This window comes from Alteromonas sp. ABH2_165, from assembly GCF_056159945.1.
The window spans coordinates 1-115343 of record NZ_JBSWWF010000003.1; the positions used below are offsets into that span (position 1 = coordinate 1).

The 115343-nt window shown below is 47.2% G+C and carries 93 protein-coding genes; 40 read left to right on the forward strand and 53 right to left on the reverse strand.

Going from position 1 to position 115343, the window contains the following annotated elements; translation table 11 throughout:
• Positions 1 to 101 precede the first annotated feature (101 nt).
• The 3 genes from ACXAFQ_RS07370 to ACXAFQ_RS07380 all read right to left on the reverse strand — a co-directional run bounded on the left by ACXAFQ_RS07370 (position 102) and on the right by ACXAFQ_RS07380 (position 2828).
• Positions 102 to 1364 (reverse strand): DUF6161 domain-containing protein, encoded by a 1263-nt coding sequence (locus ACXAFQ_RS07370; protein ID WP_474819311.1) that lies wholly within the window; start codon positions 1362 to 1364, stop codon positions 102 to 104.
• Positions 1364 to 1654, reverse strand: coding sequence for a hypothetical protein (locus ACXAFQ_RS07375; protein WP_474819314.1), 291 nt, complete (start codon positions 1652 to 1654; stop codon positions 1364 to 1366). The genes ACXAFQ_RS07370 and ACXAFQ_RS07375 overlap by 1 nt, the downstream gene beginning before the upstream one ends.
• A 688-nt stretch (positions 1655 to 2342) precedes the next feature.
• Positions 2343 to 2828 carry a hypothetical protein gene (locus ACXAFQ_RS07380; protein ID WP_474819316.1) on the reverse strand — a complete coding sequence of 162 codons (486 nt, stop codon included), beginning with the start codon at positions 2826 to 2828 and terminating at the stop codon, positions 2343 to 2345.
• Positions 2829 to 3395: 567 nt separating this feature from the next.
• Between ACXAFQ_RS07380 and ACXAFQ_RS07385 the strand changes: the two genes are divergently transcribed.
• Positions 3396 to 3752: a HopJ type III effector protein gene (locus ACXAFQ_RS07385; protein WP_474819319.1), complete on the forward strand. Its 357-nt coding sequence runs from the start codon at positions 3396 to 3398 to the stop codon at positions 3750 to 3752.
• Between the two features lie 71 nt (positions 3753 to 3823).
• Here ACXAFQ_RS07385 and ACXAFQ_RS07390 read toward each other — a convergent pair whose 3' ends face one another.
• Complete coding sequence (locus tag ACXAFQ_RS07390) at positions 3824 to 4555, reverse strand: TrmH family RNA methyltransferase (protein WP_474819324.1); 732 nt, start codon at positions 4553 to 4555, stop codon at positions 3824 to 3826.
• 175 nt (positions 4556 to 4730) lie between these two features.
• Between ACXAFQ_RS07390 and rlmE the strand changes: the two genes are divergently transcribed.
• Entirely contained in the window at positions 4731 to 5351 is a 621-nt protein-coding gene (gene rlmE, locus ACXAFQ_RS07395) for a 23S rRNA (uridine(2552)-2'-O)-methyltransferase RlmE (protein WP_474819328.1), read from the forward strand.
• 19 nt (positions 5352 to 5370) lie between these two features.
• Here the strand turns inward: rlmE and fdxA are convergent, their stop codons facing one another.
• A complete protein-coding gene (gene fdxA / locus ACXAFQ_RS07400; RefSeq protein WP_070125328.1) occupies positions 5371 to 5694 on the reverse strand; it encodes a ferredoxin FdxA in 324 nt (107 codons plus the stop codon).
• A 158-nt stretch (positions 5695 to 5852) separates the two neighbouring features.
• Here fdxA and ACXAFQ_RS07405 point away from each other — a divergent pair, with 158 nt between their 5' ends.
• Positions 5853 to 7469: an NAD(P)/FAD-dependent oxidoreductase gene (locus ACXAFQ_RS07405; protein ID WP_474819335.1), complete on the forward strand. Its 1617-nt coding sequence runs from the start codon at positions 5853 to 5855 to the stop codon at positions 7467 to 7469.
• Between the two features lie 75 nt (positions 7470 to 7544).
• On the opposite strand, the gene ACXAFQ_RS07410 is transcribed toward ACXAFQ_RS07405, so the two are convergent.
• Genes ACXAFQ_RS07410 through ACXAFQ_RS07420 form a run of 3 tightly spaced genes read right to left on the reverse strand, consistent with a single transcriptional unit; the run spans position 7545 to position 11738 of the window.
• Positions 7545 to 8483, reverse strand: coding sequence for a carbohydrate kinase family protein (locus tag ACXAFQ_RS07410; RefSeq protein WP_474819337.1), 939 nt, complete (start codon positions 8481 to 8483; stop codon positions 7545 to 7547).
• A gap of 14 nt (positions 8484 to 8497) precedes the next feature.
• Positions 8498 to 10009, reverse strand: a complete 1512-nt coding sequence (locus ACXAFQ_RS07415) for a mannitol dehydrogenase family protein (RefSeq protein ID WP_474819341.1) — start codon at positions 10007 to 10009, stop codon at positions 8498 to 8500.
• A complete protein-coding gene (locus tag ACXAFQ_RS07420) occupies positions 9990 to 11738 on the reverse strand; it encodes a purine-cytosine permease family protein (RefSeq protein WP_474819344.1) in 1749 nt (582 codons plus the stop codon). The genes ACXAFQ_RS07415 and ACXAFQ_RS07420 overlap by 20 nt, the downstream gene beginning before the upstream one ends.
• A gap of 378 nt (positions 11739 to 12116) precedes the next feature.
• On the opposite strand from ACXAFQ_RS07420, the gene ACXAFQ_RS07425 reads away from it, so the two are divergent.
• Positions 12117 to 12770 (forward strand): HAD family hydrolase, encoded by a 654-nt coding sequence (locus ACXAFQ_RS07425; protein ID WP_474819347.1) that lies wholly within the window; start codon positions 12117 to 12119, stop codon positions 12768 to 12770.
• 102 nt (positions 12771 to 12872) lie between these two features.
• Here the strand turns inward: ACXAFQ_RS07425 and ACXAFQ_RS07430 are convergent, their stop codons facing one another.
• Positions 12873 to 15935 (reverse strand): TonB-dependent receptor, encoded by a 3063-nt coding sequence (locus ACXAFQ_RS07430; RefSeq protein WP_474819351.1) that lies wholly within the window; start codon positions 15933 to 15935, stop codon positions 12873 to 12875.
• Positions 15936 to 16411: 476 nt separating this feature from the next.
• Between ACXAFQ_RS07430 and ACXAFQ_RS07435 the strand changes: the two genes are divergently transcribed.
• Both ACXAFQ_RS07435 and ACXAFQ_RS07440 read left to right on the forward strand, forming a co-directional pair.
• Positions 16412 to 18820: a glycoside hydrolase family 3 C-terminal domain-containing protein gene (locus tag ACXAFQ_RS07435; protein WP_474819353.1), complete on the forward strand. Its 2409-nt coding sequence runs from the start codon at positions 16412 to 16414 to the stop codon at positions 18818 to 18820.
• A gap of 253 nt (positions 18821 to 19073) precedes the next feature.
• Positions 19074 to 19409 (forward strand): DUF3718 domain-containing protein, encoded by a 336-nt coding sequence (locus ACXAFQ_RS07440; protein ID WP_474819357.1) that lies wholly within the window; start codon positions 19074 to 19076, stop codon positions 19407 to 19409.
• Between the two features lie 101 nt (positions 19410 to 19510).
• Here ACXAFQ_RS07440 and poxB read toward each other — a convergent pair whose 3' ends face one another.
• Positions 19511 to 21232, reverse strand: coding sequence for a ubiquinone-dependent pyruvate dehydrogenase (poxB, locus tag ACXAFQ_RS07445; protein ID WP_474819359.1), 1722 nt, complete (start codon positions 21230 to 21232; stop codon positions 19511 to 19513).
• Between the two features lie 279 nt (positions 21233 to 21511).
• Here poxB and ACXAFQ_RS07450 point away from each other — a divergent pair, with 279 nt between their 5' ends.
• Positions 21512 to 22993, forward strand: coding sequence for a carboxylesterase/lipase family protein (locus ACXAFQ_RS07450; protein ID WP_474819363.1), 1482 nt, complete (start codon positions 21512 to 21514; stop codon positions 22991 to 22993).
• 63 nt (positions 22994 to 23056) lie between these two features.
• On the opposite strand, the gene ACXAFQ_RS07455 is transcribed toward ACXAFQ_RS07450, so the two are convergent.
• The gene (locus ACXAFQ_RS07455; RefSeq protein WP_474819366.1) at positions 23057 to 24019 is read right to left on the reverse strand and encodes a DMT family transporter; all 963 of its coding nucleotides are present in this window, start codon (positions 24017 to 24019) and stop codon (positions 23057 to 23059) included.
• A 132-nt stretch (positions 24020 to 24151) separates the two neighbouring features.
• Here ACXAFQ_RS07455 and ACXAFQ_RS07460 point away from each other — a divergent pair, with 132 nt between their 5' ends.
• Positions 24152 to 24643, forward strand: a complete 492-nt coding sequence (locus ACXAFQ_RS07460) for an Lrp/AsnC family transcriptional regulator (protein ID WP_474819368.1) — start codon at positions 24152 to 24154, stop codon at positions 24641 to 24643.
• Positions 24644 to 24736: 93 nt separating this feature from the next.
• Here the strand turns inward: ACXAFQ_RS07460 and ACXAFQ_RS07465 are convergent, their stop codons facing one another.
• The 6 genes from ACXAFQ_RS07465 to ACXAFQ_RS07490 all read right to left on the reverse strand — a co-directional run bounded on the left by ACXAFQ_RS07465 (position 24737) and on the right by ACXAFQ_RS07490 (position 34093).
• The gene (locus tag ACXAFQ_RS07465; protein WP_474819371.1) at positions 24737 to 25339 is read right to left on the reverse strand and encodes a gluconate 2-dehydrogenase subunit 3 family protein; all 603 of its coding nucleotides are present in this window, start codon (positions 25337 to 25339) and stop codon (positions 24737 to 24739) included.
• Complete coding sequence (locus ACXAFQ_RS07470; protein ID WP_070125318.1) at positions 25339 to 27030, reverse strand: GMC oxidoreductase; 1692 nt, start codon at positions 27028 to 27030, stop codon at positions 25339 to 25341. The genes ACXAFQ_RS07465 and ACXAFQ_RS07470 overlap by 1 nt, the downstream gene beginning before the upstream one ends.
• A gap of 308 nt (positions 27031 to 27338) precedes the next feature.
• Positions 27339 to 28502, reverse strand: a complete 1164-nt coding sequence (locus ACXAFQ_RS07475) for an AGE family epimerase/isomerase (protein WP_474819376.1) — start codon at positions 28500 to 28502, stop codon at positions 27339 to 27341.
• A gap of 89 nt (positions 28503 to 28591) precedes the next feature.
• Positions 28592 to 29584, reverse strand: coding sequence for a patatin-like phospholipase family protein (locus ACXAFQ_RS07480; RefSeq protein ID WP_474819380.1), 993 nt, complete (start codon positions 29582 to 29584; stop codon positions 28592 to 28594).
• A 179-nt stretch (positions 29585 to 29763) separates the two neighbouring features.
• On the reverse strand, positions 29764 to 31137 hold the full coding sequence (locus tag ACXAFQ_RS07485) for an alkaline phosphatase PhoX (RefSeq protein WP_474819384.1): 1374 nt from the start codon (positions 31135 to 31137) through the stop codon (positions 29764 to 29766).
• A 244-nt stretch (positions 31138 to 31381) separates the two neighbouring features.
• A complete protein-coding gene (locus ACXAFQ_RS07490) occupies positions 31382 to 34093 on the reverse strand; it encodes a M14 family zinc carboxypeptidase (RefSeq protein WP_474819386.1) in 2712 nt (903 codons plus the stop codon).
• 207 nt (positions 34094 to 34300) lie between these two features.
• Between ACXAFQ_RS07490 and ACXAFQ_RS07495 the strand changes: the two genes are divergently transcribed.
• A complete protein-coding gene (locus ACXAFQ_RS07495) occupies positions 34301 to 35605 on the forward strand; it encodes an OmpP1/FadL family transporter (RefSeq protein ID WP_474819391.1) in 1305 nt (434 codons plus the stop codon).
• A gap of 90 nt (positions 35606 to 35695) precedes the next feature.
• On the opposite strand, the gene ACXAFQ_RS07500 is transcribed toward ACXAFQ_RS07495, so the two are convergent.
• The 4 genes from ACXAFQ_RS07500 to ACXAFQ_RS07515 form a co-directional block, all read right to left on the reverse strand.
• Complete coding sequence (locus ACXAFQ_RS07500; RefSeq protein WP_474819394.1) at positions 35696 to 36448, reverse strand: copper resistance protein B; 753 nt, start codon at positions 36446 to 36448, stop codon at positions 35696 to 35698.
• On the reverse strand, positions 36441 to 38276 hold the full coding sequence (locus ACXAFQ_RS07505; protein WP_474819398.1) for a copper resistance system multicopper oxidase: 1836 nt from the start codon (positions 38274 to 38276) through the stop codon (positions 36441 to 36443). Before ACXAFQ_RS07505 ends, ACXAFQ_RS07500 begins: the two co-directional genes overlap by 8 nt.
• 73 nt (positions 38277 to 38349) lie before the next feature.
• On the reverse strand, positions 38350 to 38718 hold the full coding sequence (locus ACXAFQ_RS07510; protein ID WP_474819402.1) for a hypothetical protein: 369 nt from the start codon (positions 38716 to 38718) through the stop codon (positions 38350 to 38352).
• A gap of 407 nt (positions 38719 to 39125) precedes the next feature.
• The gene (locus ACXAFQ_RS07515; RefSeq protein WP_474819406.1) at positions 39126 to 39614 is read right to left on the reverse strand and encodes a GAF domain-containing protein; all 489 of its coding nucleotides are present in this window, start codon (positions 39612 to 39614) and stop codon (positions 39126 to 39128) included.
• A 216-nt stretch (positions 39615 to 39830) separates the two neighbouring features.
• On the opposite strand from ACXAFQ_RS07515, the gene ACXAFQ_RS07520 reads away from it, so the two are divergent.
• Positions 39831 to 42674 (forward strand): ATP-binding protein, encoded by a 2844-nt coding sequence (locus ACXAFQ_RS07520; protein WP_474819409.1) that lies wholly within the window; start codon positions 39831 to 39833, stop codon positions 42672 to 42674.
• A gap of 28 nt (positions 42675 to 42702) precedes the next feature.
• Here ACXAFQ_RS07520 and ACXAFQ_RS07525 read toward each other — a convergent pair whose 3' ends face one another.
• The 3 genes from ACXAFQ_RS07525 to ACXAFQ_RS07535 all read right to left on the reverse strand — a co-directional run bounded on the left by ACXAFQ_RS07525 (position 42703) and on the right by ACXAFQ_RS07535 (position 46479).
• On the reverse strand, positions 42703 to 43230 hold the full coding sequence (locus tag ACXAFQ_RS07525; RefSeq protein WP_474819412.1) for a response regulator transcription factor: 528 nt from the start codon (positions 43228 to 43230) through the stop codon (positions 42703 to 42705).
• The gene (locus ACXAFQ_RS07530) at positions 43230 to 44288 is read right to left on the reverse strand and encodes a sensor histidine kinase (RefSeq protein ID WP_474819415.1); all 1059 of its coding nucleotides are present in this window, start codon (positions 44286 to 44288) and stop codon (positions 43230 to 43232) included. Before ACXAFQ_RS07530 ends, ACXAFQ_RS07525 begins: the two co-directional genes overlap by 1 nt.
• An 85-nt stretch (positions 44289 to 44373) precedes the next feature.
• Positions 44374 to 46479, reverse strand: coding sequence for a TonB-dependent receptor (locus ACXAFQ_RS07535; RefSeq protein ID WP_474819419.1), 2106 nt, complete (start codon positions 46477 to 46479; stop codon positions 44374 to 44376).
• Between the two features lie 327 nt (positions 46480 to 46806).
• On the opposite strand from ACXAFQ_RS07535, the gene ACXAFQ_RS07540 reads away from it, so the two are divergent.
• Positions 46807 to 47349 carry a hypothetical protein gene (locus tag ACXAFQ_RS07540; protein ID WP_474819421.1) on the forward strand — a complete coding sequence of 181 codons (543 nt, stop codon included), beginning with the start codon at positions 46807 to 46809 and terminating at the stop codon, positions 47347 to 47349.
• A gap of 402 nt (positions 47350 to 47751) precedes the next feature.
• A complete protein-coding gene (locus ACXAFQ_RS07545; RefSeq protein ID WP_474819423.1) occupies positions 47752 to 48138 on the forward strand; it encodes a response regulator transcription factor in 387 nt (128 codons plus the stop codon).
• Positions 48139 to 48221: 83 nt separating this feature from the next.
• Here ACXAFQ_RS07545 and ACXAFQ_RS07550 read toward each other — a convergent pair whose 3' ends face one another.
• The gene (locus ACXAFQ_RS07550) at positions 48222 to 49187 is read right to left on the reverse strand and encodes an endonuclease/exonuclease/phosphatase family protein (RefSeq protein WP_474819427.1); all 966 of its coding nucleotides are present in this window, start codon (positions 49185 to 49187) and stop codon (positions 48222 to 48224) included.
• 242 nt (positions 49188 to 49429) lie between these two features.
• On the opposite strand from ACXAFQ_RS07550, the gene ACXAFQ_RS07555 reads away from it, so the two are divergent.
• The 6 genes from ACXAFQ_RS07555 (at position 49430) to ACXAFQ_RS07580 (ending at position 54948) form a co-directional block, all read left to right on the forward strand.
• Positions 49430 to 50032: a BON domain-containing protein gene (locus ACXAFQ_RS07555; protein ID WP_474819430.1), complete on the forward strand. Its 603-nt coding sequence runs from the start codon at positions 49430 to 49432 to the stop codon at positions 50030 to 50032.
• A gap of 396 nt (positions 50033 to 50428) precedes the next feature.
• Positions 50429 to 50596, forward strand: a complete 168-nt coding sequence (locus tag ACXAFQ_RS07560) for a hypothetical protein (protein WP_474819434.1) — start codon at positions 50429 to 50431, stop codon at positions 50594 to 50596.
• 71 nt (positions 50597 to 50667) lie between these two features.
• Positions 50668 to 51009 carry a hypothetical protein gene (locus tag ACXAFQ_RS07565; protein WP_474819436.1) on the forward strand — a complete coding sequence of 114 codons (342 nt, stop codon included), beginning with the start codon at positions 50668 to 50670 and terminating at the stop codon, positions 51007 to 51009.
• Positions 50996 to 51889, forward strand: a complete 894-nt coding sequence (locus tag ACXAFQ_RS07570; RefSeq protein ID WP_474819439.1) for an MlaA family lipoprotein — start codon at positions 50996 to 50998, stop codon at positions 51887 to 51889. Before ACXAFQ_RS07565 ends, ACXAFQ_RS07570 begins: the two co-directional genes overlap by 14 nt.
• Entirely contained in the window at positions 51843 to 54299 is a 2457-nt protein-coding gene (locus ACXAFQ_RS07575) for an efflux RND transporter permease subunit (RefSeq protein WP_474819442.1), read from the forward strand. The genes ACXAFQ_RS07570 and ACXAFQ_RS07575 overlap by 47 nt, the downstream gene beginning before the upstream one ends.
• A gap of 76 nt (positions 54300 to 54375) precedes the next feature.
• Complete coding sequence (locus tag ACXAFQ_RS07580; protein WP_474819446.1) at positions 54376 to 54948, forward strand: DUF6942 family protein; 573 nt, start codon at positions 54376 to 54378, stop codon at positions 54946 to 54948.
• A gap of 15 nt (positions 54949 to 54963) precedes the next feature.
• Here the strand turns inward: ACXAFQ_RS07580 and ACXAFQ_RS07585 are convergent, their stop codons facing one another.
• Positions 54964 to 56082 (reverse strand): alkene reductase, encoded by a 1119-nt coding sequence (locus ACXAFQ_RS07585; RefSeq protein ID WP_474819450.1) that lies wholly within the window; start codon positions 56080 to 56082, stop codon positions 54964 to 54966.
• 35 nt (positions 56083 to 56117) lie between these two features.
• A complete protein-coding gene (locus ACXAFQ_RS07590) occupies positions 56118 to 57371 on the reverse strand; it encodes an SGNH/GDSL hydrolase family protein (protein ID WP_474819455.1) in 1254 nt (417 codons plus the stop codon).
• Between the two features lie 116 nt (positions 57372 to 57487).
• On the opposite strand from ACXAFQ_RS07590, the gene ACXAFQ_RS07595 reads away from it, so the two are divergent.
• On the forward strand, positions 57488 to 58393 hold the full coding sequence (locus tag ACXAFQ_RS07595) for a LysR substrate-binding domain-containing protein (RefSeq protein ID WP_474819458.1): 906 nt from the start codon (positions 57488 to 57490) through the stop codon (positions 58391 to 58393).
• 126 nt (positions 58394 to 58519) lie between these two features.
• On the opposite strand, the gene ACXAFQ_RS07600 is transcribed toward ACXAFQ_RS07595, so the two are convergent.
• Both ACXAFQ_RS07600 and ACXAFQ_RS07605 read right to left on the reverse strand, forming a co-directional pair.
• Positions 58520 to 58714: a hypothetical protein gene (locus tag ACXAFQ_RS07600; protein ID WP_070125300.1), complete on the reverse strand. Its 195-nt coding sequence runs from the start codon at positions 58712 to 58714 to the stop codon at positions 58520 to 58522.
• Positions 58715 to 58740: 26 nt separating this feature from the next.
• Positions 58741 to 58917 (reverse strand): DUF1328 domain-containing protein, encoded by a 177-nt coding sequence (locus ACXAFQ_RS07605; protein ID WP_070125299.1) that lies wholly within the window; start codon positions 58915 to 58917, stop codon positions 58741 to 58743.
• A gap of 278 nt (positions 58918 to 59195) precedes the next feature.
• On the opposite strand from ACXAFQ_RS07605, the gene yfbR reads away from it, so the two are divergent.
• Positions 59196 to 59840 (forward strand): 5'-deoxynucleotidase, encoded by a 645-nt coding sequence (gene yfbR / locus ACXAFQ_RS07610; RefSeq protein ID WP_474819461.1) that lies wholly within the window; start codon positions 59196 to 59198, stop codon positions 59838 to 59840.
• Positions 59841 to 59872: 32 nt separating this feature from the next.
• Here yfbR and ACXAFQ_RS07615 read toward each other — a convergent pair whose 3' ends face one another.
• The 13 genes from ACXAFQ_RS07615 to ACXAFQ_RS07675 form a co-directional block, all read right to left on the reverse strand.
• Positions 59873 to 60331 carry a DUF2383 domain-containing protein gene (locus ACXAFQ_RS07615; RefSeq protein WP_474819465.1) on the reverse strand — a complete coding sequence of 153 codons (459 nt, stop codon included), beginning with the start codon at positions 60329 to 60331 and terminating at the stop codon, positions 59873 to 59875.
• A gap of 313 nt (positions 60332 to 60644) precedes the next feature.
• A complete protein-coding gene (locus tag ACXAFQ_RS07620) occupies positions 60645 to 61187 on the reverse strand; it encodes a type II secretion system protein (RefSeq protein ID WP_474819468.1) in 543 nt (180 codons plus the stop codon).
• Positions 61188 to 61327: 140 nt separating this feature from the next.
• Positions 61328 to 61897 carry a CC0125/CC1285 family lipoprotein gene (locus ACXAFQ_RS07625; RefSeq protein ID WP_474819472.1) on the reverse strand — a complete coding sequence of 190 codons (570 nt, stop codon included), beginning with the start codon at positions 61895 to 61897 and terminating at the stop codon, positions 61328 to 61330.
• Positions 61898 to 61902: 5 nt separating this feature from the next.
• Positions 61903 to 62160 (reverse strand): hypothetical protein, encoded by a 258-nt coding sequence (locus ACXAFQ_RS07630; protein ID WP_474819476.1) that lies wholly within the window; start codon positions 62158 to 62160, stop codon positions 61903 to 61905.
• 1 nt (position 62161) lies between these two features.
• On the reverse strand, positions 62162 to 62695 hold the full coding sequence (locus tag ACXAFQ_RS07635) for a hypothetical protein (protein ID WP_474819478.1): 534 nt from the start codon (positions 62693 to 62695) through the stop codon (positions 62162 to 62164).
• Position 62696: 1 nt separating this feature from the next.
• Positions 62697 to 63035 (reverse strand): DUF883 domain-containing protein, encoded by a 339-nt coding sequence (locus ACXAFQ_RS07640; protein WP_474819481.1) that lies wholly within the window; start codon positions 63033 to 63035, stop codon positions 62697 to 62699.
• Between the two features lie 215 nt (positions 63036 to 63250).
• Positions 63251 to 65341: a response regulator gene (locus ACXAFQ_RS07645; protein WP_474819484.1), complete on the reverse strand. Its 2091-nt coding sequence runs from the start codon at positions 65339 to 65341 to the stop codon at positions 63251 to 63253.
• Between the two features lie 17 nt (positions 65342 to 65358).
• Complete coding sequence (locus ACXAFQ_RS07650) at positions 65359 to 65811, reverse strand: response regulator (protein ID WP_474819488.1); 453 nt, start codon at positions 65809 to 65811, stop codon at positions 65359 to 65361.
• A complete protein-coding gene (locus ACXAFQ_RS07655) occupies positions 65801 to 67312 on the reverse strand; it encodes a sensor histidine kinase (RefSeq protein ID WP_474819491.1) in 1512 nt (503 codons plus the stop codon). The genes ACXAFQ_RS07650 and ACXAFQ_RS07655 overlap by 11 nt, the downstream gene beginning before the upstream one ends.
• 7 nt (positions 67313 to 67319) lie before the next feature.
• Positions 67320 to 67544 (reverse strand): histidine kinase dimerization/phospho-acceptor domain-containing protein, encoded by a 225-nt coding sequence (locus ACXAFQ_RS07660; protein ID WP_474819493.1) that lies wholly within the window; start codon positions 67542 to 67544, stop codon positions 67320 to 67322.
• A gap of 11 nt (positions 67545 to 67555) precedes the next feature.
• Complete coding sequence (locus tag ACXAFQ_RS07665; protein WP_474819496.1) at positions 67556 to 68890, reverse strand: sigma-54-dependent transcriptional regulator; 1335 nt, start codon at positions 68888 to 68890, stop codon at positions 67556 to 67558.
• A gap of 167 nt (positions 68891 to 69057) precedes the next feature.
• Positions 69058 to 70884: a putative bifunctional diguanylate cyclase/phosphodiesterase gene (locus ACXAFQ_RS07670; RefSeq protein ID WP_474819500.1), complete on the reverse strand. Its 1827-nt coding sequence runs from the start codon at positions 70882 to 70884 to the stop codon at positions 69058 to 69060.
• Between the two features lie 174 nt (positions 70885 to 71058).
• Positions 71059 to 71976, reverse strand: coding sequence for a LysR family transcriptional regulator (locus ACXAFQ_RS07675; RefSeq protein WP_070125286.1), 918 nt, complete (start codon positions 71974 to 71976; stop codon positions 71059 to 71061).
• Positions 71977 to 72361: 385 nt separating this feature from the next.
• Here ACXAFQ_RS07675 and ACXAFQ_RS07680 point away from each other — a divergent pair, with 385 nt between their 5' ends.
• Positions 72362 to 72679, forward strand: coding sequence for an ArsR/SmtB family transcription factor (locus ACXAFQ_RS07680; protein WP_474819504.1), 318 nt, complete (start codon positions 72362 to 72364; stop codon positions 72677 to 72679).
• Between the two features lie 49 nt (positions 72680 to 72728).
• Here the strand turns inward: ACXAFQ_RS07680 and ACXAFQ_RS07685 are convergent, their stop codons facing one another.
• Both ACXAFQ_RS07685 and ACXAFQ_RS07690 read right to left on the reverse strand, forming a co-directional pair.
• The gene (locus ACXAFQ_RS07685) at positions 72729 to 73472 is read right to left on the reverse strand and encodes a PRC-barrel domain containing protein (RefSeq protein WP_474819509.1); all 744 of its coding nucleotides are present in this window, start codon (positions 73470 to 73472) and stop codon (positions 72729 to 72731) included.
• 213 nt (positions 73473 to 73685) lie between these two features.
• A complete protein-coding gene (locus tag ACXAFQ_RS07690; RefSeq protein WP_474819511.1) occupies positions 73686 to 74042 on the reverse strand; it encodes a MaoP family protein in 357 nt (118 codons plus the stop codon).
• A gap of 326 nt (positions 74043 to 74368) precedes the next feature.
• Between ACXAFQ_RS07690 and ACXAFQ_RS07695 the strand changes: the two genes are divergently transcribed.
• Both ACXAFQ_RS07695 and ACXAFQ_RS07700 read left to right on the forward strand, forming a co-directional pair.
• Positions 74369 to 74533 (forward strand): hypothetical protein, encoded by a 165-nt coding sequence (locus ACXAFQ_RS07695; protein ID WP_474819514.1) that lies wholly within the window; start codon positions 74369 to 74371, stop codon positions 74531 to 74533.
• A 132-nt stretch (positions 74534 to 74665) separates the two neighbouring features.
• The gene (locus tag ACXAFQ_RS07700) at positions 74666 to 75490 is read left to right on the forward strand and encodes a LysR family transcriptional regulator (protein WP_474819518.1); all 825 of its coding nucleotides are present in this window, start codon (positions 74666 to 74668) and stop codon (positions 75488 to 75490) included.
• A 34-nt stretch (positions 75491 to 75524) separates the two neighbouring features.
• Here ACXAFQ_RS07700 and ACXAFQ_RS07705 read toward each other — a convergent pair whose 3' ends face one another.
• Positions 75525 to 76928 carry a GGDEF domain-containing protein gene (locus ACXAFQ_RS07705; protein ID WP_474819523.1) on the reverse strand — a complete coding sequence of 468 codons (1404 nt, stop codon included), beginning with the start codon at positions 76926 to 76928 and terminating at the stop codon, positions 75525 to 75527.
• A 293-nt stretch (positions 76929 to 77221) separates the two neighbouring features.
• Here ACXAFQ_RS07705 and ACXAFQ_RS07710 point away from each other — a divergent pair, with 293 nt between their 5' ends.
• The 4 genes from ACXAFQ_RS07710 to ACXAFQ_RS07725 all read left to right on the forward strand — a co-directional run bounded on the left by ACXAFQ_RS07710 (position 77222) and on the right by ACXAFQ_RS07725 (position 85858).
• On the forward strand, positions 77222 to 77587 hold the full coding sequence (locus ACXAFQ_RS07710) for a DUF2750 domain-containing protein (RefSeq protein WP_070125281.1): 366 nt from the start codon (positions 77222 to 77224) through the stop codon (positions 77585 to 77587).
• Between the two features lie 233 nt (positions 77588 to 77820).
• Positions 77821 to 79986, forward strand: coding sequence for a S46 family peptidase (locus ACXAFQ_RS07715; protein ID WP_474819529.1), 2166 nt, complete (start codon positions 77821 to 77823; stop codon positions 79984 to 79986).
• A gap of 145 nt (positions 79987 to 80131) precedes the next feature.
• Positions 80132 to 81442 carry a ribonuclease J gene (locus tag ACXAFQ_RS07720; protein ID WP_474820352.1) on the forward strand — a complete coding sequence of 437 codons (1311 nt, stop codon included), beginning with the start codon at positions 80132 to 80134 and terminating at the stop codon, positions 81440 to 81442.
• A 351-nt stretch (positions 81443 to 81793) separates the two neighbouring features.
• On the forward strand, positions 81794 to 85858 hold the full coding sequence (locus ACXAFQ_RS07725; RefSeq protein ID WP_474819533.1) for an EAL domain-containing protein: 4065 nt from the start codon (positions 81794 to 81796) through the stop codon (positions 85856 to 85858).
• A 66-nt stretch (positions 85859 to 85924) separates the two neighbouring features.
• Here ACXAFQ_RS07725 and ACXAFQ_RS07730 read toward each other — a convergent pair whose 3' ends face one another.
• Both ACXAFQ_RS07730 and ACXAFQ_RS07735 read right to left on the reverse strand, forming a co-directional pair.
• A complete protein-coding gene (locus ACXAFQ_RS07730) occupies positions 85925 to 88177 on the reverse strand; it encodes a xanthine dehydrogenase family protein molybdopterin-binding subunit (protein WP_474819536.1) in 2253 nt (750 codons plus the stop codon).
• Complete coding sequence (locus tag ACXAFQ_RS07735; RefSeq protein ID WP_474819540.1) at positions 88174 to 88626, reverse strand: (2Fe-2S)-binding protein; 453 nt, start codon at positions 88624 to 88626, stop codon at positions 88174 to 88176. Before ACXAFQ_RS07735 ends, ACXAFQ_RS07730 begins: the two co-directional genes overlap by 4 nt.
• 218 nt (positions 88627 to 88844) lie before the next feature.
• On the opposite strand from ACXAFQ_RS07735, the gene ACXAFQ_RS07740 reads away from it, so the two are divergent.
• Entirely contained in the window at positions 88845 to 90515 is a 1671-nt protein-coding gene (locus ACXAFQ_RS07740) for an AMP-binding protein (RefSeq protein WP_474819544.1), read from the forward strand.
• A 122-nt stretch (positions 90516 to 90637) separates the two neighbouring features.
• Entirely contained in the window at positions 90638 to 91018 is a 381-nt protein-coding gene (locus ACXAFQ_RS07745; protein ID WP_474819547.1) for a hypothetical protein, read from the forward strand.
• A gap of 57 nt (positions 91019 to 91075) precedes the next feature.
• Here ACXAFQ_RS07745 and ACXAFQ_RS07750 read toward each other — a convergent pair whose 3' ends face one another.
• Entirely contained in the window at positions 91076 to 91735 is a 660-nt protein-coding gene (locus tag ACXAFQ_RS07750) for a dUTP diphosphatase (protein ID WP_474820354.1), read from the reverse strand.
• 494 nt (positions 91736 to 92229) lie between these two features.
• Between ACXAFQ_RS07750 and recC the strand changes: the two genes are divergently transcribed.
• The 3 genes from recC to recD are packed head-to-tail and all read left to right on the forward strand — an operon-like array spanning position 92230 to position 101005.
• Positions 92230 to 95571 carry an exodeoxyribonuclease V subunit gamma gene (gene recC, locus ACXAFQ_RS07755; protein ID WP_474819551.1) on the forward strand — a complete coding sequence of 1114 codons (3342 nt, stop codon included), beginning with the start codon at positions 92230 to 92232 and terminating at the stop codon, positions 95569 to 95571.
• The gene (gene recB / locus ACXAFQ_RS07760; protein WP_474819554.1) at positions 95568 to 99146 is read left to right on the forward strand and encodes an exodeoxyribonuclease V subunit beta; all 3579 of its coding nucleotides are present in this window, start codon (positions 95568 to 95570) and stop codon (positions 99144 to 99146) included. Before recC ends, recB begins: the two co-directional genes overlap by 4 nt.
• On the forward strand, positions 99143 to 101005 hold the full coding sequence (recD, locus tag ACXAFQ_RS07765) for an exodeoxyribonuclease V subunit alpha (protein ID WP_474819556.1): 1863 nt from the start codon (positions 99143 to 99145) through the stop codon (positions 101003 to 101005). The genes recB and recD overlap by 4 nt, the downstream gene beginning before the upstream one ends.
• A gap of 18 nt (positions 101006 to 101023) precedes the next feature.
• Here recD and ACXAFQ_RS07770 read toward each other — a convergent pair whose 3' ends face one another.
• Positions 101024 to 102055, reverse strand: a complete 1032-nt coding sequence (locus ACXAFQ_RS07770; RefSeq protein ID WP_474819558.1) for a M14 family metallopeptidase — start codon at positions 102053 to 102055, stop codon at positions 101024 to 101026.
• A 348-nt stretch (positions 102056 to 102403) separates the two neighbouring features.
• Here ACXAFQ_RS07770 and ACXAFQ_RS07775 point away from each other — a divergent pair, with 348 nt between their 5' ends.
• Positions 102404 to 104755, forward strand: coding sequence for a zinc-dependent metalloprotease (locus ACXAFQ_RS07775; RefSeq protein WP_474820358.1), 2352 nt, complete (start codon positions 102404 to 102406; stop codon positions 104753 to 104755).
• A 94-nt stretch (positions 104756 to 104849) separates the two neighbouring features.
• Here the strand turns inward: ACXAFQ_RS07775 and ACXAFQ_RS07780 are convergent, their stop codons facing one another.
• Positions 104850 to 105974: a peptidase M14 gene (locus ACXAFQ_RS07780; protein WP_474820360.1), complete on the reverse strand. Its 1125-nt coding sequence runs from the start codon at positions 105972 to 105974 to the stop codon at positions 104850 to 104852.
• Positions 105975 to 106736, reverse strand: coding sequence for a HesA/MoeB/ThiF family protein (locus ACXAFQ_RS07785; protein WP_474819562.1), 762 nt, complete (start codon positions 106734 to 106736; stop codon positions 105975 to 105977). It abuts the gene before it with no gap.
• Between the two features lie 104 nt (positions 106737 to 106840).
• On the opposite strand from ACXAFQ_RS07785, the gene moaB reads away from it, so the two are divergent.
• The 7 genes from moaB to ACXAFQ_RS07820 are packed head-to-tail and all read left to right on the forward strand — an operon-like array spanning position 106841 to position 110998.
• Positions 106841 to 107347, forward strand: coding sequence for a molybdenum cofactor biosynthesis protein B (moaB, locus tag ACXAFQ_RS07790; RefSeq protein ID WP_474819565.1), 507 nt, complete (start codon positions 106841 to 106843; stop codon positions 107345 to 107347).
• Positions 107347 to 107823 (forward strand): cyclic pyranopterin monophosphate synthase MoaC, encoded by a 477-nt coding sequence (gene moaC, locus ACXAFQ_RS07795; RefSeq protein WP_474819570.1) that lies wholly within the window; start codon positions 107347 to 107349, stop codon positions 107821 to 107823. The genes moaB and moaC overlap by 1 nt, the downstream gene beginning before the upstream one ends.
• A gap of 5 nt (positions 107824 to 107828) precedes the next feature.
• Positions 107829 to 108077 carry a molybdopterin converting factor subunit 1 gene (moaD, locus tag ACXAFQ_RS07800; protein ID WP_070125264.1) on the forward strand — a complete coding sequence of 83 codons (249 nt, stop codon included), beginning with the start codon at positions 107829 to 107831 and terminating at the stop codon, positions 108075 to 108077.
• The gene (locus ACXAFQ_RS07805) at positions 108078 to 108536 is read left to right on the forward strand and encodes a molybdenum cofactor biosynthesis protein MoaE (protein ID WP_474819575.1); all 459 of its coding nucleotides are present in this window, start codon (positions 108078 to 108080) and stop codon (positions 108534 to 108536) included. It begins immediately after the preceding gene.
• A 17-nt stretch (positions 108537 to 108553) separates the two neighbouring features.
• On the forward strand, positions 108554 to 109309 hold the full coding sequence (gene modA, locus ACXAFQ_RS07810; protein ID WP_474819578.1) for a molybdate ABC transporter substrate-binding protein: 756 nt from the start codon (positions 108554 to 108556) through the stop codon (positions 109307 to 109309).
• 10 nt (positions 109310 to 109319) lie between these two features.
• Positions 109320 to 109997, forward strand: a complete 678-nt coding sequence (modB, locus tag ACXAFQ_RS07815) for a molybdate ABC transporter permease subunit (RefSeq protein ID WP_070125261.1) — start codon at positions 109320 to 109322, stop codon at positions 109995 to 109997.
• A complete protein-coding gene (locus ACXAFQ_RS07820) occupies positions 109985 to 110998 on the forward strand; it encodes an ATP-binding cassette domain-containing protein (RefSeq protein ID WP_474819581.1) in 1014 nt (337 codons plus the stop codon). Before modB ends, ACXAFQ_RS07820 begins: the two co-directional genes overlap by 13 nt.
• Before the next feature lie 5 nt (positions 110999 to 111003).
• On the opposite strand, the gene hemN is transcribed toward ACXAFQ_RS07820, so the two are convergent.
• On the reverse strand, positions 111004 to 112374 hold the full coding sequence (gene hemN, locus ACXAFQ_RS07825; RefSeq protein WP_474819585.1) for an oxygen-independent coproporphyrinogen III oxidase: 1371 nt from the start codon (positions 112372 to 112374) through the stop codon (positions 111004 to 111006).
• A gap of 181 nt (positions 112375 to 112555) precedes the next feature.
• Positions 112556 to 115129, reverse strand: coding sequence for a TonB-dependent receptor (locus ACXAFQ_RS07830; RefSeq protein ID WP_474819588.1), 2574 nt, complete (start codon positions 115127 to 115129; stop codon positions 112556 to 112558).
• Between the last annotated feature and the right edge of the window lie 214 nt (positions 115130 to 115343).

The following is a 115343-nucleotide window of genomic DNA, read 5'->3' on the forward strand; positions in this document are numbered from 1 at the left end:
TACATGAAGCGGACATTTCAGATTCCTACCTATGAAAACACAGAGTCTCTGGAAGTAAGGTATGTTTCTTTTAACATTTTCCAAATTGCAGCAAGTCGGATTTACGACTTGCCTTTGGAAAATGCTCTCATTATCTCGCTGGCCCCCGGCATAGCGGGACCTTGCTCCTGCGCAAGTAAACCTGTCTCAGAACGACTGAAGAGGGCTTGGAGCACTATTTCTCTGGACTCTTTATCAACATCAGAGCCTTCAGTTAGTGAAAGATATAAATATGTAAGCTGCTCTCTTTCTTCTGCGTCTCTCATCAAGTGGAAAGAGCTGAATGTTAGTCTGGATAAAACCTTGATAATGAAAGCATAAACAGCGGCGATAGACCCGAAAAGAACAACCCCCTGCACTGAAGCCAAATTAATTGGTTGCTCGCCCCTCAATAACCAGATCTTGAAAAAATCCGCTAGCCCATAAACGCCAAGGGCGACAGTTAATAAAAGCAGCGTTGTAAACATAATACCTTGGCTTCTCAACTTCGATGCCGATGCCTTCCAGTATTCAGCAGGTTTTTCAAGCCTCAGTTTTTCTTTGAAGGTTTGCTCAAGCTCATCAATTCTTTGTTGCCAAGCGACTAATTGTGTATCGAGCTCTTTACTGAAACGCTGCCCTTTCTTTTGAGCAATCCAACTATTTGCCTTCAATAATCTACTGCACTTATTTTGAGTTTCGTGCAGCCATTCTTCTTGTTGTAATTTTGAGCTGTCGAACCAAGTATTAAAATCCTGTTTAGTTTCTTCAACCTCTGTGATTATTTCATTATTGGTTTGCTGAAGTTGATCTCTTAGCTGGGTGATAGTTGCTCTTTCTGATTTTCGTCGTTTGACTAAATCAGAATTTTGATAAACGTACTCATACCCTAACAAAGCGCCATCAAAACTGTCTTTATTTCCAAAGCTTGCTGCTTGATTTCTTGAAACATAGCTTAAAAATGACTCGGCAGCATCTTTTGAAATATCAGAGTGAATTTCAACGAAGCGAGGAACGTAATCATGCCCTGACCATAACCATTGATTGCCAATATTCCTAAGTTGGTTGCTTTGAAATTGACTTAAGTGTTGTTGAAATGTTTGGTTATCCCATTCGTCGGCATTGTTCCAATTCTCTATGGCGCTTATAACCGCACTCATGCTGGCATGAAAATTCAAATAGGGATGTATATTCTGATTCGTTTTGCCGCTAAGAGAGTCTTTCTGTTTGGCCCAATAATTCGCTTCTCGTTTGATAAAATCATAATATGCTTTGAAGTTATCAAATGAAAATTGTCTTCCAGTGACATCCCTGAAACTGGTGTTTATTGGTCTGTTCTTATGCATTACGAGACTCCTAGCGCCATATAAACTGCATCAAAAGGGCCGCTCAGCTGAAACTCCGGTAAGCTAGGCATATCTCTTCCTATTGCAATCCGTGGTAACACTTTTATTATACCTTTTTCCAAAGTCCCCTTCATTGTAGATGCAAGAACCTGCTCCGGAGTAACAACGCGGCCTAACGTCATGCTTCCCAGATCGCTCATTGATTTTTGGCTTGGTTTGTTTAAAAAGATTGAACAAGAAACTGCTAATAGCTCTGAGCTAGTGCTATTTCCACTATTTTGAAGATTCACGAATATCATCCTTAATATCAAACGGTGTATGCAAAGTTTCCTATATTCCCTATGTTAACTGCGTGCAATCTCTGAACTAAAAAGTCTCGGTCAATTAAGTACATAGTGCGTCATTGCTATAACGTGGTCAATACTAAGACAACCACACTTCTTTCGGTTGTTGGCTTAATAATGTTGGGGTAGAAACGAGTACAAATCAATGTCCGCTGCTTGTCTAAAGCGGACATAACCGCGATACTTGGTAAAGGACTGCTTCGTACATAAAGTGGACATTTATCTTTCCCACAAGAACACTGAATCTGTTTTTCAAGTGAAACGGGCAGCATAATATGAAAAATCTCATCGAGAGGTTGGTGCTAAATCAGGGGAAAGGTCAGAACAAGTTGGTTATGTAACTAATTCAAATTTCAAGAAAGCAATTACCAAAATTAATGACTATGTTGATATGGAAATCAAAGCAAACAAAAACCAGTTCCCAGGACTACCCACCAAACAGCATTTAATGCTGAATTAACAGATGAAGAAAGACATATTTCCGAAAGGTTCTTTAGGTTGATCACTGATGAAAGGTTAAAGGATAACCCTGAAGTTTCAATCCTACGGAAATTTGAAATGTTTGAAAGGCAATTTACATAGTACAGAGATAAAAAAACGCTTAATGAAGCGTTTTTTATCGAAAAAGAAAATACTACTTATTTTCTGGTCTTAATTTACATATTGCCCTAAGAATTGCACCTTGGGTAAAAGGTTTAGGCTTCCTCTTTCCATAAACTGTTATTTTCCAACCTTCAGAACCATATCCAACTCCTGCGTCTCCATCTACTTTCAGCTGTTTCCATTCAATTGTACACATTTCAAATTCATGGCCCAATATAACCCCACAATAAAACCCTTCTTCGGAGGAATCCAGCTTCCATGTTGACTCTTTGGATTTAAACTCATCATCTTCAACAAAAGTATTCAACACACAAGTATTTTCCTCCCAATCACTGAAAGAAATTTGAACCCTTAGGATATCTTCTTCTTTGGTTTTTGAAGTCGCAAATACAGCCCAAACCCCGTTCGTATAGTAGTCATGTTCCATATACTTGGAAAGTCTAGGATCTACCTCTGCATGTGAAAAAAAGGAAAGTAAGGCTACAGTAGTACCAATTAATAACTTATTGAATTTCATTTTTTTTCCAAATAATTTTTATTAGATTATTCAACCTGAGATAGGTTGGCTTGATGTTAATGTTTCAAATGGGTGTTGTAAAACTTGAAATATTCCAGAGATAGAAAAACTGCGAAAAGATCGCGGTTTTTTTGGCAGTGGTTCGTGGTTATCTGAACGACCGGTATACGATCAGATAGCTAGTCTACAACGGAGGCTCCTTTAACGTCTATAATTCGCTCAAACCAGTCATCTACATACACACGATGTTATATCCGTTACTGCTATCAAAACAGTATTCAACAGTCAGAGGCTGAAAAGAGTACATTCGAATTTCAGAGGTTGATAAATAGACGTATTCATTGGCACAGATGTGGCCTGCGCAAAGGACAAGTATCAGCCACTACACTTGAAATTTGTTACTAGCAGGGCGCTTGCTCCTACTTCCATTCGACACTGCATCAGTAAGCCACCGAGAATACTGGGAAATGCTAGTCCTATTCGCAAAACAATTGATACCCAGAAAGCTGCAACTCCCAAACAAATCCGCCATAATGCCGCGGATTTTTGAAAATAGCGGAGTTTGAAATGGCTTATAACAGTCTGGATGAGCTGGTGGCTCAGTGTGAAAGTGCGCCGGAAACCATTGAGTTTGCTGACGTGATTGCGCTTGTCGACAGCAGCTTTATCTTCACGCCGACCAACTTTACCAATGGTGAAGTGACGAATGTGGCGAATACTAATAACGGTTCTTGCAAGTTACTGGCATTGGGTCAGCACTTGAAGTTGTCTGAAGCGCAGACGCTAGCACTGTTTGGTGCGTTCTATCGTGACGATGTGTTACAGCACCCTGAAGGTGATGATCACGCCAATATCCGTAATTTTATGGTTACAGGCCATGCTGGTGTGTCTTTCGAACAATTTCCGCTGACGCTGAAAAACTAAGTTAGATCCATACCCACACCTACACCCAAAATCCCAGCCGGTTTATTGTCTGGTAAACCGGCTAGTGCAGGTTAATTGCTCGACAGTTGATACGCACAAATGCCTACTGCACTACCTAAATTCAGCGATTCGATGTTGCCGCTACCTGCAATGGTAAAGGCATCTGCATTGGTTTGCTGTAACGCTTCTAGTGGCACCCCGCGGGCTTCATTACCGAATAAATAGCAAGAATAATCTTTGAAAGAACCATCGTTGATGGGCGTTCCCTGCAAATCTAAATACGCGAAGCGGCTAAACCGGGCTTCCAGATCTGCCAGGGTGATATCCATTTCCACGGGCATATGGAAAATGGCTCCCATGCTGGCGCGCACGGCTTTGGAGTTAAACGGGTCGACGCTGTTGGGGCTTAGTAGAAGACGAAAGTTACCGAACCAGGCCAGTGAGCGCAGTATGGTGCCAAGGTTACCGGGGTCTTGAATTTCATGCAGGTAAATGCAACGTTCATTGCCGTTACCTTGCGCAGCAGACGAACCGGGTAGGGGAACGCGGGCGATGACGCCCTGGGGCGTTTTCGTGTCGCTGAGTGCTGCCATCTGGCGATCGGTAATGGTGACTACATCAAACCCGTCGGCCAGCGATTGCCCTCGGCTCAACCAGGCTTCTGTGGCATACAAGGTTACCGCAGCAGGTTTCAGCGGTGATTGCTTCAGTTCCTGAATTAGATGTTCCCCTTCCACTAAGTAAAACCCAAACTGCGAGCGGTACTTTTTTTGATGCAGTTTTTTGACGTCGTCTAATTTCATAGTGGAGGTAATTCCAGGCAACAGTGATAAATGCGGTAAAGATGGCGCGCATTGTAGCCTGTTCCAGCGCTTAAGTCAGGCGGCCTCTGAAAGATTATTGTTGTGTGTCATTTGCAAAACCGGCATGCATGATTACAATAAACGCCGATTTTAAACCCATAACCGCAGAGTAAATATGGCCCGCTCAAAAACCAGTAAAAAATGGATGGAAGAACACGTAAACGATCCCTATGTGAAAAAAGCACAGGCAGACGGGTACCGTTCCAGAGCGAGTTATAAACTTCTCGAAATCAACGAAAAAGATAAGTTATTTCGTGCGGGCAGCGTGGTAATGGATTTAGGTTCAGCGCCAGGCGGTTGGTCACAAATTGTTGCCCCAATTGTTGGGGAGAACGGCCGTGTTATTGCTTCTGACATTTTGCCCATGGACAGCATTATCGGTGTCGATTTTATTCAGGGTGATTTTACCGACGAAGCCGTGTACGACAACATCTTACAAACCCTGGGCGACGACCGTGTTGATGTAGTCATTTCAGATATGGCGCCAAATATGAGTGGCGTGAACACCACCGATCAATATGCGTCTATGTATTTGGTCGAACTGGCTTTAGACATGGCGAGAAACGTATTGAAACCGGGTGGTAGCTTTTGCGCCAAAGTGTTCCAGGGGGTGGGCTACGACGAATATGTGAAGGATGTACGCTCGTCGTTTAATAAAGTAATTGTGCGTAAACCTGCGGCTTCCCGCCCACGTTCGCGTGAGGTGTATTTGGTGGCGACAGGCTTTAAAGGTTAGCTTTCGGGTTAATCGCGCCTTACTTTTCTAGCAAGGGCAGTTTGTCTGGTACACCATTCCAACTGTCTGCGTCTTCAGGGGGCGGAATCACTTCGGTGATATTCGGCCACTGCTGACTTAACTCGGCGTTAATGGCGAGGTAAGGCTTTTGCTCATCGGTTAAATGGGTATCCTGAATAATCGCTTCTGCCGGGCACTCAGGCACACATAATGCGCAATCAATACAAATAGCCGGGTCGATGGCCAGAAAATTTGGCCCCTCAAAGAAAGCATCAACCGGGCAAACTGCAACACAGTCAGTGTATTTGCATTTCACACAGTTGTCAGTCACTACAAACGTCATTATCAAATAAGTAAAAAGCTCAATTTGGCCGAATTATAAGGGTTCTGGCGCAGGATCGAAAGACAATTGCCATTGAATGGCTATCCCAACGACGGCATCTGCATTACACTATGCGGGCTCTGACAGACAGGCTGTCCGGCAAATTAGGATCTTCCCCCATGTTACGTTTAACCGATATAAAACTTCCCCTAAACCATGATGAATCTGCACTGAGTGAAGCTATTTTGGCGAAACTCGGTATTGCTGCCGATCAACTCACCGAAATCAGCGTGTTTAAGCGGGGTTACGATGCCCGTAATAACAAAGACATACAGCTTATTTATACGGTTGATGTAGCGGTAAACAACGAGGCGATTCTGCTGGAGAAGTTTGACCGCGATCCTCAGGTGCGCGTAACACCGGATATGACTTACAAATTTGTCGCTCAGGCACCTGAAAATCTGAATAACAGACCGGTTGTTGTGGGCTTGGGTCCGTGCGGCATTTTTGCCGCCCTCATTCTTGCACAAATGGGTTATAAACCTATTGTGCTGGAACGGGGCAAAGCCGTGCGTGAGCGCACCAAAGATACCTTCGGATTCTGGCGTAAACAGCCTTTGAATCCGGAATCCAATGTGCAGTTTGGTGAGGGCGGTGCGGGTACGTTCTCCGACGGAAAACTCTACAGTCAGGTTAAAGACCGCAAGCACTATGGCCGCAAGGTATTAAAAGAGTTTGTTGATGCGGGTGCGCCGGAAGAAATTCTGTATGTAAGCAAACCGCACATTGGTACCTTCAAGCTGGTGAGCATGGTAGAAAAAATGCGTCAGCAAATCATTGATTTAGGCGGTGAGATCCGTTTTTCCACGCGGGTTGAAAAGCTTGATATGGATGAAACTGACGGTGAGCTTTCGGTGAAAGGTTTGCATTTAAACGATGGTGGCTATTTGGCGTGTAAACAAGTCATTCTGGCTCTGGGGCACAGTGCCCGCGACACCTTCGAAAATCTATATGAACAGGGCGTGTACATCGAAGCCAAACCGTTCTCAATCGGATTTCGAATCGAACATGAGCAAAGCATGATTGACCAGTGCCGCTTTGGTGATAATGCCGGAAACCCGATCCTTGGTGCTGCCGATTATAAACTGGTACATCATTGCAAAAATGGCCGCACGGTTTACAGCTTCTGTATGTGTCCGGGCGGCACCGTGGTTGCTGCGGCTTCAGAGCCGGGAAGAGTGGTTACCAACGGTATGAGCCAATACTCTCGTCATGAAAGAAATGCCAATAGTGCGATTGTGGTAGGGATCACGCCGGAAGAAGATTATCCGGGACACCCTCTTGCAGGCATTGCGTTGCAGCGCAGTTTGGAAGAATTAGCTTATAAAGCGGGCGGTGAAAATTATAACGCGCCAGGCCAATTAATTGGCGATTTCCTGGCAGGTAAACCCAGCTCCGAATTAGGTGAAGTAACGCCGTCTTATACGCCGGGTGTAACGTTAACCGATTTAAGTAAAGTTGTTCCTGACTACGTTACTGCAGCAATTCGCGAAGCAATCCCCGCGTTCGATCGCCAAATCAAAGGTTTTGCGAAAGCGGAAGGTACGCTCACTGGTGTTGAAACTCGTACCTCTTCCCCTGTGTGTATTAAACGCGGAAAAGACTATCAGAGCATTAACGTTAAAGGCTTGTTCCCAGCCGGCGAGGGTGCTGGATACGCAGGCGGGATCTGGTCTGCAGGTATCGACGGAATACGCGTTGCCGAAGCATTGGCAGAAGTCTTCGACAATGCCTGAGTGCTAAGAGGCGTAACTTCAGCTTTAACTAATCAAATAGGGCCACCTTTTAACGTGGCCCTTTTAGATACGAAATTAATCGTGTTCCAGCGCATTAATTACGTCACTTTCTGATGGCGGATGACAGCCAATTTGAGCCACGTTCAGACACGCCGCCATGGCACCATACTTTAACGCTTCCTGCAAAACTTCCTCTGGTGCATCAGGGGTAAGCGCATCGCGCTTGAGCAAATAAGCTACCAATGCCGAGAAGTAAGTATCGCCAGCGCCTACCGTGTCACCCATATCATCGGGTGAAATTACGCTTTGTTTGAGGTGTGTGCTGTCGGTGAATAATTGCGACCCGCCTTCACCGAGGGTCAGCACTACAATCCCATTTTCCATTCGCTTTAGCATACTGCGGGCATGAAATTCGGGTTCGCCATATAAACCTTTTAGCAACAAATCTTCATCGCTAACTTTCACGATGTCAGCAAATTCAACAAAACGCCAAATTGAAGCGATATATTCCTGATGATTCGCTTCTACGCCTTTGCGTACATTCACATCAATACTTATTTTAACACCCTGTTGTTTAAGCTTTTTTACTACAGGAATCAGACTGTTGAGCATTTCAGGAACCAATGCTAATGACCCGGTGTGAAAGAGCGCTAGGGTGTCTGGCAGAACGTCGAGTAATTGCTCCGGAGTTACGTCCAAATCTGCAACCGCTTTTCGATATAGTCGATAATCTGGTTTTCCATGCTCGTCTTTGTAAACGAGGGCCAGGGAAGTATTTCGCTCGGACCGAAATGCTTCGGGGAGTTTTATACCGTCGTCCAAAGCAGACTGGTAGATTTTTTCGCCCAGTTTGTCAGTTGAAATGGGAGACAAATAGTGACTTTCTAATCCCTGACGGACGAAGCTACGGGCAACATTGTAAGGTGAGCCGCCAATGTATGGCTTGTAGCTTCCATTTTCCTGTTCAATCATGTCAAAGAGGGCTTCACCAAAAACGGCGACTGATACTCTCATTGTAATTCCTGTAATTATCCGTGACTTTCTAGATGAGTCGATTGTGACGCAGTGACTATGGCCTGCATTATCGCGGCTACCGATGCATCATTGTTTAACTGACTGAGAAAGCCCGCGTACAACTTTGCAAAGGCTGGGTATTCTGCCAGTTCACCAAAAATTTCTTTCTGACGCAGAAATATCAGCGGATCATCTTTACTCAATACTGCAAACTGCTCTAGCTTGCTGGCTTGAACATCAATAATCTCGAGCGGACTTCCGTGCTGATCTTTACCAGCATAACTATACCGACACCAGGCAGCAACAATGAATGCGGCACAGTGCGCGTTACCACCTGATGCAAGGTTTTCTTTAATCGTTGGTACCAGAAAGGTGGCAAACTTCGACGAGCTTTCAGAACAAATGCGACTTAGGTGATCTTTAATATTTGGATTGCTGAACCGGGTAAGCAGAGTATCTTTGTACGCTGTTAAATCGATGCCGGGAACGGGTTGAAGAACCGGTGTGGCTTCAGTATCCATAAACACTCGCAGAAAACGGGCAAAAAGCGGGTCGCTTACGGTTTCATTTATAGTGCTGTAGCCGTGTAAAGAACCTGAAATGCCAAGCACTGTGTGGCCGGCATTAAGCAAGCGAATCTTCATAGTTTCATAAGGGGTTACATCATCGACGAGTTGCGCGCCGCAGCGTTCCCAACAAGGGCGCCCAGTATTAAAACTGTCTTCAATTACCCATTGATGAAATGGCTCGCAGGTGACCGGCCAGGCATCATCAATGCCGCATTCCTGCAATTCACTGATTACTGCGGGCGTTGTCGCGGGGGTGATACGATCAACCATGGCGTTAGGAAAACATACATTGTTTGAAACCCAATCAGCCAATTCTTCGTCGAAAGCACTGATGTAGCTGGTCAGCATTTTTTGGGTAACATGCCCGTTGTGTTGAATGTTATCGCAGGATTGCACGGTGAATGGTTTCTGGTTGCGATCGCGCCGGAGTTTCAATGCCGCGGCCAAATAACCAAATACGAGACGCGGTGACTCTGGATGCGCAATGTCGTGTTTGACATCTGGGTTTGAGAAATCAAATTCGCCTGTTGCCGGATTAAAGTTGTAGCCACCTTCGGTGATGGTAAGCGACACAATTTTAGTGTCAGGGGCGGCCATAGTTTCGATAACGGCAGCAGGGTTGTCCGGCCCAATCAGAAAATCTGTCAAACAGCCAATAACCTGAACGTCTCTTTGTCCATCAGGATGTTTAATAAGCAGTGAATACAGGTAATCTTGTTGTTCTAAACATTGTTTAAGTTTCCGGTCCCCTTCGCGCAAACCTACGCCACAAATGCCCCACTGCGTATCGCCAGTCACAGACATATAGTTGTCGGTATAAAACGCTTCATGAGATCGGTGAAAGCCGCCTACGCCCACATGTACGATACCGGGTTTGAGGGTTTCGCGATTATACTCCGGCACTTTAATGTGTGCCGGTAGTTGATGAAGATTTTGGTTATTTAGAGTGAGTGGCATTAACGAAATCCTGTTGTGAAGCTGTGGCCTGCTGCTGTCTGCGTTTCATCGCCCAATAAGCGGTCACAAAATAGCTTACCGTGCAAGCAAAGCCGATAGAGAAAAAGAGGCTGCGGTTCGATGCATAGTCCTGCATGTCGGGTGATAAAAACATCGTATTGACGGCTAGCGCCAGGGTAACCAGTAAACTGCCTACTGATACCGTGCTGAGTAGACGGGTAAGCGCTGACGTATCCTCCTGGATTGTGGGTTCGGCAGCGGCTTGCTTTGCCTGATGTACTTCAACACGTTGGTCGAAAGCTTCCATTTCTGCTTGTTCTGCGGAATACGACTCTTTAGCGCCATACTTTCTGGCTAAGAAGATATAAACACCAATGGTGAACACCCAAGTAGGCAGGAATAAATAGTAGAACGAAATGACATCCAGCACATTTAAGCCGAATCCGAATACCAGTCCTAACGCCCACGCTGCAACGGCTGGCGTGCTGTGATTGAGCTTTTTATAACTGGCCCAGTAGCGTGTCATACCGAGTTTAGGAAACAAAAAGTGCTCGGCAAATACAATGGCGCCAACGGGCACCACCAGTAGTCCTGCGTAAGTGAGCAGTGGCAATAGCTTGGTAAATACAAAGGGGAAACAAGCAATAACAACGGTCACCAGACCAACAATAAATGTTGTACGGTTACGAGAATGATTAGTGAAAATAGCTTGTGCAGCCAGGCCGGCGCGATAAAGGTTTGCATTCGCTGTGGTCCATCCTGCAACGATTACAATCACCAGGCCCGACAAACCAAGCGCATGAAACGCCACGTCACCCGGGTCGAGTTCAACGATGGATTTCTGCACCAGTATTGCGGTTCCTGCGCCCATGATACCTGCGGATATCCAGGCAATATAATGGCCGAATAACATGCCAGCAGAAGTACATAAACCATAGCTACGTTTACGTGCGTAGCGCAGTAACGCCATATCGATAAGGCCAAAATGGGTAATGGTATTCGCCGCCCAGGAAAAACCGATCACTTCCATTAACCCAATGCCCGGTTGGCCGCTGGCATCAACGCCAGTCCACACAGAAACACTGCCAATGTGCATAAAGTCAGACCAACCGGAAATGGTCGTTTGCCCGATAACAGCGTTGGCCAATTCAGGCATCAGTACTAACGGCCCGCAAATAAACATCACGAAAAGCCAAGGCGCACAAATGCCGGAAAAGTTAGATACCGCATTGAATCCGTACATGGCAACCAATACCACGATAATGCCTACAGCCAGTACAACCAATACAAACCAGGCATTGGTTGGGTACCAGTTAAGTTGCGCCGGAATATTCAGTGCGAAGCGAACCGCCGTGGCGGACACGGTAATCATTGCTGCCGAAATGACGGTGAAAATAATTACATTGGCCCAGTTATAGAGCCGCGTCATGGAACTTCCAGCAATTTTTTGCAGGTAGGTATACAAGCTAAGACGGGTTTCCACAGCGATTGGGGTGGTGATAAATGTCCAGCTCAACACGGCAAGTATATTGCCGATTAGCAAGCCCAATAAAATATCGGTCATAGATGCACCAAGCGCTACAAAGGTGGCGCCAAATACAAATTCTGAAGCAGCGACATGTTCACCGGCATAAAGTCCGAGAAAGTGCCGCCAGCCTTTAAGCTTATGTTGTGCAACGGGGAGTTGTTCTTCTTCAATCTGATGTAGATCGGTTTGAGAATTATGCATTGTTAACTTCCACTGGTAGTTCTCTTTTTATTCAGCGCTGGCCCTCAATAACCATAGTGAGAACTCAACCTGATACAAATTTAGGTCTTCAATATGATTGCTTGGGCATATGCCATCAATGTGGGCATATTCTCAGTATGGTGTTAATGTGTCAACAGCGCATTAACATGTTTGGCGGGTTTCACAAACTAAACTACTAAATGCAGATGAAAGTGTTTTCAGTTACTGGGCTGATTATGTGGGTTTTTATTTCATTTTTAATGGTGCGGCTCGAGATTTGGGGCTGATGTAAAAATTATTTTTAGATACACTGCACCCCGGCTGCTTTTTGCTTTAACGGTGAAGTCTGAAGCTATTTCAAACTGAACAGGATGCGAAATGGAACAAATTGAACTGGTCATTTTTGACTGCGACGGTGTGCTGATAGATAGCGAAGTGCTGAGTTTGCAGGTGTGGGTTCAAATACTCTCTGCTAGAGGAATCCACATCGATAGTGCGTATTTTGCGAGCCATTTTCTTGGTCGAAGTATGGAGCACGTTAAGGCAAAAATTCTGCACGATTTTGAGTTAGAAGTGACAGACGCGTTGACGGATGAATTTGCTCACGAACTGCAAATGATATTCGCCAAGAAGCTCACCGTTACTCCCCACATCACAGCATTGCTGGAATCGCTGCGTGTTCCTTATGTACTGGCAACCAGCAGCAGCCCAGCGCGCACAGAAATGGCGATGTCGATATCTGGCTTAAACCATTACTTTACCGAACCGCAGATCTTTACCGCTTCTATGGTGGCAAGAGGAAAGCCTGCCCCAGATCTGTTTCTACACGCGGCATCATGTTATCAAACTGCGCCGTCTTCTTGTCTGGTACTGGAAGATTCTGCCCCTGGTCTGGCGGCAGCAAAAGCAGCAGGTATGCATTTCCGGCATTACGTGGGCGGAAGTCACCTGACACATGTGGCGCAGCAGGGCGAAGACACATTAGTAGATTGGCGTGATTTTCCCGTACAATTCTCAGAAATTATGAAGTAGTGAAGAAACCGATGAAATCGACTTCTGCGGTTCGCGATTGCGCCTCTATAAAAAACGGTCACTGCTGAGTGACCGTTTTTGAATTTATCACACGCAAAAACACTAGAACTCGATACCTACGGCGAGTTGAATGCGACGAGGGTTATAGAAGTTACGCGGTTGGCCGAATAACTCACTGGTCACTAGCGGGTTGGCACTATAACCGGTTTGATTATCAAACACGTTAAACAAATCCGCACGGAATCGTGCCGTGTAGCCTTCCACAAATTCCCAGTACTGGGTATAACTTAAATCGAGCTGCCAGTGACTGGCATCGCGGCGGGTTCCAGCCGGTTCAGCGTAACGGGTTGTGCTTGAGGAATAGCCGTAAGGCGTGCCATCCCATGCTGTCCAAGCGCCGCCAGACTGGAAGATGAAAAACGCACCCAATACGCCATCCCAGTCGGTGGTGTAGGTACTGTTAATTTTCACCTTGTGCGGCTTGTCGCCTGCCAGGTTACCGTAGCGGAAATCCCAGGGCATCCGACCCGGACCATCGCCATAGTTCGATGAGCCAATGAACAGGTTGGCATCGTTGCCGGTTGAAGTGTTGTCCTGATCGAAGTTTCCGTAGTAGTGGCTCCACACGTAAGAGGCATTCACAAAAACTTTATCGTTGTTGTATTCGCCTTCAACACTCCATTCCCAATATTTTGTTTGACCGTCGTCAACTTCTGCAATGACATAGCTGGAACCACCTACTTCAGCCCGCATGTCGTCGAGGTTAGGAATATACAAACCTTTCGCCGCAATGTTTTCCGGTACGCCGCCAGCAGGGCCGTACTCGCCGTAAAGGCGAGCGCCGTTAGGCATATCTTCCCAGAAGTGGCTACCGTAGCGATAACGTAAATGGGAACGCACGAAGAATTGGTTAGTCAGCAGTTTTGAGGTACCTAGTGTCCACTCGTCAATTCGGCGAGGGCGTAAATTGTCGGCAAAGAATTTGCCCGATGAGCCTGGCGCACCTCCGGCCGCGAGATATTCACCGTTTTCATCGAATTGAACCAACAAGGTACCGCGGATGTTGCGATCCCACGAGGCTGCCCGGGCCAGAGAACTGGCGTTCGGGTTATAGCTGGCGTAGTTGGCGAACACGTTGGCGCCGTCTTGGTATTCCCATTTCACGCCCAGGCGAGGCTGAAACATATCTTTCCAGTCTGTTTTGTACATTTCGTACTTTTCGCCCGGTGCCAACTCGTAGCCGGAGAGGTTATTACTGTTCTCTCTTAAACCTTGCCCATAAAGGGTGTCCTGACTCAGCAAGAAACCAATGTTATAGGTAAAATCCCCGTGTTGAATTTCGTCATTAAACTCTAAATCAATCGACTCTGAGGAGGATTTCAGCGAGGGAATAATGGTACCGTCGGGATTAAAACTGGCTGCCTCAATGCTGACCTCATAGAACACATCCGACACATCATTTTCGCCATCAGAGCCTAAACCACCCACATAAGCGATAGACCCCCAACCATTAGAAACACGGCGCAAATCTTCTCCGAGTTCAGACCAGCGTGCTCCCAAGTGAATCATATGGGTGAGGTTTCCGGTGTAAAGTTCGGTATCAAAGCCTACCTGGAACGACTCACGGGAATATTCCACAGAATCGATAGTAGGATAAACGCCCACACCACCACCGCCGCTTAGTTCACCGTCATCGCCCACATAACCGTACTGATTGATATATTGTTGGGCATAGCTGTTAAACAGGTCGTATTGGGCCATTGTTGCTGCATCAGCGCCCTCTGGGTAGTCGCGCAAACTTTGAATGCCAAATGCGCCCTGACTTGCTAAATCACTTAAATCTAATGCGTCGCCCATAACGGGCGTGAAGTTCAGCATCACATCCGGCAAGGTCGCGCCTTCTTCTTTGTATTTTGCATACTTGAAGGTGAACGAAGAGGCATCGCCAACTAACCAAGAACCGTCAATCGAGGTAATGTTGATTTTCGATTCACTTCCCTGGGAGCGGTCATCGGTTTCAAATTCACCAATGGAAGCGCCGGTGATCTCTTTATCTGATACCCGGTGGCTGGCATTCAGTAAAATTTCCTCGGTGGGCGCCCAGGTTAGTTTGCCGAAATATTCATCGCGGGTACTTTTATACGATTTTGCTGGCCCATAAGCGGTGACTTTATCTTCGCCGGTTTCTTCAGGTCGGTAGTAAGAGCCGTAAAAATACAGGGTATCTTCAATGATGGGGCCGCTCAGAGAGCCGATTATCCAGCTTTGGTCTACATCGCTGATCACGCCATCTTCAGGCGTGGCGGTGAAATCAGCATTTTGTAGTCGATATTCTAGGCTACCGTGGAACTCATTGGTACCGGATTTTGAGGTAGAGTTCACCGAGAACCCGCCTGCACGGTTAAAGCCAATTGCCTTGGCACCGCCGCGGTCAACTGAAAGATAAGCGATATCGTGAGTTGCAGGTTCAGAGGAAAGGTTACCGAACATAGGCAATGACAAATCTACGCCGTCTAAGGCGTAACTATTATCTACACCAGAGCCACCGGCCGACGGCCCTAGCGTGCCATTTTCTGTGTACTCCACGCCAGGCAGTATTTTCAGCATCTCGCGATAAGACTGACCGACAGGCATGTTAGAGATAACATCTTCTCCGAAAGAGTTAGAAAGCGAAGAGTCGCCTTCAGTAATGATGGCCGAACCGTAAATTTCGATAACTTCGGTTTCTGCTGGTTGATAGGCTAAATCGACAACCGACGCTTGTTCTAAAAGTACCTGTGTTGAAGTTTTTCTTACCGAGCCATCAGCAAAGGTAAATGTGAGTTCGTAATAGCCAGGCAATAGGTAGAGCAGGCTGTACGAGCCGTCCGGGCGTGTGGTAGCTGTACGCGGTTTAGGCATAACATCACTGGTTGCCGTTACGGTTACGCCGCTAACAGTAACACTGCCGCTAGGCGCGGTTACGGTACCTTTAACGCTACCAGTAATTTGTTGGGCCTGGGCGGGGGCCGCTATCATGGTTGTGGCAACCCCAGCAGCGAGAAAAAGTGCTGAAGAAATAGAAGAACGGTTTTGCCAGTGATTGTGAATTGCGTGGTTTATAGCGCGGCTGAGATATCCACCGACAAAACACGCTCTGGTGGTGTGCGTGAATCCCTGTTTCATTATTATGACCTTTTTAAGAATTAAAGATTTGGAAAATACTCCCTTCCAGTGCCTAACTTTCACTATTGTGTAAAGACGGTCAAGATTTGTTTTGTCTTAAAAACGTAATATTAATGTTAGTTTGGCTTAATAATGAACGCTATGACAGGAAAAGTTATTTAGTTTCTGCAAGTTAGGGAGAACTGGTCACGCTAGGAATTTACATTGAATGGTTCTGAAGCCCACGCTTTTTAGGCCGACATGCGCCTGTGTTCAACGGCGTTTAAACGCTTATCACCAATCGACTACCTGTTAACTTTTACGCAACTTTTTCTTTTCAACACCAAGCGGAATAGGTAATAATGATATCGATGTCATTATTTTTTTCATTTTTTTTGCCCTATTTTGATGTTTAGGGTGGTTATGATTTTTAAACAAACAAATCTTTTGTTTTTAAATGACATCGATATCTTTGTTCTAATTACAAGAGTAAACTTATGAGAAACCGATTCCAATTTTCTTTAATTGCCTGTGCTTTAGCAGGTGTGGTGGGTTGTTCTGCTGATGTTCAGCAGGTAGCGTCACAGTCAGGACCAAACGCATTGTCATTTAACGATCGGAACCACAACAACAAGCTGGATATTTACGAAGATACCAGTGCGCCTGTAACGGCGAGAGCGGATGATCTTATCAGTCGGTTGACCCTTGAACAGAAAGTAAAAATGGTCACAGGAACCGGTTTCTCTGTGAGTGGGGTCGGCGGCTCTGAAAAAGTGCCGGGTGCGGCGGGTTCTACTTTCGAAATTCCTGAGTTGGGTATTCCAGCAATGGTATTAACCGATGGTCCTGCTGGCGTGCGTATTGAGCCAAAACGTGAAAACGACGACGCTACCTACTATGCCACAGCCTTTCCTATTGCCACTTTGCTGGCGTCCAGTTGGGACAAAGCGTTGGTGGCCGAGGTGGGAGCTGCCATGGGCGAAGAAGTGAAAGAGTATGGTGCGGATATCTTCTTAGCACCGGGCATGAATATTCACTACAACCCACTGGGTGGACGAAACTTCGAATACTATTCTGAAGATCCTTATCTGAGCGGCAACCTGGCTGCATCAATTGTTAACGGTATTGAGTCGAATGGTGTGGGCGCAACCATTAAGCACTTTGTAACTAACAGTGCGGAAACCAGCCGTATGTGGATGGACGCGCATGTGAACGAGCGTGCATATCGTGAACTGTATCTACGCGGATTCGAAATTGCGGTAAAAGAGTCCCAACCTTGGGCAATCATGACGTCATACAATAAGGTAAATGGCACCTATACCTCGCAAGATGAAGTGCTACTGACAGACGTGCTGCGCGGAGAGTGGGGCTTTGAAGGTCTGGTGATGACAGACTGGTTTGCTGGCGACAGCGCGCCTGCGCAAATGCAGGCGGGTAACGATCTCATCATGCCGGGCATGCCAGATCAGCGTCAGGCCATTATTGATGGGGTGAAAAATGGCACTCTGGATGAAAGTACTCTGGATCGTAACCTGCGCAAAATTTTCACCGTGATGTTTGCATCACCGTCTTTCAATCATTATGACTACTCTGACAAGCCGGACTTAAAAGGCCATGCTGAGGTTGCCCGTCAGGCGGCAGCTGAAGGTGTTGTTTTGTTGAAAAATGAAGGTGATGCACTGCCGTTAACCGGTTCGCAAACGGTCGCTGCTTTTGGCAACACATCTTATGAATTCATTGCTGGTGGTACCGGTAGTGGTGATGTAAACGAAGCCTACACGGTTTCTTTGGTGCAGGGGCTGGAAAACAGTCCGTTGAAAGTCGAGCGCTCGCTGCAGAAAACGTACGATGCCTTTATGACGGCTGAAAAAGCCAAACAACCTGAAAAGAAAAACTTCTTTGATTTGTTGCCGCCGCTGCCAGAATTTGAGCCCAGCGAGGCGATGGTTGCAAAGCTCGCTGATTCCACAGACGTCGCGTTAATTACCTTAGGGCGCAACGCCGGTGAATTTCAGGACCGCGGCGTTGAAGGCGATTTTGATCTGACTGATGCTGAACAATCGCTAATTACCAAAGTGTCAAAAGCTTTCCATGCAAAAGGGAAAAAAGTGGTGGTGGCATTGAACATTGGTAATGTGATTGAAACGGCCAGTTGGCGAGATAAAGTCGATGCCATTGTTTTGCCATGGCAGGGCGGCCAGGAGGCGGGAAATGCATTGGTTGACGTGCTCACAGGGAAGGTTAATCCGTCGGGCAAACTGGCAACAACGTTCCCAGTATCTTATTCCGATGTATCGTCGTCTGAATCATTTCCAGGATTCAATGTGAGCGATGAAGAGGTAAAAGACCCGTATATCGGATTGTTCGTGGGTCACCACAGTCAACTAAATTACGAAGATGGGGTTTATGTAGGGTATCGTTATTATGATGCTTTTAATATTGCGCCAGCGTATCCGTTTGGCTATGGCTTGTCGTACAGCAGCTTTGGTTACAGCGATTTACAGGTAACCAGCAACGACGGTAAAGGTAATGTTACCTTGTCGGCCACCATTTCTAATCAGGGGGATGCCGCGGGTAAAGAAGTGGTTCAATTGTACGTTTCAGCGCCGAAGGGAAGTCTGGCTAAGCCTGTTAAAGAACTAAAAGGCTTTACAAAAACCGCAGCGCTAAGTCCGGGGCAGTCAGAAACGGTCACGTTTACACTTACGCCTAAGTTGCTGGCTTCGTTTAACCCAGCGCAACGGGCGTGGGTGGCCGATGCAGGTGAATACACGCTTATGATAGGTGCATCGTCTGCGGATATTCGTGCTACTGCCACAATGAATTTGGCTGCGCCAGTGGTTGCAGACAAAGTATCGGTAACGCTGAACCCTTCTCCGAAGGTGAAAGAAATTACTGCGCAGTAAATGTCCCCACATAGAGCCGACGTTGTCGGCTCTTTCTTTTTTACTGAAAATCTGCTGGTCAAATGTCTATCACACTAAAAAGTGGTGATTTTTTAAAATAGGCTGGTCAGTATCGCTAATACTTGAATCGGGAAATGGTGTGTATTTGCATAAGTTGTTGAAAATATTGGGTTAATAATTTTGGCATCCGCCTTGCGATAGGAAGAGGGAGCGAACGGCTCCACTCTTTAAATAATTGCAAAGGATATAAATTATGAAAGTATTAGCGAAAACTCTGGCGGTAGTAGGTTTATTTTCTGGTTTGACTGGTGCGGCTATGGCAACGCCTGAACTGTATGTTGCTGATGATGCGGCGTCTTCAAAAATTTGTGTTACTGCTGCTACCGGCGATAAATTCGCGCTGCGTTCTGCCATTAAAGATGCGGGCCTAACCAAGCAATATGTTGAAAACAAAATTACCTGCAACGACTTGCCTATCGTCAGCTTCGTTGCTCAATACAGCGAGAATCCGCAGTCGGTTAACGATTTCATTACTAGCGGCCGTTACTCAGAAGAAAATTACTTAGCCAGCCTTAACGCTGCTCAGTAATTAGCATGGTAATGGTTTTACCCGCATTGCTTTTGTATCGATGTTGTTCAGTTCACAGGGGTTGGTGAAAAACGATTTGTCGATGCAATGCGGGTTAAACATTATCTCAACAGGTTTGTTTTTCCCAGCTCTACCAAGGCATTACCATCGCCATTCAAAATGGCTTTCAACATATAGAGGCTAAAGCCTTTAGCCTGTTCAAGTTTCACTTTCGGTGGCATAGCCAGTTCTTGTTTTGCCGTTTTCACTGACAACAGATAGGGCCCTTCACTGGCAAGCATGGTTTTCACCGCTTGTTCCAGTTCGCTTCCGTTTTCCACGCAGGCCGCTTCGATTCCAGCTCCTTTCGCTATCTCAGCAAAATCCGGGTTATCTAAATCGGTATCGTGTGAGTAGAAACCTGCTGCTTTCATTTCCATTGCGACAAATCCGAGTGAGAGGTTGTCAAACACCACCAATTTTACCGGCAGTTTATGCTGCTTAAGCGTAAGTAAATCGCCCATCAACATCGAAAAACCACCGTCGCCACACAGGGCAACCACCTGACGATTCTTATCAATACTTTGAGCACCAATGGCTTGCGACATGGCATTTGCCATCGAGCCATGATTAAACGAACCCAGCAAGCGGCGTTGTCCATTCATGGTGAGATAGCGGGCAGACCAAACCGTTGGTGTGCCCACATCACAAGTGAAAATGGTGTCTTCATCGGCATGCTCATCTATGAGTTTAGTGAGGTACTGTGGATGAATTAGCGTTTTGTTGTCTGAAGGACGGGCAAGTTTGTCCAGTGACTTTCGCGCACTGTGATAGTGGTCTCTGGCAGCATTAAGGAAACTGGCGTCATCATTGCGTTGAAGCTTTGGCAACAAGGCTTTCAAGGTTTCTTTTACGTTGCCTTGTATCGCAAGGTCAACGTTAGCATGGGCGCCTAACGCCAGTGGCGATTTATCTACCTGAATAATGGTAGCGTCTTGCGGATAGAATTCGCGATAGGGAAAAGCGCTTCCGAGCACAATGAGCGTGTCGGCATTTTCCATAGCGTGATAGCCAGACGAAAAGCCAATCAGACCGGTCATACCAACATCATAGGGGTTGTCATATTCTACAAACTCTTTGCCCCGCATCGCGTGAACGATAGGCGCTTTGAGGGTTTCAGCAAGATGAATAAGCTCTTTATGGGCATGTTTACAACCTGCACCCGCAAGAATGGTGATTTGATCTGCATTGTTCAGCAGCAACGCCATGTCGTCGATGCTTTCATCATTTGGTGTGATTGTCGGCAAGGCCGGCGCTTGCCAGTTCATTGCCGCCGATGGCGCATCGAGCAAAGCGACGTCGCCAGGCAGTACGATAACGGCTACGTCTTGTTCTAGAATGGCTGTGCGCATGGCAACTTCAAGTACGTAAGGTAATTGCTGTGGCGAAGTGATCATTTCGCAATAAGCACTGCACTCGGAAAACAGCATTTTGGGATTGGTTTCCTGGAAATAGCCTGAGCCAATTTGATGAGAGGGAATATGACTGGCAATAACCAACGTGGGAACATGGCTACGATGACAGTCGTACACACCGTTAATAAGGTGCATGTTACCGGGCCCGCAAGAACCCGCGCAAACAGCAAGCTTTCCGGTGATTTGCCCTTCCGCGCCAGCAGCAAACGCAGCGACTTCTTCGTGTCGGGTGCCAATCCACTGTAACGATTTATGTCTCTCCAGCGCGTCGCTAATGCCATTGAGAGAGTCACCCGTTACGCCCCAAATCTTTGATATGCCCGCGTCAGCCAAACTGTCTACCAGATACTCCGCAATCGTTTTTGACATGATGATGTCCTTGATATCTTGATAACCCGGGAACAAGGAATGCGCATCCGGGTTGAAGGTGTGAAAAAGAGGTCTGTATAAACTGATACGCAGACAAAGAGACTGTTGGTTTTCTGTTCGTCCACATCCTCGGTAGATTAAACGCATCCGACCAATTTCGGCGAGACATACAACGGGTTAAATGTTAATTTACTGTTACTAATCAGCAGTTTGATAACATATTTTTTCAGCTGCATCATCAATAGCTCGTCTACAAAACTCTGTAAATAAGGATAATCTATGGGCGTTTCTTCCCGGAAGTTCCTCTCAGCGGCAGTAATGCTTGTAGCATCCGTCGTCTTTACTTCACAAACCGTGGCGCAAGAACAGCCATTACGACATACGCCTGCGGGCGACATAGTGGGAACGGATGTCAACGGGGTATACGCTTTCAAAGGGATACCGTATGCAAAGGCGCCTGTTGGCGAATTGCGCTGGCAACCACCGCAGGCAAAAGAGGTCACATCCACCCCGATAAAGGCTATTGAATATGGCAACAGCTGCCCGCAACGAAACAAGGCGGATACCAGCGAAGATTGCCTTTTTATTAATGTATTTACGCCGCAAGACGTCAGTGCTGATAGCAAGCTACCCGTTTTCGTGTGGATCCACGGCGGTGGTTATGTCGGTGGTGCAGGAGATTTACCTGAAGACGTGGTTGCGCGTTGGGTGAAAGAAGGCATGGTGGTTGTGTCGTTTAATTATCGACTGGGCGCGCTGGGCATTTTTTCACATGCGAAACTTGCACAACCTGAAGGGGCGAATTTCAGTATTATGGACATGACTGCCGCGCTGGCGTGGGTGCAGACCAATATCGACAGTTTTGGGGGGGACGCAGATAAGGTAACCATCGCTGGGAACTCTGCGGGTGGCATGGCCATTCAAATGATGATGGTGACAGCGAAAGGTGCAGGGCAGTTTCGCGGTGCAATATCGCAAAGTGGTTATGGTAGCTGGCCGTTACCACGTACCGCTGATGTCTCAATAGTGAAGGGCAGTGCCAGTGCGGAAGGCATTTCTCGTGCTATAGCCACCAAAGCTACGGGCTCATTACAACCCACGTTGGAAGCATTATACGCTACACCCGCGGACACGTTTGTAAATGCCATAGACGGTTTTCATCTCCCCGTGGTAGACGGGATTACCCTTACCGATGAGCCTGCCAGATTATTTGAACAAGGTAAGCAGCATGCGGTGCCTTACATTAGTGGCGGTAACAGTTATGACGGTAGTGTTTATCCTTACGCCGGTGTTGCACCAACCCGATTGTTGACAATGATTACGCCGGTGAAGGATAAAGTAACGGCTGCTTACGGTTTGGCTGAACCTGCCTTGACAGCACTGCCATTTCAACATTTGTTTGGCGATATGCGTTATGTCATGGCAGGCTCTATTACTACCCACGCCATGGCGAATGTGGGGCAGCCGGGATATCGGTATTTCTTCGACGTAGCACAAACCGATAAACCAGGTGCTGGCCACGGCTCTGAAACCGGCGCATTATTTGCCGGCAACGAGCCTGCAGTAAAAGCCATGCAGGCTTACTGGCGTAATTTCATTATTACCGGTAACCCCAATGGGAATGGTTTACCGCAGTGGCAAGCTGTCTCTGGCAACAATCAAAACTGGATGGTATTCGACGATAAAGCGCATCTTGAAAAGCAGGTGAGAGAAAACAAATTAAATCTGCTGGAGCAAGCGTATCAACAGTGGCATGACTAACCCGTTCTTGTCGCGCAGAATAGTCTTACTGTAAAACGCTTATCGTTCAAGGGCCTGAATTCATCAGGCCTTTTTTATTTTGGTTCTACTGGCTCTTACCGAAACAATCGCAATACCGCAAAGAATAATTGCGCCACCGGCAGCCAGACTCACAGACAGCGTTTCACCCAGAAAAATCACCGACAGCAGTAAACCAGAAACAGGCACACCGAGCATCGCGTTAGACATGGTTGAAGATGACATCCACCGGCTTGCACTGTTTATAATGACAAAACAAAAAGCGGTAGCCAGAGGCCCTACATAAGCCATTACGTTCCAGAAGTTAGTCGACACCGTCATATCAAAGGGGCCTTCTATATGCCGAGCCATGAAAAATAGCGGTATTGCCGCTGTAAGCATTTGCCAGGGCGCCAGTTCATAGGCTGAAGAATCCCCCTTATAATGGCGAACATGTAAAATTGTCATTGCCCAACAGAGTGAACAGAACAGCAGCAGCATATTGCCCGCAACCACATTGCTATCTTGCCAGTCTATTGCCATCGGATTCAGCATCACCAAAACCCCAGCCAAACCCACAAGGGTGCCAATGGTTTGTCGACGCGTTAATCGTTCACCAAGCACGAAAACCGCAACAGGCATAACCCACAACGGCGTGGTATATCCCAATACGGCTGATCGGCCGGCATCGACAGATTGCATGGCCACGGAACCCAACGCCGTGAACATCATCATTTGAACGAGTCCTACGCTGGCGATTAAAGGGAAATCCCGCTTAGTGGGAAGTCGACATTTTCCTGTCAGCGATTGCAGCGCAAACAAACAGGCGCAACCCGTGGCAAAACGCAGGGCAGAGAACCACAGCGGAGAAACATATTGCAGGCCGGTTTTCATTACCGGCCAGTTCCCACCCAACACAATGATTGCCAGTGCCAGAAGAATAACGGCCCAGACCTGACGGGCAGCACTGATAGAAAGAGAAAGTGATGGAGCCTGACTGGTGAGTCCGGTTGCTGCAGGAGATTTCATATACCCTCGATAACCAACATTTTAGGGCGGTAAGTTTACGTTGGCTTGGCCAGAAAGTTTTTCCTGAAAATCTTGAAATTGGCGCCATAAAAGAATATTTTTCTTTAAATTGTGATTTTGGAAGAAAATATCATGGTAAGTCTCGATAAGACAGATATAAAGATCTTGAGCGCATTGCAAGACAACGCCCGTATCACTCACGCCGAATTAGCAAAATTGGTAAATCTTTCCACCACGCCCTGTTATAACCGGGTAAAAGCACTGGAAGAAACTGGACTAATTCGGCAACAGGTCACATTGCTTGAAGCAGAAAAGCTTGGCCTGAACGTTAACGTTTTTATTCACGTCACGTTGGAAAAACAAGTGGAAGAAGCATTGCGGCAATTTGAAAGCGCCATCAGCGATCGCGATGAGGTAATGGAATGTTATCTAATGACAGGGGAAGAAGATTATTTGTTACGTGTGGTAGTGCCGGATATCAAAGCCCTGGAGAAATTCATATTACAACACCTGAGCAAAATTCCTTGTGTATCGAGTATTCGTTCGAGCTTTGCACTGAAGCAAGTTCGCTACAAAACCGCGTTACCGCTGCCAGAGAAAGGCGTCACCCTTAAAACTGACTGATGTCCGCGTTCGGGCGGGTGGCTTTACTTTTAGAGAATAGAAAACGGGAGTGAAAACTCCCGTTTTATCTGCGTTAACCTTGGCGGGTAAGGCTTAAAGTGGCCACACCGTCATCCAGGCTTTATCGCCTTTTTTGTATTCGATATCGCGGTAGTCACCTGGAATATCCACGTGACGCAGTACCTGCGTACCGCCGACTTTTGAAGTGAAGAAACCGAAAATCATCAGCTGTTTGTACAGAGTGAAATAGTGTGGCAGCCCTTCATAATCGCTGCCATCCCAACCTGTGCTCTCGCCATTGTTAAAGGCAAGCGCTTCGGTATCTAGCGCTGAAGCCAGTTCGGTTTTTTGCTTATTATTCAGGCTAACAAACGGTTTTCCGTACTGACTTTTAGCGCGGGCATCGACATCTGCAAAGCCAGCTTCCATCAGTTTTTGCTGTTCGGCAGTGTAGCCCTCACGCATCATACCAATGAAGAAGGTAGGCAGTCCGGCATCTTTCGCTCCCGGCGTGTCAGTGCGAGGCAGAACGGTTTCACACAGTTCGGTGATTAATGCCACGGTGGCATCGGAAAGCCCTGATTGCGCAACGGTTGTCAGCGGGGCTTGTTCTTCCCATACGGCCATGGCCGGAGAGCAAACCAGTCCAGCACCGGTAGCGGTAGCAATCAGTTTTAATAGTGCACGACGTTCCATTATAGGTTCCCCCGCTTCAGTTCTTCTACTGCAAAGTCAGCGGCGCGGGCTGTCAATGCCATGTAAGTCAGTGATGGGTTTACGCATGAAGACGATGTCATACAAGCGCCATCTGTCACAAATACGTTGGGTGCATCCCACACCTGGTTGTGCTTGTTGAGCACAGAGGTTTTCGGATCGCGGCCCATGCGTGCAGTACCCATTTCATGAATACCTTTACCCATATGGTAGGTGGTTTCCCAGGCGGTGGCGTTCTTAAGACCAATGCTGTCGAACATCTCAACGATGTCTTCTTTCATTGCCTTACGCATTTTCAATTCGTTGTCGCGAATTTTCGCGTCCATTTCCAGTACCGGCAGTCCCCACGCGTCTTTCACGTCATGGTTGAGGCTCACTTTGTTTCTGTGATCTGGCAGAATTTCACCGAAGCCGACTGTCGACACGCTCCACGGACCTGGCTCGCTCAGGCCGTCTTTCAAACCTGCACCGATACCCATTCCACTAGCATCGCGACTGAAGCCTGAACGAGAGGCATTACCCTGGAAGCCGAAGCCACGCAGGAAGTCACGCTTGTCGTTACCCCAGTTAGCAAAGCGAGGAATGTAGAAACCGGTAGGGCGGCGACCATAAATATACTTGTCGAGATGCCCTGGCACTTCAGCCATACCGCCAAGCATGTAATGGTGATCCATCACGTTGTGGCCGAGTTCGCCAGAGCTTGAACCCAAACCGTTGTCCCACACGTCGCGGGCAGAGTTCATTAGCAACCACGCTGAGTTAAGTGCTGATGCATTCAAGAACACAATTTTGCTGTGGAACACTTCGGTAAGGCCGGTTTCTGAATCAACAATTTCAACGCCGGTTACGCGTTTGGTGTCTTTGTCGTAAATCAGCTCTTTTACAATAGACAGAGGGCGTAGTGTTAGGTTACCGGTTTTCAGCGCTGCGGGCAGGGTAGCCGACTGTGTACTGAAATAACCGCCGAATGGACAACCCGTCCAACACTTATCACGGTGCTGACATTTAACTCGACCTTGTTCTGGGCGCTGTTCGGTAATATGCGCAGTACGGCCCATGATAATATGGCGCTCGCCCTTATATTGTTTTTTTAGGCGTGCTTGTAAGTCTTTTTCTACGGCGTTGAAAGCGAAAGCAGGTAGGAACTCGCCGTCTGGCAATACGTCCAGGCCGTCACGACTTCCTGAAATACCAGCAAATTTTTCAACATAAGAATACCAGGGGGCCACGTCTTCATAACGAATTGGCCAATCTACACCAACGCCTTCTTTGCCATTAGCCATAAAGTCTTCAGGGTTAAGGCGGTAAGACTGACGACCCCACAGCAGTGAACGGCCACCTACTTGGTAAGCACGGAACCATTGGAACGGTTCTTTTTCAACGTAAGGAGAAGTGCTCGCGCTGGCCCATGCACCCATAGTCGGTTCATTGAAAGGATAACCTTTACCGCGGGCCATGTTGGGTTCAGCAGCTAACTGTTCCAGACTTGGACGACCGTGGTGAGGGTAGTCCCACAGATTTTTGGTCATGTTGGTGTAGTCTTTAACGTGCTCAACATTCTGACCACGTTCTAGCATCAATACTTTCAGGCCTTTTTCGGTGAGTTCTTTGGCGGCCCAGCCGCCACTGATCCCAGAGCCTATAACGATAGCATCGTAGGTATTCTTAGACATTTTCGCCCCTGTTGCTGTTTTTGTTTTCCGGCCGTCTCTCAAAGAGTTGTGGTGAGCCGAATGGTGGATTGACCTTAACCGGATCGTCCGGAATATCAATCAACGGAGTTAACAAAAAGTAAATTTAATAACACTATAATGTATTTATGTCATCGATGTCATTAATAATTTGTATAAAGAGAGCGGTTAAGAATAAACTTTTATGAAAGCGCTTACTCGCATGTGGCATATGGCCTTGTTTTACTGCGATAAAGCCATCGAAACTAAACTTTGCGTCATTGTTAAATCTGCTTTTCTGGCTCTCGGTGTCAGACCAGTTCAGTGTAAAGTGAGCGGGCTTCCTGATGTGCCATACATAAGTGATACAGGGTACTTGCTGGCATCATTGCTTCTACCGGCGTGCCGTCGGCGGCAATCACATAGGTATAATGAGCCGGTAGCGTTGGGTGGGAAAAGCCGTCTATCAGTTGGTTAATGGCAAATGTCGCATCAGAAATGTAGTGATTGCTGGTGGAGACGTCGGCATGATCCCGCATAACCAGAGCAGCTTTAATCCATTCAGTCATCGGCCAACTTTTAAAAGTTTCAGAGACCACTTCTCCCTGGGGGGTAACAGTATCTGCCAGCCAGCGATAACCGTCTGGAAGACCCATTTGACGGGCGTTGTTGTAAAGCGTTTGCTGGTAGTGCTGCGTGCTAATGCCACTGTGGCGTTGATATTGATTTAATAACCACACCCATTCCATCATATGACCCGGTTCCACAACGGTGCCTTTATCTGGGCAGGGTTGCCAGTCAACGGTGAAAAACTCAAGCAACACGCCATGTTGGGCGTCGTAAAAGTGTTTTTCAAATAACGTGTAAATGCTCGCAGACATGTCTAGCCAAAACGTATCTCGACTCACCGCGTACAGTTCCAGAAATGCTTCGAACAAGTGCATATGCGGGTTTTGACAACGGACGTCATGAACGTAAGTGCCTTCTAACCAGCCCCCATGTTCACTGGCTAATACATCGTTAATGTGCAAGGCCAGAGCGCGGGCTTTTTCAAGTGCGCTGTCGTCATTAAAAGCAGATTTTTGCCAGGCAAAGGCGAGAAAGAAAAAGGCGATGTCATAGAGGTCGGAGTGCGCGTTTTTGATGTTGTCAGATGCATCTAACGACATAGGGTAATAGCCGGGCAAGCTGTCCTGACACACCGTGTCTATAAAACGATTTAACCCAGCGGCTAACGCTTTTGCCTCAGGTATCAAACCATTTTTGTAGCAGTACGACAACGTAAATAGCTGTCTGGCTTGTACCCGCAAACGTTTATCTGCCTGCCAGTCTGGCTGACCTTGTGCGTTAAAACGCTCTAATGCAGCACCACTTTCGGCAAAACCGAGTGTTGTCCATTTTGGCAAGAGCTCTTGCGAGAGCCAGTGATCAAAGCGTTGAAAAGCTTGCTGAAATTCACGTTTGACCGTGTCCATGGACTACTCCTGCCGGGTACTATCTGAAAAATCTGAGCTGATATTGTAATCATCAACGGCGGGTGAGGGTAGTCTTTTCGTTTTCTATACTAACTAAACAAACCTACAACATCGCAACTGTCTCGCTTGCCAAGATCGCCGCTATTGGTTTCAAGCCAATGCTCAGCTGTGGCAACGCCTTCGTCATGTAAACATTGAAGAAACTCACTTGAGCTATTGTACTTACTAAATTGATCAAGCGAATTCATAAGTTCTTCGTTTTCAATAAGGTGCGTATGCATCTGGCGTATTTTTTTCTCGAACTCGCCAGATACCAAGCCCCAGCGTTGTGATGACATTTTCACATCGAGAATACCTCGCATTTCTCGCAGAAACGCACAATGAAAGGTAAGTTCGTTCACCCGATCTTTAATTTGCGCGGTTTTTTGTGGCAAAACGTTGCGCTGTAAGGGCTGCAGCAGCACAATTAGCACGTCTTCTGCTTCACAATCGTGAATTAGCGGATATACCGCGGGATTACCAGAATAGCCACCATCCCAGTAATGTTTATTGTGAATTTCTATGGCCTTATAGAGATTCGGTAAACACGCGGAGGCCAATACATGTTCAACGGTTAACTCTTGTTCGCGAAATAATTCAAGTTTTCCGGTGGTTACTTCAGTAGCAGCAATAAACAGCGAGTGCGGGCAGGCAAGCTGCAGCGCTTTAAAATCGACCAAGTCAACGAGCACATCTTTTAACGGATTAATATCAAGCACGTTAATGTCATACGGGGAAAATTGTTCAAACATGCTCATAAAAAGCTTGTTGACAGACTGCTCAATAAAATTAGGCACTGGCATTTTAATGCCTTTTTCTGCAATGGCATGCCAGAAATCACGCAATTGGTCTTTTGCACCCTGACGCCCGCCTTTCCGCCAGCCTTCCGCTAGCATTACCGCGTTCATCGCGCCTGCGCTGGTGCCGCTCACCCCCTCGAAGCTCAACCACTGCTCATCGAGGAGTCGAGATAATACACCCCAGGTAAATGCACCATGCGCGCCGCCACCTTGCAATGCCAAGTTGATGGTAAGTGGTTTCATTTGGCTTCCCTCGTCAAATTTTTGCTGCTTTGCAGCATTTTCATTGTAACTATACGAAGGAAATCGGAATTGGAGTAGTAATTTGTTTGAAAATTAATCGGTTTGCGGCGCATGTTGTTGTCGACAGGTGTTATTTTTATTCAAAAACACCTGCCGACATTCACGGGAGAGGGGGGATTTTAGCTTCTCACCGACCAAGGGCCGGTTATTGCGAGGGTTTTCGCCGGGGCATACAAATTAACGAATAAGGTGCTGCCATCGGGTGAGAAACAAGCCCCTGCCAGTTCCGTTTGGGCCCGTAATTTAGCGAAGTTGTACACCCGGCCTTCAGGAGTGACGCCCCGAAGATGATTATCAACGATATCGGTGTATTGATCTTCACACACAATGAGGTCGCCAAATGGGGCAACGGTAAGGTTGTCGCCAAAATTGAACAGGGCTTTATCGGTGCTCTCTAAAAATAGCTGAATACGGCCCGGGTTGGTTTTTTCACCATCCGTACCTTCAACCGATGAGGGTTGATAACGCATGATCTGACCAAGCTGTTTATTGCCACCATTAGTACAACAAAAATAAAGCTCACCGTCGCCCCAGTGAATACCTTCACCTCGGGCAAATAACGCTGCGCCATCGGCGTAGCCCCGTTGACGCAAATCATCTTCCGGGCTTTCCGGATTTTCCAAATCAATCCATTCGGCATCAAACCATTGGGCTGCAGGCATTGTGGCATCGGCCCAGTTTCGGCTATCAAACTGCTTACTCCCGTTAATTACCAACGCTTGTAAGCGTCCTCCTTCAGCGAGTTTACCAGCCACAGTTGGGATGAAGCGGTAGAACAAGCTGTCGCCACGGTCTTCCGTCATATAGACAATGCCGGATTTCGGGTCAACTGCTGCCGCTTCGTGATTAAAGCGGCCCATGGCCTTAAGCGGTTCTGGCGCAACCAACTGCTCTGCAGAAGCCGGGACTTCAAAAACCCAACCGTGTGACTTGCTGTTTTCAGCTGAGGGTACCGCAACACTTTCTTCGCAGGTTAACCAGGTATTCCATGGCGTAATACCACCTGCACAGTTTCGGATGGTGCCACAGAGGCTAATAAACTGATTTTCCACCTCACCGCTAACCAGGTTGTACACAATGTTACTGGTGCCACCTGGTAGGGCCGTTCCCGCAGCGTTGGTATCAAAGGCCTGGGTGGTTTTGTGCGAGGCAATGGTAGTATGTTGCTTGGCGAGATCGCCGGGTTTGAGCTCATGGTTACGTACCAGCACAACGCGATGGTCATCAACCCGGAAACATCCCATTCCATCAGCTTTGTCAGGCACATGCAGCCCGTCGTTCATGGGGTCACCCAGCTCAGAGATAATTTGGTAGCTAAATCCTTCGGGCAGGTCTAGTAAGCCTTTTGGATCTGGCAAAAGTTTACCAAACCCTGCGGCGGTCTTAAGGCTGCCTTTTCCATAAGCCCCGGTGGCATTTGCAAGGCCACTGAAAGCGGTACTTCCGGCTGACAAAGCAGCCATTCCAAAGGTAAATTGTCGACGTGAAATCATATTGTTTTTCTTTGTGGTTATTAATCCGCTTCAAAAAAGCAGAACAAAATAAAAAAAGAGATATTGTTATATTGTAACAATACCTCTTTAATTAACAGTCGTCTGTGACGTTTACGTTAAACCGGGTTGAGTGAAGCGGAAAACCCGACGAGTGTCAGTCTCGCTCCATTTGGAATTACTGTTTTCAGTCGCGTTTCGTTCTCCGGTTTTGGGTTGTCTTCCCAATCATCACATCGCCTCAGGATTAACGGTAAGGTGTTGCGTGCGCCGCGCCACGGAATATCGCATTAAGCATCATCACATTCAGGCCGTCCATAAACGCCCGGCTAGACGGGTCTTGAGTAAAGCTAATTACCATGCCATTGCCTGAAGGTTGATACATCAGGAAGGGCTTGTAGGCCATCTGCTTTTGATTTTCTTTCCACAAATAACCCGATGCCAGCAACTCATCGCCTCCTTTAAACCAGGCCAAGTTTTTGCCTGCATCTAACTTAATAGGTGCATAGATGTCGTTACCCACTACCATGCTCACTACATTGGGGTTCACACCCGCAGTTAACCAGTGCTCTTGATCAACTTCCACATTGGCTAATACACCGGCTACATAGTCTGGTGATCGCTTTTCATTTTCAATGCGCTGAATAAGGTTAGATTTATCCTTAATGAGAGAACCGTCCACGTGACCGCGATGGTCAGCGGTTTCATCCGGACTCATGCTATCCTGATTCAGCGCATATTCCATACTGGCATCCAGTAAACCTGCTTCAGAACCCGCCACGAATGCGGTAGCTGAACCAAGGGTAATGAGCACGCCGCCTTGATTAACCCAGGATTTCAGATTTGCAGCGCCTCGTTCGCCCAGCGTGCCTTGATAAAAACCGGAAGGCAGAATAATGACTTGATAATGGTTCAGGTTACGGCTCGCCAGCATGTCGCTACGAATAGCGGTAACCGGGTAGTTAAACTGGCGTTCGAGAATAAAGCGGGTGCTGCCCGCACTCAACGAACTGGTAGGGCTATCCCAAGCCATTGCTATTTTCGGTGTCACCATGCGCGGCGTGCCGCGGCTGCCAAAGCTCGGGCCATCGACTACCCAGCTTGTGTCGACGCCGGTAACCAGTGCACCGGTATCCGCAGCAATGGCTTCAATACGCTGCTGAATATCGCCATCGTTGGCTTTCACTTCAATAATCAGTGACCCGGCAGGAAATGCGCGCTTGTCATCTAAGGTAAACGCTTCGTCAGCGCTTTTCAGGTGAATACCTTCACGCAACGCTGCTGTTAGGAAGCGCCCAGCGGCGGCATCGCCCCAGGGCACAATATAAGCAACAGATGCATCGGCGTTTTCAACATTGCCTTTTAATTTGTCGTCGGCTGCAACCAGCGAACCTTTTACTGATAAGCCATCGTCACAACTGACGGTTTCGATATTGAACAGCAGCGGCAGTGACCAGGCGGTGACATCATATATCTGGTCACGAAGCTTGCGACCACGACGACGCTCTTGCTCTTTGATGAAGTCCGCAGACATATCAACCTGCTGAGTGAAGGTGGTTTTCACAAAGCGACCACGTGGCTGCGCGGTATCGATAATGTAGGCACCTTCGCTGTAGCGATTACCACAGGCTTTAAATGCTTCAGATGCCTGCGTCACTTCTACGCCGTGTTGTGCCATCAATGTTGCAAGACGGTGACTGCCTGCACGGTCGGTGGTAGCGGGAATAATAAAGGTGCGCTCATCATCTTTTTTACCCATATCGATGGCATTCACCGAATACTGGTAAAAATCGCCAAGGATCTTTTCTCGGTTATCGGCAGCAGTCTCTAGCGTAGCCATAGAGGCGACAAAGTGTTTCTGAACCGGCTCGCGGAATAAGGCAACATGGCCATCGGTGGTGCGATAGGCCATGCCGCGGGTAGAAGCAACCTCGTAAGTTGCCGCTGATGCACCATAAAACGTTGGCCAGCTGTCTCCATAGCCAGGATAGAAAGCGTCGTAGACTTCTCGGGTAAAATAATCAAAACCAAAACGATCGAAGTGCTTGGCGTTGTTTCTGCCGATCAAGTCGTTGTTATCTAACTGTGCCTTTTGCATGTGCGGATTAGTAGGGCTGGCAGAAGGTACGAAAAAGTAGCTCGAATCGCCGCCCATTTCGTGTAAATCAATCACGATGGTGGGTTTGTAGTGATTCAGTGCGTCGATACGGCCTGCTGTTTCGGGCTGGGTAATGGCAAGCCAGTCGCGGTTCATATCAAATAAGTAGTGATTGCTTCGACCACGAGGCCACGGCTCGTTCTGATCAACACTCAATCGGTCTGCACTGTCTTCTAGACCCACCATTGAATAGTAGTTAGCAATAAAACGGCTACGACCATCCGGGTTTTGCAGCGGGTCTATGAACACCAGGGTATTGTCCATGACTTTGTTTACTAAGGGATCATTCTGGGCGGCAAGTAAGTGGTAGGCTGTCATCATGGCAGCATCGGTACTGCTAATTTCATTACCGTGTACGCTGTGCTCTAACCACACTGAAGACGGGGTAGACTGAATCAGCTTTTTCGCGTCCGCTTTAGACGTTTTACGCGGGTCAGCCAAACGATTCATGTTCTCTGAAAACGCGTCCAGATTGGCAATGTGCTCGGGTGAACCAATGGCCACATAAATTAAGTCGCGGCCTTCCCAGGTTTGCGCATATTTAACCAGTTTTACCTGGCTAGGGGCTGCTTCAGCCAAAGCTTCGAAATAACGCAACATATCAGGGTGTGACGTAATGCGGTCGCCTGTATTATAACCCAAGACATCTTTTACCGAGGGAATAGATTGCTTATAGGTTGCGCCCGGCCACATCTGTATTTGTGTTTCGGACGTATCAGAATAAGGCGCGGCCATGGTCGCGGGCGCCAGCATCAGCGCGGTGGCCAACGCTGATACACTAAAAAGTTGTTTAATTGTCATAGTGTGTGTCTTTTTTCTTATGGTAGAGCCAGTTTAGCAAGGAATAAATCGGCTCAACAATTCGCTAATCACCCCATATCGAAGCTTTATCGCATTCAAATTACGGTTATTCGTCGTAAAAATGCGCACTTGTCATAATTTAAGTTGAAGCCTGCAGGTCGAACCAGTAGGATGCCGACCCATTTTTTTAACAACCGTGAGACATTCATGACACATCGTTCTTTTGTACGTTCTTCTCTCGCGCTTACCTTGGCCGGTCTATTTTCATCTTCGGCACTGGCTGCGGGTTTTCAGGTAAATGAGCACAGCGCTAACGGTCTGGGGCGCGCCATGGCCGGACAGGCCGCCAAACCCGAAAATGCCAGCATTCTGGCTACTAACCCTGCGGCAATCACTGCATTTGATAAATCTGAATTCAGTGCTCAAATCAGCTATTTGAATCCAGAAGTTGATATTCGTGGTGAATCTACCGCTACCACCGCAGTGGGACCGGTTACGTTAGACGCAAGCGAAGAAGATGTGGCTAAATCTGCTGTTATCCCGTCATTATTTTATATCAGCCCGGTTAATGAACAGTGGTCGTGGGGCTTAGGTCTCTTTTCCAACTATGGTCTGGCGACAGATTATAGCGATAGCTACAACGCGCTGAACTTTGCTGACGAAGCAGAAATCACGTCTATTACCGTGAACCCTGCGGTTGCCTATAAGCTGTCTGATACGTTGAGTTTAGGCCTTGGCCTTAACATTACCTATGCAGATGCCAAAATAAGCACGTCTATTCCTCAAGGCGTGGCGCCTTACCTGGGTAACCCTGCACTGGGTAATCTCACCATGGTAGAAATGTCGGGTGACGATGTAGGTTTTGGTTGGAACGTGGGCGCCTTCTGGACGCCTTCTGAGGCAACTTCTGTCGCGCTAAGCTATCGCGCTGAAACTCAGTTAACGCTAGAAGGAAATATCTATTCTGATCTTGGCGTGTTAAATCCTGACCTCGGTACCCTGTACAATCAAGGCGGTAGTCTTGATTTGAATTTTGCCGCGATCACTGAATTAGCCGTTGATCAAAAACTGGATGAGAAATGGTCTGTACAGGCAAGTGTGAATTACACTGACTGGAGTACGTTTGACAAACTCGAAGCGAACTTGGACAGCGGATACGATTTATTGCTGAAACAGGAAGATTTTGAAGATACCTGGCGCTGGAGTGCAGGGGTAACGTATATCATGAACGATGAACTGACACTGCGCGCGGGTTATGCGTACGATGATGGTGCGGTAAGTCGTGCACACCGTTCTTTGAGTATCCCTGATACCGACCGTCATTGGGTAAGTGCAGGTGCAACCTATTCACTCACCAAAGACACAAGCATTGATGCGGCATATGTGTACATTAAAGGTCGCGAAGCCAATGTGGAGCAACAGCGCGCTATCGGCCCAGTAGTGACCAATTTAACCGCGACAGAGCATGCTAAAGCCCATATCCTGAGCGTGCAGATCAACACTCGCTTCTGATTATTGCGCTAACAACTAAACAAAACAAAACGGGGCGCACTATTTTCACGTAACAGTGAAAACGTGCGCTCCGTTTCTTTTATGTCAGATTCAGAACCACATTCTGACACCGGCAATTACACCAAATTCTGAAGTGTCTTCACCCAGTCTTTGCGCACTGTTCGCCGTTTGTCCCAGTTGCTTTTGCCAGTAAACACCCAGGTAAGGGGCAAACTCTCGCACAATTTCCTGTCGATAGCGTAAGCCCACCCGAACCGATTCTACGCCTGCTTCGCGCCCAAAACGGGTTGAATCCGTGATGTTGGTATTCACGCTAAGACGAGGCTGAAGGTAACTGGTTTGTGTGAGCAGGAAGTCGTATTCCACTTCATTAAGCCACTGCGCATCACCTTGCTCATTAATTAATAATGACGAATCAACTTCAAAATAATAAGGCGCGAGCCCGGTAAGACTGAACACCGCATAATGCTCTAAGTCATTGTCAGACGACAGTTCACCTTTGACTCCTAAACCCGCCTGTACCGACCAGAATGTTGAAAGTAAATAGCTATAGCTAACATCAGTTCGCTCCAAATCGGTAGGCGCGCCGTCGTTTTGTTGATTTTCACCTTCGGTTCTCAGCACAATGCGATGATAATCGCCGCCGTACCAGGCTGTGGTATCCCAGGTAAAAACATTTTCCTGGTTATCGTTCCGCGTGACTTCCAGTCTATCGAACATAACCTGGCCGAAAAACATTTCACTCATAGGAGAGGGCCAGTCAGACTTGTCTGTTCCGGCGTAAGCCGCTAACGACGAAGAGACGGCAGCGGCGAACAGTGACATCTTCATCAGTTTATTCATGATGATGCCCTCCGTGACTGACTTTCACGACACGAAACATGCCTGCATCCATATGGTAGAGCAGGTGACAGTGGAAAGCCCATTCACCCATGGCATCGGCGGTGATCAGAAGTGATACTTTTTCCGCAGGTTTAACACTGATGGTATGTTTTCGTGGTCGCGGTGACTGGCCATTTTCCAGTTCCATCCACATGCCATGCAAATGAATGGGGTGGTCCATCATTGTGTCATTCACCAAAATAAGCCGCAGACGCTCGCCGTGGGTAAAGTGAATTGGCCCATCAACTTCACTGAATTTCACGCCATCGAAAGACCACATATAGCGCTGCATATTACCGGTAAGATGTAATTCGAGATTGCGTGTGGGCTCACGTTCGTCGCCCCAACCCTGTGCCCCCACTAAATCCTGATAAACCAATACCCGACGACCATTGTTTTCCAAACCTAACCCAGGCTCATCTAAACGCGACCGGGGATTAGCCGCAATCATGGCTGCGCCAGGCCCATGGCCATCTTCGTCGTGATGAATAGGAATATCGTTTACCGGTACTTTTAGTGGCATATGTCCGCTATGCGCCATTGAGGGCATATCGTGATTCATTTGGCTGTGGTCCATAGCCGGCATGTCATGATTCATTTTGCTGTGGTCCATAGCCGGCATGTCATGATTCATTTTGCTATGATCTTTACTGCCATGGTCCATGCCTTCATGATCCATGCTCATTGCATCCATTCCCCGTTCGGTGATGGTGCGTCGCGGCGGAATTGCGGCAGTCAGCCCTGCTTTGGGTGTTAAGGTTCCGCGCACAAAGCCACTTCGGTCCATACTTTCCGCGTACAGGGTATAGGCTTGGTTTCCAACCGGTTCAACGATAACGTCGTAACTTTCGGCAATAGCGATACGTAGTTCTTCAACGGCAACGGGTTTTACGGGTTGGCCATCGGCGGCAACCACGGTCATGGTGAGACCCGGAATGCGGAAGTCGAAATACGTCATGGCAGAGCCATTCACCAATCTGAGCCTGATTTTTTCGCCCGGTTTAAATAATGCTTCCCAGTTCATCACGGAGTCACGGCCGTTCATCAGATAGGTATACACGCTGGCGGACACATCAGCGATGTCACGTGGGTCCATGCGCATGTCGTTCCACATTTTGCGCACTTGCCAAGTGTCCATAAGGCCTTTTTCTTCCACGTCTTTCAAGGTGTCGAAAATAGTCCGTTTTTGATAGTTAAAGTAGCCTTCTGATACTTTCAGGTTGCGAAAAATATCGTGTGGATCTTCAAACGACCAGTCAGACAGCAGAATTGTATGTTCGCGGTCGGCGCCAATATCTCCGTTTGCTGGTGTAATAACCAGTGGCCCTAAGTGACCAATTTGCTCCTGTAAGCCGGAATGGCTGTGATACCAGTAAGTGCCACTTTGGTTGATATCAAATTCATAGCGGAAAGTTTGACCAGGACGAATACCTGCAAAGGATAAACCCGGTACCCCATCCATATTGGCTGGAAGGATGATACCGTGCCAGTGAATGGAGGTGTCTTCCTGCAGGTTGTTGGTTACGTCAATCACCGCCCGCTGGCCTTCTGTGAAGCGTAACAACGGCCCAGGCATCTGCCCGTTAATGGTTATACTTTTTGCACTGTTTCCGTTGAAACTAAACGGACGTTGATCGATACGTAACGCGACGGGTTGGTTAGACGCAACACCGCCTGTGGTTCCTTGGGCATGGGCCCATCGTGGTGCAGCCTGGTACAGCGACATGGCTGACAGCGAAGTCACGGCGCCACATAGAAAACGGCGTCGTGAAGAATTAGTTTCACTCATTTTTTTATCCACATTTTAGATACAGAACATATCCGGGCATTTCGTTTATCCGGTATTGAATCGTAGGTTTGTATCAGATGTGAATTGGGGGCCTGTAGGGTGGGCTGGAGAAGGCTGCCAGTGCAGGTGAGGTTGACGCTATGGTTTGCCCGGTAAAACCGACACTAAAGGTGATAGCCAATCTCGCAGGTAGTACTAGTCCGGCATGGCACAGCGACATATCGCAGTGGCAATCTTGTTGGCAGCACTCTTCGGACATGCCGTGGGCCGACATAGTCATCGCAGTTACACCCGCGTCGCTCATGGCGTTCGCAGACATATTGGCACTTGCAGATGAATGGCTATGATTCATCATGTTTGCCTGCATTGGCATAGCATAAACCGTGCTTTGTACCAGCACAGCAATCACGCCAATTAATAGGTAAACAGCCAGGGCTTTCATATCTGCAAAAAATCCAACCGCGATATAACAAGATTAAGGCGCTAGCGTACCTTGAAAAGTTTTTGCAGTGCAAGCGCATCAAGATGTTTCGTTGAGTTTACACAATGAAACGCAGTTAAATTCGCTTCGGTGTGTAATCTTTGTTAAATATTGGTTAATTTTCTAGGTGTGTGCAGCAAGCATTGCGCTTGTATTGCTTTTCTTAAGCTAAACGCCTAGCGATGAAAAAACTTGGTGGCAATGGGTTGGTAGGACAAAGAAATGAAAAACAGATTAAGCCTTGGTAGGCATGACATGAAGCATGAATATGCCGACGCTATTCTTTATCTTTGTGCCGCAGCGCTCATAGCGATTTTGAGCATAGAAAACAATGTTATGTTTATTTGATGAAAGCGGGCGCTAACTGTCTAGCGCCGCTGATTGTTTAACACCAGTTCGATCTTTTTTCCGAGCTCACGTAATACTTCAACATCCTGCGATGAAAACTCTCTGGGTTCGTCATGAATGACACACAGTGTGCCGAGTTCATATCCTTGCTCAGACTTGAGGATCATGCCTGCATAAGCGCGTATAAAAGGTTCGCCTTTTACCAAAGGGCTGCCCGCAAAACGATAATCCTTAGTTGCATCAGGAACGATAAGATATTCTTCTTCCGCAATCGCGTATGTACAAAACGATACATTCCGCGGTGTTTCTGCTGCGTCCAAACATTGGCGGGATTTAAACCATTGACGATCTTCAGCCACTAAACTAATCAGGCATATTTTGCAGTTAAAATAATCCTGCGCGGATTTGGTGATGGCATCCAAATGTTCATCTGGCTCACTATCTAAAATGTTTAGTTCATCAAGTGCGCGCAATCTTTCTGCTTCATGGGGCAACAGCGGATAATCCATATATTCCTTTAAGAAAAATGTGACTAATAATTTAAATTAGCTAAATAATGGTTAACATATTTTATATGAAGTTTAAGCAATGAAGAATGTATTTTTGAAGTTTTAATGATTCTTGCGAGTCATAAGTGTAATCTTCGCTGTCGTTAGTATGCATATAACTAATTGTCACCTAAGCTATATTGAGATAAATAACTCCATTTAGGAATGGAAGCCTTGATGTTTCAGACTTCGCCTCTTTTACAGCGAATATTTGCCGTTTTAATTGTGATGGCAGGCTATCTGCTTTTCGGCACTATCAGCATGTTGGCCGCCATACCGCCTGGCTATGCAACGGCGGTATGGCCTGCGGCCGGCGTGGCCTTATTGGCCGCTTTATTGCTCGGGGCACCCGCTTATTTGGGTATCTTCATTGGTGCTTCGTTGCTTAATTTCGGTATTTCCGCTAATTACAGCGAAGCAGAACCCTCAATATTGATGTCATCAACAATGGGGGCGTTTGCTGTACTGCAGGCGTTTGTTGGCCGATTTCTTATTCGCGCAATCATCCCGCGTTCGATTAACTTTAACCGGGCCAGTGCGGTGGCAAAGTTCATCTTGCTTGGCGGCATCATTAGCCCACTTTTCAATGCAACGATCAGCAATATTTTTCTGTGGACGCAGGGCATTATTTCCGATGCTGATTTTTTCAAAAATTGGGTTAGCTGGTACATGGGGGATGCCATCGGCATTATCTTTATTGTGCCTTGGCTACTCGTATTCTTGCCGAAAACCCTGTCTGCCAGAGTGTCGAAGGTGCGTTTCGTTCTCTATTCATTGATATCTGTCACGTTATGTTCTGCGCTGTTGGGGTATTTGGTTACCAACACTGAAAAGCAGAAACACAGTATTGAGTTTGGTGTAAATGCGAATGTGCTGGAACGTTCACTAACAGGGCAATTGGCCCGTGTGTCCGATATTTTACAGGCTATCGCTGGCTTTGTAAGAATTCAGGAACAAGTGACTCCCGCCGAATTCAGAACCTTCGTCACCGAATTATTAAAAAGAAACTCTGCTATACACGGCTTGTCCTGGAATGAACGTTTGAGCGAACGTGAACTGGCTGCGTTTGAATTAACCATGCAGAAACAGTATTCCGCATTTGACCCCGACATCCATTTTGCAATTAAAAGCTTGGCTGCGGCTACTCAAACCGGCGCCAATGGTATCCATGTTGTTGTGTCGTATATCGAGCCGCTTGCCACCAATGTGGAAGCGCTTGGTCTGGATGTGTATTCAAACGCTTCTCGACGTGAAGCGCTTAATGCCGCGTGGCGCACAGATTCTCTTTATCCTACTGTGCCAATTAATTTGGTGCAGGGAGATTACGCCGAACCTGGTGTTTTGCTGTTTTTGCCTGCTGGCCACATCTCCGAATCTGAACATGGTGGTTACGCCACAGGGGTACTAAAAGCGCAATCGATGATTGCAACGGCTTTCGAGGGGGCGCTTCTCGAACATGGTGCGGTGTTGGTTTTCGACCCTGACGTGACAGAAGGTAATGCGACCCTTTTTCGAAATAATATCGGCGAGAAAGAAGCCAATGCGGTGATCAGCCAGTGGGCGGCAATTCGCAATGGTGTAGAACAGCAGATAACCGAAGCGTATCCGTTGTTCGAAAAACGTATTATTCAGGTTGGCGCGAGGCAGTGGGTTTTACTGCAACTCAGTGAAAGTCAGTTTCTTTATCAACCCTGGGGCGTTCACCTGTTGCTTGCAGGTACCGTGCTTTTCGCAGGTTTATTAGGGTGGTTTATCATTATTGTTGCCGGTCATACGGATGAAATTGAATTTCAGGTAGAGCGTCGAACGCTTGATTTAACTGAAGCCAATAGTCGCTTACGCGAATCTGAAAAAGCGCAGGCAGAAGCTGTGAAAGAAGCACAGCGTTCTAATCGCGCAAAAAGTGAATTCCTAGCGAACATGAGCCACGAAATCCGCACGCCCCTGAACGCCATTTTAGGGCTAAGCCGACTTGGGCTAGCACAAAATCCGCCAGCCAGTTTCGGCGATAAATTTTCCAAGATAAGCCATTCAGGCGAACTGTTGCTTGCCATCATCAATGACATTCTTGATTTCTCAAAAATAGAAGCCCAAAAACTCCAACTTGAACACCGAGTATTCTCCCTGAAAGATATTGTCAGCCAACTGCGTGATCTCTTTGCAGAGCAAGCAAAAGCGAAAGGGATTGCGCTGAATTTCCGCTTTGAGGGTAAACTCACGCCATGGATGCTGGGCGATTCACTCAGGCTGCGTCAGGTGTTGGTGAATCTGCTGAGCAATGCCATTAAATTTACCCGTCATGGCAGTGTCACCATGACATGCCGAGCAGAGAAGATCAGCGAATCTGCCAGTGAGTTAATCATTACCGTCGAAGATACCGGCATTGGTATGTCAGCATCGCAGTTGTCAGTGGTGTTTGATGCGTTCACGCAAGCGGATTCATCAACCAGTCGCAAATATGGCGGCACGGGGCTGGGCATGGCTATCTCACACCGACTAGTGACGGCCATGGAAGGTAAAATTGAAGTCAGTAGTGAGGAAAACCAAGGCACCTGTTTTACCGTTTCGTTGCCGTTTGGCATACCTTCAGAGCAAGACGTTGCGCAATACCGAGAACAATCAAAATCGGCAACAGCCAAGGGGAAAACCGTTACCAGCGGGCATATCTTGGTGGTAGAAGACAACCAAATCAATCAGGAAGTTGTTGGTGAGCAATTACGTCAAATTGGCCTGCAGGTAAGCTACGCTGACAACGGTGCGTTGGCTGTTTCTGCGGTACGGGAAAACACCTACGACCTCATTCTAATGGATATTCAAATGCCAGTGATGGATGGCTATGAGGCGACACGACATATCCGCGATGCAGGTATAACTACACCCATTGTGGCGTTAACCGCTGCGGCCATGGTAGAAGATATGCGAAAAGCGAAGGCTTGCGGCATGAATGATCACTTAAGTAAGCCGTTTCGACAGGAAGAGATGATTCGAGTATTAAACCAGTGGATAACGCGCCGTGACTAGGGGCTCGTCTTTACAGAAGGCGGTTAAGTTAAGAAGGCGACAACTTTTGTAACTTTCGTTGCAATGTGCGCCTGTGCATACCTAGTGCTTTCGCGGTAGCCGAAATATTGTTGTTATTGTCGTGCAACGCCCGCTGTATGTGCTCCCATTCAGCTTGCGCCGGGGTCATGGGTAAGTGGGGTTCCGTTTGCTCGTGTTTAGGCTGTGCACCTTCGAGGCGCTGAAGCAACGCCTGAAACGTCACGGGTTTAGAAAGGTAGTCTGTCGCCCCTTTTTTAATGGCCTGAACAGTAGTGGGGATACTGGCGTATCCCGTCATTATGATGAGGTGCTCTGGTGAAAAGTGCGTTTTTAATTGGGTGATGAAGTCGAGCCCAATTTCATCTTCCAGCATCATATCAAGAAACACCGCAAACACAGATTGGGGTTCATGGGCTAAGGCTTCCGATGCCGACGAATAGCAGTGCACAAGGTAGTCGGTTTTGGTTTTAAAACGGCGTGACAGCACTTCTGAGAGCCTCACGTCGTCGTCAATAATCAGTACAGTTTTCTTCATTATTGAACCGGTAAAAATACTGTCGTTTTAAGCACAGCGTTAGCTTCAGTGTGCATAATTTCCCAATTTACATGGCCATTGAATTTTTCAATCGTTGCATTGGTGATCACACTAGCCACACCGTTCCCTTTGTCGCTGAAAACCAATTGGCGACCTAAATGTTGCACAGAATCGGATGACAGATTTTTAACCGGATTGATAATTTCTAAGGTCCAGGTTTTATCTGTTACAGCGGTGCAAACCACGGCTTGTTGGGTATCGTCATCTGCAATTTCTTCCCACGCGTTAATAATGATATTCGTCAGCGCTGGCAATAGCGTGCGGTCAGCGCGAAGTACACCATGGGCGGCTTCGTTGTGCCATTCAATACTGGCTTCGGGCCTTGCGAGTTGCAAACTGTATCGCAGCGACTTCATGAGTTCATCGGTTTGATACACGGTGATTTTCGCTTCTCTGACTTCATCGGCAACCTGCCGCCAGTTGCTCAGTAATTGATTCAGCCGCGTGATTTGGCCGCTCATTTCGTCAATTAATGCATCATCACGCTCTTCTTGCCATTCCTCAAGTAGCAAGTTAATGGTTTGCACAGGCGTGGCTGCATCGTGGGTTAATTGCGCTGCGGCAGTGCCAATGGCAAGTAATTGCTCATTGCGAAGTTGGGTTTCTCTTAACTGCAAAATAGCAGCATTGCGTTCACGTAATTGCCATCGATAGTAGCTGATAATAGCGGCGATAAATAAACTGGTGCCAACAAAGCTAAAAACCATATTTCGGGCATGCTGTAACATGCCCCCGTGATGCAGGGTACCATCTGGATAGAGTTGGCTTAACTGACCGCCAATACTGGCAACTAATACAACGAATGCCGCAGGGAAGGGGAGCTGAATAAGCCCAATGACCAGGGGAACCAGCAAAAGGATGGCATAAGGATTACTGGCACCACCATGGAGCGCGATTACCCAGTTTCCCAGCCCAATTTCAGCCAGAACTGAAAATAAAGCGGGCAGGATAGGCAACCGCTTTTTCCCAGCCAGCAGTGTGAACAATAGCAGTAACATAGTGGGTTATTTGTCGAATGGTGTTGCGCCATTGTACGTGCAGCGGCGAGGAAATGCTGCACGACAATGGCAAATACTGACAATATCAGAAGCTGTAGCTAATGCCTGCATCAAACGAACGGCCTCGGCCAGCAATTTGATTAAAGCCATTGGTGTTGTCTTGCCTGAACTCTGCCACGCTCACGCCACCCAGCGGCGCTTGGTAGTACTCGTCGAAAAGATTAGTGATATTAAAGTGCAGGGTGAATGACTGCCAGGTATACGCGGTGTTCACATCGACAACGGAAAAGGCATCTGTGCTGTTTTCAAAACGTCTTAAGTCTACATCGTTTTTGTTGCCAACCCACTGCCAGCTTACCGATGATGAGAATGCATCGCGCACATATTCTACTGAGAGCGTGTTTTGCATTGGCAATATTTGGTATAAATCGCCGCCGTCGTCACGTTCTCCCCGCTGCCACTGGAATGCGTTTTTCAGCGTGATTTTTCCACTTGTGCTGTCCATTAATACCCGAGAGGCTTTTACGCTGGCGCCGTAGAGTTGGGCATCGGTATTGCTAAACTGCAGAATATTACGTGCCCCGGAGGTAATGCCCGAGCGGTTGAAAGTGCCAATGACTTCGACATCAATATAATCGCTGACATCGCTGTACCAGGTGCTGATTTCAGCTGCCCAGTCACCGTTGAGAACAGAATAGGTGATTGAAGCGGTATGGGCCGTTTCCGGGTTTAGGTCGATATCGCCCACATAACCATTGCCATCGCCAAACCAACCGATCATCGATGTTGCCATTGCGCCGCGGCCCCAGGTATATCGCTCGTAAAGGTTGGGCGCGCGATTTTTGCGCGCCAATCCGAATATCAGTTGACCATTGCTCTCTAATTCACGCATTGCCTGAATAGTCCCGTCAATCAGGGTGTCAGATTGTCCGCGGTCAGCCATATTAAACATCATCGCCGCTTCAGCATCTGGGCTCTGCATGGCAGTCATACCGCCCATTCCACCCATGGAGCCCATTCCCATCATGTTGCCGTCGTTGTATGCCTGTACATCGCCGGTATCGGTGGTGACATATTCTAGCCGTGCGCCAGCGCTCAAATGCCAATCGCTTTTATGAGCAGACGACCACTCAGCAAAGGCTGCCAATCGCTCTCGCTCACCGTCATTGATATTTACGTAATCGTTCGGTCCCATCATCATGGAGTTCTCAACAGCGGGCCACCAATCGTCCAGGTTATTGCGATACCATTCTTGTCCGAATACCCATTGACCTTGCGTTGATGCGGGGAGCAGCCATTTTAACTTTAATGTTAGGTCTTCACTTTCTGTGTTCATGGGCATCATGCCGGTTTTCTCTGGCGTGAAGAAACCCATCTCATGGGTAGTTCGACGCAGACTCAGCGTACTGTCCAGAGCAATATTGCTGAATTGACGTTGGTATAAAGCAGTAAAACCGGTACTACTATTATCTGTCATATCCATGTATTGATTAGGAAAGCCCTGATAAGGGATAGACTGATGAGTCAGACTAAGTTGTAGTCGTTGCTCATCATCCTGATAACCGGTATTAATGATGTGGTTGGTAGACTTGTAAAGTGTATCAATAACCTTATTTCCGCGGCCATCTTCATAGCTGTCTGCCGATACCCGGGTGCCGGCGTAGCGTATGTACCAGGTGTCATTGGCAACTAATGCGCTGGCTGACAGGGTACGTGCGGTGTCGTTGCTTTGGAAGAAATAGCCAAGTTCCGCTTCCTGGACTTGAAAGTTACTTGTGTCTGAAAAGGCCGGTTCGAAGGTGCTAATGTTGATAACACCGGCAATGTTGTCACCGCCTTCACTGACTAATGACACCCCGGGAAAAACGCTGATGTTGTGTACCTGATTGGCTGAAACATAAGACAGCGGCGGATTCATCTGATTACCACAGGCTGCCGTAATCGGGGCGCCATCTGTGAGTAATTGAATGCGGTCTCCCATCATGCCATTCATGACTGGTAGTGCGGAAACCCCGCCGGCTGCAGAAAATTGCAAACCGGCATCGGCTAAGCGTTCAGCGAGAGTTTTATCGTCATGCAGTTTTAGTGGATGGGAAGAGACTTCAATAATTTCAACAGCGTCTGGAGTGGCGTGAGCTAACACACTTAATAATCCAGCACTGGAAAGCACAGCAAAAGGCAATAATTTCACGGCAAGTCCTGCTTTTAACTTGGGAACGATTAAATTGTGGTGAAGCGCCGGCGATGGTGAATCATTTGGTTGAGTGCCGGTTTAGTTGGACGGAAGTGTATCGATTAGGTATGAAAAAGCGATGCGACATATTGTCGCACCCCGTATATTTTTTGCTCAAAATGAAGTGCTTAAGCCAGAAGTGAATGAAAATTGGACAATTATGCTGCTAAGTATGAAAGAAGTGTCATGATCGAGTCATTTCTCATTGTCATACTAATGTTTAGTTGTCATCATGACACATAGGATATACCTTTTTTGTATATACTTATTCTGTAGGAATTCGTTGTGTCTGAGAATCAAGTTTCTGTAAAGACGTTCAGTAAAGAAGAATTGAAACACGCGGTTATTTTTTCCGGCATTAGCCCTAAAGCCATGCGTCGCGTTTTTGCGGCATGGTGCGTGTTCTGTGTAGTTGTAGCAATCATTGTGGTAATGGCGCCCGACTTGAGTCAGGTGTTTCAACTTACCGTTTTCGGTGTGCTCATTGCGTTTTCAGTGGCGATGTTCGCCCAAAGCCGTATTGCCGAAGGTTGGCCGGCGATGCTGTCGTGCGAAGACGAAATTTGTGTGGTGAGAGACCCGCAAATGCGTGAGTTTGTTTGTGTTCCATCGTCGTTAGTTACTGCGGCAGAACCCACGTTAATCAAACCGAACAAAAAAGCTATCGCGCTAAAGCTCGACACCGAGAAGCTTACCGCTACGGATTTAGACACACTAAACCAAGCAGTTTGGCCAAGAGATGACAGGCTGCTGGCATTGGCTCAGTTTATTTCACGAGACAAAGCTTGCATTAAACTGCGTAAATCTTTTCCACACCTGGCATCATAGGGTTGATGCGCGCAGTTTGATTGCACAAAAAATGCACAGTGCGTCGGTTGTTGTGCATTTTTTTCCGACATTCCGTTAATTATTCCCGTCTGATTGCTGTTCTTACGCATGTCTAAATGGTAATGTTGTCTTACCATTAAAAGTAAGAATTTACGCAAATTAAGCTAAGATATTGAATTTGTTTACTTAATTTTTATGGCTTTTGCAAGTTGAAAGTAAAGCTTACGCTTTTTTAATCACCATGCAGTAAATGGCGTGAAATCTGCAATTCAATTTTTACGGCGATGCACGCACGGGTAGTGCAACGTGTCGCTGGGTAAGTTTCCTTAAGTTTTAGGTCCGGATGGACCAGTCGCAAGGTGTGTGGACGAGATGAGTGCGAATGAACAGCAAGGAGGCAACATGACCCCGAATACTATTTTAAATATTCTCGTTGTTGAAGATGATCCAACTGTAGCAAGCCACTTAACCAGCTTTCTTACTGGCCTGGGTTGGAACGTTGATTTTGCTGCCAGCGGACGAATGGCAGTTAGATTATGCAAGAGCAATCAATACGACGCTGTTTTGCTTGATGTGGTAATGCCAGACTTGAGTGGTACGGCTATTTTGCAGCATATCAAGAGTTGCTGTAATGCCCCGGTTCTGTTGATGAGCGCCAGTGAAAACAGCGATATCTCAACCCGATTTACCGACGCAGATGACATTGTGCCAGATCCAGCAAATTACCGAGATATTGTGTCTCGCTGTCAGCGGTTCGCAGAAGCTTCCGCGATGGCTATCACAGCCTAATATTCATTTCTTTAAACAAAACCCGCGACTTGCTCGCGGGTTTTTTTATATCTAAATCACGATCCGATTGTTCGCATGCAAACTCAAGGTTTTAATCTTAACGTAGTTAAAAGCGGAAAATGGTCCGAGCCTATGCTTGGCATGCGTTTTATGTGGACGAGTTCAAAATGGGATGAATGAAAAACGTGATCCAGCGGCCAGCGCAGAGGCGGATAATCGGCATGGAAGGTATTGAAAAATCCTCGGCCACGGCGGGGATCAGACATTCCGCTGATTTTACGGAAGTCCCGAGTAGTCGGAGACCAAGCAACATCATTAAGATCGCCGGTAACAATGGCGGGGGCATCTAGCTTTGCCATTTCTTTACCTACCACGGTAAGTTCTCGATCCCGTGGCTCCGCCGATTTGTTTTCCGTCGGGCTGGGTGGCTTCGGATGAACAAAATGAATTTTCACATCTTGTTGATTTATCGTTGTCCAAATCTCCATAGACGGCACGTCGCCCTCGATGATGAATCGAATTTTCTCATTACTAAATAGTTTGCGGCTATATAAGTGCATTCCATAGAGGTTTTCCAATGGACAGAAAAGCCGGTGAGGGTAGTCATCATGCAAAACTTCCAGTGCTGCTTCCCAGGCAGCGTTACTTTCCAGTGTGACCAGAATGTCGGGTTGATGCTGATCCACTAAATCAATGAGCGCTTGATAGTTATCGTTTGGCATCAGCACATTGCTGGTAAGAATAGAAATGGTCTGTGTGTCGTCATTACCGCGATATTGGTTAACTTCTGTAGGCCACAAAGGGGTATAGGGAATGACCCAGAAAAGTTGATAAGCAAACGCAATGACACAACCAGCTTGCATCCAAGCAGCCAAGACCGGTTCATCTACATACCAAAAGCACCAAAAGAGACTCAGTACGGCCAGAACAAATGCCTGTTGTAAACGAGGAAACTCCCAGACCCGAATTAACCAGTGTTGCCCTGGAAGATGGGGAATGAGGGCTGTAAGCATAAACAGCACTGACAGGATAATCATCACAGTAGTCATGGCAAGTCCATTCACTCAGAGATAGAAAAAGTTCGATATCTATAGTGCAATCTGCGTTGATTCGATCAATACGGTTAATTTGTAAACATAAAGTAAAACATTCCTAAAGTTGCGAAAAAATTGCAAGTTGTGGCACGTCAAAATGTGTATATTTTTTAGAAAGCTTTTTAAATCAGTATTTTATTTTGTTGGTATGAAGTTGGCATCAGCTAATGTGCTTGATAATTAAGGAGAGCAAAATTATGAAACGTACAATTCTTTCACTGTTAGTTGCTGGTACATTAACGACATCTGCATTTGCAGGCACTATGGACTCTTCGAATAAGTGGGAAGAAGGTGCTAAAGATGCCTGGATTGATGGCAAAGCTGAAGCAACATTGTTGTTTAACGGAAACCTGAATTCTTTCGACATTAATACCGACGTGCAGAACGGCAAAGTTGTGCTTACCGGTAAGGTGGAGAATTCGGTAGATAAAAAGCTTGCTGAAGAACTTGTCGCCAACATTGACGGTGTGACCGATGTGGACAACCAGCTGACCATTCTAGCGGACCACGACGATGCTGATGTCGATAATGACGACATGGATGGTGAAGCAGCCATGGATAAACTCACCGACGCAAAAATAGCGACAGTGATTAAAACCCGTCTGCTAATGGACACAGACATTTCAGGATTCGACATCGACGTAGATGTGAAGGCTGGTAATGTTACGCTTACAGGTACGGTCGATTCAGACGCTGAGCGCGACTTGGCGGTTGAGATTGCCAAAAATGCGTCTGATGTAACAGATGTGGAAGACAACCTGAAAGTGGTTGAGCCTCAAAAAGCAATGGCTTCTGAATAACAAGCCAGTGTTAAGCTAGTCGGAGTCGTTACTCCCAAACAAACGCCCGGTGATACGCACCGGGCGTTTTCGATCTTGGCTTTCAGCGCTTTGTGTAGGCAAGTAGCATGCTGTGAAAATCTTTCCTGCCTCAGGTAAAAACTATCCATAAGTCTAAAGTTGGCATTCTTTTACAATGCTGAACTACCCGATATTAGCTTTTTCTAGTAAAAAAGTGCTATCCATTGTGGTTATTTCAAGTCATTGATTAAATTGATTTTAATTGCATTTATTCAACTGGTGAAACCATTTTTTTTGCCTGGCTAAAGCCTTTCTAACCCATTCACTCTAATCTGGCCTGAAAATTGGAAGTATGAAGGTGTGTAAGTTTACTAATACCCTTCTAAAAGGAATTGTATGAAATTTTTAAAAACCAAGCATCGCCCACTTCCAGAAACGTCTTTCGAGCGTTTTATCCATTCGCAGCCGGTTTTTAACTGGTTCGATCGTTACGATAAAGCCGATAAAAAAGTGGGAAGAGTGAGCCCGGCTCTCGGAGCAGAAGCGCAGGTGGTTGGTAAGTAATTGATTTTATAACGTTCCGGACTTGATTAACCTTCCAGGCAAAGTTTCGCTTAACCAAGATGGTGATATACATGAATTACTTAAAAATTGCAGTAATGACAGTGTTATTAACAACCAGCCTTGTAGCACTAGGCTCAGGAAAACAAATATCTTCCTGGCTCGGCGAAACGCAACCCATGTCTCAGCCTTCAGGCGATTTAACGCACGTTGAAGCTCTTTATAACGAGCTGGAATTTGACCCGCAAAATCGTATTCATCAAATTCGAAAATCAAGAATTGAGCATTATCTCCAGCAAGCACGTAGTTATGAAGAGAATGATTGGGATTACAACAGGGATGAAGCTCTGGAACGTGCCCAAAATATAATGATACACCACGAGAGGAAGGAAAGTGGTACCTATGCAAGTATCTAAGTCGAGCGCGTTAGCTCTCTGTTTTTTAGTCCTTGGGGGCTGTGCATCAGCACCACAAAATACTGCAAAATCTACCGCAGAAAATAATTCCGTTCAGGCTCCTAAGGAGCCTGAACTTGCATCTGAACTGGCGCGAGGCGAGAAGGTTACAGTACAAACAAGCCAGGGACCACTCGAAGTAGAGCCCACGGTGGTTGCGATTGGAGATGGCGGCCAGCCAGGCACAGAGCAGGGAAGTGAACCGGTTTATAACGACCCATGGGAAGGGTTTAATCGTGCCATGTTCAGCTTTAATAATGTTTCCTATCGCTACGTACTTATTCCCCTTTCCGATGGCTACAAATTTGTCGTGCCAGGTGTTGTCCGAGATAAAATAGGCAATGCTTTTGATAATCTACGAGAGCCTCTTAACCTCGTAAACAATACTGTTTCTGGCGAGTTTAGCCACGCTGGTTCTAATCTTGGTCGTTTTCTGATTAATTCCACCATCGGGTTATTAGGATTGTTCGACCCCGCTGAAGCGTGGTTCGACATCGCACCACAAAAACAGACTATTGCCAATACTTTGCAAGACTACGACATCACGTCCGGACCCTATTTGGTTATCCCGATCCTTGGCCCAAGTGATACCCGAGGCGCATTCTCTACCCTTACTGAAGGGTTTGTTCATCCTGTTAATTATATTGCGGATCCTCCCGAGCGTTATCAACTGAGAATGTTCGATGGTCTGGACGATTTTTCTGAGCAGTCTGATATCTATCAGCAGCTCTACGACCAGGCTGACGATCCTTACATCTACTTCCGTAATCAATATATTCAGGGACAGCGACGCGATGAACTCTTCGAACTCAGCGACAGCGAACAACAAAATAACGAGTAAACTTGCACGTGGAATCATCAGTGCACGCTGGTTTATTCTTGTTGCATTTGTTATTGCGCTAGCGGGACTGGGTTTTTATATTAAACAGTTCCGTATTGATGCGTCTGCCGATACCTTGCTGGTAAAAGACAATAAGCTATACATTCAAACGCAGGTGGCAGACCAAACGTTTAATCCTCAAGAGTTCATATTACTGGCTTATCAGCCCAAGGGGCATGAACTCTTCAGCCGTCAGACTTTTGATGACATTGAAATGTTGTCAGAACGTATCAAACAAATTGACCGCGTAGAAGCGGTAACATCGATTATCAATGTGCCACTGATCAACGATACGAGTGCATTAACCGGCGACACCAGTGTGGATTCCCTTACCTGGGAAAATCAACGCTATTCTCCGGCGCAAATGAAGCAGTTGATTGTGGGTCATCCCATCTTTACCGATTTGTTAGTTAATCGCCAGGGCACCGCCACGGGCATGCAAATCGTGTTCAAAGATAATCCTGAATTGGTGCGTATTAACAACGAGATTACCAATATTCAGAAGAAGGTGCTAAATGGCGAAGCGCTCAGTGAAGAAGATAACGCCCGCATCGCATCGCTGCAGCAACAGGCCGATCCCATCCGTCAGCAGCTTACCGAAACCCGAAAGCAAGAAATCGCACAGATAGAGGAAATTACCCAATCGGTTGCCACTAGAGCGAACACGTATTTAGGTGGCGCTTACGTGGTAGGCCAGCATCTCATTGATATCATCAAGTCTGATCTCACGACGTTTGGTAGTGCCATCGCTGCGGTAATTATTTTATTGTTGGCGCTGTTATATCGCTCTTTTAAGTGGGTGTTTTTCCCACTGTTATCTTGCTCCGTGAGCGTGTTTCTTACCATGAGCCTATTCGGGTTTCTAGATATGCGCACAACGGTGATATCAGCCAACTTTGTCGCGTTGCAGCTAATTCTTACGTTGGCCGTCATGATTCATATCATCGGGAGCTACCGAGAAATCAGTCGCGATAACCCTGACTTCAGTCAGCGGCAGCGTATTATTGCCACCCTCGAGGACAAACTATCACCTTGTTTTTACGCAACACTGACAACGTCTGTGGGTTTCGGCTCGCTGATCTTTTCCGGCCTGCAACCGGTGGTCGCATTTGGTTGGATGATGCTGATGTCGATGCTCATTACCATGGCGGTGAGCTTATTATTGTTCCCGGCGTTACTGTCTTTCCTGCCTGCCAGTAAAGAGACTACCGAGTACCGTTTTATTACCGGTTTTCTTGCTGCTACCCGTAAGTTGTCATTAAAAGCACCGTTGGCGGTAAGTGCAGCTGTGCTGGCGGTGTTTGTTGTTGCGGCTCTGGGGATCAGTCGCCTTAACGTTGAAAATTCTTTCATTAACTATTTCGACACCGACACGCAAATTTACCAGGAACTGGCATTTATTGATCGCGAATTTGGGGGCTCAACAGCACTCGATATTGTGTTAAAGCTTGATGACGAGAGTGCTGACGGAGAAGTGGTGCTGAATGCGAATACGGTAGCGCAATTGCAATTAGCGCAAGCGGCGATAAAAGCGTTTGAAGCGACCGGAAGCGTTACCTCTGTTGTGAATTTCACTGAATTAGCAAAGCAACTAAACGGCGGACGACCGTTAACGGAGTACGAGCTTAATACCATCTATGTCTTGCTGGACGAAAAAGTGGTGAATCAGTTAGTGGGTGCGTATTTTTCTGAAGCGGACAATACATTTCGTATTTCCACGCGCATTCAGGACACCACAGAAGGCCTGAATCGCCAACAATTTATGGATCAGTTAAATAGCGACTTACAAGCTGTCGGTTTGGAAAAAGACCAATATCAACTCACCAGTTTGTTTGTGCTTTATCAAGATATCCTCAGTCGTTTATTTGATTCGCAGATAAAAACACTGGGTATTGTTTATGCAGTTTTAGCGGTGGTGCTGTTTGCGATATTCCGTTCGTTAAAAGTTACTCTAATCGCATTGTTGCCAAACGTGCTAACAACATTAGGCATTCTTGGGGTAATTGGTTGGGCAGGCATTTCGCTTGATATAATGACCATTACCATAGCGGCTATTGCGATGGGCATAGCGGTAGACGATACCATCCATTTTTTACACAGTTATCTGCAGGGCATGAAATCGTCTGATGGCAAGACCGCTGCAGCGGGCAGTGAGTCTGCATTCGGACATTCAGGGTTAGCAATTCTGTTCACTTCAGTGATCATTGCCACGGGATTTTCACTTTTCGGGTTTTCCGATTTTCTGCCTAGCGTGTATTTCGGACTGCTCACCGCACTGGCTATGCTGTTTGCTTTGTTCACCGATTTAACTTTATTGCCGGCTTTGCTCAATCGCTTCGTTGGCAATCGTAAATCCGCTAAGACTGAATAGCTAACACCTCCACAATAATGCTATGCAATAATAGGCACACCTTTTCCGGTGTGCCTTTTTTATTTTGGAGTGTTAAATGCAGATATGCGGACCTGATGGTGTTGGTAATGTTCATGGGCCGGTGCAAGTTTATATGGCAAATCGTCCCGCGTTTGACCTGGCCGGGGAAGCAGGCGTCGTTACACCCATCGATATTCATATCATTAATGGTATTAACGCAGAATGTGGAAACGGTTGGCGAAAGGTATTTAATGTCTATGCAAAATGGATGTTTAGTTTGTGTGAAGGCTTGGCTATTTCAAAAGCAACAACATGGCAAACGTATCGAGACGAACAGTTACTCACAGCCCAAGGCGATACGGCCTTATGGTTCGCACCGCCCACTGCGTTTAATCCGCAACACCTAAACATTGTGATGGGAAAAACCTATGCTGGCCAACTTGATCTGACACAGCGTATGAACTGGGTAAGCGCTGATTTTGCCGTTTGTCGACAACGAAACCTCATCGTTACACCCTATTTTGATTATCGGCAACTTACTAACGACAAAATCGGCTTTCTGAATTATCTGATACGCAGCCAACTGCTCGACGAAAACGCTATGCGACAGCAGGGCAGTTGGCTGCAGGCTTTGGAAGATACCATGTGATAGTGGTTTTCTTTTTCAAAGTAAATTGGTGCTTGAAGCGGCAGTTTCGTAATCTGTGTAGCCTATATGATTGCCACCAAAAAAATGTGCTTTGCTGGGAATTGTCAAAGGTAGGCCCTTTGCAAGTTTCATGGGAAGATCGGGATTTGCGATAAAAGGACGACCAAAACCAAGCAAATCTGCCCAGTTATTTTGAATGGCTTGCTGAGCTTTGAGCAAATCATATTGTCCTGAATATATTAACGTTCCTTTAAATATTATGCGGATGGCTTCCTTAAAAGCAACTGGCATCTTTGGCGAATCTTCCCAATCGGCTTCTGCAATATGAATATATCCCACCTTTAATTCTTGCAGTAGAGAGGCAACAGCGAGATAGGTAGACTCTGGCGTGTTGTCGACCGTACCTTGAAGCGTGGTTAATGGGGAGAGACGAACGCCAATCTTCTGGGCAGGTATTTCCTCTTTAACAGCTTGTACTATCTCACTTAAAAACCTAAGTCGGTTACTCAGACTTCCGCCGTAAGCGTCTTGCCGCAAGTTGGCTTCGGAATCGATAAACTGATTAATTAAGTACCCGTTCGCACCATGCAGTTCAATGCCATCGAAACCCGCTGAACTTGCATTTCTCGCAGCCTGTCTAAATTCTTCAATTACCCTTCTGATGTCTTCTATTTCCATTGCCCTGGGTTCAGAATGTTGAACCATCTCACCACTTCCTTCATCTGGGCCATGATTCATAGGATCAATGAACACATTTACCCCCTCTGCGATTAAAGCAGAAGAGCTAATGGGGGCGGAATTACCTGGTTGAAGAGAACGATGAGATACCCGGCCTACATGCCAGAGTTGCGCGTATATCACGCCACCGGATTGATGTACCGCATCTGTTACAACTTTCCAACCTTCAACTTGATCATTTGTAAAAATGCCCGGGGTCCAAGCATATCCCTGACCTTGTTGGCTTATTTGCGTACCTTCCGAAATGATCAGGCCCGCCGACGCTCGTTGCGCGTAATACTCAGCCATAAGTGGTGTGGCAACATTTCCGCTAGCAGCTCTTGCTCTTGTCATGGGTGGCATAACGATGCGGTTGGTCAGTTCTCTTTCATTTAATTGATATTTTGAAAAAAGCATTAGTTTTTTGCTCCCATTTGGGTTGAGGCAGTTATTCACTTTGAGAAGATTGCTGTATCGAATCCATAAGCCATGGCTCTATTCCCTTCAACACTGGGGTGGAGGTGATCGCCAGAATCAAACTTCGGATTCAACCTGTTTGGGCGCTCTGGTGATTGGAGTATTTTTTCCATGTCGATAACACCATCGAATACATCAGCACGTTTGATCCAATCATTAAGAGCCAAGCGAAGCGCGTTTTTTTCTTTTTTGTAATAGTTGTCGAGAGGCGTGTTGGGCAATGCCCCTTCGAATGGAGGGAGTGTAGAGGCAAAGATTTTTATTCCCTGGTTTTGTGCCTGCTCAGCTAATTGGGTATACCCTTCTATTAATCTGTCGAGGTCTGGTCTATCGCTATGTGGCGCAAAGCGTGTACCTGGCCAGGCAATATCATTAATACCCAATAAGACTATTAAGCTCGAAACACCAGGCTTCGATAATACGTCTCGATCTAACCGACCTAAAGCACTGCTGCCCATCCCGTCAGATAACAATCGTCCACCGGATATTCCGGCATTGAAAACTGCAATGCCTTGTTTGCTCAGTCGCTCTGCAAGAAAATCGGTCCAGCGTGTGTTGTTGTCGAGGCCAGCAGTGGCACCATCTGTAATAGAATCTCCGATAACAGCGATGGCACCGCGCTCATATCTCTTACTCACAAAGAGACTACTGACAAATAAACGGGCAGTTGTTTCGATATGATTAGTACTTAGAGTGGATGTCTGAGTTTGGTCACCGTGCAAGATATAATTAGTCTGCCGTCCATCCCAGTGGAATGTTTCCAGCGTTGTCTTTTCTGGTAGATAGGCAGAGACAACGACATTTGCCAATGACGGTAATTCGAATGATATGTCGTCACTCAGAAGTGTTGCTCCTGCAGGAATTATCGCTTCTTTAGACCCGCCGAATGTAACTGAAATATGCTGTTTAACGGTGTAGACATCTGTAGCATTTTCAGACAATCCAACTGTTACGCTTCCTAATTTTACCGGCGTTTTTCCATAGGCATTCGACATTTCGATTTTAAAAGAATCACCACCAAGACTTAACCTGATAGCTTGTCTTACCGTTTGATCTTCAATTGATTTAGGTATATTGGTAGGGAAAATGAAACCGTCGTTCCATACAGCCTGCGGGCTGGAAGTCCACGACGTAGTAAATGAATCGTGGAAACTATTCGCCATTACTGGGTTTAAAATAAGTCCGGCGATGACAGATGCAGTTAATTGATATGAAAGTATATTTCTCATTGATACATTCCAGTTGGTTTGAATGCAGAAAGTATCGAATAAAATTTAAGTTTGAAAAATAATCAATAAGGAATATTATTTGTGCCTTTAATTCACAAGGTAGGGGCAATATTACAGTGGCTAAAAATGATGCCAACCGTTCAGCGGAATTGGAAACTTTTATAAAAGTTGTTGAACTTGGCAGTTTTTCTTCTGCAGCCCGTTTTCTAGATAATACGCCTTCCGCCATCAGCAAAACGATCTCGAAGTTAGAGCGACGATTGGGAGCCAGACTATTTAATCGTTCAACGAGACAGCTTTCATTAACAAGTGAAGGGTGTGTGTTCTACGAACAAGGAATGGAAATCATTGCAGCATTAAATGATGCCGAGCGATTAGTGGGTCAGCAAAAAAAACCATCAGGCAAAATACGCGTTAATTGCAATATACCTTTTGGTAAAAAATATATTTTGCCGCTAATTCCACAGTTTTTAGCCACGTACCCTGAAATTAGCCTTCATCTGGAGCTATCAGATAAAGTGATTAATGTACTTGAAGAAAGTGTCGATGTTGCTATCAGAACAGGTAAGTTAGCAGACTCCAATCTCATTTCAAAGAAACTTGGAACAGCAAAAATGGTTGTAGTTTGCTCACCCCATTACGTGAATGCTAAAGGCTGTCCTACAACGCCAAAAGAGTTGAAAATTCACAATTGTCTGGACTTCACATTTGCGCGGGCAGCACGAGAATGGCCTTTTATCGTTGCTGGGAAGGAGGTGTTAATTGCTCCACAAGGCAATGTAAAAGTGAGTGATGGCGATGCTTTGCGACATCTTTTGCTATCTGGTCTTGGTATCGGCAGGCTCGCTTATTTTCAGGTGGAAGAGGATATAAAAGCAGGGAAACTCATTCCCATTCTCGAAGACTATACACCTAACGCTACCGAGGATATCTATGGCGTGTATGTTGGTCAGGGAGGAATGTTACCGAATCGAATTCGTGCATTTATTGATTTTCTATTTCATCATCTGGAAGTCTGTTAGTGTTGTTTGCCGACACTGTGAGTACAAAATTCTAGTTACGCATAGTACATCTAATGTGTTGCTCATGTACTAATTCAGGCGCAAAAAAACCAGGCATGTAGCCTGGTTTCATTGTATCGATTGGTATTAGCAATCGGTATCTTTAGCGTCAGCGCCTTCTTTCACGTCTTCACAGGCGTCTTCAACAGCGTTACCAGCGTCAGTCATCACTTCGTCCAGTTCTTCGCCTGCGTTTTCTGCTTCACCGTCGCCACAAGCGGCCAGAGTAAATGCAAAACCTGCTACCAACATCGCTTTCAAAAATAACTTATAGTATTTCATCGTCCTTTCTCCTTGTTCCAATTAAATTATACTCTAGGTGATTTACCGCGCAGTGCATTGGCGATAAGTGAAATCACCAGCAACGCGACAAATACAAAGAATAGAAATTGAGCAATGCCTGATGCTGCACCAGCAATGCCACCGAAGCCAAAAACTGCTGCAATAATGGCGATAATGAAAAATGTAACTGCCCAACCTAGCATAATAATTTCCTCATATTGCTCTTCGTAAAGTTCGTTTAACTTTCGTTAAGTTCGTATTGATTGATGCTGGTATTGTGCCAAGGTTAAAAGTTATTATTTATCATATAGTTAATTTGTTCCTGCTAGCGTGTTCATAAAACTGCTGGCAAAGAGTTACAACTTATCTGCATTTTTTACACATCAATTCCTTATGCGACTAGCATCACTTGGTGAGCTTGATAAACTAGCAGTTGTAACAACATACATTTATTCAATGGCATTCATTTAAGTAGAGCATCATGACAAAACATCATTCAGCATTTATTGGCCTTATGCAGCGAGCAAGAAACGTGAAGCGATGGCCGTTAATGGCACAGTTTCAAGAAGAGATGCTTTCTACCCACATCTATGAAGCGGCAGTGGTGGCCCATATGCTTGGCGCCATAGCGAAAGATGTGTTTAACGAAGCTGTAGAACCAGATCGCGTAGCCAGTATGGCAATTTTCCATGAAGGCAGTGAAATAGCCGGCATGAGCGATATTCCTAGCCCTGTTAAATATCATGATCCGGAAACGACAGCAGCGATAAAGAAACTAGAGCGACGTTTTGAAGCGATGCTTCTGCAAACCTTACCTGAACCGCTTAGAGAAAGGTATCAGCCTTTAATCGAACAAGACAAAGAAGATATTCATGTGGCACTGGCAAAAGCTGCAGACGTCTTGTGCGCGTATCTCAAGTGTGATTATGAATTATCGAAGTCGAACTCGGAGTTTTCTAATGCAATGCACGAAATGGAAATTCAATTAAGAAAGTACCGTGAAACTTTTAAAAGTGTCGACTATTTTTGCCAGGTATTCCTGGAAGATGCAAAGGGAACGCTAGATGAACAAACCCGCGATTTAGATTGGGTAGAACGGGCAAACACCATCAATATTAAAGAGTAAGCGGGGCTAATCGCCTGGCAGCATTGAATCAATTAAGCTTGATTGCGAATAAACTTTTTTCGCGTAGCCTTTATTAACTGAAGCTCGTCATAGCACTGCAATAACCGAGTGCGGATTTTACGAAGCAACTGCGCGATATGTTGTGGCAGTTGCTCTTTTAACACATCATCAAAATAATGCAGTATTCTTCGTTCCATGGATGCCAGTTGCTCGGTAAACATCTGGTCGCTATGTGAAGTCACACGGCTAATGAGTCGAGTGTATACATTTCTAGCGTCAACGATAAAGTTGGAGCCTGTATTTTTCACACCAGAGCAGTGCCGGCGTAACTCAGCACAAGCTTGCTCTTTTTCTGTCAGAATACGTGTAAACATTTCTCTTGTATCGTCGCATTTAACCGCTTTAATGCCTTCTTTATAAAAACGGATCCCGCTCTGCAATACCTTTATTAGGTCAGCTAATTTTTCAGAGGGAATGGCGACTGATGACACTGTAAACTCCTAACGTAATAATTAACCAAATACAATCATAAGTTGCACAAAATGGGCCATTGTAGAGTTGAATTAACTTTAATTAATCTGTTGATTTAGCAGCATAATTGCCATCTTTATGAAGCTATCAAAAGCGTTGGTGTGTGTGGAGTGAAAATCTTTACAGGCTAGTCTGTAAAAAATGGTAAATTCGTGGCGCAGCGCAAGGCCGATTTGTTTGCACTACGCCGCAAGTTTTACGGTAAGATTTTTACAGTCAGGGTTTTGTACTTAGGGGCGTGTTACTCCGGGCTACGTACTTTACAGACCAAAATTAAAGGTTGTATATCTTCACTTCACCCGGGCTACCTGTGTAACCTGCACTTGGTTCGCTAAAATCTGTCATGTAATAAGCAAAGTGTGGCGTATTGCTGGGGTAAACCGTACCGCCACCACTCTGGCTTTTAATGTAGCCGCACACTTCACCATAGTAAAAAGCGTTCCATCCCGCCGATAAGGTGTCAGTATAATTGTTCAGCACGGTCACAGGCTCTGCGTCAGCAAGCACCTCACTCCAGAGTTCAGCACAGCCTGCACTGTCATCGGTGGAACCTTTCGGCCATCCATCATCGGTAAATTCAACTGTTTGACCAGAAATAGAAATACTGCTCTGACGACGGATCTGCCATTTTGCATGTAATAGATTGACACCTGATTTGAATGCGCCCATCTGTGCCAGCGTGACAGAATCATTGGCATCGTCAGATAAATCTATAAAGCGAGGGGCTGCGGTAACGGCCAAAACGCCAAGGATGACGATAACAATTACGAGTTCGATTAGAGTAAAACCTGCGTTGTCATTTATATTTTTCATCATGGTAACAGTTTGTTGTAAAAGACAATGGCAGGATAGTTCACTGGTGACGGAAGACCAATAGCAAAAAGCCCGGAACGGTTATGCCGGGCTTTGGATAAGTATTTGCTTTAATATGTTACGCTAATTTTTAAAATCTGCTTTTACATGGGTTTATGGGCTAGCAGCTTTGCAACTTCGAAAGACTTGCTGCCCAAGGCTGTTTGAGACTCAGCCATGCGAACGAGAATGGAGTAGTAAACGTCTTCAGTGTTTTCTGTTTGCACACGCAGCTCACCACTCTGGTTTGGCATTGTTTGTCCCACCTCGTTACAGCCAGACATTGTGCATTGCGGGTCTGTCAAAATGGGATTTTGCGAAATTTCAGGCGTTTCTTTAACAATGCGTTTGGCGACGGTATTTTTTCGCTCGATGTCGGTTTTAACGATAGTGAGATATTGAAAATTATTTTTCTTGGCAATTTCAGCCGCACGATAAAGTGAATATTCTTGTACTAGCGACGCATCGGTGACTTCCGTTGCCCGAAACATAATACGGTATTCATTGTCTGATAGTTGCGTTGATGAGTAACCGTATTGCTTATCCGACTTTGCTGCCTGATAAGGGGTGGGTGAAAGGCTCGATACACTGCTACAACCCGTAGCGGCAACTAAACCCGCTCCCAGTAAAACATAGCACATGCCTTTTTTTATCACTGATGCGGTAAAACTCATTATTGTTATCCTAAAAAATTGAAAAGTGCTGTCCTTGCGAACGTCATCATAGCCTGACGTTTGCGGCTAGGTGGGTTATCCGTGGTGGCGCCCTTGTAAGCGCCGGCACCAAAGCACGCCAGCAAGGTTTCTGGACGAGCTGCGAACAACTTCAACGTGACTTTAGCATGATTAACGGCAATGGCACTTTCCTGTTGCGATATAGCGTAGCTATCTTGCGCCTTATTTCTGGCCTTAATTGCAGAGTTAATAAACACGGGCATTTTACTCTTCCTTTTGAGGTTTTTTCTCAACGCCAATGCCACGAAGGAAAGTATGAATTGCTGGCATTAACGTAATGTACGCATATGACTGCTTAGCAATCAGGAATGCACCAGCTGCAAGCCCAAGATTGATCAAGAACACAATTAGCGCGATAACGCCGTTATGTACGTCGAAATGATGCAGAGTTAATGCGATACCTATGTTGGCAATTAACCAACAAAAACAGGCGAAGACAAAAGCCGCAAGGGTGGCGATTCCCGTCACAATAACCGACCGCTTTGCAATGTTTACTTCTGCGGCTGATAAATCGGCAAGGGCTGTAAGTTCCTGTTGTTTTTGGAATATCACCCATTGCGCGTTTGTGATCAGATCGTCCAGCGAAGGATCGGCCTCGTCGTCAGGCGGATTGTCATCAATTTCCTTGGACTGCTCAGGATCGTAAGAAGCCCGATCAGCAAAACTGACCGGGTCCTGTTTGCGAGCATTGCCAGTGACCATCTCTTCACTGGCGCTGTCGTTGCTCTTTTCCGTCATATTACTTCTTACGCAGTAATGACGTGACTAACATACCTGCTGCGAATGCGATACCCGCTGCTGCTACCGGATTATCGACAGCATATTTACGTACGCCTGACGATTTCCATTTAGCATCCATTTGTGCTTTGCGAGCAGCCATGTTGTCGGCAGAATCAGAGGCAGTAGCGCGTAGATTCTCTTCAGCACGTGCAGCGGATTGCGCTAAACGGTCTACTGAATTTTGCAGAGTTGCTTGTGCTTTATCAGTAAAAGGATGAGTAGATTCGTCTACACCGTTTGTTGCTTTTTTCGCTGCACCGTTAGTCGCAGTAGTGTTTGGGGTTGCTGCGGTAGCCATTTTAAAATCTCCTTGTGGATATATTCATTATGGAGAGTTGCAATCGGAATACCATGTTTGAAAGTTGATTAAATTATTGATATTAAAAGGATTAAATTTAAGTCTGGATAAAGATCGAATTTGTGAGAGAAGCGTTGTTACAAGGTTAATGTAATTATTGCAATGTTGATGAAATAAGATGTCCACTCTAATGCGGACATCTTATTACAGGTATACTAAAACAATGCTGCGAGATCGCTTTTGCTTACTGGTTTAAGAAGTGTACCGGAAATGTTGAGCTCTTCGAGTTCTGTATTGTCTGGCTCGCGACCGCTAACAATATAAATTTCCATTGCGTCACTAACGGTACGAATATTTCTTGCCAAGCTGATACCGTCATCATCCGGCAGTGTAAGGTCGAGAAGGGCGGCGTCGTAAGGGCGATGTTTAACCTTATCAAGGGCATCTTTCGCGCAATAGGCTACGTCCACGTTATGACCAAGGTGACTCAGCAGAAGCTTCATCAGCTCAGCAGCATCATGATCATCTTCAACCAACAGAACCTGCTTGAGCGACGGGTCTGTCACTTCTTCTTTCGTTTCACTGGCTTGTCCTTGTTGTGGAGTAGAGGCTGCGTCTCCATCAGGTGCCCCCTCATTCAAGGTATCTTTTGTTCCTGAATAGGAAATAGATTGCATCGCCTTTTGGTAGTTAGGCTCTTCTTCTACTGAGTGACCTGAAATACCTGGTGTGCTGATGAGGTAGCGATCTAAAATGGAAAATAATTCAGATTTTTCAATGGGTTTGCCTAACACGTCATCGAAACCCTCATCAAGTAACGATTGTCGCAAACCCTTGCGACTTGCCGCAGTAATGGCCACTACGGCCACGTTACACTGATGTTTGCGCATCGCCTTTAATGCATCAATACCATTCATTACCGGCATATGAATGTCCATCAACACCAAGTGATAAGGTTTTCCAGATTGCTCTGCCTGTAATACCGCTTCTAAGGCTTTAACGCCATTCTCAGCATAGGACACGGTGGCGTGGCACTGGCTCACCATATGACCGGTAAGTTTACGGAGTTCCCGTAAGTCGTCGACAATTAGTACACGACCTGTCACATGTAATTTGTTCTTGTTCTGTTCATCAACCGTTGGGGCAGTGAGTTTGAACATGTCAAAATGCTGGTTACTGATATCACCCGGATCGATGGTAAAAGAGAACGTACTTCCGCGGCCAAAGACAGATTCTACACTGATTTCACCGCCCATTTTGTACACGAGTTCGCGGCAAATAGCCAAACCAAGACCTGCACCGCCATGATTAGCTCTCATGACATCTTCAATTTGCTCGAAAGGCCTGAATATGTCATCCAGTTTATTCGGCGGCATACCAATTCCCGAGTCAATTACCCGGAAAAGTAGCATCTCTTTGTTGTCTTCGCGACGTGGTGGCAAGGTTTCAACGGTAACCTGAATGGTACCGGTGTCAGTGAATTTAACTGCGTTACTAATTAGATTTATTAAGATCTGCCGAAGTCGCGTGGGGTCTGCAGAAATGAAGTCAGGTATATCATTTCGAGACGATACTTCCATCGTCAGGCCCTTGTCTTTCGCTGCCAGGTTCATTAAAGAATGAACGTCGGTGAGAAAGCCGTTGAGGTTCACTTCGCGACGAGCCAACTCAAGTTTGTTGGCCATAATTCGCGACATGTCGAGCAAGTCATTCAATAGACTAAGCAAGTGCTTGCCGTTGGTATGAATGATCGATAGCTCCTGGTTCATGTCGGCATTTGCCTTGTCATCCAGTAGCAATTCAGTGTAGCCAAGAATAGACGTTAATGGCGTGCGAAGTTCGTGTCCTAAGTGGGCGAGGAATTTGTCTTTTGCCTTATTCTGCTGCTCAACTTTGTGACGCTCTATTCGCTCATTTTCCATTTCCCGGCGAACCATTGCGTAACGCATGGTTCGCATGAAACGGGGCGACTCGATTTCGCTTTTATTCAAATAGTCTGCGGCACCTGCGCGCATGACCATATCATCAACCTGACTGTCAGTCTGGCCAGTAAGAATGACCACAGGAACCGTAATACCTGCAGCTCTAAAGGTGGCCATAACATCCAGTGCGTTTTCCGCACCAAGAATGTAATCTAGCAAACAAATATCAAAAGTACGTTTCTGAAACGCATCAATTGCAGCTTTACCGTTTGTCACCCAGGTAATGTGAAAGCGGGGTTCATCACACTGTGACATGTAGTCGGCGGTGAGGAAGTAATCATCCTCATCGTCTTCTACCAGCAAAACCCGTATAACTTCAGACACGAACAATTCCTGTTTCTTTAATCATGGGGTAGCTCAACAAACTCAATCCAGTAGCGGCCTAACGCGCGCATCAGATCGACCAATCCTTCAAAGTTTACCGGTTTGGTAATATAAGAAGCACATCCAAGGTCGTAACCTTTCAGCATGTCTTCTTCTTCTTTTGAGGTAGTTAGGATCACAACGGGAATGCCGCGCAGTGATGGATCCGCTTTAATTTCTTGCAACGCTTCGCGGCCATCCTTACGAGGCATGTTTAAATCAAGCAAAATCAGACTGGGACGGGGCGCGTCTTTCGGATCGCTATACTTGCCCTCACGGCGCAAAAATTCTAGCAACTCTACACCGTCTTCTACGCAAAATAGGTTGTTTAGTACGCGACTTTCTTTCAGTGCGTCTAACGTTAGTAAACGATCATCTTCGTCATCGTCTGCCATGAGAATATTAATGGGTGTTGAATGTTTAAGAGACATTGCTTAAAACTCCTTCATTGCCAGCGGCGAAAGGTTCACCGTCAACAGGGATAATGATGACAAACCGAGCGCCTTTGCCCGGTTCGCTAAATGCTTTAATGGCGCCGTTATGACGTTCAACAATGCGACGGCATACGGCGAGCCCTATCCCCGTTCCCTTGTAGGCGCTGCGGCCATGCAGACGCTGGAACGGGGCGAATATTTTTTCTGCAAATGACTGTTCGAAACCAATACCGTTGTCTTCGAAAGTAAGGGTAACCCACTCATATTCGTCTTTCATCAGGATGTTTGCCAGTTCATCTTCCGTAGAAGGGGCGGCCGTAATGGTAATGAGCGGTGGTATTGCTTCAGAACGAAATTTGAGGGCATTCGAGAGCAGATTTAAAATAAGTTGTTCAATCTGTGATTTATCGCATTGGATAGTAGGCAAAGCACTAACGTTTATTGTAGCGTTACATTCTTCAATGGCGATTTCGAGATCGCTGGCGACATCATCAACGATGGTATTTAAATCTGCACTGCTAAATTCCTTACCTCGGGTCGTTACCCTCGAAAATGCCAGTAGATCGCTTATCAGCATTGACATTCGTTCTGCTGCATTGAGCATGCGCTGGAGAAAATCCCGGCCACGTTCATCCATAACTTCAACGTAACCCGCCTCGAGACGATTACCAAAAGCGCGAATTTTTCGCAGTGGTTCCTGTAAATCATGAGAAGCGACAAACGCAAAATCTTCCAGCTCACGGTTACTTCTAGAGAGCTCGTCAGCAAACAGCTTTAATTCCTGGGTACGTTGCTCAATTTTATCTTCTAATTCTTCATTGTATTCCTGCAACTCAAGCTGATGTTTGAGATTATCTCGCATGTTCAGTCGCAGTAAGATCAGAATAGCGATGATGAGTAAGCCCGTGGTGACACCCGAGATAACTAAGGTATTCACAGAGTCGGAACGAAGTTTCATCAAACTGGTTAAGTGTAGCTCTTGCGCATCCCTTTCCGACGAATCAATAAACACATAGCGCTTGTCGAATTCATCGTATAAGTCCAGCCCGACATCTGTATTTAACATCTTAATGGCAGCGTCGTATTCTCCCTGTCGGGTGAGTTCTACCGTTTCGATTAATTCATTCAGTTTGGATTTAGTCAGAGTTATCAGTTCGTGGATATTTTCTTCTTGCTCGGGTAAATCGCTATCCAGCGAGGCATTTTCTACTTCGGTGAGTAATTCGGTGAGATGATTTAACGTGACGGTATAGTCGTTAAGGTAAGACTCTTCTTTGGTTAATAGAAAGCCCCGCTGGCCCGACTCTGCGCGCAGTACCGCTACGTGTAACATATTAATGGCATTAATAACGCGGTTGGTACTGAAAAGTTGGCGCTCTATGGAGGCCAGTTCATCCAATGTACTTACCATGTAAAATGCGTTACCGGTGATGATAATAATGATTATCGTCACCAGTGAAATCCAGCTATACGCCGACTGAACCACTTTATTCAGCATGAACTAATTATTCCGTATTGCCATTTGCGAGTTCTTCCATCATTTCAGCCAGTGCATGACTGCAATCTTTGGTGCTTGCAATAATTTTATCCAATGCATCCTGTGCTTTTTCTGCCGGTATGTCGCCGTTCAGGGCCATTTTTACTAACTCGGCCTGCATGGATATTCTGTTTAAGGGTTTACGGGCATCGTGGACCCAACGAGCAATTGCACCAATTTCTTCGTCTTTCATCTACGTTAACCTTACGATTCGTCTTTACTTAAGTCGCCGTAAGCGTGAAGGCGGTTGTACAGTGTTTTTGTGCTGATCCCGAGCATTTCGGCAGCCAACGTTTTGTTGCCATTCACTTTTTCCAACGTGGCATAAATCAGTTCTTTTTCCACATCTTCAATGGTTCGACCTGCTTCCAGCGCTGGCGAGGTTGATTGTTTCTTCGCAAACGGAGATTCGATGGTTTTTGGCAGTTCGATATCGGTTTTGTCCGGATCGCTCATTATGCCCGCACGATGCACAAAATGGCGTAACTCACGGACATTACCTGGCCAGTCGTAGGTCATCAGGTTGTCTAATTGCGTCTCTTCCCATTCAAACCGGGTACCGTTTTCTTGGTTAAAATCGGCAATGAACTGAGACGCCAGTAATGGGATGTCTCCTTTGCGCTCTCTAAGAGGGGGAATCGTAATTGGGAACACAGCAAGACGGAAATAGATATCTTCCCGAAGCACTTTACTCTCTGCGATTTCTTCCATTTTTCGGTTAGTGGCTGACACCACGCGGCAATTCACCGGGATGGTTTTTGTACCACCGACACGAATGACTACTTTATTTTCCAACACCCGCAACAAGTTAGGCTGCATATCTATGGGCATTTCCGTAATTTCGTCTAAGAAAAGGGTACCGCTTTCAGCTTGCTCGAATACACCTTCCTTGCGATTAACGGCACCGGTAAATGCGCCTTTTTCATGGCCAAATAATTCACTACCGATCAATTCTTTAGAAAAAGCACCGCAGTTTGTTGCGATATACGGGCCGGTGACGTCAGATGCAGCATGAATCGATTCTGCGACGACTTCTTTACCCACACCACTTTCGCCAAGAAGCATAACGTTTGCACTGGTTCTGCTCACCCGTTCAATAAGCTTGTAAAGCTCTTTCATTGGCGCAGATTCGCCAATCAAGTGACCAAAGTACTTCTTAATACGGGGGCCGCCGGAGTTCGGCTTCTCTTTCTTACCTGTTAAGGCCGCTTCAATGTCTTCACGCTGAATAGGCTTAACCAAGTAATCGATATTCGGGCCGCATAATCCTTTAATAATGCCGCGTACGGAAGGGTGACCAGTAATAAGTGTCACTTTAGGGCGTTTGGGTAGCGCGTCGAGCTCGTCAAAAAGATGCACACCACTGCCGTCAGGTAACATGAAATCGAGTAGGATATGGTCGAAGGTTTCTTTTGTAAGCCATTCCCGGGCTTCAGCCAAGTTGGCTGCGGTGAGGATATCATGTCCCAGAAATTCGATAATGGTGCAGGCAACCTCTGTAAATTCCGGGTCGTCATCCACTAGTAAAACAGTTAGCACGCGCTAGTCCTTTATTAATTTTTCTCGCAATATACGTATTACAACTTCACAGAAGTTTAAGATCAACTTCTGCGGCACAGATTTTGAAAGCAAAATGTAAATAAATCAGGTCTAAGCGCTGGATTCGCTTTCAAGTGATTAAAATCAGCAGGTTATATAAGCCTTTTTTACTGAGTAAGCCGTTCGTGACCGTTCAGATTGATGGTGATTTCACTGGCGGGTACAGGTCGACCATAGAAATAGCCTTGCACAATATAACAATGTAATTGTTCGAGTACTTCTGCTTGCTCTTGAGATTCAACGCCTTCTGCGACGATTTCAATATCGAGATTACGGCACAGTGAAACAATGCCTTCCACAATTTTTGCGTCGCGAGGCTCGTGGGTAATGCCAGCGATGAAGGATTGGTCTAATTTCACGGTATTGATATCGAGCTCGCGAAGATAAGCAAAGGAGCTCATGCCGGTACCAAAATCATCGATAGAGGTTTTAATGCCCATCTCCCGGAAGTTGGCCAGCACTCTGCGACTTACTGCAATATCAACCATTGTGGCGCTTTCTGTAAGTTCAAATTCTAGTAGCTCAGGCTTTATATTCGACTTATCTAACAATTCCCGCACGAAAGGGATAAAAGCGCTATCCAGCAGGTTGTAGGCCGAGAGATTAACCGACACGGGCAATTCATAACCTAGCGCAGACCACGCCTTGATTTGTTTAACTGCAAGTTCGAGGGTGTAGCGGGTGAAGGCGTGGATAATGCCGCTTTGCTCAACTAAATCAATGAAAAGACCCGGCTGCAATAAGCCCTCGTCAGGGTGATTCCAGCGAACAATGGCCTCAACGCCGGCTAAACGTTTTCGGCGGATATCTACCTTAGGCTGGTAATAAAGAACAAATTCGTTGTTCGTTAGGGCAGAGCGCAGTTGCCCGCGAAGCGTCACTTTTATGGTGCTGTTGTACGCTAACCGGTCGTTGTAGATCTGCACGCCTAAACGGAGTCTCTTGGCCCGGTGCATGGCGTTTTCAGCGTTGCGTATTAGCATTTCAGGGTGATGACCATGCTCCGGATAGCGAGCAGCACCAATACTGCAACTGATCTCGAATGCGCTGTTGCCAATAAAAAGCGGTTCTCTACACTGGTAGAGAAGAGTAAATGCACGATTTAAAATCTCGTCTGATGCAACGTCTGGAAGACAGATAATAAACTCATCACTGCGGTAGTGATAAACCGTAGCGGTTTCTTCAACAAGACCAGACAAACGCTGGGCAAACGCAAATAACATTCTATCGCCCATATTGTGTCCCAAGGCGTTGTTTATTTCGCGAAAGCGGTCCAAATCGATAAAAAACAACGCCCCATTGCCTTCGTTAAATACCGTGTTCGCAAGCAGCGCATTCCTGTTAGCAAGTTTGGTCAGCGGATCTTCCAGTGCAAGTTGCGCGAGCTTATCGTTTGCAGTCTCAAAACGTTTGGCGATAAATGCCGACATCAACAGGGCTATCCATACCGCAATCCAGAAGGTAATGAATGCTGCGATAGAAAGGGTATTAATAATTTCTGATGAGACAACGGTCTGATCTTTTGTGCGCCAGATTATAGTTAACGGGTCATTATTGTCAGATGAAGGAAAATACTGACGGTAGTAGCGCTGACTATTGATTTCACGAAATTTGTCGGGTGTGCTGTTGAGCTGGGAAACGGTGCTGCTGTCTATGTCGGCCCGCTGGAACAACAACGCCGTGTTGTTAAATACGGCAACCACACTGTCTGGAATGATGGTTTGCGGTTCGGTTTCTAACGTAATTGCTTTGGCAATTAAGGGCCCTTGTTGATCAAAATACTCGGTTTCAAAGTCTCGCTCCAAATCCATCAGAATACCGTGGCCAAGGTAGGTAATGATGCCAATGAGCAGTGTTGACAGTCCAATCGAGCCCATCAATAGTCGCTTACGCAAGCTGGCTTTGTTGTGTTGAATCTCGACGATATTTGCCATGGTGAGTATTTATTCAGGCCGTGTTTCTTTGCACAGAATTCCCGCTACGGGACTAAAAGGCAGGGCATTAAGGAATGACATCTATTTCCTGTTGTTTTTCTTATATAGAAGTTTAGCTTTTATACCCTGTAATAAGGTATCAGGCAAATGGAGCTGAAAAACTGTACACCGGCGCTAAAGACTCAAAAACCCTTCTGCCTCTGCAGTAGGGAGTGTCATCGACTGATAGCGTAATTCACCGATAAAGGCCCTGGCTGCAGGCCCCAGTCTGTCTCCGTCTTCGAAACACAGATATAACAGCCCTTTGCGCACACCACTTTTATCCAACGGTAAAGGTTTTAGCAACCCCTGATTTAACTGGGGTTTTATAATCGCTAACGGAAGCCAAGCAAAACCGAGACCCTGACAAATGATGTCTACCGAGGTTCTCACATGACTGACTGTCCAGCGCTGATCGGCACCAAGCCAGCCTGATTCTGCTTTTCTTTCCGCAGAAGAGTCGCGTACCACAATTTGACGATGTGATTTAAGATCTTCAATCGTGAGAGGACGGTTCAGCTGGTGTAGCGGGTGATCGGGGTGCGCTACGGCAACAAACTCTATTTCGCACAAATCTTCGCTGAAGCCATTCTTAATGGCAAAGGGAGATATGGCAATATCCACTTCAGCAGATTTAAGCAATGAGTTGGCTCCATTGAGTACCGTTTCCATCAATTCGATGCGTAAAAGCGGATACTCCTGTGAGACTTTATTCAACACTTTATAGAGCAGAGTTGGGGGAAAAATAATATCAACGGCAATCCGAAGCTGTGTTTCTGTTCCGCATTGTAAGTTGGCAGCCACCGCTTCCAATTTGTGTGCTTCATCAAGTAGAAAGTTAGCTCGGCGCAGCATAAGTTCACCGGCTTCTGTCAACCTTACCCGGCGACCGTCATTTTCAAACAAGGGGATCCCGAGGGCGGTTTCAAGTTTATGCACCGCATGGTGAACGCTAGACTGACTTTTATGCACTTGTTGTGCTGCCTGATTGAAGCCGCCAGCTTCTACGACAGCCTGAAACATTCGCCACTGCTCTAAGGTTGCTTTCAACATAACTTTTTCAGATTTATTAAAAACTAAAGTTTACCCGACAATGCCAAGGGAAAAAACAGCGCAAGTGCTGTCTTTATGCTAATGGCATCATAGAGTTCAACGTACCCGGTATATTTGGGAAGTGAAATATTGATATTTGTCTATAGCTCAATTACTGACCATATCATATTTGTGCTTGTTAAACTGAAGGAGCGAGATGTGTACGAGCAATAGTCACCGGATTAACTCTAGCTACATAAAACGTAAAGCTATTCTTATATATGTTGCCATAAATAGACAGCGGGTTACTTTCAGTGGGTTATAATTCGCGATGAATCCTCTTGATGATTGAGAACCATTCGCGTTTAATTGACCGTGGTTTCCTAGAATAAGAAGTAGAACTACCATGACAGCAATTAAAGAAGAAATTAATACCGAAAAATTGTTGGCCCACGCTGCTGATGCCGAGCGATTCCTAAAACAATTATCCAATAAAACGCGCCTTATGGTGCTTTGTTCTTTGTTAGAAACTGAATATTCAGTGTCTGATTTACTTACCCGAATTCCTGTTACCCAACCTGTGTTATCTCAACACCTTGCGCTTTTACGTGAAGCAAAAATGGTTGCAACGCGCAGAGACGGTCAAACTATTTATTACAGTTTGGCAGATGAGCGTGTAAAACAAACCATCGGAATGCTTTATCAGTTTTTCTGTGCAGAATAATCAGCAAAGGCGGATTTCATCCGCCTTTTTTCATTTTTAATATTCTTTATTAGCCCGAAATTTGAGCCTGATTCACCAAACTTGTCAGGTAATCAGAATCATCCAACCTTTCATCATCCACTTCTGGTAACGCCTTCAATACTTCATGAGATAGGGTGATATTCACCTTATGTGCCGACCAGTCTATGTCCTTTATCATTGCCGTTGATAGCGCTACTTTCTTACCTCCCGGTAGCCAATCTCGACTATCTACTATAAAGAGTGCCACCTGCCAGTTGTGCTTATCAATAATGAAGTCACAGATGTGGCCGCTGTCTTCGTCATTTGCACTTACCGTATAGCCATCAATTTCGTCACAAGAACGCAGGTGGTTGGCGCCGGGACGTTCAATTTCTTCAATATCTTCCTGCATATTCTGTTGGTGAGCGAGTTCGGTGGGATGTGAAAAATCGCCCCATGCTCCGGGACCAATCCAGTAATAGCCATAACCGAAGTATTTAAACAGGATTTCTTCATACTCCCGTGAAAGCGGCTTATGCTCATCAATTGAGGGGCTGTCTTTGAGCGCCTGCTTCGTCATGTTCACATACAGTTTCTCTTCCGTGGTATTAATTTCCAACAGCGAGATAGGAGACAGTACCACCTTACGGCCCAGTGGCAGCCATTTATGGGTATCTGCAACAAAATAACGGGTAACATAATCCTGATCGTCGAAAAACACGTCCTTGCATTGCCCGATATCACCGTCTGTAGCATGAATACCGAAATGTTTTAATGAGGAAAATGCAATCATTCCTGTTGTCCTTATAGTTCTTAAATCACGATGTCAGCTTTTACTGCAAGCCTTTATGCTGTTTCGTAACGGGCATCAGAACAGATCACAATTTTTGTCAGAGATAACAGGTAGGGAAGAGATTTAGGTGAGGAGTCAGTGAAAGTAAACCGCCACAGCATTGCTCTGGCGGTTTGATGTAAACGGAAGCTTGCTGAAAACGCGAATGCGAAATCAGGCTACATCAAATTCCTCGTCAGAATAGTCGTCGTCGAATTCTGACGCATTGCTGGCAGAGCTGTGCAAGGTGTAAAAATGCTTTTTGCCCCGGGCAAGGTGCACGTATTTTTGCCAGGCCTTTTCCAGTGCATTTTCTGCAGGAACGCTACCTGATACGAAAGCAACAAAGTGTTTTTCGTCTTCGGTTTCGGCTTGCAGAGAACCGGTTTCTAATTCAGAAAGAACTTTTCCGTGTCTGCTTAGCAGGTCAGCTTCGGAAATACTAAAGTCTCCAGATTTTTTAAATCCGTAAGGAAATTTAGCGCGATCGATAAAAGGTTTTGGAGCAGGGCGAATATCAAACGTTTTCATGGCGAAGTCTCGATAAGGAGTGAACTCAGCAGACTTTTAAATCAATAAAACCATCATGGGAAACAAAAAATTTTTACCGTTAGGACAAATAATTTTTTTGAACTGTTTGAAGCCACCGTAGCTGTCGAAAGGAAGCTTTTTCCTGTCGTTTGCATGCACAGCCAAACACCAACAGCATAGCGAACGGACATGGATTCTGGATAGTCCTTGATGATATTTTATCCAGTTAAATTTATCATCGTGACGATGAATAATTTTTGTTTCCTATTTTCTGTACGAGCCTGATAATGAAGATGTGTCCTTAACGCAACAACTATGAGACTGCAATGAGTAAAGACTATCGTTACCACCGTGAAGAATGGGACTCGGTAGAAGATGGTGACTTTCAGGGTAAAAAAGGCCAGGATCGTCGTCATCAGGTGAAAACTAAGCAAAAGCGCGATGAACAACGTCGTGAAAAACAGCGAAGGCTCCACCAGGAAAGTTTCTGATAACATCCACAAGCGGTTATCTCTATCTGCGCAACGCACCAGATTTCTGGTGCGTTGGTTATGTTTTTGTTTTACATCACCTACAACCTGTGAGAATGTATATCCGTTAACGTAATCAGCTGCGTAGCTTCTATGGATATCCGTTTTTTATCTACTTTTCTCGAGGTCGTAAAGACCCGCCATTTCGGCAAAGCTGCTGAAAATCTCTACTTGACACAATCCGCGGTCAGTGCACGAATAAAACTGCTTGAAGAATATTTTCAAACCACGTTGTTTATCAGGCACCGCAACAGTATTCAGCTTACCCAAGCAGGTGAAAAGCTGTTACCTTTTGCCCATCAATTAACCGACACACTTAAAGAAGCAAAACGAGAACTGCAGTTGGAGTCGGGCGAATATGTGGTTTGCGCGGCAACGCAACTAGCCAGCGAAATGGGTTTTTCTTCGGTGCTGGGAAAAGTGCATCAAACCTTTCCAGAGTGGTCAGTGAAAGCCGAGGTGCTAACCCTGGACAGTTTATCGCGACAATTACACGAAAGAAGTATCGATATAGCCCTGTCTTGTGAACCGCTAAAATCAGAAGAAATTGTGAGTAAGGAATTGCTTTGCGAGCCGCTGTCATTGTTCGCTTGCAATACTGACGACACTGAACCCACTTCATCCAGTTTTGTGTCTGTAGAGTGGGGCAGTAAAGTCAGGGAGAAGCTATTTCATCAATCTCCGCAGTTACGGGATGCCAGGCTGAGTACTAATTCGTTGGGGCTTGCTGCCCGTAGCCTGATTGAAGAAGGCGGGTTTGCTTATTTGCCCACCTCAGTGGCAGATTCTATTTTGCCAGCCGCTTCTCGTCGTCAGATTAAAACCTGTGACGACATGATGGCCACCGTATACCTAAATACAATGAAAGCGGTGAAACGCCCGGGCTTATCCGAACTGATCACACTACTTACTGAGTAAAAGTCGGTCACTGAGTAAAGCCGGCTAAGCTGCGTTAAATCAGCAATGCATTGTCTACCGTATCGTCTTGACTAAACAGTGAGCCAACGCGGTTTCGTCCTTTTTCTTTTGCTTGATACAGGGCCTTGTCGGCCCGTTTCATTGCGTTTGTCATGTCATGGTCGCCAAGGTCAGATACGCCTACAGATACTGACAGCGGGTAGTCGTCAATGATATCTGTTAAGTCTAGTTCGCAAACCGCTGCACGAATTTTTTCTGCAACCCGGTGGGTACCGGGTTGATCAGTAGCTGGCAAAATGGCCGCGAACTCTTCTCCTCCCATACGGCATATAACATCAGAGCGCCTGACCGTATTTTTTATTGTTACCGCGATAATTTTTAATATGGCATCGCCTGCATCGTGGCCATAAGTATCATTCACATATTTAAAGTAGTCGATATCGACGATCAATATGCCCATTTCGCCATTGTATCTTTGCATACGAGAGAGTTCTCGACGTTGCAATTCGTGAAAGGCCCGTCGGTTAAATAAGCTAGTGAGTGGGTCTATTTTGGCCAGCCTAGTAAGAAGCTCTTCTTTTTTTCGTCGCTTTTTGTCGGCATTTTCGTGGTACACCGTCGAGAATACCACCACAGCAATAACTACCCAGCAAACAAGCACCACAAAGGCGCCAAAGAGAGAGGCGTCATCAACCGATGAAAGCGATTTAACCCAGAGATAGCCCATTAGAAATACGAAAAAATAGCCAGATACGGCCTGGGTACGAGCTAGTTTTCCGGGAATGAAAGGAGACAACATCGTCCGAATAAAACCATGATTCGCTGTAGAGAAGAGGATAGCGAGTGAGAGAAAATAGCCTATGCCCATGGTGGCCACCGACATTTCACCATAAAAAGTGTCGAGGTTGTAGGCGTATCCGGTAAGCGCCAAAGAGGGAAAAACCAGGGCAATCGTTGCAAACAACTGTGTAAGATTCACGTTTTTACTTAGCCTCGCTTGCAGGGAAAGTGCTAGCAAAGCAACCATCCAACAGGTGTTTTGGCCCATAGCATTAACGCGACCCTGTTCTAGTGATGCTGCCACGACATCACTGAATGGGGTGATAGATTCACTGATGTGGTTTTGTAGCAAGTTGTCGATTAACACGATGGCGACGATGAGTTGCGGTAAAAAAGCGAGTATGGCGGCAAGTGCCCGACGCTTGTGATTGAAGCTGATGAAACCTGATGCAAGCATGATTAAGCTTATAGCAGTGAGAGGGTGGGTTGCCATACCTGATTCAATTGGGCGATATAAAAAGTCGATACCCATTAAATAGCCTGTGAGAGACAAGGCCGCGGCTGCGGCGGCAAACAGCAAAAACGGTTCAGATAAAATAAGCGCAATAAGAATGAGTTTGCGTCTGGATTGGTAATGCGATACGTAAGCGTTAGGCATAATGCCACCCTCAACGTGCTGTCGGGCCCATTCCCCCGAGATGGAAAATAAATTTCAGTATAGACTCACTATGAGATTTGCAAAAATAAACATTAAAAAAAGTTCATTTATACCAGGCGCCAGCGCAGATGAACTTTCCGAAGCGAGAAAATGATCAACTTATCAGCAACACAATGACGGTATTAACGGTTAACTATTTTCAGGTCTATTGGTAGTATCGACATCATTCTTTTTTGTACTCGCGCAAATATCTACCTGAATGCGCAAGTGTGCCACTTATACAGAGGGCTACTATGTCACTTTCCCATCCACTTCTGGAAGTTAACGCCGAAAAACGCCTAAGCGCGACAATCGACAGCATCATCAGTAACGAGCAGGTTTGGATCCTTAAAGATGAGGACGGATGCGTTATGCTTACGTCAGATGAAGAGGATGGCGTTCCTGTCTGGCCTGACAAATCACTGGCCACCCTTTGGGCCACTGACGAATGGGACCACTGTGAACCGCTAAGCATTTCTTTGCAGGATTGGATGCAAAAGTGGACGCCTGGTTTGCTCAAAGATGGATTGGTCATTATGGTGTGTCCGGTTCCCGCTGAAGAGGGCGAAATCATTGAGCCAGATGTATTGGCAGAGAAGATCCTGGCTGCAAAGAAATAGCTGCACCCTCGTATTCATCCTCTACCCAAGGCGTTATCCAGTTGGCTAACGCCTTCACACAGAAATATTTCTTAACACTTCTTCTCTCTTTTCAGCGGCGTTTCGCCTGAATATGATTCACATTACCTCCATGACAAAGCTACACTACCGCTCTGCAATTACCGACGGATAAAACCTGCCACATCAATGGCGTGGCGATAACAGGTTTGACTTAAAATAAGAAAGGAGCAGTTATGTCTCGAAAACACTTACTCAGTGCTTCCCTCGCGATTATTTTCGCCAGTGCCGCTGTGCAGGCCAAAGAAGGTATGTTCACACCTGAGCAATTACCTGATATTGCTGGAGATTTGAAGCAAACTGGGCTGGAAATATCGCCCCAAACTCTCAAAAATCTGACCGGCTTTCCCATGGGAGCCATCGTGTCACTAGGCGGCTGTTCCGCGTCATTTGTGTCTGATGAAGGCCTCGCTGTTACCAATCACCATTGTGCTCGTGGTTCAGTGCAATACAACAGCTCGCCTGAGCATAACTATTTAAAAGACGGTTTCCTGGCTAAAACCAAACAAGACGAATTACCTGCTGCGCCCGGCACTAAAATGTTTGTTACCGTTGATTTTGCTGATGTTACCGACCGTGTTATTGGCTCAATCAGCAGTGATGTGCAAGGACGTGAGCGTTACGATGCCATAGAGAACAACAAAAAAGCCATCATCGCAGAGTGTGAAGCGGAAGAAGGTTTTCGTTGTTCTGTACCGGCTTTCTTTCAGGGGTTGGAATATAAGCTGATTAAGCAAATGGAAATTCGCGATGTGCGTATTGCCTATACGCCTGCGGATTCTGTGGGCAAATACGGCGGAGATATTGATAACTGGATGTGGCCTCGTCACACCGGCGATTTCTCTTTTTATCGCGCATACGTAGGCAAAGACGGCAAACCTGCGGATTTCAGTGAAGAGAATGTGCCTTATCAACCAGAGCATATTATTAAAGTGTCAGCCGCCGGTTTAGAAGATGGCGATTTCGTCATGGCTGCGGGTTACCCAGGCTCTACGGATCGATACGCACGACTGGGCGTAGTGTCCTATACCTTTGACTGGATGTACCCAACCTACGTGGATTTGATTGGCCAGTGGATTGACACCATTAACCAGGCTTCTGAAGAAGGCAGTGATGCGCGCATTAAGTACGAGGCGCTGTTGGCCGGTTTGAACAATTTCCTTAAGAATACAAAAGGCCAACTGGAAGGTGCAAAGCGTGTCGGGCTGGTTAAACGACGCCAGGATCGTGAGAATGCCTTAAAAGCTTGGTTAAACGGGCAAGGTAAAACGCAACTGGTGGATAACATCGAGCGCTTGGATGAGGTTACTGACGAGCGTATTAAAAACAGTAAACAGAATTTTTGGTACAACAACTTGTCACGGGCGCAACTCTTCTCTGTCGCCCAGCAGCTTTATCGCAATGCAATCGAACAGGAAAAGCCAGACGCAGAGCGTGATCGAGGTTTCCAGCAACGGGATCAGTCTCGTCTTAAGGAAGGCTTATCGCGGATTGATCGTCGTTTTGATGTAACCGTCGATAAAGCAGTATGGAAGAAAATGATTTCGCTTTACCTGGACCAGCCGGAATCTGCCCGGGTAGCGGCATTCGATGATGCATTGGGCATTACAAGCGAAACAACTGCCGAGCAACTTGAAGGCATTCTGGCAAAATTCTATCGGGAGACCAAACTCACGGATACGGATATTCGCCTTAGCTGGTTAACGGCTAAACCTGCTGATTTTGAGAACAGCAAAGACCCGTTCATTCAGCTTGCCGTTGCCCTGAACGACACGGAAATGCAGATTGAAGATAAAAACAAAGCATTAGAAGGGCAGTCGGCTGCACTGCAACCCCAATACATGCAGGCAATCATCGAGTGGCAGAAATCACAGGGAAGTCTGGCATACCCTGATGCAAACAGTACGCTTCGCGTTACCTACGGCAATGTGTTGGGAGGTTCACCTAAAGATGGCTTAATCTATGAACCGTTTACCCGTCTGGAAGGTATTTTAGAGAAAGACACAGGTGAATCACCGTTTGATGCCCCTGAGAAATTGTTGCAACAAATCAGGGATAAACACTATGGTGCTTATAAGCTAGATAGCATAGGCAGCGTGCCAGTGAATTTCCTCACCGATTTAGACTCTACCGGCGGAAACTCGGGTTCTGCTACCCTTAACAGCAAAGCGGAACTGGTTGGCCTTTTGTTTGACGGTACGTTCGAAAGTGTTAACTCTGACTGGGACTTTGATCCTCGCACTACCCGTACCATTCACGTTGATACGCGGTACATGCTATGGGTGATGGAGTATGTCGATGGTGCGACGAATCTCATTGAAGAAATGACAATAGTGAAATAATACTGTTAAGTCATGAATAAAGCGGCCTGCATACTTTGTGTCAGGCCGTTTTTTGTTTACGAATCAGGAGAATACTATCAGTAATCTTATTCCCGGAGCGGATGAACTTTGGTTTCTGCCACTCGGCGGAACCGGTGAAATTGGGATGAATTTGAACCTGTATGGGCACCAGGGTAAATGGTTGATGGTTGATTGTGGCGTATCCTTCAATGAACCCCTCGTCCCAGCAACTAAAACGCCAGATAGCGCCCTGGCCGACACGATCGCCGTTGTTGCGCCTGATCCCACCTTTATTACTGAAAACAAAGATGCTCTGGCTGGCCTGGTTATTACTCATGGTCACGAAGATCACGTTGGCGCCGTACCGTATTTGTGGAAGCGGTTTCGCTGTCCGGTGTATACCACCCCTTTTACTGCTGAATTATTAAGACGAAAACTGGCAAGGGAGAATTTAGGTGGCCAAATACCCATCATTGAGGTGTCTGGAGAATCAACGCACACCATAGGGCCGTTTGTGGTGTCCTGGCTCGCTATCACTCACTCAATTCCAGAACCTTATGCGGTTAAAATTACCACGCAAGCGGGCACCGTACTGCATACCGCCGACTGGAAAATAGATGCTAATCCTATTAGCGGGAAACCTTTTAAGCACAGTTTGTATCAATCGCTTGCTGAGGAAAATATTCTTGCCTTGGTGGGTGATTCAACCAATGCCTTAAAACCTGGCATGTCGTTGTCTGAGCGTACGTGTTATGACGGTTTGCTTTCCACTATTAAACCGTTGACAGGACGGGTAGTGGTAGCGTGCTTCGCCAGTAATATTGCCCGTTTAATTTCATTAGCCAAAGTGGCAGCGAATACGGGACGATACATGGCATTGCTGGGATATTCCCTGGTTAATATGGTTGGTATTGCCCGGGCACAGGGCATTTGGCCTGAAGAGGCCACCTTGGCCGATGCAAGTCACATAGGATACTTGCCACCCGAAGAAGTGCTTGTTGTTGCTACCGGAAGTCAGGGAGAGCCCCGGGCTGCATTGTCGCGTCTTGCGTTAGATAATCACCCGTTGCTGGAATTGAGTAAAGGTGACCATGTTATTTTTTCCAGTATTGTCATACCGGGTAACGAGAAAGAAGTTGAAAAACTGGTTTCTCGCTTTAATGCACGGGGTATAAGTACTCTGCTAAGTGAGGACAGCCAACTGCCAGTGCATGCCAGCGGTCATCCGTGCAGTGAAGAATTAAAATTGATGTATCATTGGGTAAAGCCGGAAATCGCCGTGCCTGTTCATGGAGAACATCAGCACCTTGAAGCCCATGCGAAAATTGCAAAATCCTGCGGAGTAAGAAAAACCTATGTTGGGCAAAATGGTGATTTGTACCGTTTAGCGCCCCAAGCAGGCATTCGCCGTGGGCTAGTAAAAACGGGGCGAATTCCAATCCGGGAGAAAAACTAACTGACTATTTTTATTCAAGGATAGTCAGTGTATTTTTTGTGATTTGGTTACATTTCATGAATTTATGAGTAAAATACCACCACGACAGTAGCTCATTAATAAAGAAACTAACGCAAGGTTCTTTGGCTTCAGCGTTAACAAAAGAGCTGAATTAATTTAATCAGATGACATTCTGAAGTTCTGCGACGCTTATTGATAACAATGAAAAATCTCTGGCATTCCTCTCTACCTGCAAAACTACACTTAATCTGTTTGTTCTCCTTTCTGCAACTGTGTTTAGTTACCACATCAGTAAATGCTGTTCCGGTTATTAAAGACCCGGCGCTGAGACATTGGAGTAGCGCACAAGGTTTGGCCCAAGATAGTGTCCGCGATATCGTGCGTGATCAGGGTGGGTTCATTTGGGTAGCCACTGAAGGGGGGTTGAGTCGCTGGGATGGTTATCGGTTCGTGACTGTAGAGGGCCCGGAAGGCGCTTTCGTGAATAATTTGATCAGTAACCTGTTTGTCGATGACATGAATCGATTATGGATTTCTACCGACAATCAAGGCGTTTTCTACATTGATCTTAAAACCGATACTTATCAGAAAGTACTGAAAGTCGCAGATTTTCTAGAGCCCGACTGGGTGCAGAGTGCAGATGCCTTTGAATACTTGGCAAACGGCGATATGGGCATCGCTTTAGATCAAGTGGTGATTCGCTATTCACCAGACAAACAAACATCGACTGATATTTTCCGCCTAAGTGAACAAGAGCTATCGGCTAACGAAGCCATCAGAGATATCAAGAGTATTGGCAACCAGCTTTTCGTTGCGACCACGTCGCGGTTGTATGTGATTTCTTTACACGACAACGGTAAAACAGTAAAGCAACTTCATTACCTGAATGAGCAAACGCAAACACGGGCCACGCAAAATGCCAAAGTACTGTATCAATACGCGGCAGATAAGTTATTTGTGGGTACCGTGGGGGGATTATTCAGCATCGATGTCGATGATTTTTTGACGGCAACTGACGATGAAATTAATGTAAACACCCAGCGGGTATTGAACAACCGCAATATCTGGACAGTGGTGCCAGGGATCCATGGCGAATTCTGGTTGGGTACAGACCGAGGGCTGCACAGGCTCGAAAAAGTCGAAAACGAATGGCAATCAGAACATATTCTCAATCCGGTCTCCGGGTCATTAGAACTGGCCGATAAAACGATTCATGCTATTTTGCCCGATGAGTTAGGTAACCTTTGGCTAGGCAGTAACTTTGGTGGCTTATTGTTCTGGTATGCTAAACCACTCAGTATCGAGACATTTCAAAACACCATCCGTGATAGCAAGCCTGTGCTTGCCAGCAATATTGTCTGGTCGTTTTTGGAACTCGGGGATGATTTGTGGGTAGGAACCGAAAACGGTCTTTCGCGATTTAACCTGAAAACACACCAAAGCCAGCATTTTCTTCAGGTTGATGAAGATGATTATTTATCTCCCAGGCAGTCAATCAATGATATTCATCCCGCTGGCCCCAATAAACTTATTCTCGAAATTAATAATAGCCTGAAACAATTTTCTATAGATACAGGCGAATTAACAGACATGCCGCTCACCACGCCGCTTGCAGAAAAGGTGTTCAGTGATTGGTGTTTTGGTAGCGCCAGAGACAAACAAGGGCGGATTTATTTTCTGACCCATGGCTTCTATCGTTATGATCCTGCGACAAAACGCGTTGAAGAAATTCCCCTTGAAGAAGAGGGATTATCCGCGCTGCACGGTGGCATGTTTCTGGATGAAAGTGGGGGGTATCCTGGAAAATTATTGCTGTCGTTAAACGATGGGATCTATCAACTCGATACGCATACGCTGACCGTTGAAACGGTGTACGCACTGTCTGACGATATGCAGAAAGCACGCAATTTTGTGTCTACCTATGTTGTCGACACCCATGGCATGTTGTGGTTGGGGTTTCTCAATAAAGGTTTAATAGGGCTCGATGCTAAAACCTTTAAGGTTAAACAGGCGTTATCCTCGAAAAATAAACTCTACTCCGATATTGTTTACAGCCTTCTTGCCGACGATGCCGGTGATATCTGGTTCGCATCCCATGGCTATTTTGCTCGCTATCAGCCGCTAAGTGATACCTTGGACCGTTTCCGCTACGGCGAACAGGTGAGGGTGTCAGAATTTAACGAAGGTGCCGGCATTCGATTGCGCGACGGCCGCATAGCACTGGGCTCTACAACCGGTTTTATCCTCTTCGATCCAGCGAAGTTAAGCGCAGAAACAACCACGAAAACGACAAATATCAGAAAAATGGTGATCAGTGGTGTTTCACTCGACTCCCGCACCATTACCCAGCCGCTGCGTAATTTCAGCGGTGAGCACATCAATTTTGAACACAGTGATTTTGGGTTAACCATACAATTTTCTGCACTTTCGTCTAGCTACATGTCAGACACAAAATTTCGCTATAAACTGGTGAGAGGTAATACGGTGGTCAACGAATCGATTACCGAAAATGGCAGTGTGAACTTTGCCTTCCTCGCACCGGGTGAATACCATTTCGAAGTCGCCCCGCTTAAGCAGAATACCGATATGTTGCTGCTTCCCGCGTCATTGTCTTTTAGTTTGCCATACCCGCCACTAAGGTCACCGGTTGCCTTTGGTGTTTATACTTGTTTTATTTTGGTGTTACTCGGTGCCTACCTGTTTCACCGGCAGCGCCAGTTGCGACGTTTGCAAGATGTTCAGCACCAGGTAAAGCTCTTTGGCGACGCATTTCAACATACCCGCGATTGGGTAATGATTTTCGACAATCTTTTCGTGCCCGTGGCTGTGAATCCTTCCTGTTGCGCGGCGTTTGGTATCGAGCGAAATAAAGGTCTTGAGCGTCAACTTGGTCGTATGTTCGAAAACTCACCGCGCTTGGGGGATAAGTTAAAAGAGAAGGTCACCTCACTGAATGCGGGCGAGTTCTGGAAAAGCGAAGAAAGGCTTACCGGCGCTGATGGGCGGCATTACGACGTGCTTGTCGAAGTCTCGGTAACCGGTTTCGCTGATGGTCAAAGTAGCCATGTGGACCACTATCTGATCATCATGTCAGATATTACCGAGCAAAAAAATGCAGAGCGCAAACTGATTAAAATTGCTAACTACGATGGCCTCACCGGACTGGTGAATCGAACGCTATTACTCGAAAAGCTCGAAGAGGCGATTGAGCGTGCAGGGAAGCAGCGCCAGGAAGTCGGTATCTTATTTGTCGACTTAGATCGGTTTAAGGGGATTAACGATTCACTGGGTCACGATTACGGCGACAAGCTTTTGCGCGTGGTGGCGAATCGCATGCTGAACCTTTCCAGTGAAACCGACACTGTGGCTCGGTTAGGCGGAGATGAATTCGTCATCGTGATGGAAAATGTCAGTGACAAAGTTGCTGTTGGCGCGTTTGTCAGACAATTGATCGAATCGGTGGAAACACCTATCGCATTGGGTGATGAAATCGTGCGGGTTTCTGCCAGTGTGGGCATATCCTTTTATCCTAATGATGCCCGAGAGCCAGCCGAATTGCTAAAACATGCTGATGTCGCCATGTACTCAGCGAAAAAAGATGCCTTGACGGGCTTCAGTTATTTCACTGAAGAGATGAACGCCCGGGTGAGAGAGCGTCTCGTTTTGGAAAATCGCGTTAAAAAGGCTTATCAGGAAGACGGTTTCTACAATCAGTATCAGCCCATTGTAAACGCAAAAACGGGTAAAACGGTGGGTGTAGAGCTGTTATTACGATGCTCGCTGTCTGATCCTCCCCTTTATCCGTCGGAATTCATCCCTGTGCTCGAAGAACTCAGGTACATCATCGACGTAACCCGCATGGCGATGAAACGTGCTATTAGCGATTTACGTGACTGGTATGCCGATGGATTCGACGGTTACGTGGCGATAAATTTGTCAGCGCTGCACTTTAAGACTGACTTTGATGTGGATGGCGTGGTCGACATGCTGGAAAAGGCTGGGTTACCCAGTAAAGCGTTACGGTTTGAGCTCACCGAAGGTATCTTGATGGATGACGCCGAAGGTGCGCTGCGTCAGGTTAACCGCTTTATTGAAGCTGGCTTTGTGCTTGCGCTGGATGACTTTGGAACGGGCTACTCTTCTTTGAGTTATTTGAAAAAATTCCCGTTGCAGGTGCTAAAAATAGATAAGAGCTTTGTTGACGATATTCAAATGGGAAGCGACGGCGATACGCTCGTGGTAGCCACCATCAACATGGCGACAAGTCTGAACATGGGGTGTGTTGCTGAAGGCGTGGAAAATCGTGAGCAGGTTGAGTATTTACTAGATAAAGGGTGTTTGTTGCATCAGGGTTACTATTATTCCCGCCCTGTCGATGCTGTGATGATACCGTCTTTGTTAATGAGACAATGGTAACAAGCCCAGAGCATTAAAAAGCCCGGCGTACATTAAGTAAGCCGGGTTTTTTTGTGACAAGTTACGTTAGCTGTTTTTCGTCAGCCGCATTGGAATTGGCAGTTCACGAATTCGCTGGCCAGTGGCAGCAAAAAGCGCATTTGCCAGTGCTGGTGCGAATGGTGGCGTGGGCGGTTCACCAACACCCGCTGGTGGCGCATCACTTTCAACAATATCCACTTCAATTTCTTTCGGCGCATGTTGCATACGCGCCACGGTGTAATTATGAAAATTAGACTGTTCTACGGCGCCATCGGTTGCCGTGATTTGTCCCATGGCACAGCTAAGACCGAAAATGGAACCGCCTTCACACTGTGCTCTCACGTGCTCGGGGTTAACAATCGTGCCTGGGTCGATACTGATATAAGTTTTTGGAATCGACCAGGTGCCGTCTTCGTTCACAACCACTTCAACCACAGTGGCCGTATAGCTAACGAAAGAACGGTGGGCCGCTAAACCGAGAAAACGTCCCTCTTTTTTACGGTCATCCCATTTCGCCATTTTCGTTACACGCTCAATAACGTTAATTAAGCGAGTGGTGTCTACCGGATATTTCTCTAAGGATTCTCCATAGTTACCGGGTTCTGCCTTTTCCGCTGTAAGGTCGATTATGCGTCCTGGGCCAATGAGTTGTAACAAGTGATCCTTGCTGTCTTTGCCTGCCGCATGGGCAAGTTCATCAGCAAAACTCTGGATGGCGAAGGCATGGAAAACGTTGCACACACTCCGCAACCAACCAATGCGCACATGGTTTACCGCTTTGCCTTTTTCCAGTTGCATGTTGGCTACGTTAAACGGGTTGTCGATAAAGCCGAGGTCTAGCTCGCCACCGCTAGGCATATCTACGCCGGGGGCAAAGGTGCTGGAAATAGAAGGAAACGCTGTGCAATGATGCCAGGTAGTGGTGTTTCCATTTTCATCTTGTACGGCCTTAATATGCTGAGCACTCACAGCGTGGTAGTAGCCATGCTGAATATCGTCCTCGCGCCGCCAAATAAGTTTCACTGGGGCGCCAACCTGTTTGGCCAGAATCGCGGCCTCTGCCACATAATCTGGCTTCGACTTACGACCAAAGCCACCACCGAGTAACGTTACATTCACGGTTACATTTTCTTCGGCAATGCCAAGGGCGCCGGCCACATTGCTTCGAGCTGCTTGAGGATGCTGAGTACATGCCCATATTTCTACTTTATCGCCATTCACTACGGCGGTGGCAGCAGGCGGTTCCATGGGAGCTTGAGCCAGCATGGGTACAAAGTAAGTGGCTTCCATTAAGGTTTCAGCTTCAGACAGGGCTTTTTTCGCATCGCCTTTGCTGCGAACAACTTCTCCGCCTTTTTGAGCCGACGCGATCAGTGCGGCTTTCTCGACTTCATGGTTGTAATTGCTGTGTTCGTTTGATGTCCATTCAATGTCCAGCGCATTCGCGCCTTGCATGGCAGCCCAGGTAGACTCGGCAATTACCGCTACACCGCCTAACGGATTAAACACTGCCGGTGCTTTCGCTGCCGGCAGAGTAATAATATGTTTCACCCCTTTAACTTGCTTGGCTTTAGTGTCATCGACCGATTTTGGCGATGTAAACATAACAGGTGGGCGTACAATGACAGCGACCAACATGCCATCGAGTTCCACATCTTGGCCATAGGTGGTGTTACCGCTAACAACAGCGGGAAGGTCAATACTGGCAACCGGTTTACCCACATATTTATATTTCGACTTTTCCTTTACCGTCACCGTCGCTTCTTCCGGTACCGGCAAAGAAGCGGCAACCGCAACCAGTGTGGCGAAGTCGGTTTTACGGCCACTCGGGGTATGCACGACCTGATGGTTCTCGCAATGACAGCTGGCAGCTTCAACTCCCCAGCCTTTGGCGGCAGCTTGTTTTAACATCGTTGCGGCTGTCGCACTGGCAAGCTGTAAACGATCCAAGTTACGACGAATACTGCGGGAACCATCGGTGTTCTGATCGCCATATTTAGGGTCGCCGAGGGCCTGAATTACATTGATTTTATCCCAGTCAGCGTCCAGCTCGTCTGCAATAATCTGTGCAATGGCGGTGCGAATTTGCTGGCCCATTTCAGAGCGATGGCAGGTGATGTTCACGATGCCATCTTCTGCAATATTGATAAATACATTAGGCGCGAGTGCTTCGCTAGCTGCGCTTTGTGCCGCAAACGCGTGCTGGGCAGACAACATCGACACTGACAGCGTAAGTCCAGCTGTGGCTGTGGTCTTCTTAAGAAAATCCCGACGGCTCATGATTTCAGGCATACTCATTTTCCGGCCTCCGCAACTTTCTTAATTGCACAGCGAATGCGAGGGTAGGTGCCGCAACGGCAAATATTGCCTGACATGCCACGCTCAATATCTTCATCGCTAGGAGACGGGTTCGCAGACAGCAAGGATGCGGCTTGCATGATCTGCCCGCTTTGGCAGTAGCCACATTGCGGCACGTTTTCTTCTGCCCAAGCGATTTGCAGCGGGTGAGCGTGGTCTTTATCCAGCCCTTCAATGGTGGTGACAGATTTACCGGCAGCCCCAGACATGGGGAACTGGCAGGCACGAACAGCATTGCCTTCCACATGCACCGTACAGGCACCGCATAGTGCCATACCACAACCGTATTTAGTCCCTTTCATTTTCAGGTCGTCACGGATAAACCAGAGTAACGGCATTGCGGGATCGCCGTCGTAATCATGTTGCTTGCCATTGATGGTGATTTGCATAGTCTTGCCTTGTCTGAATGCCTTCGCCGGTGTGTTCCCAGGATAGGCATAGTTGCCTGATTGCTGACTAAAAGCGTAGCAAGTTAGTCAGGTAAGCGTGGTGTATTGTTCTATAATTAATTAAGGTGCTGTTGAATGCACTCACTATTTTTATCACTGCTTTGTAAGTTTGATGTTAACCTGTCGACACAATACCTATAAAAACGGATGTACTGCCTATGTGTGCTGATTTCATTGCTGACGATCAACAAGTTTTACTGACGCCACTTGCCATGATGTATCGTTGGGAGCGTGAACGCCCTAACGAAACGTATTTGGTGCAGCCGGTAGACGCGCTTTACCAGTCTTATTCCTTTTCTCGCATTATGGACCTAGCCCGTCGTGTCGCAACGCGGTTAGATGACTTATCCCTTCCAGCGGGCTCCCGCATTGGGATCTTTGCAAAGAATTGTGTTGAGTGGTTTATCACCGATTTGGGCATCATGATGGCAGGGCATATCTCCGTGCCAATTTTTGCTTCCGCCGGCGGTGAGACACTCAATTTTGTTATCCGTCATGCCGACATCAAATTGTTGTTTGTAGGCAAGCTTGATAAGCCTGTCTTGCAGCATCCGACGATCCCTGAAAAGCTTCCCACGGTGGCGTTTCCATACCCTGATATCCCAGCAGGGCAACAGTGGGAGGAATTCATCGACTGTGCGCCTATGACAGATTCGCCAGACCGCGGTCTGGACGATGTGATGACCATTATTTATACCTCAGGCAGTACGGGTGAACCCAAGGGGGTGGTGCATAGCTTCAGGTCGGTGTGTTGGGCGGCAGCCAATTCGTTGGAAGCACTCACATTTTGTGCCAGCGACCGAATGATGAGTTATTTGCCGTTGGCGCATATTACTGAGCGAGTACTGGTGGAGCTGGCGAGCTTCTATTCTGGTGGCAAAATTTATTTTGTGGAATCTCTCGAAACGTTCCAACGTGATGTGGTGCATTGTCAGCCAACGTTATTTATTTCTGTACCTCGCTTGTGGACAAAGTTCCAACAAGGCATTCTGGCGAAAATGCCACAGAAAAAATTGTCGTTGTTGCTGAAAATTCCGTTTATAAGCGGCATGGTAAAAAACAAGATTCAGCAGGGGCTTGGATTGTCGCAGGCCCGGTTATTTGCCAGTGGATCAGCGCCTCTTGCACCCGCGATCATCTCATGGTTTAACAAAATTGGTATTCCTATCAGCGAAGGGTGGGGCATGACAGAGAACAGCGCTTACGGCACTGCTTGCGTCCCATTCAGAAGTGACAAAATTGGGTGTATCGGTTCTGCTTACCGTGGTGTGAATATCCGTATTGGCGAAGACGGTGAAATTCAAGTGAAGTCGCCCTGCAACATGGTGGAGTATTACCTGGACCCGGTAAAAACGGCAGAAGTGCTTACCCCGGATGGCTTCCTTAAAACCGGTGACAAAGGCGCCATAGATAATGACGGCTTTGTGCGCATTACCGGGCGACTGAAGGATATCTTTAAAACGGAAAAGGGCAAATATGTTACGCCTGCGCCCATCGAAGCCAGGATCATGGAAAATGATCTTGTCGAGCAGGTGTGTGTGGTGGGTACCGGGTTGCCACAACCCATTGCGTTGGTTGTGCTGGGTGAAAAAGGCGCGTTACAGCCGAAACTTACGCAGGAAACCCGCCTGCAAAGTACGCTCACCGCCCTTAATAGCACCCTTGAGAGCCACCAGAAACTCGACCGCATTGTAGTGATGCCAGAGGAATGGACTATAGAGAATGGCTTACTTACGCCCACACTGAAAGTGAAGCGCCATATTCTCGAAGACAAATTCCGGGATGTGATTATGGGTAGCTATACCGATTCTATCGTTTGGGTAAAATAATAGTTAAGTATTATTGAAGGTTGTTTTTTGTTCAGATACCTTGAACAGCTATGCTGGGCTAAGTAAAGCGGTACCAAAGATTAGAACGCATCATCTAGCGAACCACTTACAGGGAAAGAGGTATGAAAAAACTTCTGGTTGTTACTACGTTATTTCTGGCATTTAATGCCATTGCGGGTGTTGAAGAATATAAAGCTGCGGCAGCAGGTTTCTGCGACAAAATGAAAATGTGCATAAGCGAAAAAATGGAAAAGGAAATGGGCGGTAATGTGCCACCGCAAATGCAAAAAATGGTCGACAATATGTCTTCGCAAATGTGCGCGCAGTATGTACCTCAGATGTTTGAGGAAAAATTCACTGAGCACGATGACTTAATTGAGAAAGGCACGCAGTGTTTGACCGAAATGCAAAGTGTGCCGTGTAGTGACTTTGAATCTGGTACTACGCCGGCTTCCTGCAAGGAAATGGAAAGCATGGCGAAAGAAGCGGGTTTGGTAGAGTAATTATCTTATCGATGTTGACAAAAAACGGGCTTTATAAGCCCGTTTTTCTTAGGGTTACTATGCTTGTTGCGGATAGCGTGCCGTGAGCCCGGCGTAAACCTGGTCACTATAATCAGCGTGGTTACTGTCGAGTGCGGCTAAAACCTCTACCAGATGTTCATTGTCTTCGCGGCCATTCCATACCTTGATGTAGGTGCCTGCTTTGTAGCCATTGTCCTGGCGAAAGAAGTTGAGAATATTTTTCCCAACGTACTGGCGGAATAGTTCATCACTTGTCATTTCACACTGACCGACAATGTGCATGAACAGCGGTACGCTAAATCGTTTGGCTGCACACAGTCCAGCCATCAGCTCCAGATTGTCCAGAAGTGGAAGGTGTTCTGGTTCGTAATCCTGGCCATCAAACTGCACATGCGCAGATGCTTGCGCCAATTGCGCTGACAAGGCATTGGCCGTTGCCAACACGTCACCTTGATAATCGATAATGCTAGCTGAAAGGGCAAAGTGCCAGATATCCACCAATTCCATTTGTAACTGCGGCAAATCTTTTTCCTGTGCCTTCCACCATTTCCAGCCGTGATGCTCAATAGCTTCCATTGATTCCACCATTGCTGCACGCAAATAACCGTATCCGGCGGTGAGCCACTGCGGATTCACTTTAGTGTTCATTTTATTTTGCAGAGAAAGCATGGTGGCAAGTTGTTGTTGGCTTAGCATGGTCGTGTTCACAATGTAATTCAGAAGCAGGAATTGTAACGGAACTGATGCAGACAGAAAAGCATAGCGGCACGCTTGCAATGCGCTGAAGTAGGAGATGGTAATGCATTTATTTGGTGCAAACGCACCAAAACTAAATACTGGGATGCCTTGGCAGAAGCATCACTAACATCTAAGCTTTTGACTTTATGGGGTTTTTATTTTTGGCACGCATAGTGCCTTTATAATTTGTGTTATCTGCGCTTGTTCTTGGCGCTAACCTTATCCGGTGCCAGGCAACGCCGTGATTCGGTTGTCATGAGCAAGCCCGTAACCTTGCCCATACAGATTTTTCGTGTCCTGAGGTCTGTATGGGTTTTTTTCTGTCCGCTATTCTATCCTAAGCCCATTTTTTCGCCAATCATTTCTTCATTCAACTTTTGTCTATTTCTGCCACTGGTCGACAACCGTTTTATCCCGTAACATGACAAAAAACGTGTTGATATAGGTGATGTTTGTTAGCCCTTTACCCCTCCAATAAACTCGAGCACCTTAGTTACCTTCTTTCCTCGTTATTAAAGCATCAGGGTATTGGTGATGGCCCGGTATCCTTGTTCAGGCCACAGACGATTTTGGTTGAAAGCCCGGGCATGCAGCACTGGCTGAATATGGCCCTGGCAGAAGAACATACCGTGGCGATGAATTTATCGTTTCCATTACCGGTCAGGTTCATGTGGGATACCGCACGTCAGATCTTGGGTGAACACAGGGTGCCCAAACAGTCAGCCTATCGTCGGGAAGTGTTAGTGTGGCGTATAGATGCCATTATCCGTAGCGATGCGTTCTCTGCCAGCGCTGAGGCGAAAACAGTTAACCGCTACTGGCAAGATATCGACAATGAAGATGAAGCCAGTCTGCAACGTTTGCAACTGGCTACCGCACTAGCAGACGTCTACGAGCAGTATTTGCTGTTTCGTCCGCAGTGGCTATTCGCTTGGGAAAATGGCGAGTTTGCAGAAACGGGCTCTGACGATGAAGCATGGCAGGCGTCTATTTGGCGCTTGCTGGTGGCCGAAGAAGCGGATCATCCCGCACGCTTGCATGCCGATGCAGTAGAAGCATTGTGTAACGGTAAAGCCGTCAACACGTTACCGGATAACATTATTGTGTTCGCAATTAATACCATGGCGCCACAGCTTATTCAGTTTCTTGATGCATTGGGTCGTCATATCGACATTCATGTATTCCACCTGAACCCCAGCGTAAACTACTGGGGCGATGTAAAAAGCAACAAAGAGCAAGCCAGGCTGTTGCGGGAGGAAGGGCTGACGCAATGGCAGGAAAGCCGTCAGGATAATCCCCTGCTTGGAAACTTAGGGCAGCAGGGGCGGGACCTTTTTAATTTGCTTACACCGCTGGAGAGTTACGAAGTCAGTGCGTTCGAACTCGACGCGCCAGGCGAGGGCGATGTACAGCAAAGCCTGTTGCATGCGCTGCAGCAGGATATTTTCAACGCCATTGCTCCAGATGGCGGTTTTCAATACGACACGGCCGATACCAGTGTTTCAGTGTGTAGTGCGCACACCACGTTGCGCGAAGTAGAAGCGTTGCACGATTACCTGTTGGGATTAATGCAGGCAGGCGACGATACCAGCGACGTCTTGAAGCCCTCCGATGTGGTGGTGATGTGTCCTGCCATTGAAGAGTATGCGCCTTTTATCGAAGCCGTTTTTCATCGCGTTGGTGCGCCGGAATCCCATGATCAGGCGCCTCCCCGCATTCCCTGCTCCATAGCTGACAGGGCGCCACTTGACGCCGAACCCATGATCGCTGCATTCATGCAATTGTTGTCGCTGCCCGATAGTCGCTTCGAGGTGAGTCAGATCATCGATTACCTGCGCTTGGAACCCGTACAGCGCAAATTCCGCCTGAATGGCGATGATATTGAATTGATGAGTCAGTGGTTACACCAGGCGCATGTGCACTGGGGGCGGGACAAAACCCATAAATCCCGGCTGTTAAATGCCGAGGTGAGTGAAACGTTCAGTTGGGCGTGGGGGTTAAAGCGGTTGCTCCTTGGTATGACCATGGCAGATTCGCCACAGTTTGTGAACGACCTGCTCACGGTGCCAGAAGTAGAAGGTCAGTACAGTGTATTGCTTGGGAAGCTCATTCAGTTATTAGAGCAGCTTCAGGGATTTGCCCAGGAATTGGCGCATCCTCGCACCGCGCAAGAATGGCATCAGTACCTGGAAGAGATGAAGCAAACGTGCTTTGAAGTCTCAAACGACGATATGTACAGCTGGGAGGCGCTAAGTCGCGCCACCGCGGATTTGGTGACCCATTGTGAGCAAGCGAGCTTTGACGACACATTAACGCTGTTGCAAATCCGCACTGTGTTAGTGAAAAAGTTCACAACGCCCGATGCCGCGAACCATTTTCTTACCGGTCAGGTGACTTTTTGCTCCATGTTACCCATGCGAAGTATCCCGTTCAAAACAGTCTGTATTCTGGGCCTCAATGACGGTGAGTTCCCTCGTCAATCGAACCCTTTAAGCATTGATTTGATGTCTCGGGGACCACGCAAGCAGGGCGACCGCTCGCGTCGATTAGAAGATCGCTATTTGTTTCTCGAAGCGTTAATTTCCGCCCGTGACTATTTGTATCTGAGTTATCAGGGAAGGCGGGGCAAAGATAATACCGAGCGACAACCCTCGTTGGTACTGGCAGAGTTGCTGGCGCTACTAGCACAAGGGTATGGATTTACGCATCAGAACATAAAGCAGTTACCGCTGCATCCTTTTAGTCCCGCTAACTTCACTGGCGAATCGCCTGGGTTCGAAAGCGGCTGGTTCCGTCTGGCAAGTGCGTTACAAAACAAACAAGTGCTCACACAAGGCGCATTCAGCGCCACAGCCACACCAGAACGTACAGACAATTTGAATGTTGATGAGCTGGCTCGTGCATTCGATAACCCGCTAAAAACCTTTGCTAACAAACGACTGGGCGTTTACCTGGAAGAATCGTCACCACTATTGAACGATGATGAGCCGTTCGAAGAGAACAGCTTGCTCCGATTCAACAGTATTCGCGCCTTTGTCGAAGCCGATTTTAAACAACAAGACAAAACCGAGATCGCCCGCGTTCTGCAACACAGTGGGGATTTTCCTGATACGCCGCTTACTCCGGGCTTGCTTGACGATTGGCTGCAGGAAGCATCTGCGTTATTTCAGAGTCTCGGCGTGCATGTAGTAGAGCAAAATGTGATGCAGGTAGAAAGTCAGCAACACATCATCGAAGCGAGAGCCTGGCAGGGCGGTGATGGTTTACAGATGTTGCATTACGGTAGTCAGAATACCAAACGCAGTGTCGAGCAGTATCTCACCCTGTTGTGTTTTAACGCCAATGGCAACGCACTACCGTTAAACGTTCATTTCATTAAGCGAGAGAAAGGTGAAGCCAAGATTTACAAACAAGTCTACCAGCCTGTACCGGCAGAGTTAGCGAAAAGAAGGCTAGACATGATGATGTCGGCTTACCTGAAAATTTTGCAAAGCCCGGCACCTGACTTCGCTGATATCGGCGCTGGGCTTGCGCAGAAATACACCGGCGGGCCATCTGGTCGGCAGTGCAAAGTACCCGAAATTGGCTTTGACGAGTGGCTGATGAGTGCCCGAGGCGTAATGGCCTGGGATGCCGTACTCGACAACGGCAGTGAATTCCGTAAAAGCATCAGCGAAGACCCCTACAGCCGTTGGTTTTTCCCGCTAGGGATCCAGCAGTCTCAGTGCGATTTAGGACTGGTTCTCGACTTTTATGTGCCGCTACGTCTAGGTAGCAAAGGAGAAGCCCTATGAGTGATATGAATCAGGCGTTTCAGACACTGGACGTGGCCGCCATGCCACTGCGAGGTCGACATTTAATTGAGGCCAGCGCGGGCACCGGCAAAACATTCAACATTACCCGAATTTATTTGCGCCTTTTGCTAGAGAAAAAACTCACTATTCAACAAATCCTGGTAATGACATTTACGAAAGCGGCGACAGAGGAGATCCGTGGCCGTATTGGTGAGACATTACGGGATGCTGTGAAGTTGTGGCACAAAGTCAGTGTCGACCCGTCAGCCCTCGACGATGTTGATGCGTTTTTTAGCGGCCTTTACCGCGTTGCGCCCGCCGAAGAAGGATTACAAATACTTGAAGCCGCCATGCTAGAGCTCGACGAAGCGTCAGTGTTTACCATTCACGGCTTTTGTAACCATGTCTTGTCTCAGCAGGCATTTGCCAGTGGTTCTCCCATGTCGTTGTCGCTGGAAACCGATACCAGCGAATTGTGGGAGCAAGCTGCCGCGGACTGGATAAGAACGCTGGTGGCCGAACCGGAAAAATACGCATTACTGACTGAAAAACGCTGGCATGTTCCTGGCAACTTTATTGGTGCTTTTGGTAAACCACTACGGGGCGATCTCACGCCGCAATTTGCCGATGCGGCATCGATAGCAGAAAATTACGAGAGTGCCGTCACACTGCTGCGACATCAGTTTCTGCCTGGTTTTCCCCATCACCTCCAGGCAGCACAAGAGGTGGAACCGATAGTGATGGGTAAAATCGCTGGCCATAAAAATGAAGCGCTGTGGCGCGAAGAGTGGCAGGCGATGATGGCGTACCTCTCTCAGGGGGAATTACTGGTTGCGGAAAAGTCAGTCACTGATGCCTTAAATGGTAGCCGTGGTTATATGAAAGATGCCACCGCGAAACCCGTGCTGGTGGCGGTCAAAACGTTTGTAACCGGCTTAAGCGATGAACTGAAAAAAGTCGACGCGCTGAAAGAAAAAAACGAAACACTACTGCCTATCCATACGCTCATAGCCGATGGGTTTGGGTACATTCGGCGTCATGTTGCCGAAGCGAAGCGCAAGCTGGGCATTGTCGACTTCGATGATCTCATTCGTTTACTGGCCGATAAACTCGACAGTGAAGACAGCACGCTGCGCACTGTACTCAGACAGCTTTATCCTGTTGCGCTGGTGGACGAATTTCAGGACACCGATGCATGTCAGTACCGAGTATTATCCGCGGTGTATCCCCGGTCGAGCGATGCACTTACGCTGATGATGATTGGCGATCCTAAGCAGGCAATTTACGGCTTTCGCGGGGGCGACATCTTTACCTACCTGCAAGCGGGTGAAGGTGCCGATTATCGTTGGGTGATGGATACTAACTGGCGTTCAACCGCGAATATGGTCACCGCTTACAATCGGGTATTTCATGGGGCGCCGCTGGATGAAGCACCTGAAGATGTGTTCGGCTACGGCATTCGCTACGAGAAAGTCAATTCAACGCCCCATGCAAAAGCGGCAAAAGAGGTGTTTGAAGATCCTGCAGAACGACGTGCCATGAATTACGTGGTGCTGGAGCAGGAAGAAGGCGAGCCCACCACCAAACCGTATCTTAGTCGCAAGTTAGCCGACTGGATGAGCGACGAAATTTTGCGTTTACTCAGTGATGCCAGGTTCAACGGAAAACCGGTAGAGCCTGCTGATATCGCGATTCTGGTGCGTTCAGGGGCTGAGGCGGATATCGTTCAACGCAGCCTGAAGCGGAACAATCTTGGCGCGGTGTTTCTCAGTACAAAGACATCGCTTTTCGCGTCAGAAGAAGCCGGTGACTTATACCGTGTGCTCGATGGAATTTGGCACAGTGAGCAATTAGCCCGGTTATCGGCGGCGTTGGCCAGTCCGCTGCTGGGCTATGAGCATGAGAAGCTGGTGGCCATGCTGCACGACGAAGATGATGTACTCTGGGAAGCTTGCATGGCAGAAGTCTCCGCCTTACGTGCCATGTGGGTTAAGCAGGGATGTATGGCAGTGGTGTTAACTTTGTTACGCCAGCACTTTGCGGTAACCGACGACAACACCGAGCGCCATCTTACCAATTACATGCACCTGGCCGAAGTATTGGAAAAACAGGCTTCAGCCACACCACAGCCGGAGCAATTGCTTATCTGGTTGCATCGTCAGCTGGAAAATGCGGGTGACAACGAAGAGCATATTCAGCGTCTGGAAAGTGATGCCAGACTCATTCAGTTGATCACCCAACACGGCTCTAAGGGGTTGGAATACCCCATCGTCTTCATACCTTTCGCCAGCATTTATAAAGATCCCGGCCGTGCCAATAAATCCCTGATGGATTTTTATCAGTTTAACGATCCCGCCACTCGACAGCAGGTGTTGCAGCTTGGCCATTCCGAGGAAGCCGAAGCACTGGTTCGCAAAGAAGGCGAGGCGGAAGCCATGCGCTTGCTGTATGTGGCGATAACCCGGGCTGCCCATCGTTGTTATCTAGGCATCGCCGAATTTGATAATGCGAGAAAATCATCCATTGCCACCGCACTGGGTTTAACTGACGCGGTTAACTGGCATGGGGCTATCAGTAAAGTTGAACAGGAGGGAGAACACACCCTTTTCCTGCCTGGGCACATCACGCCTGAAGCGACCGGCGAGCGAAGCCACGATGCGGCACCGCCAGCGCTGAAGCTGTCTCAGTTTACCGGAACGGTAGAAGACGCATGGCGCTTATATTCATTTACCGCATTAACCCGTCAGCAGGTGGCGGTAAAGCACACTCAACGTGATGAGGAAACCGCCGACGTGGTCGTCGAGACAGTCGCAGTCAACGACACCCTACCGTTCAGGTTCACGCTAGAGAAGGGCGCATCAGCGGGTAATCTTCTTCATGATATGCTGGAAGTCACTGATTTTTCGGCACCGGAGTGGAGTGAATCCCGCTCGCTGGCAAACCGGCTTGCCCTGACAGACGAAGACTACACGCAGCTTTGTGGCTGGATGAATGAGGTACTCTCAACGCCGTTGAATAATGGTGCAACCGAGATTTGTATGCATGATTTACCGCTTGAGCATACCTTGCGGGAAGCCGAATTTTATTTCCCCGTGAAACAGGCAAACTGGTGGGCACTAAGCCGAATTTTAACAGCCCATCGTCAGCAGGTTAACGGCGACAATGCGCAGCCTGTGCCCAAAATATCCCGTCCTATGCTGGAAGGCATGATGCACGGTTTTATAGATTTAATTTTTGAACACGATGGCAAGTATTATGTAGCCGATTATAAATCTACCCATCTTGGTAATGACATGGCGCATTATCAGTTTGCTCAGTTGGCCCTCAATAATCAGCATCACCTGTACGACCTGCAATATTTACTTTACGCGTTGGCGCTGCACCGCTATCTGAAAAACGGATTGCAGGACTACCAGCCCAAGCAGCATTTTGGTGGCGTATTCTATCTGTACCTACGAGGGATGCATCCAGACAATGCTCACTCTGAAGGGGTGTTCTATACACCGGTGGATATGGCAACGCTAGAAGCGCTGGATAATGCCTTTAATGGTGAAGCGGTGGAGGAGTTATCATGAGTACAGCGCTGCGCACGCAGTCAGATAAACGTCTGAGTCATTTGGCCGATATCGAAGCCATCGATTATTACTTTGCCTGTCAGTTTGCTGAAATCACGGACGCAACACCGTTTTATTTATTGATCGCGTTATCATGGCATCTTCGTCAGGGCCATACCTGTTTGTCACTGGCCGATATTGCTGGCAAGCGACTGTTCGATGACGCCGAACAGAACTGTGAAGGTGTGCAGTTTGATGACCTGACGACACTGGTGAAAGCGGCCAGGGAACTCAGTGAGCAATTCGGCGAACCGCAGCAGTTGGTTTACCACCGCGGAAAACTTTACACGGCGCGATATTGGCAATTTGAGCTCACGGTGGCAGAAGGCGTGGTGAGTCGAACGCGCCAGCGGGCGTTCAGCGATGACGACTATGACCGCTTGCACCAGGTGTGGCCGCAGCTTTTCCCCACCATGCCAACGTTAGAGCAAGACTGGCAACAAGTCGCTACCGCCTGTGCGCTCACCCGTGATTTTGCGGTGATTAACGGCGGCCCTGGTACCGGCAAAACCTATACCGTTGCCCGCTTACTTTTGGCGCTACAGGCCGCTTCAGATAAACCGCTCACCATAAAATTGGCGGCACCCACGGGTAAGGCCGCGCAGCGACTGACCGAATCCGTCAGTAACAGTTTACATGCCATTTCTGGTGACAGTATTGAAGGTATAAAGCAACGCATTGTTACTGAAGCAAGTACACTACATCGATTGTTAGGCATGCGGCCTTTTTCAATAAAACCTAAGCACCACAGTGATAACCTGATTCATTGTGATGTGTTAATTATTGATGAAGCCTCTATGGTGGACTTAGCGCTAATGACTCGCGTGTTTCGGGCATTACCTGCAAGTACCAGCGTTTATCTGGTGGGGGATGCTAATCAATTGCCGTCGGTGGAGTCGGGCAATGTGCTTGAAGCACTTACGCCGGATGACGACAGCCATGATTTGAAAGTGACCGACGCACTTGCTAAACACGTTCATCGCTTATGTCCGCATTTACCTGGCATTGCGGTGGACGAACACAGCCTGGCCACGGTTTTTCCGTTGAAAGTCAGTCAACGCTACAGTGGTAAACTGGCAGAAGTTGCCGTGGCCATGCGCGATGGCGACAGTGCCAAGGTACTTAATTTACTGACCAGAACCAGTGAACCGGTACCCGGGTTGATGGAACTTGAGGATGTTGTGCTTATGCCCGTTCAACAGGGCAGCGGGTTACGCAAATTGATTAAAGACAGCTTTGCTGCGCTGGCACAGGCGAATAGCCCGGCATCTGCACTTGAGGCCATGAACCACTGCCGCTGGTTAACGCCCGTACGCAGTGGTGAAGGGGGCGTGAATACGCTCAATGAGGAAATAGAGCGGGTGTTGCAACCCAATCGGACGGCAGGCAACAATGGTCATTATATCGGTCGTCCCATTATGGTGCTGGAGAACGACTATACGCAACGCCTCTTTAATGGCGATACCGGGGTGATATGGCCAGATGATTCGCAACAGTTAAAAGCGTGGTTTTACGACGGCCAAGGCGAGTTACGGGCGGTTAGCCTTTCGCGGTTACCGGCGGTGCAAACTGTGTACGCCATGACGATTCACAAATCTCAGGGCTCTGAATTTCGCAATGTGGTGATGTGGTTACCACCCGCCCAGGGGAAAGCCGCGTCTATGGTAACCCGTGAGCTTATTTACACCGGATTGACCCGGGCCAAAAAAGGCTGTGTCATTCTCGCTGCGCCGGAACGGGTGGGTGCCGTCATACAAACCCGTGCGGTGCGTTATTCCGGGTTAGCTGAGCGCATTGATGAGAAATGGGCCGGTGCATGACACCGGTTTTTTGAAGCGCTAGCTACCGGTACTGAAGTAAAACAGGCAATTCGATTTGGCCAGGTCGGTACTCTTACCTAACACAAACAGTTTCATGGGTTGGGCTACCGTGAGACTGTTATCATCGGCACAGAAAAAGTCAGACACTTTTTCTCTCGGCGTTCGACCCACCACGCGAAAATGCGCGAGCTTGTTATGATCGACCCAGCCCAGTACATCGCCGGGGTGCTGAACGGTAAAGCTGCAATTTTCGATATCCTGCCGTAGAGTACAGTTCACACCGAAAACCGGTTTATCAGAAAATGTCAGCGCCGCACTGCGTCGTAGTTCCAATCTTCTCGGTTGTGAAAGCACGCTCACTTCTTGTTGTTGCTGCAATACATCGGTCTGCCAGAATCGCATTAGGTTTTTATACAGGTTGCACTGCTGAATACCTGCATAATCACTGGGCGCATGCACTGAAATGATCGGACACCCAATGTTTAAATCGGTTAAGGCGCCAATACTGATGGGCGAAAAAATCAGTAAATCGGTGAAGTAAGACGCAAGCACTTTATGTGCATGATTTTCACACACTGATATTGCAAAGGCGTGCGTCATGGTCAGGGTATCGTGAATATCGACCACGGATTGCGGACGCCATGTTTCAAGATAATTTAACAGCCGATTGGCAAGGTGATCAGATTGATAGAGAAAGGGCTCGCGAAAACAACGATTTAAATCTCGCTGGCCGGGTAAATACGAATGGCTAAACACCGGTGTTAATTTTGCCGCTTCGACAGAGACAATAATCACCTTCACGTTGGTTGCCGGTGCGCCTCCGTCTTTTAGCGTTGCTAACAGGGCACGCAAACTGTTCGCACTGTCGCCATGGATCAGCGCGGTGATAACACGACAGCTATCAGTTCTGCCGTTAATGTGCAGCACGGATGGGCCGGGTAATTGTTGAATCACTTCTGAAGGTGTTTGAGGCAAGATCTCGGGATTGAGATCATAAAAATGGTACACACCATTCTGTTCGATACTGTAGTCCCGAAACGCTGCGGTCATAATTCATCCTGTATTCGCTTATCGTTTAGCATTCATTGAGAGCATAGTCACTGCGGTTTTTTGTGCGTTGACGCAGATCAACGGGACAGGTCATCTTGGTTATCTACCGGCAATGCATCTTAATCGCAAAACCGCCCATATTGATCGAGAGCGGTTGCCAGCGTTTGAATTTTCAGGGTAGGGTAGGATATTAAATGGCAGCGAATAGACGTTTTCAGCTGACTGAATAATATGACAAGGTGCCTTCGATGCTTCGCCGCCAGTCAGCTAAAAGAAAATGAATAATAACAAATGCAGCATTAACATGGAGAACTCACTTTGCGCAAATCCCTGACGTTTCTGTTATTGATGGTTAGCACGCCACTATGGGCCGCGTTGCCGTCGGTGACAGAATTCACTAAAGACATGACCCGCAAGGATGGCTATTTGCCGTTCTATTACGATGCGAGCAGCGACAAAATATACCTGCACGTAAACAAACTCGATGAACAGATGTTACTGCAGACCAGTCTGCCTCAAGGTGTAGGTTCCAACGATATTGGTTTGGATCGCGGTCAGTTAGGGGAAGGCCATCTGGTGGCTTTTGAACGACACGGTAATAAGTTGCTGATGAAAGAGCTTAATACCCGCTATCGCTCGGTGTCTGAAAATGCCGCTGAACTGGCAAGTATCGATGAAGCTTTTGCCGATTCCGTGTTGGCCGGTTTTACTGCCGTTGCGGCAAGTGACAATGGTGTGCTGGTGGATTACACCCAGTACCTGCTGAGTGATGTGCATGGCGTGGCTAAACGGTTATCGAGAGCTAAGCAAGGCAGCTATAACGTTGATGCCGCCCGAAGTGCCGTGTATATGCCCCGCAGCAAAGCGTTTCCCAAAAATACCGAACTGGAAGCCATTGTTACCTTTGCAGGAAGCAATCCCGGGGACTATGTGAGCCAGGTTACGCCATCAGCAGAAAGCCTGACTGTGCACCTGCATCATTCCTTCGTTGAATTACCGGAAGACGGTTATTCTCCTCGCGCTTATAACCCGTATTCGGGCTTCTGGAAACAGGGTTACTTTGATTACGCCACGGATATCACCGAACCCACCGAAGTGAAGTATATTTCCCGCCATCGGTTACATAAAAAAGATGTGGATGCCGATGTTAGCGAAGCCGTCGAACCGATTGTGTATTACCTCGACCCAGGCATCCCTGAACCTGTCATGAGTGCACTTCGCGAGGGAACGAGTTGGTGGAACCAGGCGTTTGAAGCCATAGGCTACAAAGATGCGTTTCAGGTGAAAGTGTTGCCGGAGGGCGCTGACCCTATGGATCTGCGCTATAACATGATTCACTGGGTGCACCGTGCTACCCGGGGCTGGTCTTACGGTTATTCTGTGCGTGATCCCCGCACCGGTGAGATCCTGAAAGGGAATGTTACTTTGGGCTCTTTACGTGTTCGTCAGGATTTTCTTATCGCGCTGGGCCTAACCAGCCCATTTGATGGTGAACAAACCACAGAAGCGCAAAAAGAAATGGCGCTGGCCCGCATCCGTCAGTTGGCTGCGCACGAAGTTGGCCATACGCTGGGTATTGCCCACAACTTCGCCGCCAGTGAGAACGGCCGTGAATCGGTGATGGATTATCCTCATCCCATGTTGTCGGTGAAAAACGATAACATTGTACTGGATAACGCCTATGCAACCGGTATGGGCAAATGGGATCTGCATACGATTGCCTATGGTTATCAGGATTACGCCACGGCAGAAGCCGAACAAGCAGGCCTGGCTGCATTATTATCGCAATCGAGAGCGCAGGGACTGTCGTTTAAAACCGACTGGGATACCCGTTCTTCATCGCACCCATCAAGCAATGGTCATATGTGGGATAACGGCAGTGACCCGCTTAAAGCGTTCGACGAGATGGTAAAAATACGGAAGCTGGCTCTGTCAAACATGGGGCTGAATACCATTGCTGACAATGCGAGCTTATCGTCTATTGAAGATGCGTTGGTGCCCGTGTATCTCTCACATCGCTATCAGCTTGAAGCCGTGGCGAAGCAAATTGGCGGATTGAATTATGAGTACGAGCGTAAGGGTGATTATGACAAACCGAAAGGGGTGACGTTTGTGGCGGCAGAGCGTCAGAAGCAAGCGCTTAAGCAACTTTTGGAAGCGACATCCCCAGCGTTCCTCGAGCTTCCTACTGCGCTGCTATCACTTATTCCTCCGACCGCCTTTGGCGATGATATTACCCGTGAGCAATTCAACAGCCGTATGGGCTTGGCCTTTGATCCGGTTTCTGCCGCCGAAGCCGCAGCAAACTACAGTTTAACTTTATTGCTTGCGCCAGAGCGGTTAAACCGTCTTTCCTGGCAGGCCAGTCAGAGTCGGGGTATTCCCAGCGTTGAGCAAATCGTGGAGCGGATTTTCAAGCTGCATTGGTACGACAACAAACAAGCCGACTACGGACTCAACGCCCGTCTTCGTTTAGTTGCACTTAATGCGATAGTAAAAACCGCGATGTCTGATGATCTGGCACCGGAAGTGAAGCTGGTAATCGATGATGCGGTACTGAAATTTGCCGACTGGCTAGACGACGACAGCAAGTTCGCCGGCTCTGAGGTGCTACATGATCAGCTTGGCGTATACTTCGACACAGGCAAGTGGCCAGGGGCATTCGACGTGAAGCCGCTTCCACCGGGCTCGCCAATTTAAAAAGTACGCTCCTTTACACATCAAAAAGCCCGATCTCTGTGAGAAAATCGGGCTTTTTTATTGTGTGATATTGCGCCATATTTTCGCGCAACGTTTACTCCGTGAGTGTGAAGTAGTTCGTGAATACCTTAAACAATTGTGTGCCGCTGAGCACTGACGCCGACGGAAAATGCAGCATTGGTATTAGGTCGCAGGGGGCTTCTACCGCAAAACAGCCGGCTTCGGTATCCAGCTCGTCAATGTTCAGTACCCTGGCAATCGTCTCACCACGCTTAACCCAATCACCGGGCTTCACGCAGTATTCCACCATGCCACCCCATTGGGTAAACAGGGTTTTGTAGTCCTTAAGCATAACGCCCACTCTTTTCATGGCCGCAGGCTCTAGGGAGGAGTGGGGTAAAGCATTTTTGGCCGTCAGATAGGTAAGAATACTCTTAGCATCTACTTTCCCTTCAGAGAATTGAATGACTTCCTGACTGCCCATTTCCAGGGTGAACGCCTCGATACCAAATTGAATGCTACGATCAAATCGGGCTGAAAGTGCGTTTTGCAACGTCCACCACGGGCAAAAGGTGGCCTCGTCTAGTGCACCGGCAAATTTGTTAGGAATAAGAATACAATGTGGAAAGTTAAACAGCGTGGCTGAATCTTTCGCATATTCAGGAATATAAACGTGGCGGGTAGACACTGGCCCGTTGTGCAAATCGAGCACAAAGTCTGCGTTCACCGCCAGTTGTTGTAGTTTCAGGTTTAGCTGTTGGGCTAAGCCTAATCCCCAGGGGGAGGCCAGTTTTTCAGCGATACATTCTGCCCAATAGGTACGAAAATCATCACGAATGGTACTAATATCGTCGTTCTCGTTCACCGTATCGGCGAATGCATACACCTTTTCTTCATCGTAGAAATACCCTCGGTTCCAGTTGGTACCGTTAACCGGGTCGAAGCGGCCTAACGTGTACTCGCCAGCTTTGATGTTGGTCCCAATAGGATTACAGTTCGGCACCAGAATGATTTCACCAGCCACATCCTGCTCTTTTAAAGCCTGGATAAGCTGATAAATTACCACATTTCCCTGTACCTCTGCACCGTGAATGGAGCTTTGAATGTACACTGTTGGCCCTGGCACCGCGCCTTTGAACCGGTAAATCGGCACATTCATACTTCTGCCAGAGGCATTTTGTGCCACCACCATGTGGGACTTGGTCATTGTTGTCATTATTTATTCTGCCGTATTGTTACAGATGTTGCATGCTGGATGAGGCGATACTTTAAATTTTTGCCACTGAAAATTGAGGCCATCGAATAATTGCAGTTCACCTGTGGGTAGTGTGCCAAATCCGCTGAGGCATTGCATTACCAGGTGTGCTTGTGCAATGCCAATCATACTTACCACCGGTGACAGAATGCCGGCTTCATTGCAGCTCAGTTCTGCCATGTTAAAGCGCTTTTCTACACAGCCGTAGCAGGCCTTACCGTCACCCGGTACACTAACAAATAGCTGTCCCTCAAAACGGATTGCTGCCCCGCTTATCAGGGGAATACCCGCTTGAACGCTCACCTGATTAATTTGTCGCCGACTGGCAAGGTTGTCTGTGCAATCGACGATGATGTCATGCTGACTGGCTTGCTCCAGCAATGCTTCATCACTTAAGCGGGCACGCAGGGGCGTAATGCGGCAGTCTGGTGCCAGTGCGCCGAGCTGGGAGCGGGCCGCGTCAACTTTAAACTGGCCGCAGTCAGCATCGGTGAACAAAATTTGGCGGGGTAAATTATGTTGCTCTACCTTGTCGTCGTCTATCAACGTGAGTGCACCCACGCCGCCAGCAGCCAGGCTTTGTGCTACAGCATTGCCCAGGCCGCCCATTCCAATGAGCAGAATACGGGCGTTCAGCAGTTTTTCCTGGCCATCTATATCAAATTGGGGCAATACGATGTGGCGGTTGTATCGCATAGCTTGAGTATGCGTTAAAGTATCTGGCATAGTAATTTATTAATCTCAGTCACCGACCAGGTTAGTCGATTTTCAGATATCGTATTGGAAACGACGATTTGTCACAACCTGGATGAAATTTATCAGGAATTTTCATGTCATCAGCAGTATCACTGAATCTTGCCGTTCTTACTATCTCAGACACACGAACACTGGAAAGCGACACCTCTGGTGCGTACCTGGTTGAAGCCCTGGAAGCCGCTGGCCATACACTAACCGCCCGCGACCTGGTGAAAGATGATATCTACGCCCAGCGCGCCATTGTATCGGCCTGGATTTGCGATGCTGATATTCACGGCATTCTGGTAACGGGCGGAACGGGATTTACACACCGCGATTCTACCCCTGAAGCCTTGTCGGTACTGTTTGATAAAACCGTCGATGGTTTCGGTGAACTGTTTCGTCATTTAAGTTTTCAGGAAATTGGCACATCTACTGTGCAGTCACGGGCCATTGCGGGTTTTGCTAACCGCACGGTGATTTTCTGCTTACCAGGCAGCACAGGCGCTTGCCGCACTGCTTGGGATGGCATCATTAAAAGCCAACTAGATTCAGAATACCGCCCTTGTAACTTTGTGAAACATCTCACCGGAGAGCTGTAATGGCGGGGTTTAGTCATCTGAATGCTAGTGGCGAAGCCAACATGGTGGACGTATCTGACAAACAGGAAACACGAAGAGAAGCGATGGCAGAAGGGTTTCTGCATGTTTCTGATGAAGTGATTACAGCAATATCTGATCACAAGGTGATGAAAGGCGACGTGTTCGCTGTTGCTCGGGTGGCGGGTATTCAGGGCGCGAAACGCTGTGCTGACCTTATTCCACTGTGCCATCCGCTGGCGCTGAATAAAGTAGACATTAACTTTGAATTGCAGACCGATTTAAAACGCATTCGCACCACCTGCTTTTGTAAAGTTAGCGGTAAAACCGGCGTGGAGATGGAAGCGTTAACGGGTGTAAATGTTGCACTTCTGACCTTATTTGATATGTGTAAAGCCATCGATCCTGGTATGCGCCTAGAGGGTGTACGCGTTCTCGAGAAGCGCGGCGGTAAAACTGGTGAGTGGCTAGCGGAGTAAGGTGCATGATTAATATAAAGACCTTTGCTCAGGTCCGGGAGATCACGGGCGAAGATAGCCTGGCTTTACCATTGCCTGATGGATGCAGTACGGTTTCTCAGCTTAAATCTATGCTCGCAGCGCGTTCAGCGAATTGGCAGCAGGTACTGGCAGACGGCGTACTGTGTGCGGTAAATCAGGAGTTGGGTGATGACGATAGTCAGATCAAAGACAACGACGAAGTGGCTTTTTTCCCGCCCGTAACTGGAGGCTAAATGTTTGCAGAAGTCACCGATGCCGCCCTTGATGAACAGGCATACAACACACGATTGAAAGCAAAGGCGACGAATGCAGGTGCAATTGTTACCTTCACCGGCTTGGTGCGGGATTACAATAATGAAGGTGGCATAGACGGTATTAGCCTGGAACATTATCCAGGAATGACTGAAGCCGCGATGATGAAATTGCTCGAACAGGCGAAAATGCAGTTTGATCTGCACAGTGCCGGTATTGTCCATCGATATGGGTTTGTGGGTAATCACGAGCCCATTGTGTGGGTGGGTTGTGCCGCTAGTCATCGTAAGGCCGCATTTGAAGCGGCTGAATTTGTTATGGATATGCTGAAGAAATCCGTGCCTTTATGGAAGAAAGAGCATCAGGACGGCGACGCAATCTGGATTGCAGCAAAAGCCAGCGATGAAGAAGCTGCCATGAAGTGGCTGAATCAAAAATAAAACTTTTCAGGATCATTATGAACAGATGGATAGTAAAAGCGTTGTGTGTCCTTGTTGTGATGTTCAATGTTTCTGCCCATGCCGACGAGCAGCAGGTGAATATTGCCGTTGCTGCTAATTTCGCTCAACCGGTTAAGCATTTTGCTGAAGCGTTTGAAAAGAAAAACGGCATTAAACCCATTATCACGGTAAGTTCCAGTGGCACGCTGTATGCGCAAATTCAGCACGGCGCGCCGTTTGACGTATTCCTTTCTGCTGATGCTTTGCGTCCTGAAAAGCTGGTGGCGGAAGGATTGGCAGAAAAACAAACTCTTCGCACATATGCTACTGGCCGCCTGGCATTGGTTTCTCGCAGCGGTGCGCCGGATTCACTTAACGTTTTTGTTTCCCGAAAATTCGACAAGCCTGTGGCCATTGCCAATCCCAAATTAGCTCCTTATGGGCTGGCCGCCTCTCAGGCATTGGGCACACTACCGCCAGATGCCGCGCTACCGTTCAGACAAGTACAGGGCAAAAATATCCTGCAGACGTATCAGTATTTTACGTCGGGCAATGTGGATGATGCGTTTGTCGCCTGGTCGCTGGTTAAGCGCAGCAATTATCCTTATCTGCTCATTCCTGATGATTTTCATGCGCCAATCGTTCAGAAAATGGTGGTCATCAAAGACAGCGAGCATCCGTATGCCGCCCGCCGCTTTATGCAATATCTCCTTTCTGCAAAGGTGCAAAAAAGCCTCATGGATTGGGGATACCAATCAGCCGGTAAAAGGTAGGTGCCGATAAATGCAAAGCGATATTGACGCTATCTGGCTAACGCTGAAATTGGCGCTTTTCACCAGTGTGTTATTGATGCTTATTGCAACGCCGCTGGCCTGGAAGTTGTCGCGTTGGCAACACAAAGCGAAAAACCTGGTGCTTGCTGTCGTCGCGTTACCGCTTGTATTACCGCCCACCGTTCTGGGATTTTATCTGCTGGTGGTTTTTTCTCCGAATGCCGTCGCAGGAGAACTTTGGCAGCTTATTACTGGTGAGCAATTGGCGTTTTCATTTGCCGGGCTAGTGATCGGCTCACTAATTTATTCTTTACCGTTTGCAGTACAACCGCTTTACGCGAGTTTCCTTCAACTGGATAACCGATACATTGATGTGGCGCGCACCATGGGCATGTCGAAATGGTCCCGCTTCCGCCGCATCATTATGCCAATTTGTAAGCCAGCCTTTATGGTGGCGCTGGGCTTGAGCTTTGCTCATACAGTGGGCGAATTTGGTGTGGTTCTCATGATTGGTGGCAACATTCCTGGCGAAACGCAGGTATTGTCTATCGCGCTGTTCGAGCACGTGGAAGCCATGGAGTACGGTAAGGCGCACGCGTTAGCGTTTGGCTTATTGGTGTTTTCATTCCTATTGATGGCGCTGTTGTACCGCTATAACCGCAACGGGGTGACAGCATGGAAGTCGTAGTTAATACAACCGGCGACAACCTTAGCCTGGGTGTTCGGTTAGATTTCCCTGCCAGTGCCAGATTCGTGGGGCTAAGCGGTCCGTCGGGGGCGGGCAAGTCTACGCTTTTGCGCTGCCTTGCTGGACTTAGTCGTGCTGCTAAGGTGAACGGACAGTGGGACGCGCTGCGCATTGCCCGGGTTCGTACTGGACTGGTTTTTCAGGACAGCTTGTTATTTCCCCATTTATCGGTAGGTCAAAATCTCTTATTGGCAGCAGACTTTGCTAAACAGCAAACCCATCATTTCGATGAGGTGGTGTTGGGTTGCAAATGTCATCATCTCATGACGCGTATGCCAGAGACGTTATCCGGAGGAGAAGCCCAACGGGTGGCTATCGCGCGCGCCATCCTCAATTCGCCGGCTATTTTATTGTTAGATGAACCGGTGAGTGCACTCGATGACAGTCTGAAACATGAAGTACTGAAATATCTTGCCACACTGAGCCGTGGTGGATTGAAGATTTTGATGGTTTCTCACGATCTACGAGAACTGGCGTTGTACACCGACTATATGGCCTGGATGGATGCGGGAACCATTGTTCATCAAGGGCCAAGCGACAATGTGTTGGCTGAACTGACTTCACAATTACCCGGCTTTGAACAACGCTTCTCCGTATTTACTGGAAAGCTCGAAGCGCATCTGGAAGAGCAAAATTGCTATGCCATACGCTGTGAAGGACAGCTGATTTACGGTCGCTTCCCGGTTATTGATGGCAATGAAGCCATGCTCACCATCGACGCCAGAGATATCAGCGTCGATCGCGAAGCAGCGAATGCTTCATCAATTGTGAACGGCTTGGAAAGCGTCATTGAAGGCATTTCCGACAGCCAAGACGGGCAATTAATGTTCACACTTAAAACCGGACAGACGCAGATATTTGCACTTATCAGTCAGCTATCGCAGGAGCGCCTGCACTTTAAAGTGGGGGAAACCGTCACCGCTCGCTTTAAACTTCGATAGACAAATTAAATCACCCGTGAATAACGGTGCTGGTGCGCCGTGTCTTTTAGGTAAGCGTCAAATGTCATACAGATAATACGTATGAACAGCCTGGCTGAAGGGAGTACAGTGATCCCGTCAGCGGTTATCTTCAGTAAACCGTCCTCAGCAAATTCTTTCAATGCCTCCAACTCAGCGGCAAAGTGATGGGTGAAATCAATGGCGAAACGCTTTTCCACCTCGCCAAAACACAAAAACAGGTTGCACATGAGTTGCTGAATCACATAGCCCCGCAACATGTCAGATGCCGACAGAAATAATCCGCGATGGGCTAGCTCCTGTTGACTATCTAACTGACCATAATAGTCGTTTAAGGTTTTCGGGTTTTGCAGATACGCATTACCAATGGCGCTAATGGAAGATACGCCCAATCCCAGTAAATCTAAATCACCACGGGTGGTGTAGCCTTGGAAATTACGGTGTAGTTCTCCATTGCGCTGAGCAACGGCGAGTTCGTCGTCGGGCAGTGCAAAGTGATCCATGCCAATCAGTTCATAGCCAATTCGGGTAAGGCTTTCCACAGCTTGCTTCATAAGTGCAGTTTTTTCCGCAGGTTTGGGCAGCCATTCACCCCTAATTTTACGTTGAGCCGCAAAGCGTGTGGGTAAATGGGCATAGCTGAATAAGCTAATTCGCTCTGGTTGCATGGCTTTAACCGCAGCAAGTGTTGTGGCAAAGGTATCTGGTGTCTGGTGGGGCAGGCCATAAATCAAATCTAGGTTCACTGATTTAAAATTCACGGCTCTGGCGTAGTCCACCAAGTGGGCAATATGAGATGTACTTTGTACCCGGTTGATAGCGTCTTGTACTTTGTAATCGGTATCTTGTACGCCAATGCTCAGCCGATTAAATCCCAGGTTGGCTAAGTGTTTGAGGTATTGCGGCATTACCCGGCGAGGATCTATTTCAATTCCGATTTCGGCATCATCGATCACATCAAAATTGGCTTTTATTAGTGTCATTAAACGCGTTTGTTGGCGTTCACTGAGGAAGCTCGGTGTGCCGCCGCCTAAGTGAATTTGTTCCACTTTTCTACCCGCAAAAGCGGCTGAGCGGATTGCCATTTCCTTGGCAAGATAATCTAAGTAGCGATCAGCTTTTTCACTATGACGGGTAACCACTTTATTACAGCCACAGTAATAGCAAAGGCTATGACAAAACGGAATGTGCAGATAAAGCGAAACGCTTCGTGCCTTCGACTGCGATAATGCATGCTCAACCGGTGACGAATGCGTGATTTCACCGAATTCAAGGGCTGTAGGGTAAGAGGTGTATCGAGGCCCGTTGATATTGTATTTTTGCATACGTGCGGGGTCGAAGAGTTCGCTGATAGCCATGCTTTTTCCGGTTTGTCTTTGAATACCCAGAAAGTATAACCACCGGCTAGCAGGCAAAAATTGATCTGATTCAATATTTTGCAGAATGTTGTAAGGAATTCGCAGTTCGAAAATTAGCGCACAAAAAAAGCACTGCCAGCGTGACTAGCAGTGCGCATTAACAAGCTCGATGAATCTGTAATTAAAAGGCTTTTCGCAAGGTAATCCCGTAAGACGCTGGCTGACCTGGGTAAGCCATTAGCTTACCGGCTTGCACGGGTACATCGAAGCCATTGCGGGCAATGTACTCTTCGTCTAACACGTTGCGGCCCCATAGTGTCACGTCCATATCCCATTGCGGTATGTTCATGTTTATACGGGCGTTAACGATATCGAAGCTGTCCACATGTTTGTAAGGATCGTTGGAGTCGTCGAGGTACAAATCACCCGTATACTGATAATCCAACGCCAGCAAGAATGGATAGGCGCCGATGTTGATAGTGTGCTCAAGATTGACGCCAATGGTTGTTTCAGGTTCAAAACCCAGTCTGTCTCCCGTACGAGAACAGTAGGGGGCATCAGCTGAGGGGCGACCGGGATCATCGATGCCCGTGTGCCAACTATAGGCTACCCAGCAAGTGCCTTTTTCAAACTTGTCGAATGTGGCTAAGGTTCTGGCCATGTTCACGCCTAGCCGGGTGTCTGTGGTAGGAAACCAAATTATTTCCAGTTCAAAACCTTTGGTACTCAGGTCGCCAGCATTTTGCAGGTTGAAGCCAAATCCGGTAAAGGTCGATGCCTGGAAGTCATCAATGCGGGTGTGATGTGCTGCGGCATTGATACGTAAATTCAGTGCGTCGATGTCTTGCTTCAAGCCCACTTCAAACGCGGTGGCTTTTTCGGCATTAAATTGCGGATCCAGTCCTTCGGCAATACGGTCGGTATTCATACCGCCAGATTTAAACCCGGTGCCGACACTGGCGTAGTACAGGCGGTCATTGTCGGGCTGCCAGCTCAGTTTTACTGTGCCCGTGATTTGGTTGTCTTTACGGCTTTCATCCAGAGCTGTTCGCGGCAGCACGGAGGCAGTGCCAAGGAAAAAGTAACCCCATCCAGCTTGTTGAAAGGGCGCGAGGGCGGCTAATTGTGACAATTCCGGTTGAATACCGCTTGCCAACGCCTGCGCAATCCCACCAAGGGCTGCGCCGGCCAGTGTGGGATTGGGGAGCAGCGCAGGGTCAAGTGGTAAACCATTGATACCCGGCCCTTGTTCAGTGTAGCGACCCACCAGGGTTTTCTCTTCGCGGGTGTAGCGTAATCCCGTAGTAAGGGTGAAATGCTCGGTAAATTGCCAGTCACTCTGGCCAAATACGGCTATGCTGTCTTGTTCCTGATAGGCAGTATGGGCGAACTGCGTGTTTGCCGGGGTGGCTGGAGCTGCAGGCGCGATCAAGCCGCCACTAGCAGCGCTAAGACCATTGAGCCCCTCTATCAGCGGCGTGAGTTCTGTTGCCGAGGCCGCAAAAAATAACGGAAATTCTTCGCCAGTGGTGATATCAAAGTTTAGTCCGAGATTTTGACTGAAATAATAGAGTCCACCTATTACGGTTACCGAATCTCGACTGTACGTTGCCCGGAGTTCTTGGGAAAACGCTTGCTGACCCGCATCGTTTGTGGTGCTGAGCATATCTGCATCGGTAAAGTCGGTATCGGTAGTGTCGAGGCTGTCAAAGCTGCGCCAGCCACTGACTGATGTGACAAGTAGCGTGTTGGATATTTGCCAATTTACTTCGGCAGAAAGCCCTTTGTCGGTCATTGCTGAAACAGGTAGGGCGGACAGGGCTGTGGTGTAGTCGTAAAAAGAGTCGCCACCGAATAAAGTGGCACTGACGGGCGGCATCATAAGCAGCGCATCAGATCCAAATTTGCCAGCAATATCATTGGCGACAGTATTGCTTTGCAGTGTTAGTGCCCCGCAACAATGCTCATCGAGCTCTGCATAATCGGCGATAACGCGAATGCTTACATCTTCATTCGGCGTATATAGGGCTTGTAACCGCACACCTGAACGGTCTCTGTTATTAATCGTATTAGGCCCGAGGTTTACATCGTCAATCCAACCATCCCGCTGGGTGGTGAAACCTGATACGCGTGCAGCAAGTCTATCGTCAACAAGGTTAATAGAAGTGGCACCACTTAAGCGATACAGGTTGTCACTGCCCAGTGTACCACTGACAAAGCCATCGCCATTTTCAAAAGTTGCTGCCTTGCTGCGGAAAACCACGGCACCTGCCGGTGTATTTTTGCCAAATAACGTGCCTTGAGGACCGCGCAGAATTTCAACTGCGTCGATATCCACCAAATCGTTTATGACTGCATTCTGACGTGAACGGTAGACGCCATCAACATAAAGCCCGACAGAAGATTCAAAGCCAAAATTTTGCGATGATGTGCCTATGCCACGCACAGAAAAACTGGAGTTTGTTGCACTTTGGCTTTGAAATGCTTGAAAAGCGGGAACATAGCCTTGTAGATCATAGATATCCAGAGACACGCTTTCTGCGATATCGGTGCCAGATACCACCGTAAGTGCAACAGGCACATCCTGAAGATCCTGCGTTCTCTTCTGTGCGGTAACCTCAATCCGTTCTAACGGATGTTCTTTTTTCTTGTCGTCGACTTCTGTTGTTGCCGCTACAGCGATACCGGAATGCATGCATAGCGCAAGAGCAACAGTTGAAAATGAAAAAGGGATTGAGTATGTCACTGATGACATGAGCGTATCCTTTCGAGTGTTTTTATTTTATGTCGCTCATTCCATTGAAAATGCCGAGTCGTCTTACATCCATGACGAAGCGCCGAAAATTCGCGACGAATTGTAATCGGGATTTGTGACCGATAAAAGTCATACAAAGCTAAAGTTGTATATAAATGTAAATGAAGTAAGAAAAGTAACGCTCATGGAAAGCGGTGGTTATATGACTAGAGTC

What these genes read in the sequence shown, in the direction of transcription:
- ACXAFQ_RS07370 (WP_474819311.1), bottom strand. Translation starts at nt 1,364, where the DNA reads ATGCATAAGAACAGACCAATAAACACCAGTTTCAGGGATGTCACTGGA.
- ACXAFQ_RS07380 (WP_474819316.1), bottom strand. Translation starts at nt 2,828, where the DNA reads ATGAAATTCAATAAGTTATTAATTGGTACTACTGTAGCCTTACTTTCC.
- ACXAFQ_RS07385 (WP_474819319.1), top strand. Translation starts at nt 3,396, where the DNA reads ATGGCTTATAACAGTCTGGATGAGCTGGTGGCTCAGTGTGAAAGTGCG.
- ACXAFQ_RS07390 (WP_474819324.1), bottom strand. Translation starts at nt 4,555, where the DNA reads ATGAAATTAGACGACGTCAAAAAACTGCATCAAAAAAAGTACCGCTCG.
- rlmE (WP_474819328.1), top strand. Translation starts at nt 4,731, where the DNA reads ATGGCCCGCTCAAAAACCAGTAAAAAATGGATGGAAGAACACGTAAAC.
- fdxA (WP_070125328.1), bottom strand. Translation starts at nt 5,694, where the DNA reads ATGACGTTTGTAGTGACTGACAACTGTGTGAAATGCAAATACACTGAC.
- ACXAFQ_RS07405 (WP_474819335.1), top strand. Translation starts at nt 5,853, where the DNA reads ATGTTACGTTTAACCGATATAAAACTTCCCCTAAACCATGATGAATCT.
- ACXAFQ_RS07410 (WP_474819337.1), bottom strand. Translation starts at nt 8,483, where the DNA reads ATGAGAGTATCAGTCGCCGTTTTTGGTGAAGCCCTCTTTGACATGATT.
- ACXAFQ_RS07415 (WP_474819341.1), bottom strand. Translation starts at nt 10,009, where the DNA reads ATGCCACTCACTCTAAATAACCAAAATCTTCATCAACTACCGGCACAC.
- ACXAFQ_RS07420 (WP_474819344.1), bottom strand. Translation starts at nt 11,738, where the DNA reads ATGCATAATTCTCAAACCGATCTACATCAGATTGAAGAAGAACAACTC.
- ACXAFQ_RS07425 (WP_474819347.1), top strand. Translation starts at nt 12,117, where the DNA reads ATGGAACAAATTGAACTGGTCATTTTTGACTGCGACGGTGTGCTGATA.
- ACXAFQ_RS07430 (WP_474819351.1), bottom strand. Translation starts at nt 15,935, where the DNA reads ATGAAACAGGGATTCACGCACACCACCAGAGCGTGTTTTGTCGGTGGA.
- ACXAFQ_RS07435 (WP_474819353.1), top strand. Translation starts at nt 16,412, where the DNA reads ATGAGAAACCGATTCCAATTTTCTTTAATTGCCTGTGCTTTAGCAGGT.
- ACXAFQ_RS07440 (WP_474819357.1), top strand. Translation starts at nt 19,074, where the DNA reads ATGAAAGTATTAGCGAAAACTCTGGCGGTAGTAGGTTTATTTTCTGGT.
- poxB (WP_474819359.1), bottom strand. Translation starts at nt 21,232, where the DNA reads ATGTCAAAAACGATTGCGGAGTATCTGGTAGACAGTTTGGCTGACGCG.
- ACXAFQ_RS07450 (WP_474819363.1), top strand. Translation starts at nt 21,512, where the DNA reads ATGGGCGTTTCTTCCCGGAAGTTCCTCTCAGCGGCAGTAATGCTTGTA.
- ACXAFQ_RS07455 (WP_474819366.1), bottom strand. Translation starts at nt 24,019, where the DNA reads ATGAAATCTCCTGCAGCAACCGGACTCACCAGTCAGGCTCCATCACTT.
- ACXAFQ_RS07460 (WP_474819368.1), top strand. Translation starts at nt 24,152, where the DNA reads ATGGTAAGTCTCGATAAGACAGATATAAAGATCTTGAGCGCATTGCAA.
- ACXAFQ_RS07465 (WP_474819371.1), bottom strand. Translation starts at nt 25,339, where the DNA reads ATGGAACGTCGTGCACTATTAAAACTGATTGCTACCGCTACCGGTGCT.
- ACXAFQ_RS07470 (WP_070125318.1), bottom strand. Translation starts at nt 27,030, where the DNA reads ATGTCTAAGAATACCTACGATGCTATCGTTATAGGCTCTGGGATCAGT.
- ACXAFQ_RS07475 (WP_474819376.1), bottom strand. Translation starts at nt 28,502, where the DNA reads ATGGACACGGTCAAACGTGAATTTCAGCAAGCTTTTCAACGCTTTGAT.
- ACXAFQ_RS07480 (WP_474819380.1), bottom strand. Translation starts at nt 29,584, where the DNA reads ATGAAACCACTTACCATCAACTTGGCATTGCAAGGTGGCGGCGCGCAT.
- ACXAFQ_RS07485 (WP_474819384.1), bottom strand. Translation starts at nt 31,137, where the DNA reads ATGATTTCACGTCGACAATTTACCTTTGGAATGGCTGCTTTGTCAGCC.
- ACXAFQ_RS07490 (WP_474819386.1), bottom strand. Translation starts at nt 34,093, where the DNA reads ATGACAATTAAACAACTTTTTAGTGTATCAGCGTTGGCCACCGCGCTG.
- ACXAFQ_RS07495 (WP_474819391.1), top strand. Translation starts at nt 34,301, where the DNA reads ATGACACATCGTTCTTTTGTACGTTCTTCTCTCGCGCTTACCTTGGCC.
- ACXAFQ_RS07500 (WP_474819394.1), bottom strand. Translation starts at nt 36,448, where the DNA reads ATGAATAAACTGATGAAGATGTCACTGTTCGCCGCTGCCGTCTCTTCG.
- ACXAFQ_RS07505 (WP_474819398.1), bottom strand. Translation starts at nt 38,276, where the DNA reads ATGAGTGAAACTAATTCTTCACGACGCCGTTTTCTATGTGGCGCCGTG.
- ACXAFQ_RS07510 (WP_474819402.1), bottom strand. Translation starts at nt 38,718, where the DNA reads ATGAAAGCCCTGGCTGTTTACCTATTAATTGGCGTGATTGCTGTGCTG.
- ACXAFQ_RS07515 (WP_474819406.1), bottom strand. Translation starts at nt 39,614, where the DNA reads ATGGATTATCCGCTGTTGCCCCATGAAGCAGAAAGATTGCGCGCACTT.
- ACXAFQ_RS07520 (WP_474819409.1), top strand. Translation starts at nt 39,831, where the DNA reads ATGTTTCAGACTTCGCCTCTTTTACAGCGAATATTTGCCGTTTTAATT.
- ACXAFQ_RS07525 (WP_474819412.1), bottom strand. Translation starts at nt 43,230, where the DNA reads ATGAAGAAAACTGTACTGATTATTGACGACGACGTGAGGCTCTCAGAA.
- ACXAFQ_RS07530 (WP_474819415.1), bottom strand. Translation starts at nt 44,288, where the DNA reads ATGTTACTGCTATTGTTCACACTGCTGGCTGGGAAAAAGCGGTTGCCT.
- ACXAFQ_RS07545 (WP_474819423.1), top strand. Translation starts at nt 47,752, where the DNA reads ATGACCCCGAATACTATTTTAAATATTCTCGTTGTTGAAGATGATCCA.
- ACXAFQ_RS07550 (WP_474819427.1), bottom strand. Translation starts at nt 49,187, where the DNA reads ATGACTACTGTGATGATTATCCTGTCAGTGCTGTTTATGCTTACAGCC.
- ACXAFQ_RS07555 (WP_474819430.1), top strand. Translation starts at nt 49,430, where the DNA reads ATGAAACGTACAATTCTTTCACTGTTAGTTGCTGGTACATTAACGACA.
- ACXAFQ_RS07560 (WP_474819434.1), top strand. Translation starts at nt 50,429, where the DNA reads ATGAAATTTTTAAAAACCAAGCATCGCCCACTTCCAGAAACGTCTTTC.
- ACXAFQ_RS07565 (WP_474819436.1), top strand. Translation starts at nt 50,668, where the DNA reads ATGAATTACTTAAAAATTGCAGTAATGACAGTGTTATTAACAACCAGC.
- ACXAFQ_RS07570 (WP_474819439.1), top strand. Translation starts at nt 50,996, where the DNA reads ATGCAAGTATCTAAGTCGAGCGCGTTAGCTCTCTGTTTTTTAGTCCTT.
- ACXAFQ_RS07575 (WP_474819442.1), top strand. Translation starts at nt 51,843, where the DNA reads ATGAACTCTTCGAACTCAGCGACAGCGAACAACAAAATAACGAGTAAA.
- ACXAFQ_RS07580 (WP_474819446.1), top strand. Translation starts at nt 54,376, where the DNA reads ATGCAGATATGCGGACCTGATGGTGTTGGTAATGTTCATGGGCCGGTG.
- ACXAFQ_RS07585 (WP_474819450.1), bottom strand. Translation starts at nt 56,082, where the DNA reads ATGCTTTTTTCAAAATATCAATTAAATGAAAGAGAACTGACCAACCGC.
- ACXAFQ_RS07590 (WP_474819455.1), bottom strand. Translation starts at nt 57,371, where the DNA reads ATGAGAAATATACTTTCATATCAATTAACTGCATCTGTCATCGCCGGA.
- ACXAFQ_RS07600 (WP_070125300.1), bottom strand. Translation starts at nt 58,714, where the DNA reads ATGAAATACTATAAGTTATTTTTGAAAGCGATGTTGGTAGCAGGTTTT.
- ACXAFQ_RS07605 (WP_070125299.1), bottom strand. Translation starts at nt 58,917, where the DNA reads ATGCTAGGTTGGGCAGTTACATTTTTCATTATCGCCATTATTGCAGCA.
- yfbR (WP_474819461.1), top strand. Translation starts at nt 59,196, where the DNA reads ATGACAAAACATCATTCAGCATTTATTGGCCTTATGCAGCGAGCAAGA.
- ACXAFQ_RS07620 (WP_474819468.1), bottom strand. Translation starts at nt 61,187, where the DNA reads ATGATGAAAAATATAAATGACAACGCAGGTTTTACTCTAATCGAACTC.
- ACXAFQ_RS07625 (WP_474819472.1), bottom strand. Translation starts at nt 61,897, where the DNA reads ATGAGTTTTACCGCATCAGTGATAAAAAAAGGCATGTGCTATGTTTTA.
- ACXAFQ_RS07630 (WP_474819476.1), bottom strand. Translation starts at nt 62,160, where the DNA reads ATGCCCGTGTTTATTAACTCTGCAATTAAGGCCAGAAATAAGGCGCAA.
- ACXAFQ_RS07635 (WP_474819478.1), bottom strand. Translation starts at nt 62,695, where the DNA reads ATGACGGAAAAGAGCAACGACAGCGCCAGTGAAGAGATGGTCACTGGC.
- ACXAFQ_RS07640 (WP_474819481.1), bottom strand. Translation starts at nt 63,035, where the DNA reads ATGGCTACCGCAGCAACCCCAAACACTACTGCGACTAACGGTGCAGCG.
- ACXAFQ_RS07650 (WP_474819488.1), bottom strand. Translation starts at nt 65,811, where the DNA reads ATGTCTCTTAAACATTCAACACCCATTAATATTCTCATGGCAGACGAT.
- ACXAFQ_RS07655 (WP_474819491.1), bottom strand. Translation starts at nt 67,312, where the DNA reads ATGCTGAATAAAGTGGTTCAGTCGGCGTATAGCTGGATTTCACTGGTG.
- ACXAFQ_RS07660 (WP_474819493.1), bottom strand. Translation starts at nt 67,544, where the DNA reads ATGAAAGACGAAGAAATTGGTGCAATTGCTCGTTGGGTCCACGATGCC.
- ACXAFQ_RS07670 (WP_474819500.1), bottom strand. Translation starts at nt 70,884, where the DNA reads ATGGCAAATATCGTCGAGATTCAACACAACAAAGCCAGCTTGCGTAAG.
- ACXAFQ_RS07675 (WP_070125286.1), bottom strand. Translation starts at nt 71,976, where the DNA reads ATGTTGAAAGCAACCTTAGAGCAGTGGCGAATGTTTCAGGCTGTCGTA.
- ACXAFQ_RS07680 (WP_474819504.1), top strand. Translation starts at nt 72,362, where the DNA reads ATGACAGCAATTAAAGAAGAAATTAATACCGAAAAATTGTTGGCCCAC.
- ACXAFQ_RS07685 (WP_474819509.1), bottom strand. Translation starts at nt 73,472, where the DNA reads ATGATTGCATTTTCCTCATTAAAACATTTCGGTATTCATGCTACAGAC.
- ACXAFQ_RS07690 (WP_474819511.1), bottom strand. Translation starts at nt 74,042, where the DNA reads ATGAAAACGTTTGATATTCGCCCTGCTCCAAAACCTTTTATCGATCGC.
- ACXAFQ_RS07695 (WP_474819514.1), top strand. Translation starts at nt 74,369, where the DNA reads ATGAGTAAAGACTATCGTTACCACCGTGAAGAATGGGACTCGGTAGAA.
- ACXAFQ_RS07700 (WP_474819518.1), top strand. Translation starts at nt 74,666, where the DNA reads ATGGATATCCGTTTTTTATCTACTTTTCTCGAGGTCGTAAAGACCCGC.
- ACXAFQ_RS07705 (WP_474819523.1), bottom strand. Translation starts at nt 76,928, where the DNA reads ATGCCTAACGCTTACGTATCGCATTACCAATCCAGACGCAAACTCATT.
- ACXAFQ_RS07710 (WP_070125281.1), top strand. Translation starts at nt 77,222, where the DNA reads ATGTCACTTTCCCATCCACTTCTGGAAGTTAACGCCGAAAAACGCCTA.
- ACXAFQ_RS07715 (WP_474819529.1), top strand. Translation starts at nt 77,821, where the DNA reads ATGTCTCGAAAACACTTACTCAGTGCTTCCCTCGCGATTATTTTCGCC.
- ACXAFQ_RS07720 (WP_474820352.1), top strand. Translation starts at nt 80,132, where the DNA reads ATGAATTTGAACCTGTATGGGCACCAGGGTAAATGGTTGATGGTTGAT.
- ACXAFQ_RS07730 (WP_474819536.1), bottom strand. Translation starts at nt 88,177, where the DNA reads ATGAGTATGCCTGAAATCATGAGCCGTCGGGATTTTCTTAAGAAGACC.
- ACXAFQ_RS07735 (WP_474819540.1), bottom strand. Translation starts at nt 88,626, where the DNA reads ATGCAAATCACCATCAATGGCAAGCAACATGATTACGACGGCGATCCC.
- ACXAFQ_RS07740 (WP_474819544.1), top strand. Translation starts at nt 88,845, where the DNA reads ATGTGTGCTGATTTCATTGCTGACGATCAACAAGTTTTACTGACGCCA.
- ACXAFQ_RS07745 (WP_474819547.1), top strand. Translation starts at nt 90,638, where the DNA reads ATGAAAAAACTTCTGGTTGTTACTACGTTATTTCTGGCATTTAATGCC.
- ACXAFQ_RS07750 (WP_474820354.1), bottom strand. Translation starts at nt 91,735, where the DNA reads ATGCTAAGCCAACAACAACTTGCCACCATGCTTTCTCTGCAAAATAAA.
- recB (WP_474819554.1), top strand. Translation starts at nt 95,568, where the DNA reads ATGAGTGATATGAATCAGGCGTTTCAGACACTGGACGTGGCCGCCATG.
- recD (WP_474819556.1), top strand. Translation starts at nt 99,143, where the DNA reads ATGAGTACAGCGCTGCGCACGCAGTCAGATAAACGTCTGAGTCATTTG.
- ACXAFQ_RS07770 (WP_474819558.1), bottom strand. Translation starts at nt 102,055, where the DNA reads ATGACCGCAGCGTTTCGGGACTACAGTATCGAACAGAATGGTGTGTAC.
- ACXAFQ_RS07775 (WP_474820358.1), top strand. Translation starts at nt 102,404, where the DNA reads ATGGTTAGCACGCCACTATGGGCCGCGTTGCCGTCGGTGACAGAATTC.
- ACXAFQ_RS07785 (WP_474819562.1), bottom strand. Translation starts at nt 106,736, where the DNA reads ATGCCAGATACTTTAACGCATACTCAAGCTATGCGATACAACCGCCAC.
- moaB (WP_474819565.1), top strand. Translation starts at nt 106,841, where the DNA reads ATGTCATCAGCAGTATCACTGAATCTTGCCGTTCTTACTATCTCAGAC.
- moaC (WP_474819570.1), top strand. Translation starts at nt 107,347, where the DNA reads ATGGCGGGGTTTAGTCATCTGAATGCTAGTGGCGAAGCCAACATGGTG.
- moaD (WP_070125264.1), top strand. Translation starts at nt 107,829, where the DNA reads ATGATTAATATAAAGACCTTTGCTCAGGTCCGGGAGATCACGGGCGAA.
- ACXAFQ_RS07805 (WP_474819575.1), top strand. Translation starts at nt 108,078, where the DNA reads ATGTTTGCAGAAGTCACCGATGCCGCCCTTGATGAACAGGCATACAAC.
- modA (WP_474819578.1), top strand. Translation starts at nt 108,554, where the DNA reads ATGAACAGATGGATAGTAAAAGCGTTGTGTGTCCTTGTTGTGATGTTC.
- modB (WP_070125261.1), top strand. Translation starts at nt 109,320, where the DNA reads ATGCAAAGCGATATTGACGCTATCTGGCTAACGCTGAAATTGGCGCTT.
- ACXAFQ_RS07820 (WP_474819581.1), top strand. Translation starts at nt 109,985, where the DNA reads ATGGAAGTCGTAGTTAATACAACCGGCGACAACCTTAGCCTGGGTGTT.
- hemN (WP_474819585.1), bottom strand. Translation starts at nt 112,374, where the DNA reads ATGGCTATCAGCGAACTCTTCGACCCCGCACGTATGCAAAAATACAAT.
- ACXAFQ_RS07830 (WP_474819588.1), bottom strand. Translation starts at nt 115,129, where the DNA reads ATGTCATCAGTGACATACTCAATCCCTTTTTCATTTTCAACTGTTGCT.